At 61.2% G+C, this 96,454-nt stretch carries 91 protein-coding genes and 2 tRNA genes (1 of these 93 only partly in view); 56 read left to right on the top strand and 37 right to left on the bottom strand.

What is annotated here, in order from left to right:
• The 3 genes from ABCW43_RS27015 to ABCW43_RS27005 form a co-directional block, all read left to right on the top strand.
• The coding region (locus tag ABCW43_RS27015; protein WP_345930282.1) for an FG-GAP-like repeat-containing protein at window positions 1-1,089 on the top strand (1,089 nt) is incomplete at its 5' end.
• Between the two features lie 56 nt (window positions 1,090-1,145).
• On the top strand, window positions 1,146-3,308 hold the full coding sequence (locus ABCW43_RS27010) for a type I secretion system permease/ATPase (protein ID WP_345930281.1): 2,163 nt from the start codon (window positions 1,146-1,148) through the stop codon (window positions 3,306-3,308).
• A complete protein-coding gene (locus ABCW43_RS27005; RefSeq protein WP_345930279.1) occupies window positions 3,305-4,744 on the top strand; it encodes an HlyD family type I secretion periplasmic adaptor subunit in 1,440 nt (479 codons plus the stop codon). The genes ABCW43_RS27010 and ABCW43_RS27005 overlap by 4 nt, the downstream gene beginning before the upstream one ends.
• Window positions 4,745-4,876: 132 nt before the next feature.
• On the opposite strand, the gene ABCW43_RS27000 is transcribed toward ABCW43_RS27005, so the two are convergent.
• Window positions 4,877-5,512, bottom strand: a complete 636-nt coding sequence (locus ABCW43_RS27000) for a class I SAM-dependent methyltransferase (protein WP_345930277.1) — start codon at window positions 5,510-5,512, stop codon at window positions 4,877-4,879.
• Window positions 5,513-5,904: 392 nt separating this feature from the next.
• On the opposite strand from ABCW43_RS27000, the gene ABCW43_RS26995 reads away from it, so the two are divergent.
• Window positions 5,905-6,078, top strand: coding sequence for an XRE family transcriptional regulator (locus tag ABCW43_RS26995; protein ID WP_345930275.1), 174 nt, complete (start codon window positions 5,905-5,907; stop codon window positions 6,076-6,078).
• Window positions 6,079-6,269: 191 nt separating this feature from the next.
• On the opposite strand, the gene ABCW43_RS26990 is transcribed toward ABCW43_RS26995, so the two are convergent.
• The 12 genes from ABCW43_RS26990 to ABCW43_RS26935 form a co-directional block, all read right to left on the bottom strand.
• Window positions 6,270-6,345: transfer RNA gene (locus tag ABCW43_RS26990), tRNA-Phe, on the bottom strand.
• 180 nt (window positions 6,346-6,525) lie between these two features.
• Window positions 6,526-6,735: a DNA gyrase inhibitor YacG gene (gene yacG / locus ABCW43_RS26985; RefSeq protein WP_040124545.1), complete on the bottom strand. Its 210-nt coding sequence runs from the start codon at window positions 6,733-6,735 to the stop codon at window positions 6,526-6,528.
• 128 nt (window positions 6,736-6,863) lie between these two features.
• On the bottom strand, window positions 6,864-7,484 hold the full coding sequence (locus ABCW43_RS26980; RefSeq protein ID WP_345930272.1) for a Maf-like protein: 621 nt from the start codon (window positions 7,482-7,484) through the stop codon (window positions 6,864-6,866).
• A gap of 26 nt (window positions 7,485-7,510) precedes the next feature.
• Entirely contained in the window at window positions 7,511-7,729 is a 219-nt protein-coding gene (gene infA, locus ABCW43_RS26975) for a translation initiation factor IF-1 (RefSeq protein WP_004435948.1), read from the bottom strand.
• A gap of 166 nt (window positions 7,730-7,895) precedes the next feature.
• Window positions 7,896-8,387 (bottom strand): arsenate-mycothiol transferase ArsC, encoded by a 492-nt coding sequence (locus ABCW43_RS26970; protein ID WP_345930244.1) that lies wholly within the window; start codon window positions 8,385-8,387, stop codon window positions 7,896-7,898.
• 2 nt (window positions 8,388-8,389) lie between these two features.
• Complete coding sequence (locus ABCW43_RS26965; protein ID WP_345930242.1) at window positions 8,390-8,863, bottom strand: UPF0262 family protein; 474 nt, start codon at window positions 8,861-8,863, stop codon at window positions 8,390-8,392.
• A gap of 3 nt (window positions 8,864-8,866) precedes the next feature.
• A complete protein-coding gene (gene hisD / locus ABCW43_RS26960; protein ID WP_345930240.1) occupies window positions 8,867-10,180 on the bottom strand; it encodes a histidinol dehydrogenase in 1,314 nt (437 codons plus the stop codon).
• Between the two features lie 67 nt (window positions 10,181-10,247).
• Entirely contained in the window at window positions 10,248-10,682 is a 435-nt protein-coding gene (locus ABCW43_RS26955) for a DUF2948 family protein (RefSeq protein WP_345930238.1), read from the bottom strand.
• A 449-nt stretch (window positions 10,683-11,131) separates the two neighbouring features.
• Window positions 11,132-11,422, bottom strand: coding sequence for a hypothetical protein (locus ABCW43_RS26950; RefSeq protein ID WP_345930236.1), 291 nt, complete (start codon window positions 11,420-11,422; stop codon window positions 11,132-11,134).
• A 173-nt stretch (window positions 11,423-11,595) separates the two neighbouring features.
• Entirely contained in the window at window positions 11,596-12,438 is an 843-nt protein-coding gene (locus ABCW43_RS26945) for an oxidoreductase (protein WP_345930234.1), read from the bottom strand.
• Between the two features lie 140 nt (window positions 12,439-12,578).
• Window positions 12,579-13,871, bottom strand: a complete 1,293-nt coding sequence (murA, locus tag ABCW43_RS26940; protein WP_345930232.1) for a UDP-N-acetylglucosamine 1-carboxyvinyltransferase — start codon at window positions 13,869-13,871, stop codon at window positions 12,579-12,581.
• 124 nt (window positions 13,872-13,995) lie between these two features.
• Complete coding sequence (locus ABCW43_RS26935; RefSeq protein ID WP_345930230.1) at window positions 13,996-14,247, bottom strand: hypothetical protein; 252 nt, start codon at window positions 14,245-14,247, stop codon at window positions 13,996-13,998.
• Window positions 14,248-14,399: 152 nt separating this feature from the next.
• On the opposite strand from ABCW43_RS26935, the gene ABCW43_RS26930 reads away from it, so the two are divergent.
• The 15 genes from ABCW43_RS26930 to ABCW43_RS26860 all read left to right on the top strand — a co-directional run bounded on the left by ABCW43_RS26930 (window position 14,400) and on the right by ABCW43_RS26860 (window position 30,861).
• Window positions 14,400-14,474, top strand: a tRNA-Thr gene (locus ABCW43_RS26930).
• A 270-nt stretch (window positions 14,475-14,744) separates the two neighbouring features.
• Complete coding sequence (locus tag ABCW43_RS26925; RefSeq protein WP_345930229.1) at window positions 14,745-15,095, top strand: hypothetical protein; 351 nt, start codon at window positions 14,745-14,747, stop codon at window positions 15,093-15,095.
• A 514-nt stretch (window positions 15,096-15,609) separates the two neighbouring features.
• Complete coding sequence (locus tag ABCW43_RS26920) at window positions 15,610-17,406, top strand: ABC transporter ATP-binding protein (RefSeq protein ID WP_345930227.1); 1,797 nt, start codon at window positions 15,610-15,612, stop codon at window positions 17,404-17,406.
• Between the two features lie 280 nt (window positions 17,407-17,686).
• A complete protein-coding gene (locus ABCW43_RS26915; RefSeq protein WP_345930225.1) occupies window positions 17,687-18,502 on the top strand; it encodes a methyltransferase, TIGR04325 family in 816 nt (271 codons plus the stop codon).
• 199 nt (window positions 18,503-18,701) lie between these two features.
• The gene (locus ABCW43_RS26910; RefSeq protein WP_345930223.1) at window positions 18,702-19,961 is read left to right on the top strand and encodes a glycosyltransferase family protein; all 1,260 of its coding nucleotides are present in this window, start codon (window positions 18,702-18,704) and stop codon (window positions 19,959-19,961) included.
• Window positions 19,962-20,104: 143 nt separating this feature from the next.
• Window positions 20,105-20,581 carry a cupin domain-containing protein gene (locus ABCW43_RS26905; protein ID WP_345930221.1) on the top strand — a complete coding sequence of 159 codons (477 nt, stop codon included), beginning with the start codon at window positions 20,105-20,107 and terminating at the stop codon, window positions 20,579-20,581.
• The gene (locus ABCW43_RS26900) at window positions 20,578-21,687 is read left to right on the top strand and encodes a DegT/DnrJ/EryC1/StrS family aminotransferase (RefSeq protein ID WP_345930220.1); all 1,110 of its coding nucleotides are present in this window, start codon (window positions 20,578-20,580) and stop codon (window positions 21,685-21,687) included. The genes ABCW43_RS26905 and ABCW43_RS26900 overlap by 4 nt, the downstream gene beginning before the upstream one ends.
• Window positions 21,684-22,457, top strand: coding sequence for a class I SAM-dependent DNA methyltransferase (locus ABCW43_RS26895; protein WP_345930218.1), 774 nt, complete (start codon window positions 21,684-21,686; stop codon window positions 22,455-22,457). The genes ABCW43_RS26900 and ABCW43_RS26895 overlap by 4 nt, the downstream gene beginning before the upstream one ends.
• Window positions 22,457-23,680, top strand: coding sequence for a glycosyltransferase family 4 protein (locus tag ABCW43_RS26890; RefSeq protein ID WP_345930216.1), 1,224 nt, complete (start codon window positions 22,457-22,459; stop codon window positions 23,678-23,680). Before ABCW43_RS26895 ends, ABCW43_RS26890 begins: the two co-directional genes overlap by 1 nt.
• A gap of 205 nt (window positions 23,681-23,885) precedes the next feature.
• Window positions 23,886-24,806, top strand: coding sequence for a glycosyltransferase family protein (locus tag ABCW43_RS26885; RefSeq protein WP_345930214.1), 921 nt, complete (start codon window positions 23,886-23,888; stop codon window positions 24,804-24,806).
• 209 nt (window positions 24,807-25,015) lie between these two features.
• A complete protein-coding gene (locus tag ABCW43_RS26880) occupies window positions 25,016-25,204 on the top strand; it encodes a hypothetical protein (protein ID WP_345930212.1) in 189 nt (62 codons plus the stop codon).
• A gap of 101 nt (window positions 25,205-25,305) precedes the next feature.
• Window positions 25,306-26,088: an FkbM family methyltransferase gene (locus ABCW43_RS26875; RefSeq protein ID WP_345930210.1), complete on the top strand. Its 783-nt coding sequence runs from the start codon at window positions 25,306-25,308 to the stop codon at window positions 26,086-26,088.
• Between the two features lie 140 nt (window positions 26,089-26,228).
• Complete coding sequence (locus tag ABCW43_RS26870; RefSeq protein ID WP_345930209.1) at window positions 26,229-28,343, top strand: FkbM family methyltransferase; 2,115 nt, start codon at window positions 26,229-26,231, stop codon at window positions 28,341-28,343.
• Between the two features lie 440 nt (window positions 28,344-28,783).
• A complete protein-coding gene (locus tag ABCW43_RS26865; RefSeq protein ID WP_345930207.1) occupies window positions 28,784-30,190 on the top strand; it encodes a sensor histidine kinase in 1,407 nt (468 codons plus the stop codon).
• Window positions 30,187-30,861, top strand: a complete 675-nt coding sequence (locus ABCW43_RS26860; protein WP_345930204.1) for a response regulator — start codon at window positions 30,187-30,189, stop codon at window positions 30,859-30,861. Before ABCW43_RS26865 ends, ABCW43_RS26860 begins: the two co-directional genes overlap by 4 nt.
• Here the strand turns inward: ABCW43_RS26860 and ABCW43_RS26855 are convergent.
• On the bottom strand, window positions 30,835-31,428 hold the full coding sequence (locus tag ABCW43_RS26855) for a hypothetical protein (protein ID WP_345930203.1): 594 nt from the start codon (window positions 31,426-31,428) through the stop codon (window positions 30,835-30,837). The genes ABCW43_RS26860 and ABCW43_RS26855 overlap by 27 nt on opposite strands.
• A gap of 532 nt (window positions 31,429-31,960) precedes the next feature.
• Here ABCW43_RS26855 and ABCW43_RS26850 point away from each other — a divergent pair.
• The 3 genes from ABCW43_RS26850 to ABCW43_RS26840 all read left to right on the top strand — a co-directional run bounded on the left by ABCW43_RS26850 (window position 31,961) and on the right by ABCW43_RS26840 (window position 33,477).
• Window positions 31,961-32,776: a DUF1236 domain-containing protein gene (locus ABCW43_RS26850; RefSeq protein ID WP_345930201.1), complete on the top strand. Its 816-nt coding sequence runs from the start codon at window positions 31,961-31,963 to the stop codon at window positions 32,774-32,776.
• 22 nt (window positions 32,777-32,798) lie between these two features.
• Window positions 32,799-32,987, top strand: coding sequence for a hypothetical protein (locus tag ABCW43_RS26845; RefSeq protein ID WP_345930199.1), 189 nt, complete (start codon window positions 32,799-32,801; stop codon window positions 32,985-32,987).
• Window positions 32,988-33,078: 91 nt separating this feature from the next.
• Window positions 33,079-33,477: a DUF1236 domain-containing protein gene (locus ABCW43_RS26840; RefSeq protein WP_345930197.1), complete on the top strand. Its 399-nt coding sequence runs from the start codon at window positions 33,079-33,081 to the stop codon at window positions 33,475-33,477.
• A 93-nt stretch (window positions 33,478-33,570) separates the two neighbouring features.
• Here ABCW43_RS26840 and ABCW43_RS26835 read toward each other — a convergent pair whose 3' ends face one another.
• From ABCW43_RS26835 to mscL, 5 genes are all read right to left on the bottom strand, one after another.
• Window positions 33,571-34,362: a polysaccharide deacetylase family protein gene (locus tag ABCW43_RS26835; protein WP_345930195.1), complete on the bottom strand. Its 792-nt coding sequence runs from the start codon at window positions 34,360-34,362 to the stop codon at window positions 33,571-33,573.
• Window positions 34,363-34,486: 124 nt separating this feature from the next.
• Window positions 34,487-34,819, bottom strand: coding sequence for a hypothetical protein (locus ABCW43_RS26830; protein WP_345930193.1), 333 nt, complete (start codon window positions 34,817-34,819; stop codon window positions 34,487-34,489).
• Window positions 34,820-34,930: 111 nt separating this feature from the next.
• The gene (galE, locus tag ABCW43_RS26825; RefSeq protein WP_345930191.1) at window positions 34,931-35,965 is read right to left on the bottom strand and encodes a UDP-glucose 4-epimerase GalE; all 1,035 of its coding nucleotides are present in this window, start codon (window positions 35,963-35,965) and stop codon (window positions 34,931-34,933) included.
• 159 nt (window positions 35,966-36,124) lie between these two features.
• Window positions 36,125-37,294, bottom strand: a complete 1,170-nt coding sequence (locus ABCW43_RS26820; RefSeq protein WP_345930189.1) for a pyridoxal phosphate-dependent aminotransferase — start codon at window positions 37,292-37,294, stop codon at window positions 36,125-36,127.
• A gap of 117 nt (window positions 37,295-37,411) precedes the next feature.
• Entirely contained in the window at window positions 37,412-37,837 is a 426-nt protein-coding gene (mscL, locus tag ABCW43_RS26815) for a large conductance mechanosensitive channel protein MscL (RefSeq protein WP_345930300.1), read from the bottom strand.
• Between the two features lie 200 nt (window positions 37,838-38,037).
• On the opposite strand from mscL, the gene ABCW43_RS26810 reads away from it, so the two are divergent.
• Together ABCW43_RS26810 and ABCW43_RS26805 are read left to right on the top strand one after the other, a co-directional pair.
• Window positions 38,038-41,553 (top strand): hybrid sensor histidine kinase/response regulator, encoded by a 3,516-nt coding sequence (locus tag ABCW43_RS26810; RefSeq protein WP_345930187.1) that lies wholly within the window; start codon window positions 38,038-38,040, stop codon window positions 41,551-41,553.
• Window positions 41,554-41,749: 196 nt separating this feature from the next.
• Window positions 41,750-42,985, top strand: a complete 1,236-nt coding sequence (locus ABCW43_RS26805; RefSeq protein WP_345930185.1) for an OpgC family protein — start codon at window positions 41,750-41,752, stop codon at window positions 42,983-42,985.
• A 108-nt stretch (window positions 42,986-43,093) separates the two neighbouring features.
• Here the strand turns inward: ABCW43_RS26805 and ABCW43_RS26800 are convergent, their stop codons facing one another.
• Complete coding sequence (locus ABCW43_RS26800) at window positions 43,094-44,626, bottom strand: D-arabinonate dehydratase (protein WP_345930183.1); 1,533 nt, start codon at window positions 44,624-44,626, stop codon at window positions 43,094-43,096.
• Window positions 44,627-44,660: 34 nt separating this feature from the next.
• Window positions 44,661-45,362: a FadR/GntR family transcriptional regulator gene (locus tag ABCW43_RS26795; RefSeq protein ID WP_345930181.1), complete on the bottom strand. Its 702-nt coding sequence runs from the start codon at window positions 45,360-45,362 to the stop codon at window positions 44,661-44,663.
• A 295-nt stretch (window positions 45,363-45,657) separates the two neighbouring features.
• Here ABCW43_RS26795 and ABCW43_RS26790 point away from each other — a divergent pair, with 295 nt between their 5' ends.
• The 9 genes from ABCW43_RS26790 (at window position 45,658) to ABCW43_RS26750 (ending at window position 54,624) form a co-directional block, all read left to right on the top strand.
• Complete coding sequence (locus ABCW43_RS26790) at window positions 45,658-47,208, top strand: sugar ABC transporter ATP-binding protein (protein ID WP_345930298.1); 1,551 nt, start codon at window positions 45,658-45,660, stop codon at window positions 47,206-47,208.
• A 9-nt stretch (window positions 47,209-47,217) separates the two neighbouring features.
• On the top strand, window positions 47,218-48,246 hold the full coding sequence (locus ABCW43_RS26785) for an ABC transporter permease (protein ID WP_345930179.1): 1,029 nt from the start codon (window positions 47,218-47,220) through the stop codon (window positions 48,244-48,246).
• A 95-nt stretch (window positions 48,247-48,341) separates the two neighbouring features.
• Window positions 48,342-49,283: an ABC transporter substrate-binding protein gene (locus tag ABCW43_RS26780; RefSeq protein WP_046600539.1), complete on the top strand. Its 942-nt coding sequence runs from the start codon at window positions 48,342-48,344 to the stop codon at window positions 49,281-49,283.
• A gap of 72 nt (window positions 49,284-49,355) precedes the next feature.
• Window positions 49,356-50,369 (top strand): aldo/keto reductase, encoded by a 1,014-nt coding sequence (locus tag ABCW43_RS26775; protein WP_345930176.1) that lies wholly within the window; start codon window positions 49,356-49,358, stop codon window positions 50,367-50,369.
• A gap of 3 nt (window positions 50,370-50,372) precedes the next feature.
• On the top strand, window positions 50,373-51,191 hold the full coding sequence (locus ABCW43_RS26770) for an amidohydrolase family protein (protein WP_345930174.1): 819 nt from the start codon (window positions 50,373-50,375) through the stop codon (window positions 51,189-51,191).
• Between the two features lie 4 nt (window positions 51,192-51,195).
• Window positions 51,196-52,203, top strand: coding sequence for a zinc-binding alcohol dehydrogenase family protein (locus tag ABCW43_RS26765; RefSeq protein WP_345930172.1), 1,008 nt, complete (start codon window positions 51,196-51,198; stop codon window positions 52,201-52,203).
• A gap of 11 nt (window positions 52,204-52,214) precedes the next feature.
• Entirely contained in the window at window positions 52,215-52,544 is a 330-nt protein-coding gene (locus tag ABCW43_RS26760; RefSeq protein ID WP_345930296.1) for an L-rhamnose mutarotase, read from the top strand.
• 50 nt (window positions 52,545-52,594) lie between these two features.
• A complete protein-coding gene (locus ABCW43_RS26755) occupies window positions 52,595-53,329 on the top strand; it encodes an SDR family oxidoreductase (RefSeq protein WP_345930170.1) in 735 nt (244 codons plus the stop codon).
• A gap of 17 nt (window positions 53,330-53,346) precedes the next feature.
• Window positions 53,347-54,624 carry an L-fuconate dehydratase gene (locus ABCW43_RS26750; RefSeq protein WP_345930168.1) on the top strand — a complete coding sequence of 426 codons (1,278 nt, stop codon included), beginning with the start codon at window positions 53,347-53,349 and terminating at the stop codon, window positions 54,622-54,624.
• 30 nt (window positions 54,625-54,654) lie between these two features.
• On the opposite strand, the gene ABCW43_RS26745 is transcribed toward ABCW43_RS26750, so the two are convergent.
• A complete protein-coding gene (locus tag ABCW43_RS26745; protein ID WP_445739011.1) occupies window positions 54,655-56,064 on the bottom strand; it encodes a mannitol dehydrogenase family protein in 1,410 nt (469 codons plus the stop codon).
• A gap of 285 nt (window positions 56,065-56,349) precedes the next feature.
• Here ABCW43_RS26745 and ABCW43_RS26740 point away from each other — a divergent pair, with 285 nt between their 5' ends.
• Both ABCW43_RS26740 and ABCW43_RS26735 read left to right on the top strand, forming a co-directional pair.
• Window positions 56,350-56,991, top strand: coding sequence for a hypothetical protein (locus tag ABCW43_RS26740; RefSeq protein WP_345930166.1), 642 nt, complete (start codon window positions 56,350-56,352; stop codon window positions 56,989-56,991).
• Between the two features lie 96 nt (window positions 56,992-57,087).
• On the top strand, window positions 57,088-58,371 hold the full coding sequence (locus ABCW43_RS26735; RefSeq protein WP_345930164.1) for a cystathionine gamma-synthase family protein: 1,284 nt from the start codon (window positions 57,088-57,090) through the stop codon (window positions 58,369-58,371).
• A gap of 36 nt (window positions 58,372-58,407) precedes the next feature.
• Here ABCW43_RS26735 and ABCW43_RS26730 read toward each other — a convergent pair whose 3' ends face one another.
• Entirely contained in the window at window positions 58,408-58,800 is a 393-nt protein-coding gene (locus ABCW43_RS26730; RefSeq protein WP_345930162.1) for a hypothetical protein, read from the bottom strand.
• Window positions 58,801-59,674: 874 nt separating this feature from the next.
• Window positions 59,675-60,238: a YdeI/OmpD-associated family protein gene (locus ABCW43_RS26725; protein ID WP_345930160.1), complete on the bottom strand. Its 564-nt coding sequence runs from the start codon at window positions 60,236-60,238 to the stop codon at window positions 59,675-59,677.
• A gap of 343 nt (window positions 60,239-60,581) precedes the next feature.
• Here ABCW43_RS26725 and ABCW43_RS26720 point away from each other — a divergent pair, with 343 nt between their 5' ends.
• Together ABCW43_RS26720 and ABCW43_RS26715 are read left to right on the top strand one after the other, a co-directional pair.
• Entirely contained in the window at window positions 60,582-60,869 is a 288-nt protein-coding gene (locus tag ABCW43_RS26720) for a GIY-YIG nuclease family protein (protein WP_345930158.1), read from the top strand.
• A gap of 366 nt (window positions 60,870-61,235) precedes the next feature.
• Complete coding sequence (locus ABCW43_RS26715; RefSeq protein ID WP_345930156.1) at window positions 61,236-61,778, top strand: hypothetical protein; 543 nt, start codon at window positions 61,236-61,238, stop codon at window positions 61,776-61,778.
• 436 nt (window positions 61,779-62,214) lie between these two features.
• On the opposite strand, the gene ABCW43_RS26710 is transcribed toward ABCW43_RS26715, so the two are convergent.
• The 4 genes from ABCW43_RS26710 to ABCW43_RS26695 form a co-directional block, all read right to left on the bottom strand.
• Window positions 62,215-64,431, bottom strand: a complete 2,217-nt coding sequence (locus ABCW43_RS26710) for an FAD-dependent oxidoreductase (RefSeq protein ID WP_345930154.1) — start codon at window positions 64,429-64,431, stop codon at window positions 62,215-62,217.
• 34 nt (window positions 64,432-64,465) lie between these two features.
• Window positions 64,466-64,684: a hypothetical protein gene (locus ABCW43_RS26705; RefSeq protein WP_345930152.1), complete on the bottom strand. Its 219-nt coding sequence runs from the start codon at window positions 64,682-64,684 to the stop codon at window positions 64,466-64,468.
• Window positions 64,685-64,694: 10 nt separating this feature from the next.
• Window positions 64,695-65,903: an acetyl-CoA C-acetyltransferase gene (locus tag ABCW43_RS26700; RefSeq protein WP_345930150.1), complete on the bottom strand. Its 1,209-nt coding sequence runs from the start codon at window positions 65,901-65,903 to the stop codon at window positions 64,695-64,697.
• Window positions 65,904-66,109: 206 nt separating this feature from the next.
• Window positions 66,110-67,903, bottom strand: coding sequence for an acyl-CoA dehydrogenase C-terminal domain-containing protein (locus tag ABCW43_RS26695; protein WP_345930148.1), 1,794 nt, complete (start codon window positions 67,901-67,903; stop codon window positions 66,110-66,112).
• Between the two features lie 496 nt (window positions 67,904-68,399).
• On the opposite strand from ABCW43_RS26695, the gene ABCW43_RS26690 reads away from it, so the two are divergent.
• The 3 genes from ABCW43_RS26690 (at window position 68,400) to ABCW43_RS26680 (ending at window position 74,319) form a co-directional block, all read left to right on the top strand.
• Window positions 68,400-72,341, top strand: coding sequence for a peptidoglycan-binding protein (locus ABCW43_RS26690; protein WP_345930146.1), 3,942 nt, complete (start codon window positions 68,400-68,402; stop codon window positions 72,339-72,341).
• 248 nt (window positions 72,342-72,589) lie between these two features.
• Window positions 72,590-73,516, top strand: a complete 927-nt coding sequence (locus ABCW43_RS26685) for a sulfite exporter TauE/SafE family protein (protein ID WP_345930144.1) — start codon at window positions 72,590-72,592, stop codon at window positions 73,514-73,516.
• Window positions 73,516-74,319, top strand: a complete 804-nt coding sequence (locus tag ABCW43_RS26680; protein WP_345930142.1) for a TIGR02186 family protein — start codon at window positions 73,516-73,518, stop codon at window positions 74,317-74,319. Before ABCW43_RS26685 ends, ABCW43_RS26680 begins: the two co-directional genes overlap by 1 nt.
• On the opposite strand, the gene ABCW43_RS26675 is transcribed toward ABCW43_RS26680, so the two are convergent.
• The gene (locus ABCW43_RS26675) at window positions 74,320-74,838 is read right to left on the bottom strand and encodes a winged helix-turn-helix transcriptional regulator (protein WP_345930140.1); all 519 of its coding nucleotides are present in this window, start codon (window positions 74,836-74,838) and stop codon (window positions 74,320-74,322) included. It lies immediately after the preceding gene.
• 94 nt (window positions 74,839-74,932) lie between these two features.
• On the opposite strand from ABCW43_RS26675, the gene ABCW43_RS26670 reads away from it, so the two are divergent.
• From ABCW43_RS26670 to ABCW43_RS26650, 5 genes are all read left to right on the top strand, one after another.
• On the top strand, window positions 74,933-75,493 hold the full coding sequence (locus ABCW43_RS26670; RefSeq protein WP_345930138.1) for a dihydrofolate reductase family protein: 561 nt from the start codon (window positions 74,933-74,935) through the stop codon (window positions 75,491-75,493).
• A 90-nt stretch (window positions 75,494-75,583) separates the two neighbouring features.
• Complete coding sequence (locus ABCW43_RS26665) at window positions 75,584-77,374, top strand: chloride channel protein (RefSeq protein ID WP_345930136.1); 1,791 nt, start codon at window positions 75,584-75,586, stop codon at window positions 77,372-77,374.
• A 159-nt stretch (window positions 77,375-77,533) separates the two neighbouring features.
• Window positions 77,534-78,403, top strand: a complete 870-nt coding sequence (locus ABCW43_RS26660; protein WP_345930294.1) for an alpha/beta hydrolase family protein — start codon at window positions 77,534-77,536, stop codon at window positions 78,401-78,403.
• An 86-nt stretch (window positions 78,404-78,489) separates the two neighbouring features.
• On the top strand, window positions 78,490-78,927 hold the full coding sequence (locus ABCW43_RS26655) for a universal stress protein (RefSeq protein WP_345930134.1): 438 nt from the start codon (window positions 78,490-78,492) through the stop codon (window positions 78,925-78,927).
• Between the two features lie 115 nt (window positions 78,928-79,042).
• Window positions 79,043-79,294: a hypothetical protein gene (locus tag ABCW43_RS26650; RefSeq protein ID WP_041364525.1), complete on the top strand. Its 252-nt coding sequence runs from the start codon at window positions 79,043-79,045 to the stop codon at window positions 79,292-79,294.
• A 143-nt stretch (window positions 79,295-79,437) separates the two neighbouring features.
• On the opposite strand, the gene pdeM is transcribed toward ABCW43_RS26650, so the two are convergent.
• Entirely contained in the window at window positions 79,438-80,181 is a 744-nt protein-coding gene (pdeM, locus tag ABCW43_RS26645; RefSeq protein WP_445739010.1) for a ligase-associated DNA damage response endonuclease PdeM, read from the bottom strand.
• A 29-nt stretch (window positions 80,182-80,210) separates the two neighbouring features.
• Complete coding sequence (locus ABCW43_RS26640) at window positions 80,211-82,757, bottom strand: ligase-associated DNA damage response DEXH box helicase (RefSeq protein WP_445739008.1); 2,547 nt, start codon at window positions 82,755-82,757, stop codon at window positions 80,211-80,213.
• Between the two features lie 94 nt (window positions 82,758-82,851).
• On the opposite strand from ABCW43_RS26640, the gene ABCW43_RS26635 reads away from it, so the two are divergent.
• Entirely contained in the window at window positions 82,852-83,352 is a 501-nt protein-coding gene (locus tag ABCW43_RS26635) for an Rrf2 family transcriptional regulator (RefSeq protein ID WP_345930131.1), read from the top strand.
• Window positions 83,353-83,378: 26 nt separating this feature from the next.
• Window positions 83,379-83,843 (top strand): carboxymuconolactone decarboxylase family protein, encoded by a 465-nt coding sequence (locus ABCW43_RS26630; RefSeq protein ID WP_345930129.1) that lies wholly within the window; start codon window positions 83,379-83,381, stop codon window positions 83,841-83,843.
• Window positions 83,844-83,861: 18 nt separating this feature from the next.
• Here the strand turns inward: ABCW43_RS26630 and ABCW43_RS26625 are convergent, their stop codons facing one another.
• Together ABCW43_RS26625 and ABCW43_RS26620 are read right to left on the bottom strand one after the other, a co-directional pair.
• Window positions 83,862-84,506, bottom strand: coding sequence for a YitT family protein (locus ABCW43_RS26625; protein WP_345930127.1), 645 nt, complete (start codon window positions 84,504-84,506; stop codon window positions 83,862-83,864).
• A gap of 106 nt (window positions 84,507-84,612) precedes the next feature.
• Window positions 84,613-85,551 (bottom strand): class I SAM-dependent DNA methyltransferase, encoded by a 939-nt coding sequence (locus ABCW43_RS26620; RefSeq protein WP_345930125.1) that lies wholly within the window; start codon window positions 85,549-85,551, stop codon window positions 84,613-84,615.
• A 128-nt stretch (window positions 85,552-85,679) separates the two neighbouring features.
• Here ABCW43_RS26620 and ABCW43_RS26615 point away from each other — a divergent pair, with 128 nt between their 5' ends.
• From ABCW43_RS26615 to ABCW43_RS26605, 3 genes are read left to right on the top strand one after another with little or no spacing between them, the layout of a single operon-like run.
• On the top strand, window positions 85,680-85,946 hold the full coding sequence (locus ABCW43_RS26615) for a DUF6460 domain-containing protein (protein WP_345930123.1): 267 nt from the start codon (window positions 85,680-85,682) through the stop codon (window positions 85,944-85,946).
• A 1-nt stretch (window position 85,947) separates the two neighbouring features.
• Window positions 85,948-86,436 (top strand): CAP domain-containing protein, encoded by a 489-nt coding sequence (locus ABCW43_RS26610; protein ID WP_345930121.1) that lies wholly within the window; start codon window positions 85,948-85,950, stop codon window positions 86,434-86,436.
• A 3-nt stretch (window positions 86,437-86,439) separates the two neighbouring features.
• Complete coding sequence (locus tag ABCW43_RS26605; RefSeq protein WP_345930119.1) at window positions 86,440-87,798, top strand: MATE family efflux transporter; 1,359 nt, start codon at window positions 86,440-86,442, stop codon at window positions 87,796-87,798.
• Here ABCW43_RS26605 and ABCW43_RS26600 read toward each other — a convergent pair.
• Window positions 87,774-88,865 (bottom strand): quinone-dependent dihydroorotate dehydrogenase, encoded by a 1,092-nt coding sequence (locus ABCW43_RS26600; RefSeq protein WP_345930117.1) that lies wholly within the window; start codon window positions 88,863-88,865, stop codon window positions 87,774-87,776. The genes ABCW43_RS26605 and ABCW43_RS26600 overlap by 25 nt on opposite strands.
• The gene (locus ABCW43_RS26595) at window positions 88,862-89,212 is read right to left on the bottom strand and encodes a DUF952 domain-containing protein (RefSeq protein WP_345930115.1); all 351 of its coding nucleotides are present in this window, start codon (window positions 89,210-89,212) and stop codon (window positions 88,862-88,864) included. The genes ABCW43_RS26600 and ABCW43_RS26595 overlap by 4 nt, the downstream gene beginning before the upstream one ends.
• A gap of 82 nt (window positions 89,213-89,294) precedes the next feature.
• On the opposite strand from ABCW43_RS26595, the gene ABCW43_RS26590 reads away from it, so the two are divergent.
• The 3 genes from ABCW43_RS26590 to ABCW43_RS26580 all read left to right on the top strand — a co-directional run bounded on the left by ABCW43_RS26590 (window position 89,295) and on the right by ABCW43_RS26580 (window position 91,338).
• Window positions 89,295-89,714 carry a hypothetical protein gene (locus ABCW43_RS26590; RefSeq protein ID WP_345930113.1) on the top strand — a complete coding sequence of 140 codons (420 nt, stop codon included), beginning with the start codon at window positions 89,295-89,297 and terminating at the stop codon, window positions 89,712-89,714.
• 87 nt (window positions 89,715-89,801) lie between these two features.
• Complete coding sequence (locus tag ABCW43_RS26585) at window positions 89,802-90,449, top strand: response regulator (protein WP_345930111.1); 648 nt, start codon at window positions 89,802-89,804, stop codon at window positions 90,447-90,449.
• Between the two features lie 223 nt (window positions 90,450-90,672).
• Window positions 90,673-91,338 carry a S24 family peptidase gene (locus tag ABCW43_RS26580; protein ID WP_345930109.1) on the top strand — a complete coding sequence of 222 codons (666 nt, stop codon included), beginning with the start codon at window positions 90,673-90,675 and terminating at the stop codon, window positions 91,336-91,338.
• A gap of 32 nt (window positions 91,339-91,370) precedes the next feature.
• Here ABCW43_RS26580 and ABCW43_RS26575 read toward each other — a convergent pair whose 3' ends face one another.
• Window positions 91,371-92,246: a transporter substrate-binding domain-containing protein gene (locus tag ABCW43_RS26575; RefSeq protein WP_345930107.1), complete on the bottom strand. Its 876-nt coding sequence runs from the start codon at window positions 92,244-92,246 to the stop codon at window positions 91,371-91,373.
• Window positions 92,247-92,314: 68 nt separating this feature from the next.
• Here ABCW43_RS26575 and ABCW43_RS26570 point away from each other — a divergent pair, with 68 nt between their 5' ends.
• A complete protein-coding gene (locus ABCW43_RS26570; protein ID WP_345930105.1) occupies window positions 92,315-94,237 on the top strand; it encodes a glycosyltransferase family 2 protein in 1,923 nt (640 codons plus the stop codon).
• A 247-nt stretch (window positions 94,238-94,484) separates the two neighbouring features.
• Here ABCW43_RS26570 and ABCW43_RS26565 read toward each other — a convergent pair whose 3' ends face one another.
• Window positions 94,485-95,207 (bottom strand): hypothetical protein, encoded by a 723-nt coding sequence (locus ABCW43_RS26565; RefSeq protein WP_345930104.1) that lies wholly within the window; start codon window positions 95,205-95,207, stop codon window positions 94,485-94,487.
• A 440-nt stretch (window positions 95,208-95,647) separates the two neighbouring features.
• Between ABCW43_RS26565 and ABCW43_RS26560 the strand changes: the two genes are divergently transcribed.
• Together ABCW43_RS26560 and ABCW43_RS26555 are read left to right on the top strand one after the other, a co-directional pair.
• Complete coding sequence (locus ABCW43_RS26560; protein WP_345930102.1) at window positions 95,648-96,226, top strand: helix-turn-helix domain-containing protein; 579 nt, start codon at window positions 95,648-95,650, stop codon at window positions 96,224-96,226.
• Between the two features lie 203 nt (window positions 96,227-96,429).
• Window positions 96,430-96,454, top strand: partial view of a hypothetical protein gene (locus ABCW43_RS26555; RefSeq protein ID WP_345930100.1) — the beginning only. Its footprint extends 257 nt past the window's final position; only the first 25 of its 282 coding nucleotides appear in the window; its start codon is at window positions 96,430-96,432; its stop codon lies beyond the right edge, outside the window.

The raw sequence follows: 96,454 nt of genomic DNA, 5'->3' as shown, positions 1-96,454 counted from the left end.
GGATGGTATAGCACCACCCTCTATCCTCGCTATATCGGCGACGTGAATGGTGACGGACGCGATGACATCGTGGGGTTCGGATCTCATCAGGTCCTGGTTGCACTTGCGACGGCGGCCGGCACCTTCGCGGCGCCCATTACTGCGCTGACGGGCTACTTCGTCTCCACGGTCGGCTGGAACGACTCGACCAAATGGCTGCGGCGGATCGGTGACGTGAACGGCGACGGACGGGCCGACATCGTCGCCTTCGGCGCCGATGGGGTGCAGGTCGCGCTCGGCAAGGCCGACGGCACGTTCGAACTGCCGATCGTCGGACTGGCGGGCATGTTCGGCCACAGCGCCGAGGCGGGCGGATGGGCGAATGCCAGTCAGGCACCGCGCGAGGTCGCCGACGTCAACGGTGACGGCCGGGTCGACATCGTCGGCTTCGGCGCCAATGGTCCGGAGGTCGCCTTCGGTCGAGCCGACGGCACCTTCTCCGACGTCTATTACGGCCTCTTCAACACGTTCGGAAGCTCGACCGCCGCCGGCGGCTGGACGAACGACAGCAGCAATCCGCGGCTGCTCGGCGATGTCGACGGCGACGGCAAGGCCGACATCGTCGCGTTCAATCCGACCCTGGTGGAGGTCGCGCTGTCGCAGACCGGTACCCGGCCGGTGTTCAACGAGACGCTGACCGGCACGATCGATGCGGATGTCATCTATGGCTTCCAGGGCAATGACGCGATCAACGGCGGCGATGGCGGCGACTGGTTGTTCGGTGGAGAGGACAACGATGCGGTCAGCGGCGGAGCCGGCAATGACGAGATCTATGGCGGCGAAGGCAACGACACCCTGACCGGCGGCTCGGGCAGCGACGCCTTCGTGTTCACCCCGAACTTCGGCCATGACACCGTCACCGACTTCTCGGTGGCCGGCGGCGACGTCATCCAGTTCGACAAGGCGGTCTTCGCCAACTGGGCACAGCTGCTCTCGCACGCCGTCCAGTCGGGATCGAACGTCGTCATCACCGCCGATCCCGACAACTCAATCACCCTGCAGTCCGTCGCTCTGTCCAGCCTGCAGCAGTCGAACTTCCAGTTTGCTTAGAATAGTGGGGCTTGGGCAGCCCGATAGTAACGAGGCAGTAGGGACTTAGTTGGGGAATGAATAGCGTCGAAGCTCGGCCGCAGCCAGTTCAAAAGCTGGATTCAGGCCTGCGCGCACTTTGCGGTATCGCAGCGTTTTATCACATTGCGGCTGACCCTGAAGCTCTCCAGAGGGAGTTGGCCCTGATCGGCCGCTGCGCCGACGATCGCGACGTGCTCCGCGCGGCCAAGCTGATCGGACTGAAGGCAAGGTTGATCAGAAGGATTACGCAGGACCGGCTCAGGACCGTTCCCGTGCCAGCCATAGTCCAACTTGTCGACGGTACCTACCACGTTTTTGCGGGCATCGCCGACGGCAAGCAGTTCCGTCTGGTCGATCCTATCAGCAAGCATGATCGCGTCGTCAACGCAGATGATCTTCTATCCTCGATTGACGATCGCATTATCCTTCTCAGCCGCCGAGCTGGAGGAGCAGGTGTCAACCCACGCAGTTTTGGACTGAAATGGTTCTTGCCGTCAATATGGCGATACCGCAAGCCAATAGCACATGTGCTGCTTGCTTCTCTCTTCATCCAGATATTCGCGCTCGTTACACCACTCTTTTTCCAGCTGGTAGTCGACAAGGTCTTGTCGCACAAAGGCTATTCTACACTTACGGTTTTGGTCACCGGCATCGTCATTATCGGGATTTTCGATGTCACGCTGCAGTATCTCCGGACCTATATCCTGTCGCATACGACAAATCGTATCGACGTCGAGCTGGGACAGAAGCTCTTCCGTCATCTGCTAAGACTCCCGCTTCAGTATTTCGAGAGCCGCTCCGCCGGACAGACCGTGGCACGCGTGAGAGAGTTGGAGACAATACGAAGCTTTCTGACGGGGCAGGCGCTATTTTCATTGCTGGATCTGATTTTTACCTTCGTCTTTATCGCGGTGCTATACGCCTACTCCCCGCAACTGACGCTGATCGTTGTCGCGTCGATCCCAATCTATGTCCTTATAGGTATCCTCATTCGCCCCCCACTCCGTGATCTGATCAATGAAAAATTCAATAGGGGTGCACTTAGCCAGCAGTTTCTGGTTGAGGCCATAGTTGGGATCCATACCGTCAAGGCTGGCGCTGTTGAACCGATCCTGCAATCGCAATGGGAGGAGAAGCTTGCCGCCTATGTGCGCACCGCATTCGACGCCACACGGTTGAGCGCGGTCGGCCAGAATGCGATCCAATATGTGAGCAAGCTGTCGGCTGCGTTTCTGCTATACTTCGGTGCGCAGGCGGTGATCGATGGGGAGCTATCGGTCGGAGCGCTCATTGCCTTCAATATGCTCGCTGCCCAGGTTACCCAACCTGTTCTAAGATTGTCTCAGCTCTGGCAGGACTTTCAGCAGGTCCAAATTTCGGTTGAACGCCTCGGGGACTTGCTCAATTCCCCAATCGAACCCATGCCGCAGCAGCGCATGACGCTCCCGAAACCGAGAGGCGCAATCAGTATGAGGAACGTCACCTTTCGCTATCGTCCTGGATCGCCCGAAGTTCTGAAGTCAATCACGCTCGATATCGCGCCCGGAGAGGTCATCGGGGTCGTCGGCGCGTCCGGCTCCGGCAAGTCAACGCTAACGAAGCTCCTGCAGCGACTCTATCTGCCTGAGGAGGGGCAGGTTCTTCTCGACGGAATAGATCTCTCGAATGTAGATCCCTCCTGGCTTCGTAGCCATATCGGCGTCGTCCTCCAGGAGAATATCCTTTTCAATCGCTCCATCCACGATAATGTAGCCTTCGCCAACCCCGCGATGTCGCGCGCGGAAGTGATGTCGGTGGCCAAGCTCTCCGGAGCCGACGAATTCATTGCCAAATTGCCGCAAGGCTATGACACGATGATAGAGGAGCGGGGTGCGAACCTCTCCGGCGGTCAGCGGCAGCGGATCGCCATCGCTCGTGCCCTCGCTACCAATCCGCCTATTCTTATTTTTGACGAAGCGACCAGTGCGCTTGATTATGAAAGCGAGCGTGTGATCCAGACTAACATGATGAAAATCGCTAGAAACCGCACGGTCATCATCATTGCCCATCGTCTGGCTGCAGTCCGCACCTGTAATCGCATCTTGGGGATGGCCGATGGGCGGATACTTGAAAGCGGTTCGCATTCCGAGTTGTTGGTCAACAAAAGCGGGATCTATTCCAAGCTCTGGGCTCTTCAAAGCGATGTGAGCGTCTCATGAAGACCGGCAAAGAGCGTTCATCGTCAAAGCGCGCAAAACGTGCCGATCAGGAGTTTCTGGCGCCTGCGCTTGAGATACTAGAGACACCGCCTTCGCCGGTGCAGACGGCTATCCTTACGCTGATCTGTTCGTTCGCGATGACAGCTCTGATCTGGGCTTATGTGGGGCGTGTCGATATCGTCGCAGTTTCGCAGGGTAAGTTTCAGCCCACCGGCAAGGTGAAGGTCATTCAGCCGGTCGTGACAGGCAAAGTGGTAAAGCTGCCGCCCGCCAACGGCACATACGTCAAGGCCGGCGACATATTGCTGGAACTCGACCCGACACAGGCACTGTCGGAGGAAAAAGGATTGCGCGATAAGCTGAACTCCACAGAAGCTGAGGCTACCCGAAGGCGAGCTGCCATTGCCGCAGCGCGCCAAGGCCTAATGTCATCTGAGGTTAAGGTTGATTGGAGCCCCACCATTCCGGCAGATATCCGCCTTCGAGAGGAGCAGATCCTTCTCGTAAGTTTAGATGAGTTGGAATCAACGCTTTCTGCATTGCGGGCGCAACGTTCTCAAAAAGAAGCCGAACGACAACAGAAGACCGCAGAGATTGAGGCCCAGCAATCACTCATCGAAACGTTACGGCAGAGAGTGGATATGCGAAACACGTTGGTGTCCCGAACTGCGGGCACCATTTCCAGCGTTATCGACGCGACCGAACTGATGAAAACGCGAGAGACGGATCTGGTTACCCTGGTGGGCGAGATGAGCGTCGCAAGTGCCGGTGTAACTGTTTTTAGTGCCGAGATTGAGAAAACAGCCCGTGCGTTTGTGAGTGATCAGGCTCAAAAACTCGGCCAATCCCTACGGGAGGCGGAAGAGTTACGGAACCTTTTGGCAAAAGCGGAAAGCCAGCGGCGGCAACTGGTTGTCGAAAGTCCTGTTGAAGGTATCCTACAAGCATCAGCAGTCTTCACACTTGGACAGGTCGTTACCACCGGCCAGGATCTCGCGCGGGTAGTTCCGTTTGACTCAGAATTGGAGATTGAGGTGTACGTCTTGAATCGGGACATCGGATTCATTCAGCCAGGTCAGTCGGCAGTCGTGAAAGTTGAGTCTTTTCCGTTCACCCGCTATGGCTCACTTGAAGCGACCGTCAAACAAATCGCGACGGATTCCCTGCCCCAGCAGGATGCCCAACTGATTGAAGGAAATCCAAATGCGACGTCATCGCGCGATCGCTCCTTTTCAGGCACGGAAAGAATACAAAACCTTGTATTTCCGGTCACCCTACGGCCGGAGAAGGACGTCATCGAAGCGGACGGCACGGTGGTCGCACTCACGCCAGGTATGGCCGTTACGGTCGAAATAAAAACGGGCTCCCGTCGCATCCTGGAGTATTTGTTCTCTCCGCTCGTGGAGGTAGCCTCGCGAGCATTTCGCGAGCGATAGCGAAGGTTTGACGGCAAACTACGGTGAAGACTGTCTTGCAATGAGGCTGCTGACTGCCAGTGCTCGTGCTAACACTAGACTGTATGTTCGGACAAAATCCACTCCATCAGCTCTCAGGGGAAATAAACACCCTTACCTGATCGAGATCGGGCGCCTTCTCATAATGAAAATGTCGTGCTCGATTCTCCAAAAGAATTGGTTCTCATTCGCCCAGTCGACCAGCCTGGAAATATCCGGGTAGCCATACATCTCGAAATTTTCAGGCAGGAAACAGCGGACATCATCGATCAATATAGCGACCGCTCGAAAGTTTGTCATGTTGGAGGAAATGGCGGCTAGCTCATCCAAAACAGGGCAGTCCTGCGCACCACGGTAGGTGATCCCCGCGGAGTAGTGTCCGTCGAGCCAGAAATTGATATCGCCTGACAGTTTCGGCAGTAATCCCGGCAATATCTCTTCGCTAGTCCCGTTGTGTACCTGAACGTTTCGGCCGGCGAACTTGTCGGCCGCCTTTTGGTAGAGGCTCGCTTCCGGCTCAATCGAGTGCACAAAAGGAAACTTTGACGCCAGAAACTGTGTCGTCTTGCCGAGGTAAGTCCCGGTCTCAACCCATTGAGCACCCTCCAGCCCGTGTTTCAGGAACATCCTTTCCTTCAGGAATTGGGGGGATTGTTCCGAATAATCGCGTTGCTCCCATTCCTTAAGGGCCCTTAGGATCGACAGCTCTTTGCGCCTATCAGACCTAAACTGATTCAACTTGCCGAACATGCCGTTTCCTGTCCAATTCCTTTGTCGCACTGTCTACCCTCTTTCGCCCTTCCTCTCAAGCATCGTTATATCACCTCGCTTTGCGCCCATTGCTCTTGGCGACGATTATCCGGGCCAAATCCTGCCGCCATGATTTGGGGCCTATGAAATGCCCGTGATGAGCTCCTGGAGGATTTGCACCACCGGCAGCGGGGGCAGCGACGAGACAGCCCAGTTGAGAGATTTTCGCGACGGCGACGCACTCGCGAACTACTTCAAATCCACCGCCGCTCCGTGGTCGGCGCAGACGCAAGCATTCGTCGCGTACGGCAACATCTGACTTTTTCCAATGTCGAACTCCTAAAGGTTCAGGCTGGCGAGCGAGCGCAACGAGGCGATCGCCTGTCCGAGAATTGGCGGCAGCCGCAGGGATCACGGCTAATACGATCACAAGGATCGAAAACGGCGCAGACGCAAAGCAATCGAAGCTGGACGCGATTCGTGCTGCGTTGGAGAAGGACGTCATCTTCCTGTTCGATGGCGAGACCACGACGGTCGGCGTTGGGATACGGCTTCGCCCAGCTTAGGCTGTCCACCTCAGCACATCATCGCCAAAGCTCTTTGGATGCCGTGTCCTGATCGGCCTCGTGTTGCAAGTGTGTTGCACGGACTTGTTTGCAACACCTAGACACCCGCTGCAATCATTGGGAATCTTGCAACATGGACACAACACGCTGACAAGCGCAGACACCAAACGCTTGATTTCTTAGAGAAAAAATGGTGCCCGGAGGCGGATTTGAACCACCGACACGCGGATTTTCAATCCGCTGCTCTACCAACTGAGCTATCCGGGCATCGAGGCCTATGAAGCCTTCCGGCCCGAGGCCGGCGGGGGCATTTCCCCCGGAGCGAGCGGGGTTATAACATCTTGTTCGGCCATGTCCAGCGCCAGAGCCCACTTTTTTGACAGGTTTGCGAAAATCGCGATTTCCTGAACAAAAACAGTCACCCGCTTGTCCGGCCAGTTGCCCGGCTCAGTCGTCCGAACCGTCGGCCTTGGCCTCGTCGTCCGAGACCGGAATGGCGTAGGAGCCCGTCAGCCAGCGTGACAGGTCGAGCGTGCGGCAGCGGTCGGAGCAGAAGGGATAGTGGTCGCGCGCCGACGGCTTGCCGCATTCCGGGCAGGGCCTCGTCTTCCGGAGCGGCTCGACCTTGCCGCCCGTCTTGATCGGTTCTGATGTCATCTTTTGAATACTCCTTTCTACAGGGGCATGGCGCATTCGGGAGCCTTAACTCCGATGACACCCTGCGGGCGCAGCCAGAGCACCTTTCGGCCTGCTCCATCGGCCTGCGCCGTCCGAACCCGCCTCTTTCAGCCCTCCGGCCAGGCCGCCACCACGTCGAAGCCTTCGCCGGCCAGAAGTCCGGTCACCTCGAAAAGCGGCAGGCCGACGACATTGCTGTAGGAGCCGACGAGTTTCTGGACGAACGATCCGGCAATGCCCTGGATCGCGTAGGCGCCTGCCTTGCCGCGCCATTGCCCGGACGCGATATAGTTTTCGATCTCGCGGGTGGAAAGCCGCTTGAAGCGCACCTTGGTCTGCACGACCTTCTGCCGGAACTGGCCGCCGGGGGTGATCAGGCAGATGCCGGTATAGACCCAGTGGCCACGCCCGGAGAGCAGGTGCAGGGCGGACGAGGCTTCTTGCGTATATTCGGTCTTTTCGAGAATGCGGCGGCCGACGGCGACCACCGTGTCGGCCGACAGGATATAGCTGTGCCGCCAGGCCGGGTCGTTTCTGATGGCGTTAAGCGCCGCTTCGGCCTTTTCGGTCGAAAGACGGCGGGCGAGCGAACGCGGATGTTCGGATTTCTTCGGCGTCTCGTCGATATCCATCGGCATCAGCCGCGCCGGCGTAATACCGGCCTGGTTGAGGAGGTCGAGGCGGCGCGGAGAACCGGAGGCCAGTATCAGCTTTTGTTCCAGCGCCATGAGAGCCCGCCGCGAAAGATTAAGGATTACTTGAAGCGGTAGGTGATGCGGCCCTTGGTCAGGTCGTAGGGTGTCATTTCGACGAGCACCTTGTCGCCGGCGAGAACGCGGATGCGGTTCTTGCGCATGCGGCCGGCGGTGTGGGCAATGATTTCGTGTTCGTTTTCGAGCTTCACGCGGAATGTCGCGTTGGGCAGGAGTTCGGTCACGACGCCCGGGAATTCGAGGACTTCTTCTTTAGCCATCTATAGGTTTTCTTCCTGTGTTGGGTTTGGGCCGGCAAAGCTTGTTTTCGCCCGCCCGGAAATTTGCGCGGAAACTACACAATCATGTCCGCTTTGTGAACCTAGCTTGAGCGCTATTCTCAATGTCGTTTCAACCGGCCTGTGTGGAGCGTCGAGGCGGGCCGTTTCAGGCCGTCTCGGCCGGATGCCGGTTGATGCCGGAAAGGCGCTCGTCGATCAACTTCCAGAGATGGTCGCGAACCTCCCGATAGGCATCGAGCATCTGGTCGCGGGTGCCTGTCGCAGCGGTCGGGTCCATGGTCGGCCAGTAGACCACGTCCACGGCATTTGAACGGGTCAGTTCCAGCGCGGCATGGTGGGCTTCCGGCGTCAGCGTGACGATCAGGTCGAAAAAATCGTCCTCGAGTTCCTCCAGCGTACGCGGCTGATGGCGGCCGATCGAAAGCCCGACCTCCTCCAGCACCGCATCCACGAAGGGATCGCGCTCGCCGGAACGCACGCCCGCCGACTGGACGTAGATATCGGGAGGCAGCAGCCGCTTTGCAATGGCCTCCGCCATCGGCGAACGGATGACGTTGAAGCCGCACATGAAAAGGATGGCGCCCGGTTTTTTGGCCTTCGTCTCGATCTTCGTCTCCGGGGCGGGCACTGCCTCCATGTTCAGCCGCGCCAGTAGAGCACGCAGACCAGCGTGAAAAGCCGCCGCGCGGTATCGAAATCGACGCGGATCTTGCCGTCGAGGCGGTCCATCAGCGTCTGCGAGCCCTCGTTATGGACGCCGCGCCGGCCCATGTCGATTGCCTCGATGCGGCTCGGGGTCGAGGAGCGGATCGCCTCGTAATAGCTCTCGCAGATCATGAAATAGTCCTTGATGATCCGCCGGAAGGGGGTCAGCGACAGGATATGGGTCGCGACCTGCTCGTCCTTGTCCGTGGTGATGCCGAGCACCAACTTGCTGTCGACCAGCGACAGCTTCAGCTTGTAGGGGCCGCCGACATGGCCGAGCGGCTCGAAGGAGTTTTCCTCGACGAGATCGAAGATGGCGACCGCCCGCTCATGTTCCACATCGGGCGTCGAGCGCCCGATCGAGTCGTCCAGAACGACGTCGTAGAGCCGGTAGACCGCTGCCCCCATCCGTCAGCCCTCGTCGTCGAGGGGGAGCCCGTTCAGGCGGATGGCGACGGAACGGGCATGGGCATCGAGCCCTTCGGAATGGGCAAGTGTGATCGCCGCGGGCGCCAGTTGGCGAAGCTGGTCGGGGCCGAGCCGCAGGATCGAGGTGCGCTTAACGAAGTCGAGCACCGAAAGGCCGGAGGAGAACCGCGCCGAGCGTGCCGTCGGCAGCACATGGTTGGAGCCGCCGACATAATCGCCGATCACTTCCGGGGTATGGCGGCCGATGAAGATCGCGCCGGCATTGCGGATGCCGGGCAGCAGCGCGTCGGGATCGGCGACCGCAAGCTCCAGGTGCTCGGCGGCGATGCGGTTGGCGAGCGGCAGCGCGGCCTGCAGGTCCGGCACCAGGATTACGGCGCCGAAATCGCGCCAGCTCGCGGCAGCGGTTTCCGATCGCGACAGGGTCTTCAGCTGGCGTTCGACGGCCGCCTCGACAGCTTTGCCGAGTTCGGCGTCGTCGGTGACGAGGATCGACTGCGCGCCGGCATCGTGTTCGGCCTGGGCGAGCAGGTCGGCCGCCAGCCAGTCCGGATCGTTCTCGCCGTCGGCGATGACAAGGACTTCCGAGGGGCCGGCGATCATGTCGATGCCGACGGTGCCGAAGACATGCCGCTTGGCGGCCGCCACATAGGCATTGCCGGGGCCGACGATCTTGGCGACCGGGGCGATCGTCTCGGTGCCATAGGCGAGTGCCGCCACGGCCTGGGCGCCGCCGATGCGATAGATCTCGGTGACGCCGGCGATACGGGCAGCGGCGAGCACCGCCGGATTGATCGTTCCGCCATTCGCCGGCACGACCATGACGACGCGCGGCACGCCGGCGACCTTCGCCGGCACCGCATTCATCAGCACCGAGCTCGGATAGCTGGCGGTGCCGCCGGGAACATAGAGGCCGACCGCCTCGATCGCCGTCCAGCGCGAGCCCAGGCCGACGCCGATCGCATCCTCGTAGAGGTCGTCCTTCGGCATCTGGCGGGCATGGTGGCGCTCGATGCGCCCGGCGGCAAACGTCAGGGCATCGATGACCTTCCGGTCAGTCGCGGCAAGCGCCGCGTCGATCTCGGCCTCGGTCACCTTTATTCCGACCTTGGCGAGATCTATACCGTCGAAACGGGCGGAATAGTCGATCAGCGCCTGGTCGCCACGGGCGCGCACATCGTCGATAATGGCCCGCACCACCGTATTCACATCTTCCGAGACCTCCCGCTTGGTGGAGAGAAATGCGGAAAACTTCGCCTCAAAGTCCTGCGACGCCTGATCCAGCCAGATTGCCAAGCGGATATTCCTTCCAACTCAAAAAACGATGTTATCCCGGTCGGGCCATTCGGGCAAAGGGGCCGGATCAGGGATGACGGGGCTTAGACGCCGTTTCCCATGCGCCGCCGACATCCGCAAGAGCAACTTCGATGCATTCGACATCGAGCGCAATCGTCGATTTGCCGGACAGGACGAGTTCGATCGTGCCTTCCGGGCCATCGCCCTTCTGCGAGAAGGTGATCGCGAGTAGCGACAGGACCTCGTCCGGGCGGCCGCGGTTGACGCCGGTCGAACGGACGGCCTCGACCCGCTTGAAGACGATCGCCGCACGGCGGCGTTCGAAGCCCTTGCGCTGCTTGGCCGCGGCATTCTCCCAGACAAAGCGGTTGGCCGCGAGCGAGAAGTTGCGCTCGGGCTGCGACCAGCGCACGTCGCCCACCTTGAAGACCGCATCCTGCATATGGGCGGAAATGACGCCCAGGTCGTCCGTATCAAGGGCCAGCAGCTTCAAGTCGGTCATCGCTTCCAATATCCATCCAGAGGCGCGCATTCACGCGAAAGTTCCTAGGACTTGAGATAGGATGTGGCGAGGCAAGAAGCAACGGCGCGGCCCAAGACAGAACGCACCTTTATCCGCGCCAACTGACGTACGGCGCGGTTTGAAGACGGGAATGGGGCAGGCAGGGCATTGAATGGTGATGTGAGGTAGGTTTCCGCCTGCCCCGATCGCTTTTTCGGTTTCCGGAGGATTTCCGAGCCCTCCGTCGCCGCTTTGACGACCGTCATCGGAACCGGGCGCTTTCGAACCTTGGTGAAGGCAGCCGGTTCGCGAACCCGGTTCCCATCTGATGACGCGGCCATTATTGCCCGGTGCCTTGGCCGCGGGGACGTCGGCGGGGTTAAAAATCTGCCAAGCCTTTGATAAAACACGACGGCAAATGCCGGCCGGCCGCTTTTCGTCCCCGGTCCTCAAGGGGATTGCAGACGGAGCGTGCGGCGGTGCAGCAGCAAAAGGCCGAGAAGCGCTGAAAAGGCGAAGATCGAGATGACCCGGGCCAACCACAGGGCGGCGTGGGGACCGGCGGAGGTGAGGATGGCAGTGAATACCGGTGAGGCGGCGGCAAAGGAGAGGTTGAGGGGCACAGCGAGCTGCGCCGATGCGCGGGGATAGGCGCCGGCGGGGAAAATCTGCAGCGGCAGCGCGGCGCGGATGACGGCGGTGATGCCACTCGCAAGGCCGTATAAAGTGGCGAACAGCATTGCGCCGGTGAAGTTGCTGGTCAGCAGAAGAACGATGAAGCTCAGCAGGAACAGTGCCGTGGCGGCAAGGCCGGTGGCGAAGCTCGACTACCGCCGGCCGCCGAGGAAATCGACCAGCCGCCCCGCCCATTGGGCGATGCCGATAAGGGCCGCGGCCGCCAGCGCGTCGCGCTTCAGCTCGGAAAATCGGCGGAAAGGCTGATGTCCTCCCAGAGTTCGATCTGGGCCAGCCGCTCCTTCAGTTTCTGGGTGACGGCGTTGTAGCAGATGGCCCCCAAGACCAGGTGGCGGGGGGCTTCCGCCGCCTCTGTCGCGGCGATCATCGCTTCGCCGGCGCGCACCGGATCGCCCGGCTGGCGACCGCTGTAACCGGATGTCGCCCCCATGCGGGCGGCGGCGGTCTCGGCATAGTCGGCGATCGTGCTCGGCGTCTGCTTCAGCGAGCGGCCCGCCCAGTCGGTACGGAACGGCCCCGGCTCGACGCAGGTGACCTTGATGCCGAGCGGCGCGCCTTCATGGGCGAGCGCATCGGAAAAGCCTTCGACCGCGTGCTTGCTCGCCGCATAATAGCCGGAACTCGGGAGGCCCATGAAGCCGGCCATCGAGGTGATGTTGAGGATGTGGCCCTTGCGCCGGGCACGCATGCCCGGCAGCACGGCGCGGGTCATGGCGAACAGCCCGAAGACATTGGCGTCGAACATCGCCCGGATCTCGTCCTCCTCGCCTTCCTCGATCGAGGCCTGGTAACCGTAGCCGGCATTGTTGACCAGTACGTCGATGCGGCCGAACGTCTGTTCGGCGGCGGAAACCGCATCGGCGATCTGCTTCATGTCCGTCACGTCGAGATCGAGAGCCAGGACATGATCCTTGCCTTCAGCCAGATCGGCCACCCGATCCTTGCCGCGGGCAGTGACGACGGTCGGCCAGCCGCGCTCGATCGTCAGCTTGGCGAGTTCGCGGCCGAAGCCGGTGGAGCAGCCGGTGATGAACCAGACGGGGGCATGAATATCGGTCATGGGGAAAATCTCCGTGGGGTGCCGGATCAAACAATATGAGGCGGGAAAGGGATGGACGTCTCAAAGAGATAGAAACGCAAAAAAGGACGGCAAGGGCAATGCCCTGCCGTCCTTCGCAAAATATCAGCCTTTCGGATCGCTCAGTCGCTGACGCGTTCGACCAGCGCGCCGCAGCGGGTGAGCTTTTCTTCCAGCCGCTCGAAACCGCGATCGAGATGGTAGACGCGGCTGACCATGGTTTCGCCTTCGGCGGCAAGGCCGGCGATGACCAGCGACACGGAGGCGCGCAGGTCGGTCGCCATGACCGGGGCACCCTTCAGCCGCGTCACGCCTTCGACACGGGCCTTCTGGCCGGACAGCGAGATCCTGGCGCCGAGGCGGGCGAGTTCCTGAACGTGCATGAAGCGGTTTTCGAAAATGGTCTCGGTGATGTTCGAGACGCCCGAGGAGCGGGTCATCAGCGCCATGAACTGCGCCTGCAGGTCGGTCGGGAAGCCCGGGAAAGGTTCGGTGGTGATATCGACGGGCTGGATGCCGTTGCCGTTGCGCACGACGCGCAGGCCGCTTTCCGTCTCGGTGATCTGGGCGCCGGCCAGCCGCAGCGTGTCGAGAGCGTTGTCGAGCAGCGATGCTTCGGTGCCCTCGAGCACGACGTCGCCGCCGGCCATGGCGACCGCCATGGCATAGGTGCCGGTTTCGATGCGGTCCGGCAGGACGCGGTGGCGGGCACCGGAGAGCGAGGTGACGCCCTCGACGGTGATGGTCCTGGTGCCGGCGCCGGAAATCTTGGCACCCATGGCGGTCAGGCATTTTGCAAGATCAACAACCTCCGGCTCGCGTGCGGCGTTTTCGATCACCGTCGTGCCGCGGGCAAGCGTCGCCGCCATCATCATCACGTGGGTGGCGCCCACGGAGACTTTCGGGAAGACGTAAGTGGCGCCAATCAGGCCACCCTTGGGCGCCGTGGCATTCACATAACCGCCATCGACTTCCAGGGTGGCACCGAGCGCCTGGAGGCCTTCGAGGAAGAGATCGACCGGGCGCGTGCCGATGGCGCAGCCGCCGGGCAGCGAAACGCGCGCCTGGCCTTCGCGGGCGAGCAGCGGTCCGATGACCCAGAAGCTCGCCCGCATCTTCGAGACCAGCTCGTAAGGGGCGGTCGTATCGACAATGGTGCGGCAGGTGAAGTTGATGGTGCGGGAATAGCCCTCTTCCTGGCGCTCGCGTCGGCCGTTGACGGCGACATCGACCCCATGATTGCCGAGGATGCGCAGCAGCTGTTCGACGTCGGCCAGATGCGGCACGTTTTCGAGCGTCAGCGTATCGCTCGTCAGAAGGGAGGCGATCATCAGCGGCAGAGCGGCGTTTTTCGCTCCCGAGATCGGAATGGTGCCCTTGAGTTCGTTGCCGCCCACAATTCTGATGCGATCCATAAGTTGTAACTCTTCCTTCTGAGCGCGAAAGGTGGCGTCCTTAAACGAAATCCGCCGCTGCTTCAATGATTGCTGAAATGGCCTGCCTGAATAGCCTGCCCGCTGCCCCGTCTCGGCGCATAAGCTATGATGATTCGTCCGTTTTTGCGGCAGGCAGTCCCTGTTTTGCAGCGGGCAACCCTTGTGTTGAATCCTCCTCGCCGGCCCGGCGCGCCCGCGCCTGGGTCTTGCGGCGCATCAGATTCTCGCGGAGTTTGGCCGCAGCCTTTGCCTTGCGCTGCTGCTCGCGCGCTGCGGCCGCCTTGCGGGCCCTGTCGCCGCGGCCTTCGCCGATATCTGCGCCTTCTGGATCGTGCCGTTCTTCATCATTCACCATGGCTCTCCATATCTAAAAAGCGGGCTTCTTGAAAGCGGAAGCGACGTTTTCCCCACTCGTTGGCAAAGAACTTGGAATTTGCGGCTTGCGCTGCCGGTGAACCTATGGCAATAGGCCGCTGCCGACGACGCGGGTCTTTCGCGCCGGCTGACGCTGCTATAGCTCAGGGGTAGAGCACTCCCTTGGTAAGGGAGAGGCCGAGAGTTCAAATCTCTCTAGCAGCACCATTTTCCTTCTGGAAAAGCGGTTCGGACTTGCCCACTCATTGACGGCTCCCGTCAATCGAGGCGCTGCAGAGCTTGGCCCGAGTTGCCCACAGGCCGCGCCTCCTCCGGCGAGACGCTTCTTGCCGTCTCTCGGCAATTCTCCCTCAATTCTCCCTTCTATTATTAAGCGTGAACGCCAAAGGCGATGATCCGAGAGCGAACGGAACTTGTTATGCTGCCGTTCATTTTAGCTCTGCTAATTTGGCTTATTACCGTTGCTGGAGAGAACAAATGAAAGCGAAACAACTCGGATTGCTGGCGGGCATATCGGCCTTGCTTGTCGGCATCAGTATTCAACCTGCGCCTGCCACTGCCCAAGGGTTCGAATTTGAATTCGGAGAGCGTGGCATGCGGATCGAGCGCCCCGATGACTATGATCGGCGATACGAGCGCCGCTATGAGCGTTCGGGCTGCGGCCCGCGTGAAGCTCTAGCCGCCGCCTCACGTCATCTGGACGACCCGTATATCAGCAGGGCGAACCGTAATTACTATTTTATCGGCGGGTACGGCAAGCGCGGCGGGAGCCGTGGCCGCCCGGATTCAGTTATTATCTCCCGGGCTCCCGGATGTCCGCGAGCTTAAGGGCTTTCGGGCAGCGCAGCGAGGCTTGACCGCGAACGGTGCCGGACCAGCTTGTGCGGCTTCGGCGCGCGGCCCAGCATGTACTGGCGTTCCGCGGATGCAGCGGAGATGGTCCACGTTCTACTTGTAAGGCAGGCGGTGCCCGTATTTGGGAAAGGTGATATGAAACCATAGGCCGGCAGAGAGCCCGTGGGCCTTCCCGTAGGCTTCTGCTTTCTCGCGCCTCACCGCGCTATGACCGCGGTGAGGCGCACAACAGCAGTTACAAACCGTCCCATATCCGATCACATCAACCAGTCGCACGATCGTTTCCATCAGTTCCCGCCGGGCGAATCGAAGGAACTGTGAGCGCACCAGAATACTTTCACAGCGGCGAAAAGCCTCGTACCGCGCCATGCACGCGCGCAACGGCGGTGGAGAATCGTATATTGCGCGGTTGGCAAAGTGGTCTCCGAGCGTTTATTACGCCACCCATGTGAGAAGTTATCGTCGGGTGCGACGAGCGGGAGCCAATTTGAAAGCCACGAAGAACCACCTGGATCCGGGCACTGTGACCAGCGTCCTCAAGCGGGTGATCGCCGAAAACGGCAGGGATCATCTCCGCGGTTATGTCTTTGCGATCTCCTGCCTGGTCGTGACAGCCATGTCCACCGCCTTCACGGCGTGGATCATGGAGTCGGTTGTCAACGAGGCTTTCGCCAACAAACGGGCCGACATGGTCCTCGTCATCTGCTTTGCGATCTTTGCAGCCTTCGTCATTCGCGGCCTGGCGACCTACGGTCAGGCGGTGACGCTCTCCAAGATCGGCAACAATATCGTCGCCCGCTATCAGCAGCGTCTCTATTCGCATATCATGAAGCTATCGGTCGGCTTTTTCGCGGAATCGCGATCGGCCCAACTCGCCGGACAGGTCGGCCACAATATCGGCGGCATAAGAGACGTCCTCAACCTGGTGGTCACATCGACTGCGCGCGATCTGCTGACCCTGGCGTCGCTGATCGTCGTGATGATTTCCAAGGACTGGGTTCTCTCGCTGATCGTGTTTGCCGTGGCGCCACCGCTCATTCTTGCGATCCGCTACCTGTCGCAGCGGCTGCGCAGCGTGACGCGCGAAGCCGTCGAGGTCAGCAGCAAGGTGCTGGGCGCCATGCAGGAAACCATCCAGGGCATTACCGTCGTCAAAGCCTTCACCATGGAACAGCAGCTGGAGCAGAAGGTCCGGCGCATTATCGAGACGTCCGAAAGACAGAGCAACCGGATTGCCCGCCTGTCTGAACGCACCGCGCCGCTCACCGAGACATTCGCAGGCGTGGCGATCTCCAGCGTGATCGGATATGCCGCATTCCGTTCGATCTATGACGACGTTGCCCCCGGCGCCTTCTTCGCCTTCATCACGGCCCTCCTGATGGCCTACGACCCGGCCCGCCGGCTGGCCCGGATGCAGGTGCAGCTCGAACGATCCGTCATCAACGCCCGGATGATCTACAATCTGCTCGACATGCAGCCATTGCAGCGGGAAAATCCGAACGCACCCGACCTTGTCGTCACCAAGGCGCAGATCGAACTGAAGGGTGTCGTGTTTGCCTATGGCAGCGGCCAGCCGATCCTCAAGGGGGTGGACCTGGTCGCGGAAGGCGGCAAGACCACCGCCCTGGTCGGCCCGTCGGGCGCCGGCAAGTCGACGATCATCTCGCTGATCCCGCGCTTCTACGACCCGGCCGAAGGCCAGATCCTGATCGACGGACAGGACATCGCCCATGTGACCAAGGCGTCGCTGCGGCACAGCCTCGCCTATGTCACGCAGCAGCCCTACCTGTTCGAAGGAACGATCCGCGACAACATCCGCTATGGACGGCCCGAGGCGACCGATGCCGAAGTCGAGGAAGCCGCCCGCCTCGCCCATGCCCACGAGTTCATACTCAAGCAGCCGGCGGGGTACGAAACACCGGTCGGCGAACACGGCATGACCCTCTCCGGCGGCCAGCGGCAACGTCTGTCGATCGCACGCGCGCTCGTGCGCAACGCACCGATCCTTCTTCTCGACGAAGCCACCTCCGCGCTCGACAACGAATCCGAAGCCGCCGTGCAAAGGGCACTCGATTCGGCCATGGACGGACGAACCGTCGTCGTCATCGCCCATCGCCTCTCGACGGTCGTCAACGCCGACAAGATCATCGTCATGCACGAAGGACGGGCAGTCGAAGAAGGCACCCATGAACAGCTCGCCAACCGAAAGGACGGCCTATACGCACGCCTCAACAACCTAAAGGCGCCGGAAGAGAACGGTCGAATAAAAAATGTCCAGCCATGATGAGAAAGGCCTGCGTTAGGCTGCACTACCGATGCGTTCAGCATCATTCCACCGACTATCGTTTCGGCTGGTTCTGGATTGACTTTTGCTGCAGAAGATACTCCAAAACGATGGTGGCGACCTCCTTGCAAGCTAATATTGAAGACCTAGGGAACGTTCAGACCTTACCTTGGATTGAAGTCAGATAGCTGCTAATCTGCAACTGGCAGTGCTCTCTCTCGCATGTGAGAGGCAGACATAGTCTGTTTGGTACATCAGACGTGGAATTGTGATGGAGGGAATGAAACTTATATTCAGAACGATCTTTAGAAAAGCCTCCTCGCGCGTTTCTGTATCACCTATCTGGTTTGATACCTATGAGGACGCTTTGACTTCTTGCGGCGGCAAAGGCTATGCAGCGGAAGATCTTGTTAATCTAGTAGTAGAAAAGAACCTCCTTTTCAGAGACAACTTGCGGTCTGGCGCAACAATACCGTTAGATTCTCTGCGCATTATGATTGGAATCGGGTCGATGGCGCCAATGACCACCCTCCGCATTTTGGACTTTGGCGGTGCTGGCGGTAATCATTATTCGATTGTCCGCGCGGCGCTGGGTGCGGATCGTGATATACGATGGAACGTGATAGAAACAGAGCCCATGGTACGTGCTGCGAACAGAACGCTAGCAGGGGGAGGGTTGAAATTCTTTGACAATATTGCTGACGCTGCTTCCGATCTTGGTCAGGTCGATCTTGTTTTCACCAGTGGCGCCCTACAATATACCCCGGACCCGCTAATGTTTTTTTCAATGTTGCTTGAGGTGGGAGCCAGGTATCTGTTTATCACGCGGACCGCATTCAACACGATCGATGAAAAGGTAATTACACTTCAAAGATCGCGCCTTTCTGACAATGGCCCTGGGTCTTTACCCGCCGGATTTGTAGATCACGAGATTGAGTATCCAATCACCTTTGTAGGTAAAGCAACGGCGGAACACCTGATCAGGCAACGCTACTCTATTCGCTTCTCCATAGAGGAAGGTCAGGCCTATCGACGGCAGGGCCCTCAGTTTCATATGTACGGGTATTTCTGCGACCTGAAAGGCACTGGGATTTGAAACAGCCAAGATCTGGTCTCGATCGGCTGTCACACGCGCTAGGCCGCCCAGTTATCAGCGCCAGATCCAGTTTTGTGTCAAACGAATCGTTTAGTTGCCTTATTCCTAGAAAAGAGGCACCTGCCCCGAACATCTTAGTACCTCGTATAACACCTTCCTGACGGAATGGTGGACGCAGGGCTGCATGAGGGTACGGGCGATGACCGAGGCGATAAAGCGAAAAAAACTTCTGGTCGTGGAGCGAAAGCTCGAGCACAATCGCGGGCATCATCATACCCAGATTTCTGCGTTGAGTATGTTGCTTCCGGACCATGATACAAACTTCGTGGCAGGAGAATCCTATGACGGGTTCATGGGAGCAGCGGCCGGAAAGCTTGCCGCGCGGTCCGTTAAGCTCGCTCGACTGCGATCGCGACTGCAATATGGGAATGTATCCCAAAGGCTGGGGGCGGTATTCGGCGCCCTTAAATCTGCGCATACGCTCAGGTTGCCCCTCTCGGCGTTTGGGGCGCCGTTGGCGGGGATATGCCGCAGCCTGCAACTGGGTCCGGATGATCTCGTCATCGTGCCGACGGCAGACCTCGATGCCCTTGAGTCAGCCATCGAGCTGACCACTATGTTCGCAGATAGAGCACCCAGGATTTGCCTCCGTTTTCTCAATTCGGAACTGGGTGACCGAAACGGCAGGATCCGTTCAAAGCGACTGCGTGCGATCCTTGGGAAGCTGCCTGCGAACATTTTCCTGTTCACCGAGACCGAGGAGCTCGCCGCTTATTTCCGCCAGAACTTTGGCATGCCTGTGGAAGGCGGGTTTTACCTGCCTTGCAGCATGCCTGTCGCAATGCCCCCCAGTCTTGGGATCGATCAAGGCGGAAGATTTCGAATAGGCGTTTTCGGAGAACCGAGACCCGAGAAAGGCAGCCAAAGGCTCACAGATATCGTCGCGGCACTTGCCGAGTTGGCGGAGGCCGGATCGACGGCGCCAATAGATTTCGTCATCCAGGGTTCGGCGGCGGATTTTCGTGAGGGCGGCGTCTACGCGGCTTTACAAGAATTTCTGAAGGGTGAGCGGAATGTCTTTGTTTCTCCGCAGGACAATCGCATTTCGCCGGAGGAATTCGAGCAGCTTTTTCATTCGGTAGACGCGGTTCTGCTGCCTTACGAAACGGCTATTTACAGCCACCAGGGATCCGGTGTCGTTCAAGATGCCGTCGCGGCGCATAAGCCGATCATCCACACCCGAGGGATGTCGATGATGGCGTTTCTTTCGCATGGAAACGGCGTGGCTGCGACGACCGATCGGGAATTTGCGGAAGCTATTCTGCGCATCGCAGCCAATCCCGAGAGCTTTCGGCAAGCTACCGCCCGCGCAGCCGCTTATTTCCAGGATACCCTCGCTGCCAACCCGCTTCTGCGCGTATTGAACACCTCGTTGCATAATCGGCAGCAGGGTTCATAAGTCGGCCAGACCGAACCGGTCTTCTTTGGGCTGGCTGTCCGATTTTGGGCTACTAAATCTTCTGGATGTCCGCGACAGGTGCTAGATACACCGCAACAGTAGGGGTATACGCTTCCGATGGGCCACACATCCTGGGATGAAAAATGATTAAGCGGATAAGTTTCAACGGGACAGAGATTGCGATCATCATATCCAGCAAATTCACCTCACCGGGTGTGACATTCGTGACGGATGGAAGCTATTCGCAGCAATTGGCCTATATGAAACGCCCCGAGGGCGAATATATCCGGCCCCATTATCACAATCTGAACGAGCGGGCGGTCCATCTGACCCAGGAAGTGCTCGTCATCAAGAGCGGCCGTCTGCGGGCCGATTTTTACACCTCCGAACAGCAATATATCGGGTCAGAAGAGCTCGGCGCGGGCGATGTGCTGATGCTGACTTCCGGCGGACACGCTTTCAAGATGCTTGAGCCCGTTGAGATGCTGGAGGTCAAGCAAGGCCCCTATGCCGGAAACGAAGACAAAACCATCTTCGAAGGGGCGTCGGAGCAGGAAATCATCTCCTTGCCACCCGCCCATTTTTCGATCGATCCAGACCAGAAGGTGAAGGCTCCATGATCCCCGTCAACACACCGTCATTCAAGGGGCGGGAAGCCGAATACCTCGCGGAGTGCATCGAGAGCGGCTGGGTCTCCTCCGAAGGCCCCTTCGTTCGCCGCTTTGAGAAAGCCTTTGCCGCCAAGGTTTCGCGCGCGGACGGCGTCGCGGTCGCGAATGGCACATGCGCCCTGGACGTCGCCGTCAAGGCTCTGAAGATCGGAGAGGGCGACGAAGTCATCATTCCGACATTCACCATCATCTCCTGTGCCGCCGCCGTCGTTCGCGCCGGCGCGACACCGGTCGTGGTCGACTGCGATCCCATCACCTGGAACATGACGGCAGAGGCTGTCGAGCAGCGCATCACGCCCCGCACAAAAGCGATCATGGTGGTGCATATCTATGGTCTGCCCGTCGATATGGACCCGATCCTCGAACTGGCCAGGCGTCATGGCCTGAAAATCATCGAAGACGCCGCTGAGATGCATGGGCAGACCTACAAGGGAAAACCCTGCGGCAGTTTTGGCGATATCAGCATATTCAGCTTCTATCCCAACAAGCATGTCACGACGGGCGAAGGCGGCATGGTCCTGTCGGACGACCCCGAACTGCTCGAGCGGTCACGCTCGCTTCGAAATCTCTGCTTCATCGAGGAGCAAAGATTTGTGCATCACGAGCTGGGGTGGAACTACCGGATGTCCAACCTGCAGGCTGCCCTGGGGCTGGCGCAGGTCGAACAGCTGGATGACGTCGTTTCGCGCAAGAGAGCGATCGGCGCGGCCTATGAAGAGCGCCTGGGCGATCTCGACTGCTTCGACAGGGCTCCGCGCTCGACCAACTATGCCGACAATATCTACTGGGTTTTCGGTCTGGTGGTCCGCCCCTCGGCGAAAAAGACCCGCGCCGAGATCGTTTCGGCCCTGTCCAGCCGGAAGATCGGCACGCGCCCATTCTTCTGGCCGATGCATCGCCAGCCGGTCTTCGAGAAGATGGGGCTTTTCGCAGGTGAACATCATCCGGTCTCGGAGCATATCGGTGCCAACGGCTTTTATCTTCCAAGCGGTCTTGGACTGTCGGACGCGGATATCGACGAGGTCGCCAGTGCAGTCCGCGAGATCGTACGATGAGCGTGTTCGCGAATTACGCGGAAATCTATGACACACTCAACGCCGGCAAGGATTATGCGAAAGAGGCTGAGTTCGTCGCGCAACTGGTGCGGGAGACTGCGCCAGGTGCCCGCACCCTGGTGAATTTTGGCTGCGGCACGGGCCAGCACGATCTGCTGCTGGCCAAAAGCGGCTTCGAAACTCTGGGCGTGGAATTGAGCGCTCACATGCTCGCGCAGGCGCAAGCAAGAGGCATGGCGGCCGATATCCCTGAAGGGTGCGCGCGCTTCACGCAGGGCGATTTCCGGAACTTTGATGCCGGACGGTCGTTCGATGCGGTTGTCTCGCTGTTCCATGTCATGAGCTATCAGACAGATGAAGCCGACGTGGCGGCTGCATTCGCGACATTAAGCGCCCACATGTCAGACGGATCCGTTGCTCTCTTCGACCTCTGGCACGGGCCGGCCGTCGAGCATGTGCTCCCTGAAACCCGTGTCCGCCGGGCCGAAAACGACAATCTCAAGATTGTCCGGATCGCGGAGCCGCAGCATGATAGCAACGCACATGTCGTCACCGTCAAGTTCACCTTCTTCGTCGAAGACAAGAAGACCGGGGCGATCTCGAGTTTCGAGGAACTCCATCCGATGCGGTATTTTTTCCCGGCTGAAATTCAACGCCACATAAAAGCCGCCGGTTTGAAGCTGACGGAGACCGGCGAGTGGCTGACCCGGAGTTCGCCTTCGCGGGACACCTGGAGTGTCTACTATCTCGTTGAGAAAACCGGGCACTGATGATGGCGACAGAGGATGCAGTGGCGAAGTCCAGGCTCAAACTCGCGGTGATTCTGGAAAAGAGGATTTCCGTCGGGGGTGGCTTCAACCAATCGATCACTGCCGCCCTGCAGATGCTGCGGATCGCGCCGGAACCCTATGACGTCGAAATCTATACGACCATAGAAAGCAATATCGCAACCCTTGCCACCTACGGCTTGAAGGTTCGGCATTTCGTCAAGCCGAAGCGCAAGCTGTCCAAGAAGATCGCCCAGGCCTTCCAGTCCGCGCGCAGACGGCGTGAAGAGATGACGGAATTCGAGCTTGAGATAAAGCGGCAGGAAATAGATCTCGTCTACTTCACTGCACCGAGCGGATATGCACTCGACCTCCAGGCGACGCCTTACATTTTCACGATCTGGGATCTCTGTCATCTGGAACATCCCGAGTTCCCCGAGGTCACCGAAAAGCGAGAGTTCGAAAAGCGCGAAGAGCTCTATTCACGCGCCGTCGTCAAGGCGGCCACGACATTGACCGACGGGCTTCACACCAGCCATTTGGCGTCACAGCGCTACGGCGTCGCAAGCGACCGCTTCATTGAGATGCCTTTTTCTCCCGCGCCGCTGCTGCGGGAGGCGACTTCAGCTCCGGGCGCGCTCGCTAAGGTGCTCGAAGGTTACGGCCTTGCCCCAGGTTACCTTTTCTATCCGGCGCAATTCTGGGCACACAAGAATCATGTCAGGTTGCTTGAGGCCTGCTCGCTTCTGTCCAAGCGCAACGGCACCGCGCCCAGCATCGTCTTCGCGGGGGGCGACCAGGGACATGCCGGCGCGATCAGGCGCATATCGGAACGTCTCGGAGTATCGGGCAACACACATTTCCTCGGCTTCGTGCCGTCCGAGGATATGAGCCTGTTATATCAGGGCGCTAAAGCGCTGGTCATGCCGAGCTATTTCGGCCCATCCAATCTTCCGCCCATGGAGGCATGGGTGCTGGGCAAACCGGTCCTCTATCCGCAGCGATTTGCCGATTTCGTAGGCGATGCCGCACTTCTCTTCGACCCGGACGACGCGCATTCGCTTGCCGACTGTATTGAACGGCTTGCACAAGGACCGGGCGATGGCCACTGGCAAGAGCTGGGCCGCCGGCGCCTAGAGCATTTCGAACGCGAAAGGCACACCGCAGAAGACCGGCTGAGGCTGCTGCTGACCCGCCTGGCCTCGAGGATGCCTGTGGCAGCCTGAATTCGGTGCAGGATCGTTCACCTGCGGCGTTCGCAAGCCCACCGTTCTCCCGCACGTCCCTCGCTTGCTCAAAGGACAAATCTGGTTTACGAGACCGGACGGAATGGACGCTGTGCCGGTGTCGTGCAACTCCATCCGTTTTAAGGCGGTCTCCAGACTTTGGACGGCGATTTCGATCCCTTCAGGTCCGTAATCGAGTGGATAGATGAACGAAGCAAAACCGATCGCCCCAGTAGTCTTCATCATTTTCAACAGGCCAGATCTCACGGAATCGGTGTTCCAGGAGATTGCCAGGGCGCGCCCCAGCAAGCTTTTCATCATCGCCGACGGTCCGCGAGCAGACCGCGCCAACGAAGCCGAGAAATGTGCCAGGACGCGGCAGGTAGTCGAGAACATCGACTGGGACTGCGAGGTCTTCCGGAACTATTCAGACACAAACCTGGGTTGCCGCAAGCGGATTTCCTCTGGGCTGGACTGGGTATTCTCGCAGACCGATCGCGCGATCATCATTGAAGACGACTGCCTGCCTGATCCCAGCTTCTTCCCCTATTGCACCGAACTTCTGGAAAAATACGAGAATGACGAGCGCGTCGGCTCCATCAATGGCTCGAATTTCACGCATGATCGGGTAGCGGTCGAGGACAGCTATTTCTTCAGTCGGTACCCGCTCATCTGGGGCTGGGCCACCTGGCGCCGAGTCTGGCAAAACTATGACGTTTCGATATCCCACTGGGGAACCTTGCGGGATAACGGGTGGCTGAACACCGTCGCCTATCCCGACGAATTTGAACACTGGATCAAGGCGTTCAATCGGGTATTCGAGGGCGGGCTTGACGCTTGGGGCTATCAGTTCATCTTTTCGCAGTGGCTTCAAAGGCAGATCAGCATACAGCCGCAGCACAACCTTATCAGCAATCTGGGCTTCCGGGCAGACGCAACCCATACCCTGGATGCGAGCAATGTGGCCGAACTGCCCCGGCAGGGTGTGGAGTTTCCACTACGCCATCCGCAGGTGCCCGCAACGAACTTCCTCGCCGACGATATCTATATGCGCGAGCATTGCTATCGAAAGAAAAAGGAAAAGAAGCTAAAGCGCATCCTGCGAAAGATATTCCCCAAACGCTGACGGCAAAAATGTGCCAGCCAGATCGCCGTCGCTCTATCGCCCTCTGTCACTCAGCCTAACGGGATTTATGCATGCTCCCAGTATATTTAGGCGTTGGTATAATACAGCTCTCGCGCGGTATGATGTTGCCGGCAAGAGTCATATTCCCAATACGTAGGGCTCCGGGAACGGCAATCGCTTCGTTTTGGAAACTCCGGAGTTAAAGTTCGATGTCCAAACTGCGCCTCTCCCTTCGGGAAAAAGAAGCTGTCAGCACGTATTTTCGGCTCAACGAACTGAATCGGAAGATCGAGAAACATATCGATTACGACAACGGATTCTATGTCGAACTTGGCGCTAATATGCTTCAGAATATGGCGCGGGTAGGTTCATCGGAAACAGATATGGTTTTGGCATGAACCAAGAGTAACCTTACTAATGGCCATGCAGGAAGCGTGCTGATTTCCAGAAACTTCGGTCCAAAACGAACCTCTTAACCTTTGAATTTACGGAAGAATTGATGACGAATCTTCGGCCATTCATCCTAAGGAAAGCAACCAAGATTCTGCGCCGTATTGAACGAAAAGTTCAGTACCTGCAAGGAAAGGGGCCGAGAGCTGCATCTGTCGAGACAGAGCTCAAGAACGTCGCTCAATTTTTTCAAGAGAAAGACCCCACGCTCTGCATCGATGTCGGAGGCAACAAAGGGAAATACACAGAAGAAATAATCAAAAAATTTCCTCAAACATCAATTGTTATATTTGAGCCATCTCAGCACAACATCGAAATTCTTCACGATAAGTTTGGAAAAGAAAAGAATATACAAATAGAGCCGTATGCTCTCTCCAGCCAAGCCGGAGATTCCCAACTCTGGTATGACGAGGTCGGCTCCGGAATCGCCAGCCTGACGAAGCGGCGACTTGACCACTATTCGATCAACTTTGACCATTCGGAATCGGTCCAGGTTATTGCTTTTGAAAATTATTGGGCGAATGAACTGGAAAGAGCTACCATTGATTTCGTCAAGCTTGATATTGAAGGCGCCGAACTTGAAGCGCTTAAGGGTTTTGGAGAGGCAATAAATTTTGTAAGGGTGTTTCAGTTTGAATTTGGCGGCACCAATATTGACTCTCGCACTTTCTTTCAGGATTTTTTCTATTTTTTCGCAAAACACGACTTCAAATTATTCCGGATATCGCCTTTAGGGCCTGTTCCAATCCCAGAATATTCGGAATACGAGGAGGTTTTTCTTACAACGAACTATATTGCCGTTAAGAAGACGAACGGCTCCCTTACGAAATGATCCGTAACCTCGGCATGGCTTCATTGAAGCCACCTCGATATACGTCATATATCGAACGAGCAGAACAGCGGTGCGAGAAGCGTTGAAAACATAGACTACGCAAATTGCAACGGTCTACATGGAATGGCTTGAGAAACACAATGAAAAAACTCTTCAAAAAGAGACGGAGAATTACGCTCGGCAATATGAAAATTGGGCCTGGAAGCGATCTCGTCCTCCTTGGCAAAGCGAATGTCGCATGGCTGCGGGATATGCAAACTGCTGCCGGAGCCACCCTTCATCGTCTCGAGACACGCGACGACGGAGCGCTTGAGGCGGTTGCACGGGAGATTCGAGTTGACAACCTCAACCCGTCCGTCAATGACAGCGCGGATCAAATAAGCTCTGTCTTCACGACGCTGGATGAGTTTTGGAGTGGACGAGCCAAACAGATATCCCTCCTCGTTACGACAGCCGAGGTTGATACCTTAAGCATTCTGCGCCGCTCACCGCACCTCATCAGCCACGGTATAATCGATTACCTGTATTTCACGGAACAGACGGAGGAGGCGCGACTAGAAATTATCGCGTTTCTAACGCGGAAAGGATACTCAGTTTTCGGCATCAAGGGCGCCAAGGTTTACCAGCTTAAAAACAAAGGAACATCGAGATTCGCCAACTTCCTTGCCGTAAATGATAGGCTTACCGATCTGTTTCTTCGCAGGAAACCGAGCATAAATCTTTTTGTTGATGATATAAAGCGACATGGCATCGCTCTTCGTGGCGTCCTCCATATCGGAGCTCACTCGGGAGCCGAGCGTGAGAAATACAGGCAACTTAATATTTCACCGGTTGTCTTTGTGGAAGCCAATCCAACTTTAGCAAACTCATTGCGTCAGAAATTTTTGGAAGATACAGACGTAAAAGTTGTTGAGGCCGCCGCCTCCAGCTCTTCTGGGAGAGCGACTTTTAATGTGACCTCTATGGATCAATCAAGCTCTCTACTTGACTTAAAACGTCACGCAGAACTCTATCCGAGCATTGCGGTGGAGAAAAGCATTTCCGTAGAGACGAAAACCATAGATCAGATCGTTCGGGAGCTCGATATCGAAAGCGAGAGAATCAATCTCCTGGTAATGGACATCCAAGGGGCGGAGTTGCTCGCGCTTGAGGGCGCAACTAACCAATTGAATTATATAGACGCCATTCAGCTGGAGGTGAACTACTCGGAACTGTACAAAGGCTGCCCGTTAATTTATGACCTCGATCAGTTCCTTTACCACAAAGACTTCGTCCGGGTCCGGACATCAACACCATTTAGCCCCGAATGGGGTGATGCATTGTATGTGAAGCGCCCCAAGGTAACTTTTTCGAGACTAGGGAATCTAGGCAGGTTCGCAAACCAAGCCTTTCAGTACATGTTTCTGCATACATATGCAGAGGAGATGGGCTACCGCGGATTTAATCCCCCGTGGGCGGGCGACCAGATTTTTCATGTGAAGCCGGGCAGCATTCTTCCTGATTTGCCGTTCAGCAAAGCCCAAACCGATAGCGATGTGAGAAGCTGCAGCATCGCCAATTCAACTTCCACATTTCCAAGTACGGACTTTTCCGGATTTTTCCAGTATGAAATGCCCTATTATAAATGGAGAAAGGAAACGATATTAAAGGAGTTCGCGTTCAAGAATGAGTTCGAAGAAATAAGCAAAAAGATCAGAGTTTTTTTTGAATCTCAGGGGGGAGCGGTAGCCGCAATACATTTGCGAAGAGGCGACTATGGCTACGAATACTTCTTCTTGGCTCCTAACGAATGGTATATTCAATGGCTTAGAGAGCTTAAGCAAATCCATAAAGATTTGACTGTTTTCATTGCCACAGATGACTTGGATTCAATTTCTACGGATTTTGACGAGTTCAATGTCATCACAGCCAAGGATATACCCGGGATCGAAAAGTCGCAGTATGACTTCTTCGTCGACTTCGCTGCTATGGTAGAAGCGGACTTCCTGGCCATAGCCAACAGTTCTTTTTCATTTCTCGCCGCCTTGCTCAATGGAAATGCAAAGAGGTTTTCGCGACCCAGTCTAGCGGAGCGACGCCTGTTGGACTTTGAGCCTTGGAACTCCGAAGTGCTGTTGCGGGATCGGCTCGCGGAGCAGGAAGGTATTGAATTTCTGAACAAGGAGGTGAGAGCACGCCGGGAAAGGAAGCGATTTTCCAATAGAGCGAAACGGGCTGGATCTAAATTGCTGCGTCTATTCGGCAAAGGCCGATGATAAGAGGCTTATCATCCTCTACAGATGACAATAAGCAGATAGAAGACTGCCAAGTCATTCTACTATGAGATCCGGGACCGGACCTATCGGCGCGTTGGGCTGCAATTCGACTTCATTGAACAGGCTATGGCTGGCCCGCTTGCGCTACTTCAGAACCGTCATCGGATTGATACCGTAGCTTCCGGCTCGGTTCCGCGGCCGAAGCTTTCGATCGCTGTATTGCTGATCGGACTGTGGTTTTGGTACTGCCCTGACGTATCTGGCCCATAGTGTCTGGGCTTATCCAGCAAAGCAGGTCAAGTGGTATTTCTGCTGCAAAGCGACACGTCCACACCCCTTCAGGACGACATGTGGTCAGATAACCCACCCCGAATTGCAACTATCAGCCACCTTCCGCGTTGCGAGGCATCGGCTCGCATAGTGCGGGTCATCGGAACGGCATGCTGATGCGGCTTGGCGGAATTCTTGATCGCTGGAACGACCAATCCCTCGCCCGGCAGTTTCTGCTCGCGGGCGGGCTGGTCGCCTTCGCGGCGATGCTGCTGGTCGGTGCCTTCGTGACCAGCCTCATCGAGGCGGCGGTCACCCGCAATTCGGCGGCTTCCACCGCGCTTTATGTCGACAGCATCATCGCCCCGCTGCTTCCGGACATGAAGACCGACCAGACGCTCGACGACGTCACCACCCGCGCGCTCGACGAGACCTTCGGCCAGGGCGCGCTCGGCGGCCAGGTCATATCCTTCAAGCTCTGGCGCAGGGACGGCACGATTCTCTATGCGACGGACAAAAGCATGGTGGGACAGAAATTCGGGCCGAGCGAGGGTCTGAAAACCGCATTTTCCGGACAGATGGTGGCGCGGTTCGGACTTGCCGAAGACCCGGAAAGCAAGATCGAGCGCGCGACCGGCATGCCACTTCTCGAAATCTACAATCCCATCCTGCAGCCCTGGTCGGGAGAGGTCGTCGCGGTCTCGGAGTTCTACGAGGTCGCGGGCGATTTCGAGCGCAGCCTTTATCAGGCGCAGCTTCGAAGCTGGGCGGCGGTGGCCGGCGTCACGCTCGCCTTCTTCCTGATCCTTTCGGCGATCGTTTTCCGCGGCAGCCGCACGATCGACCATCAGCGACAGGCGCTGACGCAGCGGGTCGCTGAGCTCTCCGAGCTGCTTTCGCAAAACAAGGCTCTTCACGCGCGGGCGCAGCGGGCTTCGCGGCGCGCCACCGCCCTTAACGAGAGCTACCTGCGCCGGCTCGGCGCCGACCTGCATGACGGGCCGGCGCAGCTTGTGGCCTATGCGGCGCTGCGGGTCGACAGCCGGCTTCTGACCGATCCCGCAACGTCGCTGACCGCCCGCGAAGCGGAAGTCACCACGATCAAGGCGCGCCTCGACGAGGCGATGGACGAGATCCGCAGCATCTGCAGCGGCCTGGTTCTGCCGCAGATCGAAACTGCGGAGCTTACGGAGGTGTTGCAGCGCGCCGTCAATGCGCACCGGCAGCGCACGGGCGTCGATGTCGCGCTGTCGGTCTCAAGCGGGTCGCGGCCGCTATCGCCCTCGGCCAAGATCTGCATCTACCGGTTCGTGCAGGAAGCGCTCAACAACGGCTTCCGCCATGGCGGCGGCATAGACCAGAGCGTTCGCCAGAGTTTTGACAACGGCAACGTCATCGTCGAAGTTGCCGACCGGGGGCCGGGGTTCGATCCCCAACGCATACGCCCCGAAGGTCTCGGGCTCGCGGGGCTCAGGGAGCGGATCGAAAGCCTCGGCGGCACATTTGCGATCACCACATCGAAGGACGGAACCACGGTCAGAATGTCGCTGAACGTGCATGAAATGGAGCAGGCATGATGGCAGGAATAAAGATAGCGGTCGTCGACGACCATCCGTTGTTCCGCGAGGGAGTGACGCGCAGTTTCGGGGAAATCGAGGATTTCGAGATGGTCGGCGAAGGCGGCTCTCGGGACGACGCGCTGCGCATCGTGCGGGAATTGTGCCCGGACGTGATGCTGATGGACATTTCCATGCCCGGCAACGGTCTCGAGGCGATTGCCGAAGCGCTCGATTATTGCCCGGATCTTAAGATCGTCATGCTCACCGTTTCCGAGACGAGTGAAGACATCGCGACCGCGCTGAAGCTCGGCGCAAAAGGTTATGTTCTCAAAGGCGTCGGCTCGCGCGGCCTGGCAGACGTGGTCAGAACCGTGGCGTCCGGGGAAAGCTATGTTTCGCCTGCCCTTTCGGCGCGACTGATCGCCGGCCTGTCCGTCTCCAGCGAAGCCCCGCCAAAGCCCGATCTTTTGTCGGAACTGACCGACCGCGAACAGGAGGTCCTCAGCCTCGTGGCATCCGGACTGAGCAACAAGCGGGTGGCGCGGGAACTCGATCTTCATGAAAAGACCGTCAAGCATCACATGACCCGCATCCTGTCGAAGCTGAAGGTGACCAACCGGACGGAGGCAGCACTCGCTCTTCGCGATGCGACCGATCAACGCTCAGCGGCCGAACGACCGCAATCTTGAGGCATCCGAGGGGGTCGCGGTCCGGTTGACGATCGTGCGGGAACGCGAATCCCGCATTTCGTAACGCCCTTGGGAAATCCGCTCCGTCGCGCCGTTTTGATGGCGGACGGTGATCGAGGTTCCGCGAACTTCGACTTCGACGCCGGCCTTCGATGGAGTTGCCGGCCCCGGAGCCACCGGGGTTGCGGGCCGCGAGGGGGCGGAGGTTGCGCTGCGCGGCGTTGTGGTTGCGTCCGCCGGAGCCGATCCGGCTCCGGTACCGCTCGTGCCGCCGGCGCCGCCGGTGTCGGCTCCACCGCTGCCACCATTTCCGTTGCTGCCCCCGCCGCCGGCATTGTCACTACCGTTCCCGTTGCTGTTCCCTCCGGAGCCGCCGTTGCCATTCTCGCCGCCGTTTCCACCGTTGCTTCCGCCGCCTCCACCATTGCCATTGCCTTGCTGGGCAGCAACGACCGACAGAGTGAGGCACAGCAAGCCGTCCCCACCGGAGACAACCTTCAAAGGCAGTACGGTTGCAACAATTGCGGTGAGCGCTCCGCTCAAGAACAGCATTCTACGCGTCGGCATCTCTCGCTCCTGGGTGGCCCTCTCCTGCGTGCGGCATTTTTGCACTGTTTTGCAAGTCTAAACCGGACGCCCGCCCCGACGGCTCCGTTGCACTCTTGCCGGTCAAAGAGCCCGCCGACCGCGATACGGGCAGCCGGCGGGCAGGTTCTGCGCTGAAAAAGGACCGATGATCGCGCAGGAACCGGTCTGCATCTGTCAGACGGCAAGCGCTCCCAAAGTGGCCATGAAGACAAAAAGCCCTGCGACGGGGATCAATAGCCATCTGGCCTGGAAAACGCTGTTGTCCATGACGGAACCTCCTGAAAAACCTCCAGGATCAACGGCACCTTATCAGCGCAGTTCCTCTATTTCATCCCCCTTTGGACCTTTACCCCGCCATGTCAGACCAAAGGCCCAAAAACGATCGGGCCGAAGTCCCTGCCCCGCCGGACTGAAGCCCGAAGCCCGGAACGAGCTGTGGCAGCCAGAGTTCGACCTGTGAATGCGGCCCACCCAAGGGTTCGCAGGTGAACCAGAAAATGGAGGAAACATCATGAGACCACCAATGAAACACGCGCTCGCGATTGCGCTTCTGGCCGGATCGACGCTTTCGCTCGTGCCCGCGATCGCTCAAAGCCAGGCTCCTGCGGCCGGTCAGGACGGCGGCAATTCGGCCGCTCCGATCCTGCCACGCAAAATCGTGCCGGGTTCGGATGGTTCATCTGGCGCCAAGCAGGCTCAGCCGCAGCAGGATATGGGCACCGCGACACAACAGCCACAGGGTTCGGCCGGCGGCAGTGACAAAATGAGCGCCGAGGCCCAGGGCGGCGACCAGCAACGCCTGAAGCCGAAGGGCGATAGGGCGGCTCAGGAGAAAGGCGATACCACAAAGACACAGGCCAGCGACGCCCAGTCGCCCGCCACCGACAATACGGCACAGCAGAAACCTGCCGACCAGAGCGGCAGTTCAACGACCGCCAATTCGGGCTCGGGCTCCGGAACGGATGCCGGCAAGCCGGCAACCGAAGATACCGCCCGCCAGAACAGCGGCGCCCAGCAATCCGGTTCCGATCAGGCTGCCACCGACAGACCTTCGAACGAGACGACCGGCAGCATCAATATCTCGGCCGAACAGAGGACGCAGGTGCGCAATATCCTCGTCCAGAACAAGGTCGAGCCGGTCGATGTCGATATCAAAGTCGATGTCGGCGTCGCCGTTCCAACGACGGTGGAACTGCATCCGTTGCCGCCGCGCATCATCGAGATCGTGCCCGCCTATCGCGGCTACGAATATTTCGTGCTGGCGGATGGTCGGATCATCATCGTCGAGCCTTCGAGCCATAAGATCGTCTACATCCTGGTCGGCTGAGTGCTGAACGCAGGAGGAAACCATGAGTGACCGAGAACCGACAGTGATCCATACGGGCGGCAGCGGCGGCTGGGCCGTCGCTGCCGCCCTCTTGATCGCCGCCATTGCGGGCGGGCTCTTCCTCATCGAAGGGGGTTACCTCGGAAACCGCGACGTCGGCATCAACGTAACCCTGCCGAAGATCGAGGCGCCGGCGCCTGTCACGCGATAGACGGCCTCGATCGCATTCCAAGGGTGCGGTGCCAACCAACCGACCGCCCCATAACACCTAGCCTCCACAAACACTCACAAGGAGAACCATCATGAAGACCAAGATCCTCGTTCTTTCCGCCGCAATGCTGGGCGTCCTCGCCCCGGTCGCCTCGGCCCAACAGGGTACCGTCAATGGTGCGGCTGGCGGTGCTGTCACCGGTGCGATCATCGGAGGCCCGGTCGGTGCAGCCGTTGGCGGCGTCGCCGGCGCAGTTGCCGGGACCGCCATCGACCCGCCGCCGGAGCGCGTCGTTACCTATGTTGAAAAGGCCCCTGCCCCGGCATCGCCCGTCGTCATCAAGGAGAAGATCGTCGTCGGCAAGCCCATCCCGGAGACCGTCGTGCTGACCCCGGTTCCGGACAGCCCGAAATACGCCTATGCGGTGGTGAACGAACAGCGTGTGATCGTCGACCCACAGACCCGCACGGTCGTCCAGGTCGTCCACTAAATCCCAACCAGCGCCGACAACGGTTCGGGGAGAGACGGATTTCGTCTCTCCCCGAACTGCATCAAAAATTACCAGCCGGACAGCCTGCCATGCTCACTGCGTCGTGTCGTCGTCGCCCATGCCGTCGACGTCCGAAAGGCGCACGAATTCGACGCCGCGTCGTTTCAGGGCAATGAGCGCGCGGGCCACGCCCTCGCCGGCCGCATGGGTCGGTTGGTTGATATGCGCGAGGACGACATCGCCGTCCTTGGCGGCGGCGATGCGTTTTTCGGCGACTGCGGCACCGAGCAGGGAGCCACCGTCGCCGTTCAGCGAATACCCGGCGACCCGATATCCCATATCGCGGATCTGACGGATGGCGGACGGATCATATTTGGCGGTCGAGCCGCGGAACCAGTGTGGTGCGGAGAAGCCTGCCGCCAGCATGGCATCGGCGCCGCCCGACACTTCCTGGCGAACGGCTTCCGGCGACCCGGCGGCGGCGATGCCGTAGATCAGGACCGGCATATCGACCGCCGGCACATGGTTCTGGCCGTGGTTTTGCAATTCGAAGAGATCGAGATTGTTCAGAAAGATTGCGACCGACTGCGGGTTGCTTCTCAGCCAACGGGCGGTGACGAAAATGGTCGCGGGAATGCGTTCCCGCACCAGCGTCGATAATATGCGCTGGTCAGCCTGACCCATGCAGGCATCGAAGGTCAGCGCGACCCGGGGGCGAACGGCATTGCCCGAACGCGCGACATGCAGATGCGGCTCGACCAGTTTCGGAGCGGGTGCGGCACTTGCATAGCCGGGCCGGTTGACCGGCGGGCGGGCGGGCGGATTTTCAGCACCCGCCGCCAGAGGCAGTAACATCAGAAATGTGGAGAACAGGGCGCGTCGCATGGCATACCGATATCGAGGAGGCCTCTCTTTATCGCTAAAGCCTTAAAGACGCCATGCGACGGAATATCCGGGCAGCAAAAAAGGCCGGCGGGGGCCGGCCTTTTTCGCGGAAATATATTCGGCTTTAGCAGTTAGTGGCCTGGCCGTTGGTATTCGTGCCGGCCTGGCCCGAGGGAACCGATGCGGTGCCGGTCGGGTCAGGCGTGGTGGCAGAACCGCTGGTCTGAAGGTTCGGAGCGCAGTTGGTGCGCGTGTCCTTCGTGCCCGCTGCATTGCCCATGGCGCCGCCGGTCGTGCTGTTGGTGGCGTTGGGATCGATTTTCTTCTGGCCGTCGCTGCTATCGCTGGCCGACGTTCCGCTGGAACTTGCATTCCCCTGGCCGCTGGTCTGGGCAAGCGCGCCGCCGGCCGCCAGGCCGAGGGAAAGGATCGATACGGTAATAAGCTTGAAAGTCATGGAATTTCCTCCGTTGAACCACCGGCAGAACCGGCGGATTGGGTTTGTCCGTCCAAGGTCAAACCCAGAAAGGCCGAGGATGTTCCATGAATTCCCGTGTCGATCGGGACCCTAGAAGCGTGCCGATGCCAGCCTGCTCTGCAGCGACTTGAGGTCTTCGGCCTTGCGGGAAGCCAGGCCCTTCTCCCAGGAAATCGCGGTCTCGACGATGAGATCGAGATCGTCATGGCGCGGTTTCCAGTCAAGCAGCCGGCGCGCGAGCGTCGAATTGGCGACCACGCTTGCCGCATCGCCCGGCCGCCGCGGTCCGTAGCGGATTTCGAACTTGCGGCCGCCGACCCGCATCACTGCGTCCAGAACCTCCAGGACCGAATAACCGCGGCCATAGCCGCAATTGGCGATCAAGGGCTCGCCGCCACGACGCAGGTAGCTCAGGGCCTTCAGATGGGCGTCCACCAGATCCGTGACATGGATATAGTCGCGGATGCCGGTGCCGTCCGGTGTCGAATAATCGGTTCCGTAGACGTCGACCCCACGGCGTTTGCCGAGTTCGGCTTCGCAGGCGATCTTGATGAGATGGGTGGCACCTTCGGTCGACAGTCCCGTGCGGCCGAGGGGATCGGCGCCGGCGACGTTGAAATAACGCAGCGCGACGAAACGGAAATCATGCGCCGCTGCGGCATCGCGCAGCATCATCTCCGACATCAGCTTCGATTGACCATAGGGGTTCTTCGGATGCAGCTCGGCGTTCTCGAAGACGGGAGTGTCGTCTTTCTGATCTCCATAGACGGCAGCCGTCGAAGAGAAGACAAAATGGCGAATGCCGGCGGCGATCGCGGCCGCTGCAAGCAGCCTGGTATTGCCGGTATTGTTTTCGTAATAATCGAGCGGGTTGGCGACCGATTGCGGCACCACGATCGAGCCTGCGAAATGCAGGATCGCATCGATGTTGTTTTCCGCGAAGATCTGCGCGAGAACGGCGCGGTCGCCGACGTCACCCAGATAGAACCGCGCCTCGGCCGGCACGGCCCAGCGAAAACCGGTCGAGAGCCTGTCGAGAACGACAACTTCCTCGCCCGCGTCGAGCAAAGCCCAGGCCATGTGGCTGCCGATGTAACCTGCGCCGCCTGTCACCAGAACTGCCATGTCTATACTTCCCTGCTTTCTTATCGTTGGCAGGACAAAAACATGGGCAGTCTTCAACAATGCTTACCCGGCGCTGGTCACGCCGGGTTTATCTGGGCCCAAGGCAAATAGGCCCTTGAGCAAATCGCTCGAATTTTACCGAATGCGTCCCGGACCGGGTTAGAGACGCTTGATATAATCGGAGAGGCGGCCGGCGGCCTCTTCGATCTGCTTCGGATCGCGCAGGAAACAGGCGCGCAGGAAAAGCTCGCCGCCCTTGCCGAAAGCCGATCCCGGCGCCAGCGCCACGCCGATCTTGTCGACGATATCGAGCGCGGCTCTGCGGCTGTCGGTGATGCCGTCGACCTTGACGAAGGCGTAAAGCGCACCATCCGGTTTCAGGGTCTCGACCCGGTTGGTGGCAATCAGCGCGTCGCAGAGGATATCGCGCGCCTGGGTGGCCCGGGCGATATTCGCATTCACGAAATCGTCCCCCTGGTTGAGCGCGACGACCGCACCGCGCTGCAGGAACTGGGCTACGCCGGAATTCGAATACTGCACCAGGTTTTCGATGACCTGTCCCATTTCCGGCGGCGCGACGATCCAGCCGACCCGCCAGCCGGTCATCGACCAGTTCTTGGAGAAGGAATTGGCGAAGATGATGCGGTCGCCCTCCTCCATGATATCGAGGAAGGACGGAGCGCGGGCAGTGCCGCCGTAATAATACCGGGCATAGATCTCGTCGGCGATGATCCAGATGCCGTGCTTGCGGGCAAGCGCCAGGATGTTCTTCAGATCTTCGAGGGTCGCGGTCCAGCCGGTCGGGTTGGCCGGGGTGTTGATGAACAGGCCCCTGGTCTTCGGCGTGATCTTGCCTTCCAGCTTGGCGAGATCGAGCGACCAGCGGCCGCCGACGAAATCGAGCGGCAGGCCGACCGAATGGGCGCCGGAAATCTCGATCGCCGAGATGATGTTCGGCCAGGTCGGCGACAGGTAGATCAGCTCGTCACCCGGCGAGGTCACGGCCTGCACCGCCAGCATGATCGCATGCATGCCGGATCCGGTGACGTAAAAATGCTCGACCGGCAGCGAGACGGAGAAATGCCGCGCGTAATAGTCGGACAGCGCCTGGCGCAGTTCGGGGATGCCGCGCTGCCAGGTGTAGAAGGTCTCGCCGCCCAGAAGCGCCTCGGTTGCGGCGCGGTTGATGAAATCCGGGCTCGGCAGGTCGCCTTCACCAGCCCAGAGCGGGATCAATCCCGCCCGCCCGCGGGCGTAAGTGATGACCTCGACGATGCCGCTTTCGGGCGCCGCGACGGCGCGGGGGCTGAGACTGGAGATGATCGACATGGGATTCCCTTGAGGCTGTTTCCCACTTCTTTAGCGCAGGAAACCCAAGGAATCCCATGATAATCCGTGACGCGGGGATCGATTCCGATGATGAATCGTCGTCGCGTGATCAAAAGATCACTTTGCCTTCAGAATGTCCCGGATTTCGCTGAGCAGCTGGATATCGGCCGGCGGCGGGGCGGGCGTTTCGTCGGCCGACTTCTTTTCATCGGCGAGGCGCATCTTGTTCACGGCCTTCACCATCAGGAAGATGATGAAGGCGAGAATCACGAAATTGATGAGAACGGTGATGAAATTGCCGTATGCAAAGACCGCTCCCTGTTCGCGGGCAGCGGCGAGCGACGGCGCTGTGACCGCGCTCGACAGCGGCAGGAAGTAATTCGAGAAATCGAAGCCGCCGCCAGTAATCGCGCCGACGATCGGCATCACGATGTCATCGACCAGCGATTTTACGATGCCCGTGAAAGCGGCGCCGATGATGATACCGACCGCGAGGTCGATGACATTGCCCTTGGCAATAAAGGAACGGAATTCGCTGATCATTGACATGGCCAATTTTCCCCCATGGCGTTTCAGATTTGAGTGATACCCAACATAGCGCTTTCGGCGCGCCTGAAAAGATGACGTTCGCCAACCCCTTAAACGCGACCGTCTATTGGACTTTTTGCCGAGAGGCCGCCTGATTTCCAAGCGGGTGCTTTTCCCCTAATGTTCGAGCTTCAAAAGCCTTTTGCGGAGGAGCAATGCTTCCGGGCTGGATCATTTTCGTTTCGGCTTTCGCCTACGTCCTGCTGCTGTTTGCAGTGGCGAGTTATGGCGACCGGCGGAGCCGTGTCTTCGGCGTGCCCAAGAACGGAAGGCCGATCGTCTATGCGCTGAGCCTTGCGATCTACTGCACCTCCTGGACCTATTTCGGCGGCGTCGGGCTCGCCTCGCAGAAGGGGCTGGAATTCACCGGCATCTATATCGGCCCGATCCTCGCATTCACGCTCGGCATGCCGATCATCCGGCGCATCGTCGAGCTCGCCAAGGCCGAGAAGCTGACCTCGGTCGCCGATTTCATCGCCGCTCGCTACGGCAAGAATTCCACCGTGGCGATGATCGTCGCGATCATCGCGCTGGTCGGCGCCGTCCCCTATATCGCGCTGCAGCTGAAAGCGGTGTCGAGTTCGGTCGCCGCCATGGTCAATCCGTCGGATTACGGCATCGGCAGCGGCAATCTCTATTTCATCGATCTGGCGCTGATCGTCACGCTGATGATGGCCTGTTTCGCAGTCATCTTCGGCACCCGCCACACGGATGCGACGGAGCACCAGGACGGGCTGATTCTCGCGGTGGCGATGGAATCGGTGGTCAAGCTGCTCGCCTTTGCGACGGTCGGCTTTTCGGTCTTCTTCATCCTGTTCGACGGGCCGGCCGACCTGCTCGCCAAGGCATCCGAAAACATGCTCGTCGGTTCGGCGCTCGCCTATGAGACGCCGATCAGCCGCTGGCTGGTCCTGATCGGGCTGTCGGCGTTCGCGATCATCATGCTGCCGCGGCAGTTCCACGTGACCGTGGTCGAGAACCGGACCACCAAGGAGCGCAGGGTGGCCGGCGCGCTTTTGCCGCTCTACCTCATCGCCATCAATATCTTCGTGCTGCCGGTCGCGATGGCCGGGCTGATCACCTTCGGCGGCACCGGCGACGCCGACCTCTACGTGCTGACGCTGCCGCTCGCCGGCGAGCTGAAGGTGGTTTCGCTGATTGCCTTCATCGGCGGCTTTTCCGCCGCAACAGCGATGGTCATCGTTGAATCGGTGGCGCTCTCGATCATGGTGTCGAACGACATCATCATCCCGATCTTCCTCAGGCAGCGGCTGATGGCGGCACGCTCCGGCCAGCGCACGGACTTTACGCGCACGCTGCTGCACATCCGCCGCGTCGCGATCTTCGGCGTCCTGATCCTCGGCTATGCCTATTACCGCATGGCCGACAGCCAGTCCGGCCTCGCCTCGATCGGCCTGCTGGCCTTCGCGGCGATCGCGCAGGTGGCGCCCGCCCTCCTCGGCGGCCTCGTCTGGCGCCGGGCCAACGCCCGTGGCGCCATCCTCGGCATGTCCTTCGGCTTCCTCGCCTGGGCGTACCTGCTGTTCGTGCCGAGCCTGGGCGGTCCGGACAATTCCCACGTTGCCACCGCCGTCCTCAATTTCCTGTTCCCCGGCACCGGCATATTCTCCGGACCGCTGACGGACCCGCTGGTCAACGCGACGATCTTCAGCCTGACGCTCAACATGCTCGCCTTCGTGCTCGGTTCGCTGTCGCGCAATCCGCGTCCGGTCGAGCGGATCCAGGCGGGCATCTTCGTCAAAAGGCACCTGCGGTCGCAATTTGCCACGCGCGGCTGGAAGACCCGGGTCGGCGTCGGCGACCTGAAGACGGCGATTGCCCGTTATCTCGGCGAGGAGCGCATGCAGCGCTCCTTCTCGAATTACGAGAGGACCGCCGGCCGCACGTTCAGCGACGACCAGCCCGCCGACATGGCGATGATCCATTTCTCCGAACAACTGCTCGGCAGCGCCATCGGCTCGTCCTCCGCCCGGCTTGTCCTGTCGCTGATCCTGCAGAAGGCGGAGGACACCAATTCCGATACCGCCTGGCTGCTCGACCAGGCAAGCGAGGCGCTGCAATATAACCAGGACATGCTGCAGACGGCATTGTCGCAGATGGACCAGGGCATCGCCGTCTTCGACAGTTCCGAGCGCCTGACCATCTGGAACCGGCGCTTCCGCAACCTGCTCGACCTGCCGGAACAGGTCGGCCAAGTCGGCTTTCCGCTTGCCGACATGGTCGCCATCCTTTCGGAACGGGGCGATATCGCAGCAGTCGACCAGGCGGAGGTGATCCGCCAGTTCCAGACGCTCGACGCGCCCTTCTCCCTGGTTCTCAACGGCGGCGAGCGGATCATCGAAGTGCGCTCCAATGCCATGCCGGACAAGGGCATCGTCGCGACCTTCACCGACATTTCCGAGCGCGTCGCCGCCGACCAGGCCCTGAAGCAGGCGAACGAGACGCTGGAACAGCGGGTCGGCGAGCGCACCGCCGAACTCACGCGCGTCAACAAGGAGCTTGCTGAGGCGCAGGCCTCCGCCGACGAGGCCAATATCGGCAAGACCCGGTTCTTCGCCGCCGCCGGTCACGACATCCTGCAGCCGCTCAATGCCGCCCGGCTTTATTCCTCGGCGCTGGTCGAGCGGCTCGGTGCGTCCGACAACAACGGCTCACTGGTCCGCAACATTGATTCGGCGCTGGAATCGGTCGAGGCGATCCTCGGCGCCGTTCTCGACATCTCCAGGCTCGATACGGGGGCCATGAAGCCGCGTTTCACCACCGTGCCGCTCGAGGACCTCTTGAAGCGCATCGAGACCGACTATGCCCCGATGGCGCGCGAAAAAGACCTGGAATTCGTGGTCATGCCGACCTCGCTGAAGGTGCGCTCGGACGCCAACCTGCTGCGGCGGCTGGTGCAGAACCTCGTCTCCAACGCGATCAAATATACGATCGACGGCAAGGTGCTGATCGGCGCGCGCCGGCGGGGCGACCAGGTGGTCATAGAAGTGCTCGATTCCGGCATCGGCATTCCAGCGTCGAAATTTCGCACGGTGTTCAGGGAATTCGCCCGGCTGGACGAGGGTGCGAAGACCGCCACAGGCCTCGGGCTCGGACTTTCGATCGTCGATCGCATTTCGCGGGTGCTCAACCATCCGGTCCAGCTCGCCTCGACGCCCGGCCGCGGCACGACCTTCCGGGTGCAGGTTCCCCTGGACCTCACCGCATCGCAGACAATCCGCGCCGCCGACCAGGCCGAGCGCCGCAAGCGCTCGCAGTCGCTGAACGGTCTCAGGGTGCTCTGCATCGACAACGAGCCGCGGATCCTCGAGGGGATGGCGCTTTTGATCACCGGCTGGGGCTGCACGGTCGGCCAGGCGGATTCGCTCGCCGCCCTCGACGAGATCGTCGATCGCCGCGAACCGCCGCCGGAAATCATCATCGCCGACTATCATCTCGACGATGGCAACGGCATCGACGCCGTTCTCAAGCTCCGCCAGAAATACCAGGCGGACATCCCGGCACTGATCATTACCGCCGACCGCACGCCGGAAGTGCGCGCCGAAGCGGAGCGGCACGACATCGGCGTCCAGCACAAGCCGGTGAAGCCCGCCGCCATGCGGGCCTACCTCACACAGGTTGCAGGCCTCAAACGCGTCGCGGCCGAATAGTGTGAACCTCACCCAACCTGGCGTTCATCGCAAAGTCATCACGGACAGTTTACGGTAGATCAGGTCTAAACGCTCATATTGGGCTGGAACTGTCCGGCTTTTTGCCGCGTTTAGCCGCGTACATCCTGGCCCGCAGAGGCCTTACGGACCGAAGAGCGAAAGCTATCGGAACCGGCAGAGACGGAGACCGCGACCGATGAAACGCTTTGATATTATTGACGGCATGCGAGGATATTTCCTCGTTTTCATGGTGCTCAACCACCTGATCTTTGCCGGCGGCTATTTCCTGGTCAAGATCAACCACAATCAGCTCGCCTTCGTGGAAGACGCCCAGGGCTTCGTTTTCCTGTCCGGCCTGCTGATCGGCATGGTCTATGCAAAAAAGATGCTGAAAAACGGCTATGCGGCCGGTCGCGCGGCGATCTACAACCGAGCGTTCGAGCTTTATCGTTATGCGATGGGCATCGTGCTGGTTGTGCTGGCCGCACAGATGCTTTTGCCCGGCGCCTATTCGATCTGGTTCAACTGGCTGGGCTACACGACCTTCGACGACCCGCTGCGCCTCGCCGCGATCGCCACGTTCCTGTACCAGCCGACCTTCATGGACATCCTGCCGCAGTATATCGTCTACATGCTGTTTGCCCCGATGCTGGTCAAGCTGGTGATCGAGGACAAGTGGCACTATGTCGTGGCAGGTTCGGTCATCCTGTGGATGGCGGCCCAGCTCGGCCTGCAGCAGATCGCCACGACGCCGCTCAACGATCTGGTCATGGGCGCGGACGACCAGGGTATTCGCGTATCGTTCAACCTGCTCGGCTGGCAGGTCGTCTTCTACTCGGGCCTGGTGCTCGGCGCCCTGACCTCGGCCGGCAAGATCAAGTGGAGCAATATCCTGTCGCCGGACAACACCTTCATCCCGAAGGTGGCGCTGCTGATGGTTCTCTTCTTCCTGCCGCTGCGCCTGATCACCGCGCACGAACTGATGCCGCCGCACATGATCGGCAAATTCGCCTCGATGGAAATCCGCGCCGATTTCGGCCCGGTCTACCTCCTGAACTTCGCCGCCGTCGCGATGCTGGTCACCTGGCTGATCGTCGCGGGCCCGAAGCACAGGGACGAGTGGGTGCGCCGCATCGCCGGTGCGATCACCTGGGTGTTCTCGATCAAGTACCTGCAGCTGCTCGGCCGCCACTCGCTCTATGTCTATGTGTGGCACGTCGCGATCGTCTACTTCGTCTATTATTTCGACGGACGGACGCCGGAGCTCAACGAGTTCACCAAGACCGCGATTGCGCTGGTCTCGATCGCGCTGCTGTCGCTGCCGGCCCTGTGGCGCGAACGCGACAAGCTGTTCGGCACGGTGGAACCGGCGCCGGTCAAGGTGCAGCAGCCGGTCAAGCCCGGCGCGCCGCAGCAGATGGTCATTCGGTAAGGCGATATAGATTAGGGCAGTGGCTCACGCTACTGCCCTTTAAGTTTCAACACGTCGCATTCCCCGTCGTCATCCTCGGCTTGACCCGATGACGGAGAGGGGGCATTTTCACGTGACTGCCCCGACCTGCCACGGCACGAACTCGTTGTCGCCGTAGTCGTAGATCTCGCTCAGCGTCTTCTTGCCCGAGGCGACCGCGATCACGTCCTCGAAAATCCGCAATCCGGCCTGTTCGATCGTCTCCTCGCCGGTGACGATGCCGCCGCAGTTCAGGTCCATGTCTTCCTTCATGTGCTCGTACATTTCGGAATTGGTGGCGATCTTGATGCAGGGCGACGGCTTGAAGCCCGAAACCGAACCGCGGCCGGTGGTGAAACAGATGACATTGCAGCCGCCTGCCACCTGGCCGGTCACCGCGACCGGATCGTAGCCGGGCGTATCCATGAACACGAAACCCGGTTCGGTGACGGTCTCGGCGAACTCATAAACCGCCTTCAAAGGCATCGAGCCGCCCTTAGCGACCGCGCCGAGCGACTTTTCCAGAATGGTGGTCAGGCCACCGAGCTTGTTGCCGTGGGACGGGTTGTTGTTGAGCTCGTCGCCGTTGCGGGCGGTATAGTCCCGCCACCAGTCGATCCGCTGCAGAAGTTTTTGGGCCACGTCGGGGGTGACCGCACGTCGGGTCAGCAGATGTTCGGCGCCGTAAATCTCCGGCGTTTCCGAGAGAACCGTGGTGCCGCCGTTGCGGACGATCAGGTCCGAGGCATAACCCAGCGCCGGATTGGCGGAAATGCCGGAATAACCGTCCGAACCACCGCATTCGAGCGCCAGCTTCAGTTTCGAGAGCGGCTGCGGAGTGCGCGTCGCAGCGTTCACGCCCGGCAGCATTTCCTTGATGATCGCGATTGCCGCGTCGATGGTCTTTTTCGTGCCGCCATGCTGCTGGATGTTCATGGTCCGCAGCCGGTCGCCCTCTTCCATGCGGTAATGTTCGAGGATCGGGGCGATCTGGTTGGTCTCGCAACCGAGGCCGATCATCAGGATGCCGCCGAAATTCGGGTGCCGGGCATACCCCTGGATGGTGCGGATCAGCAGCCTGTACCCTTCCGACTTGGTGTTGAGCGCACAGCCGCCGCCATGGGTGAGCGCCACGACGCCATCGATATTGTCGAAACCGTCCAATCCGCCCAGGCGGTTGAAATAGTCGGCGATGTAGCGCGATACCGTGGCGGAACAGTTCACCGACGAGATGACGCCGATATAGTTGCGGGTGCCGGCGCCGCCGAGGCCACGGTCGTAGCCCATGAAGGTGCGTCGCTCGGCTTCCGGCAGCATGCCTTTTTCCTCGATATCGACGCTGAACTGATGTTCGTGCTCCGAGGGCAGCATGGCGAGGTTATGCAGGTGCACATGGCTGCCGGGGGCAATGTCCTGCGTTGCGACGCCGATCACCTGGCCGTATTTCTTCACCTCGCCGCCATTCGGTATAGCCCTGATCGCCACCTTGTGGCCGCGGCCGATCAGTTCGCGGGCCGCAAGATCGCCGAAACCGGTCGGCGCGCCAGCCTGCATCGATCGCCGTGCGACGCCGACGTCGTCGATCGGGTTCAAGATGATGATGGGTGAAGCAGCAAAATCCATTTTTTAATTTCCTCCCGAAACAGCCACAGGAATATCACCGTGTCTCGTGGTTCATCCAGCGTTGTTTCGATTCCTCCAGATGTGCATGCATCATCGCCTGGGCCAGAAGCGGATTGCGCGTCTCCAGCGCCGTATAGATCGCCTCGTGTTCGGCCAAAGCAGCCCCCCAGGTCTCAGGCGTTTCGAACCGCACCCGGATCTGCGCCGACATCGGGCTGTGGCGCTCGTCGAACAGGTCGCCGACGATATGCGCCAGCACCGAATTGCCGGACTGGCTGGCGATGGTCAGATGGAAAAGCCGGTCGAGATCCAGCGCCTTGCGCCCTTCGGAGATCTCCGTGCGCATCTGGTCGAGCGTCTGGCGCAGCGATCGCAACGTCTCCGGCGTGATCCTCGCCGCCGCGAGCAGGATGACCGCGCCTTCGACGGCGGCTCTTGCCTGCATCAGCTCAAGCGGGCTTTCGCCCATCGAGCCGCTTTGCCATGGCCGCCGGTCCGGCTCGGCCGTCACGTAGATGCCCGACCCCATTCGGATTTCCACGCTTCCGTCGATTTCGAGCGCGATCAGCGCTTCACGCAAGGACGGGCGCGAGACGCCAAGCTGCTGGGCAAGCTCGCGCTCGGCCGGCAGGCGCGCGCCGGCCGGAAACTGGCCGCCCTGGATCAGCACCCGGATCTGGTCGGCTATCTGCTGATACAGCCGCCGCGGTTCTGCCGTCTTGATGGATCCGTTCATGAATTTGTTGCCCTGACAATGTGGCCTTACCATATCAGGAGGCGTGCGGAGAGCAACAAGCAAATTTCCGGCATTTGATTTTTAACGACTTTTATCCCTTTCACGTCTTCATTCTTTTGCTCTTCCCGGGTCTGTGCTGGCTTTGTTAAAAATTGGCTTGACCACTTCCATCCTCAGGTTTACCCATTATCAACGCCGGAGGGAGGAGCCGCCGGCGAAAGGGTCTGACCGGCCCGGGGAGGAAAATGTGGAAAATCGGCCAGTCGAGCTTGGGCAGAATGTGCATGGCGCCACCGTGTTGCCGGACCACGTCTCGCCGGCTTCGACGACCCAGCCGTTGCTCCGCCTCGACAATATCAGCAAGGACTTCCCGGGCGTCAAAGCACTTGCCAACGTCCATTTCGACCTCCGCCCCGGCGAGGTTCATGCCGTCTGCGGCGAAAACGGCGCCGGCAAGTCGACGCTGATGAAGATCGTCAGCGGCGTCTACCAGCCGAGCGCCGGCACGATCACCTACAAGGGCGAGGAACGGCACTTCTCCTCGACGCGGGAATCCGAAGCGGCCGGCATCGCCATCATCCACCAGGAACTCAATCTCGTGCCGCACCTCACGGTGGCGGAAAACATCTATCTCGCTCGAGAGCCGCGCCGCGGTTTCTTCGGCGGGAGCTTTCTCGTCGACCGCAAGAAGCTGCGCGCCGACGCCAAGCGCTGCCTCGACCGGCTGGGTGTAGACATCAATCCGGATCGTCCGGTGCGGGGCCTGTCCGTCGCCCAATGCCAGATGGTCGAGATCGCCAAGGCGCTGTCGCTGGACGCCGAAGTGCTGATCATGGACGAGCCGACCTCTTCGCTGACCGAGCAGGAAACAGGAAAACTGTTCAAGGTCATCCGCGACCTGAAGGCGTCGGGTGTCGGCATCGTCTATATCTCGCACCGGCTGGATGAAATGGCCGAGATCGTCGACCGGGTCACCGTGCTGCGTGACGGCCGCTATATCTCCACCGACGATTTTGCCGCCACCAGCGTCGATGCGATCGTTTCGAGAATGGTCGGTCGTTCACTGGAGGAGAAGTTTCCGGAACGGACCTCGGTGCCGAGCGACGAGGTCATCTTCTCGGCGCAAGGCCTTTCACGCGCCGGCGTCTTCCGCGACATTTCCTTCACGCTGCGCCGCGGCGAGATCCTGGGCTTTGCCGGCCTGATGGGCGCCGGCCGCACGGAAGTGGCGCGCGCCGTCTTCGGTGCCGATCCGCTCGATACCGGCACGGTCACCCTGCATGGCCATACGCTCACCATCACCTCGCCGCGCGACGCGATCGCTGCCGGCATCGCCTATCTGTCCGAGGACCGCAAGGCGCAGGGGCTGGCGATCAAGATGCCGGTCGACGCCAACATGACGCTCGCCAATATGGAGGCGGTCTCCAACCGCTTCGGCGTGATCGACTTCGCCAAGCATGCGAAGGCCACCAAGCAATATATCGATCTCCTGAACATTCGCACGCCCTCGATCAAGCAGCCGGTGCGGCTGCTTTCGGGCGGCAACCAGCAGAAGATCATCATCGGCAAATGGCTGTTCCGCAAGTCGAAGATGCTGTTCTTCGACGAACCGACCCGCGGCATCGACGTGGGCGCCAAGCTCGCGATCTACCGGATCATGGACGAGCTTGCGGCAAACGGCATCGGCGTCGTGCTGATCAGTTCCGAGCTTCCGGAAATTCTCGGAATGACCGACCGCGTCGCCGTCTTCCACCAGGGCCGTATCACCGGCGTGCTGGAGACCGCAAAGACCGACCAGGAAGAAATCATGCGATACGCCTCCGGCTATGCTCGGTCGGCAGGATGAGGGCATAACATGGCTGAGATCACCGAAGTTGCAAAACAGAAGAGCGGCGCGCTCAGCGACCGCCAGAAGGATATCATCCAGAAATTCGCCGCGCTCGGCAGCCTCTTCGTGCTGATCGGCGTGTTTTCGGCGACCAGCAGCGCCTTTTTCACCATCGACAACGGCATGACGGTGGCGTTGCAGGTCACCTCGATCGCCTTTCTCGGCATCGGCGCCACCTGCGTCATCATCACCGGCGGCATCGACCTGTCGGTCGGCTCGGTGCTGGCGCTATCCGGCGTCGTCGCCGCACTCGCGGTCAAGGATTTCGGCACGCCTGTCTGGCTCGGCATGATCTGTGGCATTCTCACCGGCTCGGCCTGCGGTTTCATCAACGGCATTCTCGTCACCAAGATGAAGCTGCCGCCGTTCATCGCGACGCTCGGCATGATGATGATCGCCCGCGGCGTGGCCCTGCAGATCACCGGGGCGCGGGCCGTCTCGGGACTTGGCGAATCCTTCGGCGAGCTCGGCAACGGCTCGCTCTTCCGGATCGTCACCATCGGCGACGACGGTTTCCCGACCATCGTTTTTCCCGGCATCCCCTACCCGGTCATCCTGATGATCGTGATCGCGATCGCCGTTTCCTACATGCTCAACCGCTCGGTGCTCGGCCGGCATATCTATGCGGTCGGCTCGAATGCCGACGCGGCGCGGCTTTCGGGCGTCAACGTCGCCCGCATCGTCAGCTTCACCTATGTTCTATCCGGCACGCTGGCAGGCCTGACCGGCTGCGTGCTGATGTCGCGCCTCGTCACCGCCCAGCCGAACGAGGGCGTGATGTACGAACTCGACGCGATCGCCAGCGCCGTCATCGGCGGCACCTCGCTGATCGGCGGCGTAGGCACCATTTCCGGAACCGCGATCGGCGCCTTCGTGATCGGCATCCTTCGCAACGGCCTCAACATGAACGGCGTCTCCGCCTTCACACAGCAGATCATCATCGGCCTCGTCATCCTGGTCACCGTATGGATCGACCAGTTGCGCAACCGCCGCTGAGATAAGGGCACGCGGACTTTTACCCGCGAGACTTCAAGGGAGTGAGGAGCTCCCCCAAACCGGCCGCTTCAGGCCAACAAAAAGAGGAGGAAGACATGAAAAAGCTTGCTGCCGCACTGCTGACATCCGTGATCGCACTGACTGCGTTCTCGGCCCAGGCTGGCGAAATCGCCGTCATCGTGAAGACCGTCAATTCCACCTTCTGGCAGAATGTCCAGAAGGGTGCCGATGCCGCCATGAAGGCCGGCGGGGGCAGCAACACCATGACCTTCCAGGGACCGGCCGCGGAATCGGCGATCGCCGACCAGGTCAACATGGTCGAGAACGCCGTCAACCGCAAGGTTTCCGGCATCGTGCTCGCGCCGTCCGATCCGGACGCCCTTGTTCCGGCCGTCAAGAAGGCTTGGGAAGCCCGCATCCCGGTCGTCATCGTCGACTCGCTGCTCGCCAAGGGCTCCGAGCAGTATTACCAGTCGTTCCTGGCGACCGATAACAAGAAGGCCGGCGAGCTTGCCGCCAAGGCCCTGATCGACAAGGTCGGCAAGGAAGGCAAGATCGCCGTGATGTCCTACGTCGCGGGTGCCGGTTCGGAAATCGGACGCGTCGGCGGCTTTACCGACTATATCAAGGCGAACTCGAAGCTGACCATCGTCGGACCGTTCTACTCGCAGTCCCAGATGGCGACCGCGCTCAACCAGACGACCGACGTGCTTGCCGCCAATTCCGACCTCAAGGGCATTTTCGGCGCCAACGAGCCGACGGCGATCGGCATGGGCCGTGCGCTGAAACAGTCCGGCAAGGCCGGCAAGGTGGTCGCGATCGGTTTTGACGGAAACCAGGACCTGCAGGAATTCGTCAAAGACGGAACGCTTTCCGCCATCGCGGTGCAGGGCTCCTTCCAGATGGGCGAACTCGGCGTCAAGACCGTGCTCCAGTCGATCAACAAGGAGAAGGTCGAAAAGTTCGTCGATACCGGTGTCGTCGTCGTCACCAAGGACAATATCGACAAGCCGGAAGCCAAGAACGTTCTCTATTAACCCTACCCCCAGCGGGCGCGCATCGCGAATGGTGCGCGTCCGTGATCCTATCCCAAAACTTCGGACGATCTCATGAAAGTCACCGAGCGCCGCAAGCTGCCCCACGCCTCCGTCGAATTAACCCAGATGGGACTCGGCTGCGCACAGATGGGCAGCCTCTACCACAAGACGTCTTACGAGGAATCGGCCGGCGCCTTTCAAGCCGCCTGGGAGGCCGGCATCCGCTATTACGATACGGCGCCCTTCTACGGGTACACCCGCTCCGAACGGCGGCTCGGCACCATGCTCACCGACCTGCCACGCGACGAATACGTGCTCAGCACCAAGGTCGGCCGCGTGATGCAGCCGGACGAGACGGTCGGTTCGCAGGAAGACGGATATGTCGAGCCGCTGCCGTTCCGGCCGGTCTTCGACTACAGCTATGACGGCATCATGTGGTCCTTCGAAGCAAGCCAGCAGCGGCTCGGCATCCTCAAGCCCGATATCCTCTACATCCACGATATCGGCAGCATGACCCATGGCGACAGGCACCAGCACTACTGGTACCAGTTGACCGCCGGCGGCGGTTTTCGCGCGCTCAAGAAGCTCCGTGAGGAAGGACTTACCAAGGCCGTCGGCCTCGGCGTCAACGAATGGGAGATCATCCGCGACGCGATGCAGGTCTTCGATATCGACGTCGCCATGCTCGCCGGCCGTTATACGCTGCTCGAACAGCAGAGCCTCGCGTTCATGGACGATTGCGCCAAACAGGGCGTCGGCATCGTGGTCGCAGGTCCGTTCAATTCCGGCCTGCTCGCCGGAAACCGTAAGTTCAACTATACCGACGCGCCGGCAGACATTCTCGCACGTGTCGATGTTTTGCGCGCAGCCTGCGAGGAAGAGGGCGTCAGCCTGCAGGCGGCGGCGTTGCAATTCCCCCTCGCCCATCCGGCGGTGGTGACCGTGGTCTCAGGCGCGCGGACCGCCGAGCAGATCAGGTCGAATGTCGCATGGCTGGAAGAAGACATCCCGGCCTCCCTTTGGTCGCGGCTCAAGGCACGCGGGCTAATCGCCGATGGGGCACCGTTGCCGGGTCAAGGAGCCTGAGCGATGCGGATCGACTCGCACCAGCATTTCTGGCGGATCGCGGACCGGACCGGCCAGTGGCCACCGGCCGAGCTTCAGGCAATTTACCGGAATTTCCTGCCCGACGACTTGGCGCCGCTTCTGGAGGCCGCCCGCATCGACGGCACGGTGCTTGTGCAGACCATGGAGAGCGAGGCGGACACAGCGTTCATGCTCGATCTCGCCGACAGGACACCCTTCATCCTCGGCGTGGTCGGTTGGACCGACATGAAGGCGCCCGGCGCGCCGGCAGCCATTGCCCGGCTTGCTCGGCACCCGAAGCTGAAGGGGCTTCGCCCGATGCTGCAGGCTATGGCCGACGACCAATGGATCGGCGATCCGGCGCTCGACGCCGCCGTCGCCGCCATGCGCGAGCACAATCTGGTCTTCGATGCGTTGGTGCTGCCGCGCCATCTCGAACCGCTGCTCGCCTTCGCCCGGCGGCAACCGGATTTGCCCATCGTGATCGACCACGGCGCCAAGCCGCCGATCGCGGAGGGCCGTTTTATCGACTGGTATACGCGCATGAAGGGGCTCGCCGGATTGCCGAACGTTCATTGCAAGCTCTCCGGCCTGCTGACCGAAGCGGGCGACCAGAAACCACAGGCCGTGCGGCCCTATGCCGAAACCATTTTCGACCTGTTCGGCCGGGAGCGGATCATCTGGGGCAGCGACTGGCCGGTGCTGCGGCTTGCCGGAGATTACCAAGCCTGGCTGGACCAGTGCCTCGACATCGTGCCTGCCGACGCTCATGACGAGGTTTTCGGGGGCAATGCCCGGCGTTTCTATCGGCTCGGAGCGTAAGAACATGCTGACTATCATCTGCGACGAACCAGGCAAACTTCGCGCCATCGACCGCCCCAAGCCTCTTCGCGGCGAGGGTGAAGTACTGGTGAAGCTGCGGCGCATCGGCGTCTGCGGCACCGACCTGCACATCTTCACCGGCAACCAGCCCTATCTCTCCTATCCGCGCGTCATGGGCCACGAGCTCGCCGGCACGGTCGAGGAAGCGCCGGCAGACAGCGCGCTTGAGGTCGGCGATACCGTCTCGATCATGCCCTACATTTCCTGCGGCCACTGCCATGCCTGCCTCAAGGGCCGAACCAATTGCTGCCGCAACCTCGGCGTCCTCGGCGTACATCGCGACGGCGGCATGACGGAATATCTGAGCCTGCCGGAGGAGTTCGTGCTGAAGGCGGGCGGGCTTTCGCTCGATCAGGCGGCCATGGTGGAATTTCTGGCGATCGGCGCCCATGCGGTTGCCCGCGCCAGAATCGAGCCCGGGCAGAGCGTGCTGGTGACCGGCGCCGGGCCGATCGGGCTTGCGGTGGCGATATTCGCGACGCTTGAGGGTGGAGCCGTGACGCTTCTCGATGGCCGTCGCGACCGGCTGGATTTCGCCCGCCAGCAGCTCGGCATCGCCTCCGCGGTTCAACTCGGTCCCGACGACGACGGGCAGCTTTCGAAGCTGACCGGGGGCGACTTCTTCGACGCCGTCTTCGATGCGACCGGCAATCCGAAGGCGATCGAACGCGGGTTCGGTTTCGTCGCCCATGGCGGCACTTACGTGCTCGTTTCGATCGTTTCGAGCGACATCACTTTTTCCGATCCGGAATTTCACAAGCGCGAGACGACGCTGCTCGGCAGCCGCAACGCGACGGCTGCGGATTTCGAGCGGGTCATGCAGGCCATGCGCGAGGGCAGGATCCCCGCAGCCCTGGTCACCCATAGAATGATATTGTCGGACGTGCCCGAGCGTTTTGCAGGGCTGACCGATCCGGCCGCCGGCGTCGTCAAGGCGCTGGTGGAAGTCTGAAGGAGACGATGATGCAGCGAATGGGCATGGTGATCGGCGTCGAGCCGCAGATGATCGCGGAATACAAGCGTCTGCACGCCGCGGTCTGGCCGGAGGTGCTGGCCCTCATCAGCCGCGCCAATATCAGGAACTACACGATCTTCCTGCGCGAACCGGAAAACCTGCTGTTCGGCACCTGGGAATATCATGGCACGGATTTCGAAGCCGACATGGCAAAAATAGCCGCCGATCCGAAAAACCAGGAATGGTGGTCTTTCACCATCCCTTGCCAGAAGCCGCTCGATAGCCGCAAAGAAGGCGAGTGGTGGGCGATGATGGAAGAGGTCTTTCATCTGGATTGAGGATTTCCTCAATCGGATTGACCGCCAGCCGGATAATTCGAGGATAAGACATGACGATCAGACTTGATGGAAAAACCGCGCTCGTGACCGCCGCAGGCCAGGGCATCGGCCGGGCAGCGGCGCTTGCCTTTGCAGAAGCCGGCGCGATGGTCCATGCCACCGATATCAACGAAAGCTTGCTCTCCGCCTTGCCGAAACTCGACAACCTGAAGACGGCAAGGCTCGACGTGCTTGACAACACTGCTATCGTTGCCTGTGTCGAGGCCATCGGCACGGTCGACATCCTCTTCAACTGCGCCGGCTTCGTGCACGGAGGCTCGATCCTCGAGATGAAGGACAGCGACTTCGACTTTGCCCTCGACCTCAACGTCCGGGCGATGATCCGCACCATCCGGGCCGTGCTGCCTGGCATGCTGGCGAAGAAGGACGGCGCGATCATCAACATGTCGTCGGTCGCTTCCAGCATCAAGGGCGTGCCAAACCGCTTCGCCTACGGCGTCACCAAGGCAGCCGTGATCGGGCTCACCAAGTCGGTGGCCGCCGACTATGTGACGGACGGCATCCGCTGCAACGCCATCTGCCCCGGTACCGTCGAAAGCCCTTCCCTGCAGGATCGCATGCGGGCGCAGGGCGATTACGACCAGGCCCGCGCCGCCTTCATCGCCCGCCAACCCATGGGCCGGCTCGGCACCCCGGAAGAAATCGCCGAGCTCGCCCTCTATCTCGCCGGCGCCACCTATACGTCAGGCCAGGCTTACGCCATCGACGGCGGCTGGACCATCTGAGGCAATACGAGAGAACCATGACCCGCATCACCGATCTTCGCGTCTTCGATCTTCGTTTCCCCACATCGCAGAGCCTCGACGGCTCGGACGCGATGAACCCGGATCCGGATTATTCGGCGGCCTATGTCATCCTCGATACCGATAGCGGAGATCTTGCGGGCCACGGCCTGACCTTCACGATCGGGCGGGGCAACGACATCTGCTGCATGGCGATCAAGGCGATGCGGCATCTGGTGGTCGGGCAGGAACTCGAGACCTTCGCCGCCGCGCCCGGAAAATTCTGGCGGCATCTGACCAGCGACAGCCAGCTGCGCTGGATCGGGCCTGACAAGGGCGCCATCCACCTTGCCACCGGCGCGGTCGTCAACGCCTTCTGGGATCTGCTGGCCAAACAGCGCGGCAAGCCGGTCTGGCAGCTGGTTTCCGAAATGTCGGCGGAGGAGATCGCCGACATCGTCGATTACCGCTACCTGACCGACGTGCTGTCGCGCGAGGATGCGCTGGCGATCCTGAAACGCGCCGAAGCGGGCAAGGCCGAGCGCATCGAGGTGCTGAAGCGCGAGGGTTATGCCTGCTATACGACCTCGGCCGGCTGGCTCGGCTATCCGGAAGATAAGCTGCGCCGGCTTTGCCACGAGGCCGTCGATGCTGGCTTCAACCATGTGAAGATGAAGGTCGGCCGCGATCTCGAAGACGATATTCGGCGCCTCACCATCGCCCGCGAGGTGATCGGCCCCGACCGTTACCTGATGATCGACGCCAACCAGGTCTGGGAAGTCGGCCAGGCGATCGACTGGGTGAACAAGCTCGCTTTTGCAAAGCCTTTCTACATCGAGGAACCGACGAGCCCCGACGATATTGCCGGTCACCGCAAGATCCGCCAAGGCATCCACCCGGTGAAGGTCGCGACCGGCGAAATGTGCCAGAACCGCATCATGTTCAAGCAGTTCATCGCCGAAGGCGCGATCGACATCGTGCAGATCGATTCATGCCGCATGGGCGGGTTGAACGAGGTTCTGGCGGTGCTGCTGGTCGCCGCCAAATATAACCTGCCGGTCTGGCCGCATGCCGGCGGCGTGGGCCTTTGCGAATATGTGCAGCACCTGTCGATGATCGACTACATCGCCGTGTCCGGTACCAAGGACGGAAGGGTGATCGAATATGTCGACCACCTGCACGAACATTTCGTCGATCCCTGCATCATCGAAAACGCAGCCTACATGCCGCCGACGCGGCCCGGTTTCTCGATCGAGATGAAGCCGCAGTCGATCGCCGGCTACACATTCAAGGGCTGATACAAAACACAGGACAAGAGGACGCCGGCATCAGCCGGCGTTCAGTTTTTCAAGCTCCGCATTCACCCGCGCACGCCATGCGCTATTCTCCATGAGAGCCTGGGGGAACAGGCCGGGAATTGCGAAGAAGGGAGCCGACGGATCGCCCGCCGTCATCCCGGCGGCGGCAGCCTTGAGCTCGACCGCGCGCGGATCGTTGATCTCGGCAGTCTTGCGGGCATAGGCGATCCAGAGGGCCACAACGTAAGCCGCGGACGACGCATCTCCACCATTTGCCAAGGCTTCCACGGCACCTGCAAAGATGCGCTGCGGCAGCTTCTGGGTGCCGTCCATGGCGATCTGCTGCGTCTTGTGGGCGATCGTCGGGTTCTCGAAGCGCTCGATCAGCTGGTCCATGTAGTGGCCAAGATCGATGCCCGGCACCGGATCGAGCGTCTTCACCGCCTCCGCCATGTGGCGGCGGACCAGTGCCCGGTATTCCGGCACGGCCATGACGTCGCGCACGAACGTGAGGTCCTTCAGCTGGCCGAGATAGGCGACCAGCGAATGAGAGCCGTTGAGCAGCCGCAGCTTCATCTTCTCGTAAGGCTCGACATCATCGACGAAAAGCGCGCCGCCGGCTTCCCATTTCGGCCGCCCGGCCAGGAAATGGTCCTCGATCACCCATTGCATGAAGGGTTCGGTGCTGAGCGCCAGCCTGTCTTCCGCGCCGATCAGCGTTTCGGCCAGCCCCCGCGTCTCGTCGGTCGCGGCCGGCACGATACGGTCGACCATGCTGGACGGAAAGGCGCCATGGCTGGCGATCCAGTTGGCGAGCGCCGGGTCGCGGGCGCCGGCCATCTCGGTCACCAGTTTTCGGACGATGCGGCCATTGGTCGGCAGGTTATCGCAGCACAGCACGGTGAACGGCGGCAGGCCCGCGGCGTGGCGGCGCGAAAGACCTTCCACCAGATAACCGATCACGCCGGTCGGCGACGCGGGATCGGCCAGGTCGGCCTTGACGGACGGATGGTTGCGGTCGAGCCCGCCGGAGACCGGATCGACGCCATAGGCCTTTTCGGTGACGGTGATGGTGACGATCCTGATCGCCGGGTCGGCCAGCAGCCCCAGGATTTCCGCCTGGTTTTCGGTGCCGGAAAGGCCCTTGACCACCGAGCCGACCACCTGCGCGCTGTCGCCGGCGGCGCTGCGTGCCACGACCGAATAGAGCCCGTCCTGTGCGGCGAGATCATGGACGATATCGACCGAACGTAAGCTGACGCCGACAATGCCCCATTCCCCGAACTGCGCCGCCAATGCCGCATCGGTATAGACTGCCTGGTGGGCGCGGTGGAAAGCGCCAAGGCCGATATGCACGATGCCGGGTTTCAGTGCGGCACGATCGTAACCGGGTGCGATGACATGGGGGGCAAGTGCGGTGGAGGCGGAAAGGCGTGGCATTCTGATCATGATACCCGGAGTTTCGCGGGCATCCTCCCTTATTGACGGAGGCAGTGATAGCCCTGCCCATGCGCATGGGTCAACGGCATGTTCTCGACATTCCTGCCGCGGAAGCGAAGAACCGTGAACTGGCGGGACTGGAGAAACAAACTGCGGCGACGCTTTCAAAACCTGCCAAATCTGATAGTCACTATTGTATTGGTTCGAGGGCACCCGGCGGATTTGCCGATCAACCCGGAACCGAGCAGATTTTCGGCGCGGGGGCGTCGTGGACAGGGGGCACGCATGCGGTTGATGACAGCTCTTTCGATGACGCTTGCCTTGGTTCTGGCCGGGGTTCTGGCCGGCTGTTCGCAGGTGGCGGAGAAGGCGGAAAACGCCGCCAACCGGTCGTTCACCAGCTATGCAATGGGCCGTCCCTATGCCGAAGTCGCCAATGTCGGCCAGTCGACGCTGGCGCGGCTTTCCGGCTCCGAGGCGACGTTCGGGCCGATGATCGGCGCGACGCAGCTGAAAAACGGCATGACGATCTACCGGCATATCGCGCCTGCCGCAAAGACCGAGTCCGCTTCCAGCTTCGGCGGACTGGTCGGCCGCTCGACGGTTTCGCAGAACAACCGGCTTTCCTATTTCCTGGTCGGCGACGACGGCATCGTCAAGGATTGGGCAACCGGTTCGGTGCAGGGCAGCGCCAGCGACTGCGTGCAATATATCGGCGGCATCATCAACCGCTGCGCCGACATGCAGCAGGTCCAAGCCTCGCTTGCGCTCTACGACATGCGCGTGACGACCAAAGGCGGCCAGCCGATTTCGGCCTGGGGAGAGCCGGCCCTGCCCTCCGCCGAGGCGCCCGCCCCCAATCCATCTGCGTCCGCGGCGCGTATGGTCCCAACCGCTGCGCACCCGGCCCGGCCGGCGACACGCTGAGCAATCCGGCTTTCGCAATACGGCGCCCCTTGGCAGGCCGGCTTCTGCTATTATCTCCGGTCTCGGCATTTGCTTTTTCACGCCAGGAGACCCTCCATGACCGCCCCGCATCCTTCGAAGACCCATATCGGCAACCACAAGCTCCACCCCGAAACGCAGATGCTGAACTACGGCTACGATCCGGAGCTTTCCGAAGGGGCCGTGAAGCCGCCGGTCTTCCTCACCTCCACCTTCGTGTTCAAATCGGCGGAAGAGGGCCGCGACTTCTTCGATTTCGTCTCCGGCCGCCGCGAACCACCGGCGGGAACGGCGGCGGGGCTGGTCTACTCGCGCTTCAACCATCCCAACAGCGAGATTGTCGAGGACCGGCTGGCGGTGTACGAGCAGGCGGAGAGCTGCGTGCTGTTCTCCTCCGGCATGTCGGCGATCGCCACGACCCTGATGGCGTTCGTCAGGCCGGGCGACTGCGTGCTGCACTCGCAGCCGCTTTACGGCGGCACCGAAACGCTGCTTTCGAAAACCTTCCTCAACATGGGCGTCGCGGCGGTCGGGTTTGCCGACGGGGTCAACGAACAATCGGTGACGGCGGCGGCCGAGGAGGCGATGGCCAAGGGCCGCGTCTCGGTGATCCTGATCGAGACGCCGGCGAACCCGACCAACAGCCTGGTAGACATGGCGATGATCCGGCGGGTGGCGGATGCTATCGGTGCAAGACAGGGGCAGACACCAGTGATTGCCTGCGACAACACGCTGCTCGGCCCGGTCTTCCAGCGGCCGATCGAGCACGGGGCGGATATCTCGCTCTATTCGCTGACCAAATATGTCGGCGGCCATTCGGACCTGATCGCCGGCGCCGCGCTCGGCGGGAAGGCGGTGATGAAACAGGTGAAGGCGCTGCGCGGGGCGATCGGCACGCAGCTCGACCCGCATTCCTGCTGGATGCTCGGCCGCAGCCTGGAGACGCTGTCGATCCGCATGGAAAAGGCCAATACCAATGCGAGAGCGGTCGCCGACTTTTTGCGCGGGCACCCAAACGTGGAGAGGATCCACTACCTGCCCTATCACGACCCGTCCTCGCCGGTCGGAAAAGTGTTTGCGGCGCAATGCGGTGGCGGCGGCTCGACGTTCTCCTTCGACATCAGAGGCGGCCAGCCGGCCTCGTTCCGGTTCCTGAACGCGCTGCAGATCTTCAAGCTGGCGGTCAGCCTCGGCGGAACGGAATCGCTTGCCAGCCACCCGGCGACCATGACCCATTCCGGCGTCCCCGCCGAGGTGCGCCAGAGGATCGGCGTGCTCGACTCGACGATCCGGCTGTCGATCGGCATCGAACATCCGGACGACCTGATCGCCGACCTGACGATCGCGCTCGACCAGGCGTGAGTTGGGCGCGCCTGGAACCCGGCGGCATCGGGGCTGTCATTCGTCTGCGTCTCCGGTTTTCCGCCTGCCATCGTATTTCGGCTCGTCGTCGTCCTCGCCGCCGAGCCGCCTCATACCCGCCAGCACCTCCTGCTGACGCGCACCGCCCGGGCCGACACAGGGCGGGAAGCTGTCGTGGTAACCCGGATTGGCGCGATATTGCGCTTCTGTGAGAAACCCTCTGCAGGCCTTGGCCCTGCGGCAGGAAGAAAGGTCGCAGGTCTTCCAGAAGCCGAGATAGGTCGTGAAATACTGGGTGAACTTCTGGAGTTCGTGGGATTTCCGGCGTCGCGGCAACGCGCTGAACTCGCCCCAGGTCAGCCCGGGCAGATAGGGCTCCCTGTCCTCTTCCTCCATGAGGCGGCGGCACTCTTCTTCGCTTCTCGCCATCGTTCCTTTCTCCCTGATCCTTCTCTTCCGACGCGGTCCCGGACATGGGGCCGCCGCGCCCTTTCTGCGACCGCTCCAAGACGTGCGCTTTCGTCCACGCGGCCGTTTCCGGCTCCCGTGTTCGGTTCTGATCCTCCCGTTCCGGCGAACCGGCATGCCCTTGCGTCCCGTCGGAGAGCCCACACGAATGCGGAACCTCGATTGATTTTTTAATGGTGGCTCCGCATTCGCGTGGCCTTCGGCGTCTTGTCGAGGCTTCCGGCCTCTACAGGTGATCATCTCGCCTCGCTGCGTGGCTTTATTCGCGCCCATCCTTTGGGGACAGGCATGCCACTTGCACGGCTCAACCGAACCGGACATGGCTGTCCGGGGGAGGCTTGATAGGAATGGTCGTCTTGCGACGAGCACTCCATGGCTTTCACCTCCCTCACCTCCCCCGCACGTTACGGATCGAATGAGGGCGCCGGCTCCCGCCTGCCCCGCGAACGTCTCGCGAAACACTCCGGCGACGGAAGCGAGGGGATTGTAGGCATGGTGGCGAGGGGTGGGGATGAACAATCGGGCAAGTTATTGAAAATGCCGGAAGGAGGCGGCCATTTGTCCTCGGGCAAGGCATAGAACTGGCGATATTGAAGGGTGTGCCGGGTGACACCCCCCTCTGCCCTGCCGGGCATCTCCCCCTCAAGTAGGGAGATCGAAGGAGGCTTGCTCAGCGGTCCCTCTCTGATTTGTGCGACGGCAGGAGCCGGCCAAGGAGTGGAGTTCGGCAAACTCAAGGCTCTTTGTCGGGTAGGACCTTGCTTCTGGCCGATCTCCCCCCTTGAGGGGGAGATGTCCGGTAGGACAGAGGAGGGTAGCTCGGTAGAAACCGCCTCTATTTGTCTAGTGCCAGCTTCACCACCGCCTTCGCCAGCCGCGCGGCCCGAACCTCCGGCGTGGTCACTTTCAACAGCGGAAGCACCACCGCATATTGCCCGGTCCTGTCGAGCTTTTCGAAGGCCGCACCCGCCGCGGGGTTTTCGCGGAGCGCCGCGACGAGATCATCCGGCAGGGCGGCGGTGCGCTGCGGCTCATAGGCAACCGCCCAGCGCCCATCGGCCTTGGCGGCCTCGACTTCCGCCAGCCCCGCCGGCCGCATCCGCCCGGCCTGCATCAACGCCTCCACCCGATCGACATTGAGCTTCGACCACGGGCTTTTGGCACGACGCGGCGAATACCGCTGCAGGTACGAGGTGGCGTCGAACCCCTTGCGCTGGCTGTCGATCCAGCCAAAGCAGAGCGCCACATCCAGGGCCTCGTCGATGGTGATCAGGGTTCTCGCCGGGTTTTTCTTGCCGATCTGGAGCCAGACGCCGGACGAGGTGGCGTGGTGGGTGGAGAGCCAGGAGGCCCACTCGGCGGGGGTGGTGAAGACGAAGGGTTGGGTGGGGGTGTCCATGGGTGGTCCGGGTTGGGGGAGTCGGTGGTGGGATTGTAGCTGTTGATGGTTGCGTTGCCAGAGGGGGATGGCTTTGCCGGGAATGGGACGGTTCTGGCTTTCGTTGTGGTAGCTGTGAGCAAGTGTTCTGACGGAGACAAAGGTGGGTCCTCGGGTCAAGCCCGAGGATGACGGCGTTGGATGTGGTGCCGCGGGATCGAAATAGCACCGATGATGCACTCTCCGCGTTTGCTTTGGGCATCCTTGTCCCACTCTCAAGGTCGTCATCCTCGGGCTTGACCCGAGGATCCACCCCCCAAACGCCAGGGTTGACGGTACCCCACCACAATTCCATCATGCTCGCATGGCGGGATATGTCTACATCGTCACCAACCAAAAGCACGGGACGCTTTATATCGGCGTGACCTCCGACCTCGCCAACCGCATCTACGAACACCGCGAGGAACATCATCCCGGCTTCACCTCAAAATACGGCTGCAAACGGCTGGTCTGGTACGAAGCCCACGACAACATCGTCAGCGCCATTCAGCGGGAGAAGTCACTCAAGCGCTGGTATCGGCAGTGGAAGATCGAGCTGATCGAGAAGCTGAACCCGGAGTGGCGGGATTTGTATGGGGAGCTGGGAGGATAGTGAGGTCGCGAGTGCGGCATGGATCCTCGGGTCAAGCCCGAGGATGACGACGAGAGGTGGGAGCGAGGGTGCCTAAAGTGAGTACGGAGTATGTCTTTCCACAAGAGCGATCAGAGCCGAAGGGCATTCTAAGCCTCATCGTCGAGCTACCACCGACTACCATGTCTACTCCCAAGCACCCTCAAAGGTCCATACTCGGGCTTGACCGACTGTTGAAGGGGTCGCCCTCCCTTCTCATGCAGTTTTCTGGGCTGTGCCTACGGGTCACCCCTCACAAGATGTTCTTCATTTGTACGGTCCGTGAGGGCGAGCGGGAATAAGCCTCACACCAATTGACCTGTGAGGTCTCTTCCCCTAGGGTAGGCTATGGAAAATGAACTGATCACGATTCGTGAAGCTGAATTGAAGGCGAAGCTTGCTCGCCTTCAGGAGAGCATTGCAGCTATTGAGCAAGAACTATCGGAGCTTGAGATCGCCAAGGGCGTACTGGCACGGCTATCCATTAAGAAGCCGGCAGCTGTTGTCGCTACCGCCCTAACTTCTGCTGCACCGCGGAGCGGAGCCGCCAAAATTTCTCAGAAAAAGCCTGAAGGTTTACCATCTATCAAAAACCTAGTGCTTGAGGCACTGATGGACGCAAGGCAGAGAGGCGCTGCCGGTATGGCGCCCAAGGACATTCGAGAATTCGTGTCTACTCGCTACAGTTATGAGATGGGCTCGTCTGCTAATACAGTGCCGTCGCGCATGTGGAGAGACGAAAAGCTTATCGACAAGAACACGGAAACTGGTCTTTTCAGTCTTCCGGAAAAAGAAAAACCCGTTGACGTTCCCGGCAAGGAAGTTTCGTCAACGGGTTTGATTTCCAACCCAGAGCAGGTCCGTAGAGCCGGTCCGGGGGGTGGTCCATGATAATAAGCTAACGCTTATAACCAGACGACCCTAGTAGGGCTTGGATCGTCTATTCCCAACAACCGGATCACGGAAATTAGGATACCGCGACTATGATTCATTGAAGGAATCGCGTCAACCGTTATTCGGTGCCAACCTTTCTGGAAAGGAAAGGAAATGCACGACCGCAAGGTTACCCCGGACATGGTTCCGGTTATCAAACTGGCTCGCTCTATGCAGATCCCGTATTCTTGGATTTCTGGATACTACGCGGGCCTGAACTTCGGACGCATTGCAGACGTGATGAAGGGGCGCCTTTTCCCCGAAATCCCTCCAGCGAAGCGACTACCTTCTGACTTCCCGACGACGGGTTAGCAGGAAATGAAGGGGCGGCGATTTGGTCGCCCCTTTCAGTATCCACACCCAGAATGGCTATCAAGCGCTAAGCCGCCCAGCCTCAAGCCGCCTCCCCCACCTTCGGGTACGGATCAAACCGCCCATAAAAGGTCTCGCCCTTCGCCGCCATGTCCTTCAAGAGCGGCGTCGGCTTGAAGTGCGGGCCGTAGGCCGCGGCTAACCTTTCGCACAGTTCCACGAACGTCTTCACGCCCATGCCGTCGATGTAGGAGAGCGTGCCGCCGGTATAGGGGGCGAAGCCGAAGCCGAGGATGGAGCCGACGTCGGCTTCGCGCGGGTCGGTGACGATGCCTTCTTCCACCGTGCGGGCGGCTTCGAGTGCGATCGTCACCAGCAGGCGCTGTTTCAGGATGGTGACATCCACCTCGTCGGCGCGCTTCTGCGGGTAGAGGGTCTTCAGTTCGGGCCAGAGGAATTTCTTGGCGGGCTTGGCGGGGTATTCGTAAAAGCCCTTCAAATTCTTGCGGCCGCGGCGGTCGAAGACGTCAACCATCTGGTCGACCAGCGCCATGTGCTCCGGCTTGACGGCATTGGGGCCGAGATCGGCGATCGAGGCCTTCATGATCTTCTGGGACAGGTCGACCGCGACCTCGTCGTTGAGCGACAGCGGGCCGACCGGCATGCCGGCCATCTTGGCGGCATTCTCGATCATGACAGCCGGCACGCCTTCGATCAGCATGTCATAGGCTTCGTTGATATACCGGAAGACGCAGCGGTTGACATAAAAGCCGCGGGTATCGTTGACGACGATCGGGGTCTTCTTGATCGCGGCGACGAAATCGAGCGCCACGGCCAGCGCCTTGTCTCCCGATTTTTCGCCGAGGATGACCTCGGTCAGCATCATCTTTTCGACCGGCGAGAAGAAATGCACGCCGATGAACTGGTCGGAACGCTTGGAATTCTCGGCAAGGCCGGTGATCGGCAGGGTGGAGGTGTTGGAGGTGAAAATGGTGGTTTGCGGGATGACCGCTTCGACGGCCTCGATGACCGCCTTCTTGACGGCGCGATCCTCGAACACCGCCTCGACGACCAGGCTCGCGTCGGACAGCGCCCCGTAATCCGGGGTGGGCGTGATCAGCGACAGCAGCTTTTCGCCCTCTTCCTTGGTCATCCGGCCCTTGCCGACCTGATCGGCCACCAGCTTTTCGGAATGGGCCTTGCCCTTATTCGCTGCTTCCTGATCGCGGTCGATGAGGGTGACGGGAATGCCGGCGGCGGCCGTCACATAGGCGATCGAGGCGCCCATGAAGCCGGCGCCGACGATACCGACCTTGGAGAATTCCGTCTTGGGCACGCCTGCCGGGCGGCGGGCGCCCTTGCCGAGTTCCTGCATGGAGACGAACAGCGAGCGGATCATCGAAAACGCTTCGGTGGTGCGCAGGATCTCGGTGAAATACCGCTGCTCGACCTTCAAGCCCGTATCGAAGGGAAGCTGCAGGCCTTCATAGACGCATTTGAGGATGGCGAGCGCGCCCGGATAATTGCCGGCCGACTCGCGGCGCAGGATGGCGGGGGCGGCAGGCCAGAGCTGGGCGGCGGCCGGCGTCCAGATGCCACCGCCGGGGACCTTGAAACCCTTCTCGTCCCAGGGGGCGACCGGTTTGAGGCCGTCCTTGATCATCTGTTTTGCGGCGTTGATCAGCTCGGCGGGCTCGACGACCTGGTGCACGAGGCCCATGGCCTTGGCGCGCTGGGCGGTCAGCGACGAGCCGGTCGTCATCATCTGCAGGGCATCCTGGGCATTGGCCAGCCGCGGCACGCGCTGGGTGCCGCCGGCGCCCGGGAAAATGCCGACCTTGACTTCCGGAAGCGCGATTTTCACCGACTTGGAATTGGCGGCGACGCGGCCGTGGCAGGCGAGCGACAGTTCGAACGCGCCGCCCATGCAGGTGCCGTTGATGGCGGAGACCCAGGGTTTGCCGTTGGTCTCGACCTTGCGCCACAGCCACGACATGCGGCCGGCGGCATCGAAGAGTTTTTGCGCGGCGGTGGCCGGGTCCTTCGCCTGCTCTTCGGCGAGCATCGAGAACATCGACTTGATCATGGTGAGATCGGCGCCGCCGGAGAAGGACGACTTGCCTGACGTGAAGACGACGCCCTTGACGGCCGCATCCGCGACAGTCGCATCGACGATCGCCTCGATCTCGTCCATCACCTCCATGGTGAAGACGTTCATGGACTTGTCGGGCATGTCCCAGGTGACGAGAGCGATGCCGTCCGCGTCGGTTTCGACGGTGAAGTTCTTGTAGGTGCTCATGATGGGATTCCTCTTCCCTTGAATTCGTTTTCCGTCAGGAGATGGCGAAGGCGATCACAGCGATCACGGCAATCAGGACCAGAAGCAGCAACAGACCGCGATTTTGCGCCTTCAACTTGCGCACATGTTCCCTGGGGTCGGTGGCGAGGCTCGAACGATAATCGGCAGCCATATCCTTATCGAGGTTATGCTGAGCATATTGCTGCTGGACCTCGTTTCTCTCGCGCTCATAGACCTCCCGCCGCGGCCCCATGTCTATCTCCTCAGACCCGCTCGATAATCGTCGCCGTGCCCATGCCGGCGCCGATGCAGAGCGTGACCAGCGCGGTGTTGAGGTCGCGGCGTTCGAGCTCGTCGAGCACGGTGCCCAGGATCATCGCGCCGGTGGCGCCGAGCGGGTGGCCCATGGCGATGGCGCCGCCGTTGACGTTGATCTTGTCGTGGCTGATCTCGAAGGCCTGCATATAGCGGAGGACAACGGCGGCGAAGGCCTCGTTGAGCTCGAAGAGGTCGATGTCGGAAATCTTCATGCCGGAGCGGGCCAGCAACTTTTCGGTGACGTCGACCGGGCCGGTCAGCATCAGCGCCGGGTCGGAGCCGATATTGGCGAAGTGGCGGATGCGGGCGCGGGGTTTCAGGTTCATGCTCTCGCCGCCGGCCCTGGAGCCGATCAGGACGGCTGCGGCGCCATCGACGATGCCCGACGAATTGCCGGCGTGGTGGACGTAATTGATGCGCTCGATTTCCGGATGGGCCTGGATGCCGACGGCTTCGAAACCGCCCATCTCGCCCGGCATCTGGAAGGACGGGTTGAGCGAAGCGAGCGACTGCATGTCGGTGGTCGGACGCATGTGCTCGTCGCGGTCGAGGATGGTCAGGCCGTTCTGGTCCTTGACCGGGATGACGGAGTTCTTGAAGTAGCCTGCGTCCCAGGCTTTTCCGGCCCGCTTCTGGCTCTCGACGGCATAGGCATCGACGTCGTCGCGGGAAAAACCGTATTTGGTGGCGATCAGGTCGGCCGAGACGCCCTGCGGCATGAAATAGGCGGGGAAGTTGACGGACGGGTCCATGTACCAGGAGCCGCCGGACATGCCCATGCCGACGCGCGACATACTCTCCACGCCGCCGGCAATCACGATGTCGTCGGAACCGGCGGCGACCTTGCCGGCCGCGAAATTGACCGCGTCGAGGCCCGAGGCGCAGAAGCGGGAGATCTGCATGCCGGGCGCCCTGGTGGAATACCCGGCCTCGAAGGCGGCCGCCTTGGGGATGACGGCGCCGGCATCCATGACCGGATCGACGCAGCCCATGATGATGTCGTCGACCCTGGACGTGTCGAGGCCGTTGCGGTCGCGGATCGCTTCCAGCGTCTTGGCGGCGAGGCGCACGGACGGCACCTCGTGCAGCGCCCCGTCCTTCTTGCCGCGACCGCGCGGCGTGCGGACGTGGTCGTAAATGAAGACTTCGGTCATGGTGTCATCTCCCTGGGTGGCGCTGGAGCGCCTTCGAATTCTTTGTCTTCCCACTTCTCCCCAGCGGGGAGAAGTGCCGAGCGGACGCGAGGCGATGAGGGGGTCTCCGGCAAAGCCGGAGCCAGCAACAAGACGCACCCTGGGCGCGCCCCCTCATCCGGCCCTTCGGGCCACCTTCTCCCCGCCGGGGAGAAGAAAGACCTAAATCAAAACGCTTCCGCGGCCAGTTCCATCACGCTGTCGGCGCCTGCTTCGATGCGGACCCTCCGCATCGCGGTTTCCGGCATGATCTTTTCCATGAAGAACCTGGCCGTCACCAGCTTGTTCTTCAGGTAGTCGGCGCGGACATCGCCGGCAGCGATGCGGTCTTGCGCGGCCTTCGCCATCTTCGCCCACATGTAGCCGAGCGTCACCAGGCCGAAGAGGTGCATGTAGTCGGTCGAGCCGGCGCCGGCATTGTCGGGCTTGGCCATGGCGTTCTGCATGAACCACATGGTTGCGGCCTGCAGGTCATTCAAGCCCTTCTTGAGGCCCTTGGTGAAGGGAGCCATCGCCTCGTCGGCGCGGTTTTCCTCGCAGAAATCGCCGATCTCCTTGAACATGGCCATGACGGCGCGGCCGCCGTTCAGCGCCAGTTTACGCCCGACCAGGTCGAGCGCCTGGATGCCGTTGGCGCCTTCGTAGATCATGGTGATGCGGGCATCGCGGACATACTGGCTCATGCCGTGTTCCTCGATGTAACCGTGGCCGCCGAACACCTGCTGGGCCATCACCGCATGTTCGAAACCCTTGTCGGTCATGACACCCTTGAGGATCGGGGTGGCGAGGCCGAGCAGATCGTCGGCGTTCTGGCGTTCGGCCGCATCCGGCGAACGGTGGGCGATGTCGGATTTCAAAGCGGTCCACAGCAGGAAGGCGCGGCCGGCCTCGTTGAAGGCGCGGATAGTCATCAGCGAGCGGCGGATATCCGGATGGACGATGATCGGATCGGCCTTTTTGTCCGGCGCCTTGGGGCCGGAGAGCGAACGGCCCTGGATGCGCTCGCGGGCATAATTGACCGCGTTCTGGTAGGCGGTCTCGGCGATCGACAGGCCCTGCAGGCCGACGCCGAGACGGGCCTCGTTCATCATCACGAACATGGCCGCGAGGCCCTTGTTTTCAGCGCCGATCAGGTACCCGGTCGCCTCGTCATAGTTCATGACGCAGGTGGAATTGCCGTGAATGCCCATCTTGTGTTCGATCGCGCCGCAGGTCACGCCGTTGCGGGCTCCGAGCGATCCGTCGGCATTGACCATGAACTTCGGCACGATGAAGAGCGAGATGCCCTTGGTGCCTTCCGGTGCGCCTTCGATGCGGGCAAGCACCAGGTGGACGATATTGTCGGTCATGCCGTGTTCGCCGGCGGAGATGAAGATCTTCTGGCCGGAAATCCTGTAGGATCCGTCGGCCTGGGGCACGGCCTTCGAACGCAGAAGGCCGAGATCGGTGCCGCAATGGGGTTCGGTGAGGTTCATGGTGCCCGACCAGGTGCCGGCGACCATGTTCGGCAGGTAGGTCTGTTTCTGCTCGTCGGAACCGTGCACGAGGATCGCGGCGATCGCGCCCTGGGTGAGGCCCGGATACATCATCAGTGACATGTTGGCCGACGACATGTATTCGCCGACGGCTGCATGCAGCGTATAGGGCAGGCCCTGGCCGCCGAATTCCTCCGGCACGGCAAGACCGATCCAGCCGGCCTGGCAATACTGGTCATAGGCCTGCTTGAAACCCTTCGGCACCGAGACCGTGCCGTCGTCGTGACGGGTGCATCCTTCCTGGTCGCCGGAGAGGTTCAGCGGAAAAAGCACGTCTTCGGCCACCTTGGCGGCTTCCCCGATGATCGCTTCCAGCATGTCCGGAGTGGCATCGGCAAAGCCCGGCAGATTGCCGTAGCGCTCGATGCCGAGCACGTCGTTGAGAATGAACAGCGTGTCGTTTACCGGGGCCTTGTACACTGGCATGGTCGAGCTTCCTCCAAATCCTCGTCTTCCGGATCCGCCTCGTGGCCCTTGGCTCACGGCAGGATCCGTATTCCTCCTACCACAAATAATTGACGTTCGCGTAAACGTCAATTGCGCGCGCTGGGAACTTTGCCGATCTCCACCATCGCCATTCCTCCGTCCCGCGTACAGTCCTAACAGGCCGAACAGTTGCGAAGCTGGATGGGAAAGCAGGAAGATAGAGCCGGCAAGCGGAACGTCATCACGACAAAGGAAGCCGAACGCGCCGAAAAGGTTAAAATTTTCGTTCAGGTTAACGACTTGTTTACCACGTTTCGGGAAATAGTGGGCTCTTAAGCGACGCAGTACATTTACCTGAAGACGTCCCGCGTCCGCTGAGAATGGCAAGTCCTGCGTGAGGCATCTCCAAGGCATAGCCGGTCGGCGGAACTTCGTATCCCTGACAAAGGCTGCCGACGAGGAGCCAGGCAGGTACAACGTCGAAACGAGCGAGCACATGAACGGATCACGATCGACCCCTTCCCGTCCCGGCGACCGCTCTTCCCTGGATGCGTTGAACCGCACCATCGAAGGGCTGGAGGCGCGTATCGAGGGGTTGATGTCGGGTACTGCGCGCGACGGCCGTGCGCCGAAGGCTGCCGATCCGCGCGAGCAGCGCCGGCCGGCGCCGGCTGCCGCCTATCGCGAACCGCAACTCTCCGGCGATCCGCTCGCCCAGATCCGCGAGCGCCAGCGCATGCTCGACGCCAGCCGCGACCGTGGCGCGCGGCCCGAACGCCAGCGCGCACCGGATCTACGCCGTGAAGAACCGCGTCGTGAAGAGCCACGTTATGCCGAACAGCGCCGTACGGAGCTGCGCCCGCCGGAAGCCTACCGCTCGACAGAGCGCCAGGCCCCCCTCCGCGCAGAAGCGCCCCGTTACGCCGAGCCGCGCGCGATCGCGCCAACGCCGCGCCGCGAGGAACCCCGTCGCCCGGTCACACAGCCGCGCATGCGGGCACCGCAGCCGCAGCAGCACGTCGACAACGGCATGCACGACATCGCCCAGGCGCTGGTCGGCCTGCGCCAGGAGCTGAAGCAGGACATTTCCGAAAGCGTCGCCCGCGAAATGACGGCGCTGCGCTCCGAAATCCGCTCGATCAAATCCATTGCCGAAGACCAGCATTTCACCGAGGACCTGCGCGGCGACCTCGCCCGGCTTGCCGAAGGCATCAGCCAGCTCGGCTATCAGGCGACGCCGGAGGCCGTCGGCCTTCGCAGCGAATTCGAGGAACTGCGCGCCGTCCTGGACGGCCTCGCCCGCGAAGATTCGGTGCGGCGGATGGAAACCCGCTGGCAGGGTCTCGAAGATCGCATGCACGGCCTCGATCCGACGGCCCTGCGCGAAGAACTCGTGTCGCTCGCCTATCGCATCGACGACATCAAGGGCCAGCTCGGCGCAATGAGCGACAGTCCGGTTATCCGGGCACTCGAACAGAAGCTGATCACGGTCGCGAGCGCCATGGAGCAGCTCGGCTCGCGCATGCAGCCGAACGATTCGGTCATCGCCGAACAGTTCGCGACATTGGACGAGCGGCTGGACGAGATCAGCCGTGCGATTGCCGCCGGCAGCCGCGCCTCGGCATCGGCCTCGATCGACCAATCCTTCCTGCAGCGGCTGGACGGACGGATCAGCGCGCTCGCCGACCAGATCGAAGCGATAAGCCAGGCGACCCATACCCAGTTCGATCCGACCGAAGCGCTGTCCGCCCGCATCGAGGCCTTGACCGGCCGCATCGAGGAACTCACCGACGAACAGGCCGCGATGCGCCTGGAGGAACGGCTCGAACAGCTTTCGCTGATCCTGGAACAGGCCCAGAAGCCTTCCCAGGACCCCGATCTTTCCGCTTATCTCGCCGATATTTCCCGCAAGATCGACGGGCTGGAGCAGGGTAGCGTCAGCGACGTGCTCGCCGAACGACTCGACTATCTTGCCCGCCGGATCGAGGAAATCGGTTATCAGCCACACGCCCAGTCGGCGATCGATGAAAACGCCTTCGGGCGGATCGAAGACCGGCTGACCGACATTGCCGCCCGGCTTGACGAGGCAACGTCGTCGCCGCGCGGCGACGACGGCGCGCTTCGCAGTCTCGAAGACCAGATCGCCCATCTTTCGGTGCTGATCAGTCAGCCGCAGCAGGGTGCAGGCGCCCTTCCCGCCGAATTCGAAAACCGCATGACGGCGCTCGAAAGCTATATGGCGACCAATGACGAATATATCATCGAGGCCGCCCGCCAGGCGGCCGAGACGGTGGTGGAAGCCTATTCGCGCAACGGCATGGCAGGCGCACCGGGTGCCGCCGCCGACATGGCAGCACTTTCGGCGCTTGCGGACGACCTTCGCCATCTCGAAGACTTGACCCGGCATTCGGACGACCGCACCCACCAGACCTTCGAAGCCCTGCACGGCACGCTGGTGCAGATCGCCGACCGCCTGGACGGCATGGAAGAACGGCTTGTCGCCTCCGCTCATGCGGAACGGGACCGTCATCATGAAGAACCGGCTCGTTACGAAAGCCGCCCTGCCCCGGCCATGCCGGCAGCCGCGCAGCTTTCCGTCGCGGCAGCCGAAGAGCTGATGCGCTACGAGATGGCGGAGGCCGAGGCGGACGAACAGCCGGCCGCGACCTTCGGAACGCGGGCCAAGCTGCCCCAGGATCTGCCCGCCGAGGAAACCTCGCTTCGCGCCGACTATGCCGACACGAAAACCGCCACCAAGGACAATCCGACCAAGGACAAGGCCGCCAAGACCAGCCTGCTGACCGAGCTTTCCCGCCGCTTCCTGCCCGGTGGCAAGGCCGAGGCACCCAAGGGTGGCCGTACCGTCATCGAGCCGACGCCGCCACTCGACCCCTCCGACGTGCTGCCGGCGGATCGCGAAAACGACCTTCTGGAGCCGGGTTCCGGCGCGCCTGATGTCAAGAAGATCCTCGAGCGCGTTCGCGCCAGCCAGGTCGCCGGCGAATTCGACAATGACCGGACGAGTGCCGCCGAACGCGCCGACTATATCGCCGCCGCCCGCCGCGCCGCCAAGGCAGCTGCCCAGGAAACCGACCCTTCGCAGGGTGGTTCGCCCTCCAAGGACCTGCGCAAGGCCGCCAAGGCTTCCGGGACTAAGGGTTTCGGCGCCATGCTTTCGCAGCATCGCCGTCCGATCCTGATGGCGGTCGGCGCCGTGCTTCTGGTGCTGATGGCGATGCCGCTCGCTAAGACGCTGACAAGCGGCACCAAGGCTCCCGCGGCACCTGCGCCGGCGATCGAGGCACCGGCCCGCCCGGCCGCACCGGCCAACATGAGCGGCAGCAACGAACTCCCGACGATCGAGGATCAGGCTGCGACCGACGGCGCCGAAAACGACGCGGATATCGCAGCCGCGCCGACGCAACCCGTCGAACGGGCACCGGCCCCGGCAAGGACCGCAAGTCATCTGACCGATCCGCGCCCGGCGACCGGCCAGCCCTCCGCAATGGAGCCGGCCGGTAATGCGCTTCCGGCCCAGAACACCTTCGCCGCCGTGCCCAGGGCCGACGCTCCGGCCGCGATCGTGGTTCCGGTCGGCATCGAACCGAAGTCGCTTGCCGACGCCGCCGCCGCCGGCGACCCGAACGCGCTCTTCGAGATCGGCGCCCGCTTCACCGACGGAAAGGGCGTCAAGAGCGACCTGTCGGAAGCCGCCAACTGGTACAAGCTCGCCGCCGACCGCGGCCTGGCGCCGGCGCAATACCGGCTCGCCAACCTCTTCGAAAAGGGCACGGGCGTTTCCCGCGACCTGACCAAGGCAATGACTTACTACAAGCAGGCCGCCGACGCCGGCAACGCCAGCGCCATGCACAATCTCGCGGTGCTCCATGCATCGGGCGCCGCCGGCCAGCCGGATTATGCCGCAGCCGTCTCCTGGTTCCGCCAGGCCGCCGACTTCGGTGTCGCCGACAGCCAGTTCAACCTCGCAATCCTGCTCGCACGCGGCAATGGCGTGAAGCAGGATCTCGAGGAATCCTACAAGTGGTTCGCGGTCGCGGCCAAGGGAGGCGACAAGGATGCCGCCCAGAAGCGCGACGAAGTCGGCAACGCGATGCGCAAGGAACAGCTCGAAAGCGCTCGCGCCAAGGCGGACCAGTGGAAAGTGAAGCCGCTCGATCCGAAGGCCAACTCCGTCAACCTCCCGGACGAGTGGGCTTCCGGCAAGCCGCTCACCACCGCTTCGATCGACATGGAAAAGGCGATCCGCAACATCCAGGCGATCCTCAACAAGAGCGGTTTCGACGCCGGCACCGCCGACGGCAAGATGGGCGCCAAGACGGTGACCGCGATCAAGGCCTTCCAGACTTCGGTCGGCCAGGAGCCGAACGGCAAGATCACCGACGCGCTGGTGAAGGAACTACTTGCCAAGAACAAGTAAGTCTACTTACCCGACCGATCTAGGGGAGTTGCGGGATATTAATCACGCCCGCACAAAAACGGTAAAATTGCCACATTATCCGGCACTTGCGAATTGACTTGCAGCAGCGCCCGGGCGCATGACGGATGAAGTCCTTCATGCCCTGTTCACATGGCATGTGAGATCACGTTTCCTTCGCCGCACCGGGCGGACAACCACATCGCGAACGCCCGCGAGGGCGTCGCTTTTTGCCGTGTCGAGGTTCTGCCGTGACTGTCTACCTGCCGATCGCAGAGCTGTCGGTGAACATCTTCATTATTCTGGGCATGGGCGCGGCCGTCGGCTTTCTCTCCGGCATGTTCGGCGTGGGCGGCGGCTTCCTGATCACGCCGCTTTTGATCTTCTACAACATCCCGCCGGTGGTGGCGGTCGCGACCGGCGCCAACCAGGTCGTCGCTTCGTCGATTTCGGGTGCGATCACCCATTTCAGGCGCGGCACGCTCGACATGAAGCTCGGCTCGGTCCTGCTTGTCGGCGGTCTTGCGGGCGCGACGGCAGGCGTCTGGGTCTTCTCGTGGCTGAGGCGTATCGGACAACTCGATCTGTTCATCTCGTTGCTCTACGTCGTGCTGCTGAGTTCGATCGGCGCGCTGATGCTGCAGGAAAGCATCCGGGCGATGCGCCGGGCGAAAAACAACAATCCATTGCCGGTCAAGCGCCCCGGCCAGCACAACTGGGTGCACCGGCTGCCGCTCAAGATGCGGTTCAAGAAATCGAAGATCTATCTTTCCGCCATTCCGGTCGTCGGGCTCGGTTTCGGCATCGGCGTGCTGACCTCGATCATGGGCGTCGGCGGCGGCTTCATCATGGTGCCGGCGATGATCTATCTCCTGCGCATCCCCACCAACGTGGTCGTCGGCACCTCGCTGTTCCAGATCATTTTCGTCACCGCCTACACGACCATGGTGCAGGCGGCGACCAACTATTCCGTCGATATCGTGCTGGCGACGATCCTGATGGTGGCGGGCGTGATCGGCGCGCAATACGGCGTGCGTGTCGGGCAGAAGCTTCGCGGCGAACAGCTGCGCGCGCTGCTCGCGCTGCTCGTGCTCGCCGTCGGCATTCGCCTGGCGATCGGGCTGATCGTCACGCCGAACGATGTCTATTCGGTCGCGGTCGGGGGGATGTCCTACTGATGCGCCGGCTTCTCCGCATCGCCCTCCTCCTGCCGCTCCTGGCGCTCGGCTTTCCGGTCCAGGCACAGGTGCCGTTCGGGCAGGCGTCGGGCGTGAAGGAAGGGCTGGAGATCGGCACTTCGACCAGCGAAATCGCCATCACCTCCGATTTCCGCGGTGCGGATCTCACGATCTTCGGGGCGCTCACCAATGCCGACGAGTTGTTCCTGGCGATCGGCCAATACGACGTGGTGGTGACCCTCGAGGGGCCGAAGGACTATGCGACGGTGCGCAAGAAGGAGCGCGTCTTCGGGATCTGGATGAACACCGAGGGCCTGACCTTCGAACAGGTGCCGGAAAGTTATTCGCTGGCCAGCACCCGGATGATCGACAGTATCGACGAGGCGCCGAGCCTCAACAATATCGGGGTCGGCATCGACCATCTGGCGCTGAACCCTGTCGGCTATATCCCCGATTCCGGCATGATCGGCGAGTTCCGCGACGCCTACCGGCGCCTCAAGCTGACAAACGGGCTCTACCAGCGCGACACGAGCGGCGTGCGCTTCGTCTCCTCGAGCCTGTTCCGCGCGTCCCTGAAACTGCCGGCCAACATCCCGGACGGGATGCATATGGTGCGCGCCTACCTGTTCAAGAGCGGCCAGCTGATCAACCAGCGGGAGATGCCGCTGCGGGTGGTCAAGACGGGTATCGAGCAGGCGATCACCGACGCCGCCCACGACCGGCCGCTCGCCTATGGTTTCCTCTGCGTGCTGATCGCCATCATCACCGGCTGGGGCGCCAGCATCGTCTTCCGCAAGGACTGATCATTCCGCGGCATCGGCCGCCGCCGCATTGCGGGCGACGATTTCGAGATAGGCGGCGCGCAGGCGGTCGAAGACGGAAGGCTTGTCCGGATCACGCGGCGCATGCAGATGCAGGACGCGCAGTTCCGCCATGAAATCGTCCCAGAGTGGCCGGCCGCCTTCCTCCAGCAGTTGCGCGCGGATCGAAAGCTCTTGCGAAACCGGCATGAAGCGGCGGCCCCAGGCGCCCATTTCCGCAAAGATCGGCACCAGCCGGATCGACATCTCCGTGAGGCTGTAGATCCCCTTCTGCTTGTGGCTCGGGTCGTCCTCGCGGGAAAGCAGGCCCCGTTCCACCAGCCGTTTCAGCCGGTCGGCGAGGATGTTGGAGGCGATGCCTTCCTCGGAATTCTGCAGCAGTTCGCGGAAGTGGCGGCGATTGCCGAACATGATGTCGCGGATGACGATCAGGCTCCAGCGGTCTCCCAGAACCTCCAGCGTCAGATTGATCGGGCAACCCGACCGATAGGCTTCATTCATTTTTGTCTCCAATACCGCTTGCATTCTACAATCAGTTTGGGTAACTTTCAACCGCTTGCTCTTTGCAACTGGTTTAAGCGGGATGGAGGATGACATGAGAAAGCTGGTGGTCTGGAACCTGATGAGCCTCGACGGTTATTTCGAGGGAGAGAAGCCGTGGGATCTCGCCTTCCACAACTATGCCTGGGGGCCGGAACTGGAAAAACTTTCCGAACAGTTCGGCGAAGAAGGTGACCTCCTGGTGTTCGGCCGCAGGACCTACGAGGGCATGGCAGCCTATTGGCCGACCGCCGAGGAAGGCGGCAAGGTCAAGCACTACATGAACAACATCGTCAAGATCGCTGTCTCCAGGACGATGGAGGAGGCGCCGTGGAACAACACGCGGGTCGTCAGCGATCCGGTTGCCGAACTCACCAGGCTGAAAGGCGAGGACGGCAGGACGATCTTCATCTTCGGCAGCGCGGAACTGGTGGCCTCGCTGATGAGCCAGGGCCTGGTCGACGAATATCGGCTGTGCATTGCGCCGGTGCTTCTCGGCTCCGGCAATCCGCTCTTCAAGAAAACCGGGCAGCAGACGGAACTTACACTATTGAACTCCGGTATAACGGCCAACGGCTCGGTGATCCTGACCTACGCGGTGGGCAAGGCGGCCTGATGCCGCAGGCGAGGGGCATCAAGGGATTGATTGTTGGCCTGAAAGGATATTTGCGTTAGAGACGCGGCAACTCGTTTCTGTAAGACGTTCATGTTCAGCCGGTTCTTCTCCCCCCTGCCCTCCGCCCGGGTTCTTCTCAATCCGGGCCAGTTGCGGGTGTTTGTCCGGCGCAGCGAATTCGGGCTTGTCGCGATCTCGGCCTTGGTCGGTGTGGCCTCCGGGCTGGCGATCGCCGGCATGAGTTTCATCTCCCGGGAGATGCACCGGCTGATCTTCGGGCTCGGCGGTGACGAGAGGCTGAGTTCGGCAAACGATATCAACCGGCTGACGATCCTGCTCGCCCCCATCGCGGGCGGCATCATTCTCGGTGTGTTGTTCCTGATCCTCAGGCGCTGGCGCAAGAAGCCGATGGTCGACCCGATCGAGGCGAACGCGCTGCATGGCGGACGCCTGTCCTTGACCGACAGCATTCTCGTCGCCGTCCAGAACCTGATCTCGAACGGTTTTGGCGCATCTGTCGGGCTGGAGGCCGGTTATACGCAGCTCTCCTCCGGGATCGCCTCCAAGATCGGGCTGCTGCTGCAGTTGCGCCGGTCGGATCTGCGCATCCTCGTCGGCTGCGGGGCATCCGGCGCCATCGCCGCGGCCTTCAATGCGCCGCTGACAGGCGCCTTCTATGCCTTCGAGCTGATCATCGGCACCTATACGATCATGAGCCTCACCCCGGTCGTCGTCTCGGCGCTGGTCGCGACGATCGTCACGCGGCTGTTCTTCGGCGACGAATTCCTGATCGACGTGGGTGATTTCGGCGCTGTCGTGCCGGCCGATTATCTGCCGGCGATCCTGCTCGGCGTCTTCTGTGCCGGCGGCGGCATCCTGCTCATGAAAGGCGTCACCTTCGTCGAGGAGACGGCACGCAAGAGCTCGCTCTCGCCCGCCTTGCGGCCTGCGGTCGGCGGCATCCTGATCGGGCTTCTGGCGCTTGTCGACCAGCAGGTGATGTCGGCCGGCCACGGAGCATTGCACCTCAATCTCGGCCAGGATCTGACGATCCCGATGCTGCTTGCCATCCTGGCATTGAAGTCGCTGGCATCGGCCGTATCGATCGGCTCCGGTTTTCGTGGCGGCCTGTTCTTCGCATCGCTGTTCATGGGTGCGCTGCTCGGCAAGATCTTCGCCTATTCGGCGCCCTATATCTTCGTGCACGCGACGCTGACGCCGGTCATCTATGCGGTGGTGGGCATGAGCGCGATGGCGGTGGCGGTGATCGGCGGGCCGCTGACCATGACATTCCTGGCGCTCGAAATCACCGGCGACTTCCCGATCACCGTACTGGCGCTTGCCGCCGTGATCACGTCTTCGCTCACCGTGCGCAACACGTTCGGTTATTCGTTCGCGACGTGGCGCTTCCATCTTCGCGGCGAGAGCATCCGCAGCGCCCATGATATCGGCTGGATCCGCAATCTGACGGTCGAACGGATGATGCGCCCCGACATCCGAACGGCGCCGATTTCCATGAGCATGGAAGAATTCCGCAACAATTTTCCGCTCGGCTCGACGCAGCGTGTGATCCTGCTCGACGAGGCGGAGAAATATGCGGGCATGGTGCTTTTGCCGGATATCTATGCGGCACCGACCGAGGATGCTGAGGAGAAACCGACACTCGCCTCCTTCGTCAAATACAAGAACGACATGCTGCTGCGGTCCATGAACGCCAAGCAGGCGGCAGCGATCTTCGACAGGCTGGAGGCGGAAGCGCTCGCAGTCGTCAACAACCAGATCGAGCGCAAGGTCGTGGGGCAGCTGAGCGAAAGCCATACGCTGCGGCGCTACGCGGAAGAACTCGACCGGCGGCGGCGCGAGGTTTCCGGCGAAATCTGAGCCGGCTCCTCCCTTCGGCTAATTGCGCCCCACCGAGCGCGATATATGGTCACCGTTCCAGGGAGAAGGACGATGGCCGATACGGAATGCGAAGCGCCTGTGGGTGGGGCAAGCGACGGCGGCGCCCGGTCGTTGCGCCCCGCCGGGGAGCCGGTCAGCATGGCCTGCCGGGACGGCATCGTTGTCCATGGTCATTTCTGGCCGGCCCGGTCCCCGGCCATCGGCAGCGTCGTCGTCAATCCGGCGACCGGGGTGCTCGCCCGTTATTATCACTATTACGCCGATTTCCTGGCCGGCGAAGGTTTCGACGTGCTGACCTATGACTATCGCGGCATCGGTCTTTCGCGTCCCGAAAGCCTGAAGGAATGCGGTTATCGCTGGCGGGAATGGGGCGAGCAGGATTTCGACGCGGCGCTGCGGCATATGGATGCGGCCCGCCCGGGCCAACCGCTCCATGTCGTCGGTCACAGCATCGGCGGTTATCTGCCGGGGCTTTCGCCGATGGCCAAACGCATCGACCGGATGCTGACCATGGGGGCGCAATATGCCTACTGGCCCGACTATGCCAGCGGCCATCGCCTGCGGCTGTTTTTCAAATGGCATGTGGTGATGCCGGCGCTGACGGCGATGTTCGGCTATTTCCCCGGAAAACGTCTCGGATGGCTGGAGGACCTGCCGGCGGGGGTTGCGAACGAATGGAGTTTTCGCGGCGCGAGGATGGAGCGCACCCATCCGGCAGCGGAGCGGGGCGATGTGCTGCGGCGGTTCGAGGCGGTGACGGCGCCGATCCTGGCGGTCACCATGACTGATGACGATATCGGAACCGTGGCTGCGATCCGGCGCACGCTCGGCTATTATCGCAATGCCGGGGTGACGCAGGTGCTGCTGAAGCCGGAGGACTACCGTCTGGCCGCTATCGGCCATTTCAGCCTGTTCCACTCGCGGCACATGGGCGGCTTTTGGCAGGACAGCGTCCGCTGGCTGCGGGACGGGATCAATCCCTGGCCTGCACACGTGCTACCGTCGTGAACGATCCAGCCTTGCGGCTTGCGCTGGATCAATGAGCGGCCCCGCGCAACGGACGATGATGGCTTCAACTAAAAAAGGAGGCACAGATGTTCAAACATGTTCTCATTCCGACCGACGGCTCTCCGCTCTCGACCAGCGCGCTCGAAAAAGCGCTCGATTTCGCGCGCGAAATCGGCGCGGAAGCCACCGTTCTGGTGGTGATGGAACCGCTGCAGGTCTTGACGCTCAATCCGACCGGCATGGAAGTCGCCTATGCGGAATATGACCGGCAGAACAACGCGGCGGCCGACCGGATTCTCGCCAACGCCCAGGAAGCGGCGAAACAGCGGCTGGTCGCCTGCGAAACGGTGAAGCTCGGCAGCCTCGATCCCGCAGGCACCATCATCGAAACCGCCGATACCTACCATTGCGACGTCATCGCCATGGCCTCGCACGGCCGCTCCGGCTTCAAGGCGTTCATGCTCGGCAGCGTGACGATGAAAGTGCTGGCGCATTCCAAGACGCCGGTACTGGTCTATCGGTAGGACCTGGTCTACGCCGGCCTGGCTGCGGATGCTCATTCAAAACCGGCCGGTCATGCGGTACTTTACACCTTCGATATTGCGGCGCACAATGCTCCCTTGGCCCGGGGGACAGCGAATGATGACCGTATTTGAAGGCCTAAAAGGGGAACTCGCCGCCGGCACGACAGTCCTGGCGCTGGTAGATTACAATGTCACCGAATTTCGCGACGGCGACAGTTGCCGTTATGTCGGGCATGTTCGCACCAAACCGTCCATCCTGCGAACTGCACTGAACGCTCCGACCCTCCGGCTCGGCGGTCACCGGATAACCCTCAATGCGGTCGAGCATGAGGATTGGGTATCATTTCATCTGGACAGGTTTCCCTGAATGCGGGACGCCGGTTGTTGGATCTGGCGAGATCGTAATCGTTCCGGATCGAATCTGTCCCGGCGTCATCGGAGCTGTCGATGATGGATGACATCCGCGACCCCGCATGTGGTCAGCCGCTTGGACAGGTTTAAAACAGACGGTCAACCGATCAGATTGGCATAGCGCACCGAATAAATGCGGTCGCGGCCGAGCAGATGTGCGACCAGGGCCTCGCGGTCGAACAGGCCGTGCATGGCCCGGTGGCGCAGGTCGAGGCCGCCGGCGAGCACGCCGAAGGCCGGCATGAGGAGGCGGACACCGTCACTTGCAAAACACGGGCGACGGACGGATTTTTCGCGGCGGCGGACGGTTGCCGACGGATGAAGATGGCCGGCGATCTCGCCCTTGCTTCCCCCTGGGCCGGGAATCAGGCTCGGCTCGTGGCGGAAGACGAGGCCGCCGTAGAGAAGTTCGTCGGTGCAGGCGCCCGGAAGATCCACTGTGCCGTCGGGATCGTGATTGCCGTTGATCCAGATCCAGTCGCGGCCGCGCGCCATCGCCGTGATGAGCGAGCGCAGATCGGTGGGGAGATGTTCGGAGCCCTTGCGGTCATGGAAATTGTCGCCGAGCGAGACGACCACTTTCGGGTCGTAGCGGCTGATCACGGCCGACAGGATGTTGAGCGTCGCGATCGTATCATAGGGCGGCAGCATCATACCTCGGCGAGCAAAGGCGGCGCCCTTTTCCAAATGCAGGTCGGAGACGACGAGCATGCCGGTTTCCGGCAGATAGAGGCCTCCCAAAGGATCGCAGACGGCGAGGACGCCGTTCACGACGATCTCTTCCGCACCGGTTGCGGCCACTCCCCCAGAAATCGTTCGCGCCAACGCGAGGCGGTGCATCAATTCGTCGTCTTCCAGTCCAGCGTATCGCATCAGCCAAGCGCCTCCGCGATCAGTTCGTCGGCGGCTTCCTGCAGCACCGCGTCGTGCGCCTCACCCGGCACCGGCTCCTTGCCGATCTCCAGCATGATGGGAACGGCGAGCGGCGAAACGCGGTCGAGATCGCGGTGGGTGATATGCCCCCTGATTCGCGCCAGCATATCGCCTAATCGGGCAAGATCCAAAAGACCGGATGCCGCATCCCGTCGCGTCGCTTCCAGCAGGATGTGGTCCGGCTCGTGGCTGCGCAGCACGTCGTAGATGAGATCAGTGGAAACCGTGACCTGCCTTCCGGTCTTTTCCTTGCCCGGATGGCGGCGCTCGATCAGGCCGGAAATTACCGCGCAATTGCGGAAGGTGCGCTTGAGCATATAGGATTCATCGAGCCAGGCTTCCAAGTCGTCGCCGAGCATGTCCTCGTCGAAGAGGTCCGAGAGGCTGAGGCGGCCGGACCCGATCATCGCGCCGATGTCGTTAAGCCCCCAGATGGCCAGCGAGTAGTCGGTGGCGACGAAGCCGAGCGGTCGGGCACCGGTGCGCTCCAGTCGCCGGGTCAGGAGCATGCCGAGCGTCTGGTGGGCGAGCCGTCCCTCGAAACAATAGGCAATCATGAAGAACCGTTTTCCGCGCGGAAAGGTCTCGATGAGAAGTTCATCCCTGGCCGGCAGCATCGAGCGTTCGCGCTGGATGTTCAGCCAGTCGCGCACCTGATCCGGCAGCACGCCCCAGCGGTCGGGATCGGCGAGCATGCCGCGCACCTGGTCGGCGAGATAGGTCGACAGCGGGAATTTTCCGCCGGCATAGGCGGGGATTTTCGGATCGAGCGAGAACGCGTTGGAGACGAGGCATTCGTTTTCGCGGATGCCCTCGAAGCGGAGAACCTTGCCGGCAAACAGGAAGGTATCGCCCTGCACGAGCTGCTCGAGGAAATATTCCTCGACCTTGCCGAGCGACATGCCGCCCCGGCCGACCGTGCCCTTTGCCAGCCCTTGGGCATTGCGCTTCACCAGCCGGACATTGAGCTCGGTCGCCTCGACGATCGTGCCGAGGTTGAGGCGGTATTGCTGGGCGACTTGCGGGTTGGAGACGCGCCAGCGGCCTTCCCTAGTCTTGCGGATCTTGGCGTAGCGTTCGTAGGCGCGCAGCGCATATCCGCCGGTCGCGACGAAATCGACGATGCGCTCGAACATTTCCCAGGAGAGGGTGGCATAGGGCGAGGCGCTGGTGATCTCGTCGTAGAGCTCGACCGGGTCGAAGGGTTCGGCGCAGGCCATGCCCAGCACGTGCTGGGCGAGCACGTCGAGCGCGCCCTCGCCGACCGGCGGCGTATCCTGGGCGCCGAGATAGTTGGCGTCGAGCGCTGCCTGGCATTCCATCACCTCGAACCGGTTGGCCGGCACCAGGATCGCCTTCGACGGCTCGTCCATCCGGTGGTTGGAGCGGCCGATGCGCTGGGCCAGGCGGCTGGCCCCTTTCGGCGCGCCGACATGCACGACGAGATCGACATCGCCCCAGTCCATGCCGAGATCGAGCGTCGAGGTGGCGACGACCGCGCGCAATCGGTTGGCGGCCATGGCGGCTTCCACCCTGCGACGCTGGCCGGCGTCCAGGGAACCGTGATGGAGCGCAATCGGCAGATTGTCGTCGTTGATCGTCCAAAGCGCCTGGAACAGCAGCTCCGCCTGGAAGCGGGTATTGACGAAGATCAGCGTCGTCTTGTGGCGCTTGATCTGCTCGTAAACCTCCGGGATCGCATAGGTCGAGACGTGGCCGGACCAGGGAATGCGGTCCTCGGTGCGCATGATGGTGATATCGGGTGCGGCGCCGCCGGTGACATGCACGAGGCCGGCGGGTGGGGTCGGGTGTTCGCCTTCCGGCGCGTTCTGGGGAACGAGCCAGCGTTGCAGGTCCATGGGATCGGAGACGGTGGCCGACAGGCCGATGGTGCGCATGTGCGGCGCATGACGGCGGATGCGGGCAAGGCCGAGCGACAGGAGATGACCGCGCTTGGAGGTAACCAGCGAATGCAGCTCATCGAGGACCACATATTTCAGGTCCTTGAAGAAGCGCTCGGCCTCCTTGTTCGCAAGCAGCAACGCCACCTGTTCCGGGGTGGTCAGCAGGATATCCGGCGGATTGAGCTTCTGGCGCTGGCGTTTTGCCTGGGGCGTATCGCCGGTGCGATTCTCGATCGAGATGTCGAGGCCCATTTCAGAGACAGGCTTCATCAGGTTGCGTTCGATATCGACCGCCAGCGCCTTCAAGGGCGAGATGTAGAGCGTGTGGATGCCGGTGAAGGCGGAGCCGGGCGGGATCTTGCCGCGCCTTGTGAGATCGGTCAGCGACGGCAGGAAACCGGCGAGCGTCTTGCCGGCGCCGGTCGGCGCGATCAGCAGCATGTTTTCGCCGGATATCGAGCGCGACAGCAATTCCAGCTGATGGGCGCGCGGCTGCCAGCCCTTCTCCGCGAACCATTTCTGGAACGGCCGGGGCAGAAGCGCGGCGTCACGGCCGGAGGAATGGGTTTCGACGATATCCACGCCGTTAAGTTAAGAGAAAGCGGGGGAAAAAGAAGGGGCTTGACGCGAGCGCGATAATCGTGGATAAATTTTATCCACGATATGGAGATGAGCGATGAAACTCGGCGACGGTGTCGAACAGGCGATCCACAGCATCAGCATGATGTCGAGCCTTTCCGAGGGCGGGGTGCTGTCGGCCGCGGCGCTGGCAGAATTCCACGGAGTTTCGACCAGCTATCTGCTGAAGCACCTCCAGGCGCTTTCCGGCGCCAGGCTGGTGGAAACCGTGCCGGGTCCGAAAGGCGGATATCGGCTTGCGAAGAAGCCGGCGGAAATCAGCCTGCTCGATATCGTGCTTGCCGTCGAAGGCCCGGCACCGGCCTTCCGCTGCGCGGAAATCCGCCAGCGTGGACCGAACCCGCTGCCGGGGCGCTACTTCACCAAACCCTGCGGCATCAACGCCGCCATGCTGAAGGCCGAAAAGGCCTACCGCGCCGAACTCGCCAAGGTGACGATCGCCGACATCCTGGCGGACCTCGGTGCAGCCGACGACGGCGGGATCGCCGCCCGCGGCTGCGCCTTCCTCGAACTCAACGAACGCAGAACGGCACGCTGAAGGCTGCCGCAACCAAGGAGAAGACCATGCATCCCCGTCTCAACATGTTCAAAGCCGCTCCGGAAGCCATCAAGGCCGTCACGGCACTCGAAAACTACGTACAGGCTTCCGGGCTGGAGCGTCGCTTCATCCACCTCATCAAGCTGCGCGCTTCGCAGATCAACGGCTGTGCCTATTGTGTCGACATGCATGTGAAGGAATCACGGCATGACGGCCTTTCCGAACAGTGGATCAACATGATGTGCGTCTGGTGGGAATCGCCGGTCTATGACGACAAGGAATGCGCCCTGCTCGGCTGGGTCGATGCCGTGACCCGGATTGCCGATACCGGCATTCCGGATGCCGCCTTCGACGCGCTGAAGGCGCACTTCTCCGAGGAGGAGATCGTCAAGATCACCGTCGCCCTCGGCGCCATCAACACCTGGAACCGGCTGGCCGTCGGCTTCCGCTCCCAGCACCCGGTCGACAAGCCGGCCAGCCAGGCCGCCTGATCAAAGCTTCCGCCTCGATCACCGCGCGACGATATACCGGTCGGAGCGGTGATTGATGGCGAGAACGAGATTGAGCACGACGGCGCCCAGCACCGACCATGCGACGGTGATGGGCGAAACGACTGCGAAGGCGCAGAGCATGACGCAGAGATCGAAGGCGAGCTGGATGAGGCCCGCCTGGATGCCGAACCGCTCCTGAATGTAGATCGCCAGGATGCCGACGCCGCCGAGCGAGGCGCGGTGGCGATAAAGCCCGAGCAGCCCGTAGCCGAGCACCAGTCCGCCGAGAAGGGCCGCCCAGAACGGGTGCAGGTACTGGATGAGGAAGAAGTGGCTTTCGACCTCGGTGATCACCGAGACGAGCGCGATGGCGATAAAGGTCTTCAGCGAGAAGGCGAGGCCAAGTCGCTTGAACGACAGGTAATAGAACGGCAGGTTGACGATGAAGAACAACAGGCCGAACGAAATCCCGAACGCATAATGCAAGAGGAAGGCGACGCCCGCCGTGCCACCGGTCAGAAGGCCGACCTCGTTCAGGAAATAAAAGCCGAGCGCCGACACCATGGCGCCGATGAACAGGCCTTGCGCATCTTCCAGCAACGTGTGCTGCGCCGGATTGGCGCTGTAAAATCCGAGACCGCGCCTCTGCTGTTGCTCAGCCAATGTGAACCCCTCAGGTTTTCCAGTGATATTGCACTGCAATAAAACCAGCGGCAAGGGTCTTCAAGCGATCATCAGCGGGCAGATAAAAAAGCAAGAAACGGCAGGTTCAGCCGGGCTTGCGCGACAGAAACAGAATGCCATGGATGGGTTTTCCGGCATCCATGCGAATGACGGTGTTTTCGACGCTCAGAAGATCGAGGGAGAAGCGGGCGAGCAAGGCGCGGATATAGGCTTCCGAATGTGCATAACGCAGGGAATCCCGCAGTATGAAACCCACCCCCTCGCCCGCATCCTCGACCGAGAATGCGAAGAGGCCAGCCGGTGCCAGCAGGTCCAGCACCAGCGGAAAGACGGTTTCGAGCGAACCCAGATACATCAGCACATCCGCAGCAGAGACGAGATCGGCGCGGTGGGCCGCAAGGTCACCGAACAGGCCGGATTGGGCCGGGGGAAGGCTGAGGTCGGACTGGCCCAGATGATCGTAAAGGCTTTTTGCCTGCGCCTTGGCAAGCATATTTGCGGAAAGATCGAAACCTTCGAGGCGTTCGGTTCCCTCGCGGATTTCGGCGCCGAACAGGCCGGTGCCGCAGCCGAGGTCGACGGAATTGCGGAAAGGCCCGTGCGGCGTGACTAGGCCCGCCAGCTTGCCGGGCACCGAATAGCCGAGCTTTTCGACCAGTGCCGTATCGAAACGGTCGGCATAGTCGTCGAACAGGCCTTCGACATAACGGCTCGGCGGCTGGTCGGGCGTTTGCTCGGCGCCAATCAGCGCGAGTTTCAGGCGGGCGCCAAAAACGTCGTCCGGCCGCAGGGCCAGGGTCTGGCGGTAGGCGTCCGCGGCCGTGCCGAGACCGGCCTTGTCGCGATATTCGCCGAGCCGGAACCAGCCGGCGGCCCAGCCGGGCGTCAGTTCGAGCGCCTGTTCGATCAGTTCCGCCGCAGCCGCAAAATCTCCGCCCTCCGCCAGCATGCGGGCATAATCGGCGCGGCGATCGGCGGTGGCATCGCCCGAGGAGAATTGGCTGGAAAACGGGCTGGGCGGCATGGATGATCCTCGAAGGTGGAGGTTCTTTGCCGAAGCCACAAAAAAACTCAAGTTCTATCTGAGGGGAAACGCTTGCGGTGGCAACGGCTGCCGATTATCTCTCATGGGCAATTCGGAGAAGGACAAGAATGGCGGACGGGGTCAACAGGTTCCTGGGCGATACGCCGGGTCGCACGATCATCAAGCTGATCGTGGTGTGCCTGGTAGTGGGTTTCGTGCTGGCATTCTTCGGCTTCACGCCGGACAACATCGTCGACACGATCCGCTACTGGTTCCTGGACCTCTGGTATAACGGTTTCCGCGCGCTCGGCCGGGTCGGCAATTATCTCGTGCTCGGCGCGATCATCGTCATCCCGATCTTCGTCATCCTGCGCCTGATGAGCTACCGCCGCTGACATGACTTCGCTGATCACACCTTCCCGGCGGGACCTTCTCGTCTTTTCCGGCATGGCGCTGGTGCTGGCCGGCTGCTCCACCACGGCCGTCCTGACGCCGACTGCCGGCGCCGAGGACGAGACCCAGGCAGCCCTTCCGATGGTCAACACGCTGCGGCAGAGCCGCGGCCTGTCCGCGCTGACGCTCGACATGCCGGCGCGCAAGGCGGCCGCCCGCCAAGCGGTTCGCATGGCCAAGGCCAACGAGATGAAGCACCTGATCGGTTTCGGCGACGATTTCGGCTCCCGGATGAAGAAGAACGACGTGGCGCTGCCGGCGGCCGAAAACATTGCCAGCGGACAGACGACGGTGGAAGCTGCCGTGCAGGCCTGGATCGATTCCCCGAAACACCTCGAAAACATGCTCGGGTCCTACAGGGGGCTCGGCGTCGCCATGGCGCGGACCTCCGTTGGCGCCCGGCCCTATTGGGCCATGGTCCTTTCCGGCTGACCCATGGAGAGCGGGGGGCGTAACCACGAGACCGGAGCTGCCAGGCCGTTCGACGTAACGCACCGGCTGGTGCTCGGCATCGCCATCCCGATGACGCTCGGCTTCCTGACGACGCCGCTGCTCGGCCTCACCGACACCGCGGTGGTCGGGCAACTCGGACAGGCGGAAGCGCTGGCGGGTCTGGCGATCGGCGCCATTCTCTTTGACCTCATCTATGGCAGCCTCAGCTTTTTCCGCACCTCGACCACCGGACTGGTGGCGCAAGCTTTCGGCCGCGGCGACCGCCGAGAACAGCAGGCGGTGTTCTGGCGGGCCTTCCTGAGCGCGCTCGGCCTCGGCGTAATCATGCTGGCGCTCTCGCCGCTGATCCTCAGATTTGCGCCGGACCTGATGACCAGCGATACGGTTGTTGCCGACGTGACGCGCCACTATTTCGGCATCCGGGTGCTGACGAGCCCGGCAACCTTCGCCAATTTCGCCATTCTCGGCTTCGTGCTCGGGCGGGGCCAGGGCATGCTCGGGCTCACGCTGCAGATCATCCTCAACGGCACCAATATCGTGCTCGCCATCCTGTTCGGCCTCGTTCTTGGCTGGGGCGTGGCGGGCGTTGCCTGGGCGACCGCGGCGGCGGAAGTGACCGCCGTGGTGATCGGCCTCGCCATCGTCAGCCGGCAGTTTTCCGCCGCCGACAGGCCGACGCGGGCGGACATTTTCGACGCAGCCAAGCTGCGCCAGCTGTTCCAGCTCAATGCCGATATCCTGATCCGCTCGCTGATACTGAACGGCGCGTTTGCGGTGCTGACCCGTGTCGGATCGAGCTTCGGGGCGGTGACGCTGGCGGCCAATGCGGTGCTGATGAACATCTTCATGCTCTCGGCCTTCTTCCTCGACGGGCTCGCAGGCGCCGCCGAACAGCTCGCCGGCCGGGCGGTCGGGGCGCGGTATCGACCGTCCTTCGACCGGGCGCTGAAACTGACCGGGCTCTGGTCCTTCGTGATGGCCGGCGTGGTCGGACTGTTCTTCGTGGTCTTCGGCCAGCCGATCATCGAGCTTCTGACCACATCGCAAGACGTGCGGCAGGAAGCCTATGTCTATCTCGGCTGGGCGGCGGTGACGGGGCTCGCCGGGGCGCTCGCCTTCCAGATGGACGGCGTGTTCATCGGCGCCACCTGGTCGCGCGAGATGCGCAACATGATGCTCGTTTCATTTGCCGGTTATTGCGTCAGCCTCGCCGTGCTCGTGCCGATGATCGGCAATCACGGGCTCTGGCTGTCGCTCAACCTGTTCCTCCTGATGCGCGGCTTCTTCCTGGCGGCCATGGTGCCGCGCAAGGCGCGTCAGAGTTTTATCCCGGCCCATTGATCGAGGCGGGTATCCCGCAGTTCGCGGATCGAAGAGACCTTCTCCCGGTCGAGGAGGCTCGAGAGCCCTTTGACGATCGCAGCCGGCAGGCCCGGCCCTTCATAGACCATGCAGGAATAGAGCTGCACGAGGTCGGCACCGGCGCGGATCTTTTCCAGCGCATCTGCCGCGCTCGAAACGCCGCCGACGCCGATGATGGCAAGGTCCGGGCCGACGCGCCTGCGCACTTTTGCAAGGACCGCGGTCGAGCGCTTGAAGAGCGGCGCGCCGGAAAGACCGCCCGCCTCCTTCGCCTGGGCCTGATCCTTCAATCCATCTCGGGCAAGCGTCGTGTTGGAGACGATCAGCCCGTCGAGCGGATGAGCGGTCGCCTCGGCCGCGATATCGTCTAAGCCCTCCTCCGTCAGGTCGGGTGCGATCTTCAGGAAGACCGGAATGGTCCGGCCATGTCGCAATGCCTCCTCGGCGCGGGCGGCGAGAACGGCTTCGAGCAAAACCTTCAGGCTGTCGCGCGCCTGCAGATCGCGCAGTCCCGGCGTATTGGGCGAGGAGATGTTGACGGTGAAATAGGTGGCGAGCGCATAGAACTTTCGGATGCCGGCGACATAGTCGGCAACGCGGTCGGCTGCATCCTTGTTGGCGCCGATATTGACGCCGACCACGCCCGGCGCGTTGCGCCGTGCGGTCAGGCGGGCGAACGCCGCCTCATGACCTTCGTTGTTGAAGCCGAGCCGGTTGATGACACCGCGGTCCTCCACCAGGCGGAAGATGCGCGGCTTGTCGTTGCCGGCTTGCGGTTTCGGCGTCACCGTGCCGATCTCGGTAAAACCGAAGCCGAGCTTCAGCATCGCATCGGGCACTTCGGCATTCTTGTCGTAGCCGGCCGCAAGCCCGATCGGGTTCGCAAAGCGGATGCCGGCGATCGTCTGGGCAAGCCGCGGATCGGGGGCCAGACGGCAGGCGGGCACGAGACCCGTCTTCAACGCAGCAATTGACAGGCCGTGTGCGGTTTCCGGATCGAAAACGAAGAGGCTGCGCGAGGCAAGCCCGGCGAAGGGGCCGATCATGGCATCCTCTCCGGAAAGGCATGCAGGCCATCAACACCGATCAGGAGCGGCATTTCCCAGAGCACCGAGGAGACCGGGAGGGTGCCGTAAAGATGCGGGAAAAGATCGCCGCCGCGCGAGGCTTCGTATTTCAGCGCCTCGCCGAGGGTGGGGGCATTGACCGCGACCAGCATCAGGCCGGTGACACCGGCAAAATGCAGCCTTGCGGTCTCCTTCGCCTGCGTACCGGTGGAAAAATGGATATAGCCGTCCTTCACGTCGATTTCGGCGCCCTCGAAGACACCTTTTTGCTTTGCCTGACGCCAAAGCGTTTCCGGCACGATCTTGTACACTATATCCGTCATCATCAACTCTCGGGGACCTGCTATTCTCCGACCGTTTGCCGCAAAGCCCGGCACTTGTCCACCGTTACAGCAGGAGGACCACGATATGAAAACGCTCGCATTGATGACTTGCGCACTGCTCTTGCCGCTGGCCGCCGCCGCGCAGCAACCGCAGACGAACCGTTTCCAGCTTCAGCGCACCGAAACCGGCATCGTCCGTCTCGATACCGAGACCGGCGCCATGACGCTCTGCCGCGACGAAAGCGGCACGCTTGCCTGCCGCATGCAGCCCGACGAGAGGGCAGCCTACGAGCAGGAACTCGACAGGTTGGCGAAACGCGTCACCGCGCTCGAGGAGCGGCTCAGCAACATTCCGCCGGACGCCCTGCCAAAAGCGCTGCCAAGCGATGCGGAAGTCGACCGTTCGCTGTCGATCATGGAGAAGTTCATGCGGCGTTTCATGGCGATCGTCGGCGAATTTGCGAATGAGCGGGAAGCCGATAAACCACAACCCAATCGTACGTGATATCCCGCACTTGTTTCGGGTCAGCGAGAGGTTTACAACTTCCTCAGATTCATTGGCACGACTATGCTCTTGGGAGGGGGCGTGGAGATGCAGACACTCACGATCATCATCGCAGACGACCACCCGCTGTTTCGCGGCGCGCTCAGCCATTCGATGCGGGGCATTGCCGAAGAGCTCGTCATCATCGAGGCCGGCGATTTCGAGGCGGCGCGGCGAGCGGCCGAAAACAATCCCGATGCCGACCTGATGCTGCTCGACCTTGCCATGCCGGGAGTCAGCGGCTTTTCCGGACTGATGTCGCTCCGCGCCGAATTTTCGGGCCTGCCGATCGTCATCGTCTCGGCCAGCGACGATTGCGCTACCATCCGCCGGGCTCTGGAGCTCGGTGCTTCCGGCTTTATCTCGAAATCCTCCGGGCTCGACGATATCCGCGCCGGCATCCAGGCGGTGCTGGAAGGCGACATCTGGGCGCCGAAGGGCGACCTCTCAGGGCCGGAAGAAGACCCGGGTCTCACCGAGATCATCGAGCGGCTGAGAACACTGACGCCGCAGCAGAACCGCGTGCTCTCCATGCTCGGCGAGGGGCTGCTCAACAAGCAGATCGCCTATGAACTCGGCGTCTCCGAGGCGACCATCAAGGCGCATGTCTCGGCAATCCTCTTGAAGCTCAATGTCGACAGCCGCACCCAGGCGGTGATCAAGCTCGGCAAGATCAACATGGCGCTGGTGGCCTGACAAGGGCCACCGCAGGAACAGGATTTTATTCCTCTCATCCCTTTACGCGAGGCTGAGGTTCCGTTAAAATTCGGGGTGCGCGCGAGCCGGCAGCCCGCTGGAACGAAGCGTTCATGAGTCTGGTCGACAAAAGTCTGATCGGTTAAGGGTTCTGATCGAGAGGTTCGCAGAGCGCTGGCGTGTCCGGCTTTGTCTCGCGCACCGGTCACGGGTACGGACGACGATGCTGTCACATGCTACGATCTGGAGCGCGATCGATACGCTCGCCCAACGCCACCAGCTGACGCCCTCCGGGCTGGCGCGGCGCGCTGGCCTCGATCCCACCTCGTTCAACAAATCGAAACGGCTCGGGCCGGATGGACGGCTGCGCTGGCCGTCGACCGAATCGATCGCCAAGGTGCTCGAAGCGACAGGCGCCACGATCGACCAGTTCATGAGTTACCTGCCCGCCGTTCCCGGCCGCTCCTCGATCCCGGAAGGCAATTTCCCGCCGCAGAACGGCTCCATCCCGCTGCTGGGTTTTGCGCAGGCCGGCGCCGGCGGATTTTTCGACGATGGCGGGTTTCCGGCGGGCCAGGGCTGGGACGTGGTGGAGTTTCCGGTCGATCCGTCCCGCAGGGCCGGCGTCTATGCGCTGGAAGTCCAGGGCGAATCGATGATGCCGCTCTACCGCGACGGCGACGTGCTGATCGTCGAGCCCGGCGCGCAGGTGCGCCGGGGCGACCGCGTGGTCCTCAAGACCAAGGAGGGCGAGGTGATGGCAAAGGTGCTCGCCCGCCAGAGCGCCCGAACTGTGGAGCTCCTCTCCCTCAATCCGGAACATCCAAACCGCACCTTCGATCTTTCCGACGTGGAATGGATAGCCCGCATCATCTGGGCAAGCCAGTGAGTGAGTAGGAAACTGCTCCTACTCGCGACTGATCAATAAAGTCCGTTCGGGAAATAGCGCAGGTAGATATCCTGCAGCCGACCGTTGCGCGACAGAACGCTCAGTGCCTGGTCGAAGGCGGCCGTCAAGAGCGGGTCGTTCTTGCGCAGCATGATCGACAGACCTTCGCCGAGGAATTTCTCCGATAGGTAGGGGCCGTCGAAGAGAGCGCAGCATTTCGCCGAACCTTGGCCCGCCGCCCAGAAGGGCAGCCTCAGTCCATCAGAAAAGACGGCATCCACCTTGCCCGTCTTCAAGGCCCCCAGCACCGCCTCGTCATTGTCGAACGGTACGGCGGTAATCTTTGGGAAAAACGCCTTCAGCATCAGCTCATGGGCGGTCCCCCTGACGACGCCGACGGGTTTGCCGGAAAGCGCCGCCGCCGTATCGCCGTCGATCCTGGCCTTCAGGTTGCGGGCGAAACGGGCCGGCACGCCCAGATAAGGCCGCGAGAAGGCAAACCGCTGACGCCGCTCCGGCGTCACTGCCATGCCGGCGATGACGGCTTCGCCGGCACCGCCTTCAAGGGCCTTTTCCAGTTCGTCGAAGGGCAGCGCCTGGATCTGGCACTTCGCCTCGATCTTCAGTTCGGCGCAGATTTCGCGGGCGAGGTCGACATTGAAGCCGGCAAGCCGGCCTGTTTGGTCGGCGAAATTGAACGGCGGGAAATCGACGCTGGTCAGGATCCGCACCCGGATGACGGTGGAAAGATCAGGACGGGCGAGCCGCTCCTTGGCATCGAACATCAGGGGCAGTGGATTGCTGCCTTCGGCAGCCCGAGCCGGGATCGCGGCGGCAGCAATCCCTCCGGTGAGAAGGCAAAGCCGCAGAAGACTTAAGAACCCCTTGATTTTCGGGGATGCAATCATGGGATGCATCTCTATGATCCAGATCGGGACAGGTTGGGGCGCTCGCTTGCGGGCGGTGTAGCAGAGACATGCGCTTGAGGGAATATCCGCCAGCAGCGCTGCCGGTGCAAGACGATGCGCGCAACAATTCGGCGCCTTCCGGAAACCTGTCGGCCGGGCACGGCGCCGCAGCCGACGATCCGGAATTCGTCGCCCTTTCGACGCTCGGCTTCTCCAGGCCATTGCTTGCGACGCTGACCGACAGGGCACGGCGCAACGGGACCAGCATCGAAAGCGAACTGCTGCACAGCGGTCAGGTCGATGAGGCAGCCTATTACGGCGCCATGGCGCGTTACCTTCGCCTGCCCTTCATCGCAGCGATCGATCCAGGCTCGGTTGCCGACATACCGGGGCTAGACACGCAGTTGCAACGCCCGAACCAGGTCAGGATCAACCATCGGCACAAGGCGCCGCAAGTGGCGGTCGTGCCCGAAGCGGTACGGCTCGCCGACCTCAAGGCGGCGCTGCTTGCGATGCCGCTGCTCGGACAGGATCTTGCGATCACCACTCCATCGGCAATCCGCGGGGCCGTCTGGAGATCCGGTGCGACGCGACGCGTGCGCGAGGCGATCAACGGGCTGTTCGATCGTTTTCCCGAGTTCTCGGCCCGCATGGTGCTCTCCGGCACCCAGGGTTTTTACGCCGGGCTTGGATCGGCCGCCCTCGCCTTTGCGCTGATCGCCATGCCGATCGAGACCCTGCTTCTCCTGCATATTCTTCTGTCTCTGATCTATTTCGCGTCCCTCGGCCTGCGGTTCGCCGCCTTCACCCGGCAGCAGTTCGCAGGCGTGCCCCCGGCGGCCCTGTTGCCTCGAGAGGACGCGCTTCCCTGTTATACGGTGATGGTCGCGCTCTACCGGGAAGCTGCGGTGGCAGAACAGCTACTGGCCAGCCTCGGGCGGCTCGACTGGCCGCCTTCCCTGCTCGACATCAAGCTCATCTGCGAGGCGGATGACCAGGAAACGATCGCAGCGCTGAGGGCTCTGAAACCGGCCCCCCATTTCGAGATCGTCGAAGTGCCACCCGCGACGCCGCGCACCAAACCCAAGGCGCTCACCTACGCGCTGGGAGCTGCGCGCGGCGAATTCCTGGCGATCTACGATGCGGAAGACAGGCCGCATCCGCAGCAATTGCGCGAGGCCCATGCGCGCTTCCGGGCGTCGCCGATGGCAATCGCCTGCCTTCAGGCGCCGCTGATCATCACCAATGCCCGCGAATCCTCGATCAGCGCATTGTTCTCGCTCGAATATTGCGGCCTCTTCCGCGGGCTGCTGCCAATGCTGGCGCGGCGGAAAATGCCGCTGCCGCTCGGCGGCACATCCAATCATTTCCGCGCCGACGCCTTGCGCGCCGCCGGAGGCTGGGACCCGTTCAACGTTACCGAGGACGCGGATCTCGGCTTTCGCCTGTATCGCCTCGGTTATCGCTCGGATGTCATGGCCCGCCAAACGCTCGAAGACGCGCCGACGACGATGCGCGTGTGGCTCGGCCAGCGCAGCCGCTGGTTCAAGGGCTGGCTGCAGACCTGGCTGGTGCTGATGCGCGAGCCGCGCCGGCTGATCGACGAGATGGGTTTTCCTGGCTTCTGCATCTTTCAACTAATGATCGGGGGGATGCTGGTCTCTTCGCTCCTGCATCCGCTGATCGTCGTCTTCATGGCGCTTGGGACCTATTACATGCTGGAAGCGCCCGCGGACGAAATCCCGGCCGGAGTGCTCTCGCTTTTCATCATCGACACCATCAACATCCTCGGCAGCTATCTGATCTTCCTCGGGCTCGGGAGAGGACCGATGATCGAGCACGAACGACGCCTGGTCGGCTGGCGCTGGATCGGCGTTCCGCTCTATTGGATCATGACCTCGGTTGCCGCCTGGCGGGCGGTGACCGAACTGCGGTCAAAGCCCTTCTTCTGGAACAAGACGCCGCATCAGCCGACCGGCAGAAGAACCTGATCCGGTATCTAAAATCGAGCCTATGTCTTAGGTTTGCGGAAAACCGAGCGGCACCCGTCATGACGTAGCCCGGAAGCGCCGCCTTGGTCGGTAAGATTCCATCGGGAGTCTGGATGCAGGGAAAATTCGGAGGGTAATATTCCCTATCCACTTAGCGCCTCGGACATCGAACATGCGCATATCCGGCCTTTTGGATGAAATTCCGGTCCTTGGCTGGGCGGAAGAGGTCGCAGATTTCGCCGGTGTCCTACTGCCACGCAGAAAAATCCTCAAAAAACGCCTCGAATTGTCGCTTTACTTTTGGCCAAACAACTACGGTCCACGGCAGGATAACCAGATATTGAAAAGCCAAGACCAATAGGCCAGTCAGCAGAACGGCGCCGAAAAGTGCCAATATAAAGTTACCAAATATAGCGAAAATGAAAATCGCCATCAAAGCATAAACAATTAAAGCTGACTTGTTGCCTAATAATACAACCGCCAACTTAAACAGACCAAGACTGCCGACCATTCGCTGTAGGTCAGCGCCTTCTTTTGAATACCATTGTCGAGTGGTATGATTTTGAGCGGCTGTCGTATACCCTTTTCCGTCCTTGGCGTTGTACAACTTGATTATGCTAAGAAGGTCTCCGTCGCCTACATTAACGGGAAATGGCAAATTATATACTTTTTCATTGCCGTCGTGAAATCTCAACCTAACTTCACTTGTCTCCCACTGTTCATTCTGAACACTTGAATATACCTGCACATCGCCGCTTGACATGTAATTATTGTGATGTGTCGTATATATATGATTGTGTTGCTTTATTCTTGAACCGACGACACGGCCTGAGATACGCTCGGCACCAACTTCCGAGCCATTGATGGTTATACGTTTTCTCTCTGCGGCGGGGAGGATGTCGGCATCATGTTGGCGAGAGGGATTCTGCGGAAGTTGAGTTTCAGACACGGGGACTTCGGCATACGACATAGCTACTCCTTGACCGTCAGCGGGTGGGAATGTTCTTGAAGAGCCCGCCGTTTTCGAAGAGACAACATCCGGTGAAAAAGTTAGATTTCTGGAAATGGGCGACGGGAAAAATACCGTCGCATCAATGGCTTGAGGAAAGGTGTTATGCAAAGTTAACAGTTGCTAACGCGTCTGCAGGAAGATTTGGATACGAAAGCGCTACGTTTCGAGGATCCTTGTGTAATTTCCGGGTCGTAGGATCTGGCGGCCTGTTCCGGTTTCTGGCGCAACTGGCAATCATTTTCTAACGAAGATCGGATTAGTCATACTGAAACAAACCTCTAATTCTACTCTCGTTATACGCGAACATGGGTTCATTTAATTCACTCTCGCAGAATCTGCTCGATACATGGTTGCAGTCCGATGGAACCTCCGGTCCGGAAGCCCTCTACGCGGGGATCGTGAACAGACTAAGCATCAAGATGGCGCTCTCAGTCGTCACGACTGCAGCCGACGACCCTTATGATTGGCGGTTCCGTCGGGTGAAGGACTTTGGCTTCAAGAGCCATCTGCTGACCCAAATGAAGCAACGATTTCCCGATGCCGTGCTGCGTGATCTTGATCGGAGCTTCATAGACGAAGCGATCATTCCCACTTATTCCCGTGCGATAGAGGCTGGGCGCCCAACACTCGAGCTCGTGAGGACCAAGCTTCTCGGTGTCCGGATAGGCTACGAACGTCTTATCCTTCCGCAGAAAAGCGATGGAAAGCCCGGCTGGTGCATCAGCCTTGTCGAGGGCCGTTTCTTCATCTCCCCGATGCGGGATGCAAAGACCGACATTACGGACGACAACATCATCCAGCTTCTTATCGAAGGACAGACCACGAAAGAAATCGCCGAGGCTCTTCACCTGTCGCCGAGGACGATTGAGCATCGGATCGACAAGCTGAAAAGCCGATTTGAGGCGAAAAACCTCGTCCATCTGGTGGCAAAGCTCGTCGCCAGCCAGGTTGGCCGCAAGGAGAAGGAGAGCAGCTAGGCTGCTTCATCGCCCTACGGCTGGCAGTAGCTCGAGCCTGAAGGGCTTCCATGGATAGGCCAGTGCTTCGACGCGAGATTGCAGAGCGCAGTGGTAATGTCCTTCGTCTTGAAGGTCACACCGTTCTTACCAAGCTTTATGGCTTTGCGCATTCGGTGCCGGAACATTTCTGCTTTCCAAGCGTCAGGTAGGAGGCTCTGACGATGGAGGAGACAATGCATACCTACT

This window comes from Neorhizobium tunisiense (genome assembly GCF_039631515.1).
Lineage (GTDB): Bacteria > Pseudomonadota > Alphaproteobacteria > Rhizobiales > Rhizobiaceae > Neorhizobium.
Note: the sequence above shows the minus strand (reverse complement) of the source record. Positions and strands in the feature narration are given on the sequence as shown.

What these genes read in the sequence shown, in the direction of transcription:
- ABCW43_RS27010 (WP_345930281.1), top strand. Translation starts at nt 1,146, where the DNA reads ATGAATAGCGTCGAAGCTCGGCCGCAGCCAGTTCAAAAGCTGGATTCA.
- ABCW43_RS27005 (WP_345930279.1), top strand. Translation starts at nt 3,305, where the DNA reads ATGAAGACCGGCAAAGAGCGTTCATCGTCAAAGCGCGCAAAACGTGCC.
- ABCW43_RS27000 (WP_345930277.1), bottom strand. Translation starts at nt 5,512, where the DNA reads ATGTTCGGCAAGTTGAATCAGTTTAGGTCTGATAGGCGCAAAGAGCTG.
- yacG (WP_040124545.1), bottom strand. Translation starts at nt 6,735, where the DNA reads ATGACATCAGAACCGATCAAGACGGGCGGCAAGGTCGAGCCGCTCCGG.
- ABCW43_RS26980 (WP_345930272.1), bottom strand. Translation starts at nt 7,484, where the DNA reads ATGGCGCTGGAACAAAAGCTGATACTGGCCTCCGGTTCTCCGCGCCGC.
- infA (WP_004435948.1), bottom strand. Translation starts at nt 7,729, where the DNA reads ATGGCTAAAGAAGAAGTCCTCGAATTCCCGGGCGTCGTGACCGAACTC.
- ABCW43_RS26970 (WP_345930244.1), bottom strand. Translation starts at nt 8,387, where the DNA reads ATGGAGGCAGTGCCCGCCCCGGAGACGAAGATCGAGACGAAGGCCAAA.
- ABCW43_RS26965 (WP_345930242.1), bottom strand. Translation starts at nt 8,863, where the DNA reads ATGGGGGCAGCGGTCTACCGGCTCTACGACGTCGTTCTGGACGACTCG.
- ABCW43_RS26955 (WP_345930238.1), bottom strand. Translation starts at nt 10,682, where the DNA reads ATGACCGACTTGAAGCTGCTGGCCCTTGATACGGACGACCTGGGCGTC.
- ABCW43_RS26950 (WP_345930236.1), bottom strand. Translation starts at nt 11,422, where the DNA reads ATGCTGTTCGCCACTTTATACGGCCTTGCGAGTGGCATCACCGCCGTC.
- ABCW43_RS26945 (WP_345930234.1), bottom strand. Translation starts at nt 12,438, where the DNA reads ATGACCGATATTCATGCCCCCGTCTGGTTCATCACCGGCTGCTCCACC.
- murA (WP_345930232.1), bottom strand. Translation starts at nt 13,871, where the DNA reads ATGGATCGCATCAGAATTGTGGGCGGCAACGAACTCAAGGGCACCATT.
- ABCW43_RS26935 (WP_345930230.1), bottom strand. Translation starts at nt 14,247, where the DNA reads ATGGTGAATGATGAAGAACGGCACGATCCAGAAGGCGCAGATATCGGC.
- ABCW43_RS26925 (WP_345930229.1), top strand. Translation starts at nt 14,745, where the DNA reads ATGAAAGCGAAACAACTCGGATTGCTGGCGGGCATATCGGCCTTGCTT.
- ABCW43_RS26915 (WP_345930225.1), top strand. Translation starts at nt 17,687, where the DNA reads ATGAAACTTATATTCAGAACGATCTTTAGAAAAGCCTCCTCGCGCGTT.
- ABCW43_RS26910 (WP_345930223.1), top strand. Translation starts at nt 18,702, where the DNA reads ATGACCGAGGCGATAAAGCGAAAAAAACTTCTGGTCGTGGAGCGAAAG.
- ABCW43_RS26905 (WP_345930221.1), top strand. Translation starts at nt 20,105, where the DNA reads ATGATTAAGCGGATAAGTTTCAACGGGACAGAGATTGCGATCATCATA.
- ABCW43_RS26900 (WP_345930220.1), top strand. Translation starts at nt 20,578, where the DNA reads ATGATCCCCGTCAACACACCGTCATTCAAGGGGCGGGAAGCCGAATAC.
- ABCW43_RS26895 (WP_345930218.1), top strand. Translation starts at nt 21,684, where the DNA reads ATGAGCGTGTTCGCGAATTACGCGGAAATCTATGACACACTCAACGCC.
- ABCW43_RS26890 (WP_345930216.1), top strand. Translation starts at nt 22,457, where the DNA reads ATGATGGCGACAGAGGATGCAGTGGCGAAGTCCAGGCTCAAACTCGCG.
- ABCW43_RS26885 (WP_345930214.1), top strand. Translation starts at nt 23,886, where the DNA reads ATGAACGAAGCAAAACCGATCGCCCCAGTAGTCTTCATCATTTTCAAC.
- ABCW43_RS26880 (WP_345930212.1), top strand. Translation starts at nt 25,016, where the DNA reads ATGTCCAAACTGCGCCTCTCCCTTCGGGAAAAAGAAGCTGTCAGCACG.
- ABCW43_RS26875 (WP_345930210.1), top strand. Translation starts at nt 25,306, where the DNA reads ATGACGAATCTTCGGCCATTCATCCTAAGGAAAGCAACCAAGATTCTG.
- ABCW43_RS26870 (WP_345930209.1), top strand. Translation starts at nt 26,229, where the DNA reads ATGAAAAAACTCTTCAAAAAGAGACGGAGAATTACGCTCGGCAATATG.
- ABCW43_RS26865 (WP_345930207.1), top strand. Translation starts at nt 28,784, where the DNA reads ATGCTGATGCGGCTTGGCGGAATTCTTGATCGCTGGAACGACCAATCC.
- ABCW43_RS26860 (WP_345930204.1), top strand. Translation starts at nt 30,187, where the DNA reads ATGATGGCAGGAATAAAGATAGCGGTCGTCGACGACCATCCGTTGTTC.
- ABCW43_RS26855 (WP_345930203.1), bottom strand. Translation starts at nt 31,428, where the DNA reads ATGCCGACGCGTAGAATGCTGTTCTTGAGCGGAGCGCTCACCGCAATT.
- ABCW43_RS26850 (WP_345930201.1), top strand. Translation starts at nt 31,961, where the DNA reads ATGAGACCACCAATGAAACACGCGCTCGCGATTGCGCTTCTGGCCGGA.
- ABCW43_RS26845 (WP_345930199.1), top strand. Translation starts at nt 32,799, where the DNA reads ATGAGTGACCGAGAACCGACAGTGATCCATACGGGCGGCAGCGGCGGC.
- ABCW43_RS26840 (WP_345930197.1), top strand. Translation starts at nt 33,079, where the DNA reads ATGAAGACCAAGATCCTCGTTCTTTCCGCCGCAATGCTGGGCGTCCTC.
- ABCW43_RS26835 (WP_345930195.1), bottom strand. Translation starts at nt 34,362, where the DNA reads ATGCGACGCGCCCTGTTCTCCACATTTCTGATGTTACTGCCTCTGGCG.
- ABCW43_RS26830 (WP_345930193.1), bottom strand. Translation starts at nt 34,819, where the DNA reads ATGACTTTCAAGCTTATTACCGTATCGATCCTTTCCCTCGGCCTGGCG.
- galE (WP_345930191.1), bottom strand. Translation starts at nt 35,965, where the DNA reads ATGGCAGTTCTGGTGACAGGCGGCGCAGGTTACATCGGCAGCCACATG.
- ABCW43_RS26820 (WP_345930189.1), bottom strand. Translation starts at nt 37,294, where the DNA reads ATGTCGATCATCTCCAGTCTCAGCCCCCGCGCCGTCGCGGCGCCCGAA.
- mscL (WP_345930300.1), bottom strand. Translation starts at nt 37,837, where the DNA reads ATGATCAGCGAATTCCGTTCCTTTATTGCCAAGGGCAATGTCATCGAC.
- ABCW43_RS26810 (WP_345930187.1), top strand. Translation starts at nt 38,038, where the DNA reads ATGCTTCCGGGCTGGATCATTTTCGTTTCGGCTTTCGCCTACGTCCTG.
- ABCW43_RS26805 (WP_345930185.1), top strand. Translation starts at nt 41,750, where the DNA reads ATGAAACGCTTTGATATTATTGACGGCATGCGAGGATATTTCCTCGTT.
- ABCW43_RS26800 (WP_345930183.1), bottom strand. Translation starts at nt 44,626, where the DNA reads ATGGATTTTGCTGCTTCACCCATCATCATCTTGAACCCGATCGACGAC.
- ABCW43_RS26795 (WP_345930181.1), bottom strand. Translation starts at nt 45,362, where the DNA reads ATGAACGGATCCATCAAGACGGCAGAACCGCGGCGGCTGTATCAGCAG.
- ABCW43_RS26785 (WP_345930179.1), top strand. Translation starts at nt 47,218, where the DNA reads ATGGCTGAGATCACCGAAGTTGCAAAACAGAAGAGCGGCGCGCTCAGC.
- ABCW43_RS26780 (WP_046600539.1), top strand. Translation starts at nt 48,342, where the DNA reads ATGAAAAAGCTTGCTGCCGCACTGCTGACATCCGTGATCGCACTGACT.
- ABCW43_RS26775 (WP_345930176.1), top strand. Translation starts at nt 49,356, where the DNA reads ATGAAAGTCACCGAGCGCCGCAAGCTGCCCCACGCCTCCGTCGAATTA.
- ABCW43_RS26770 (WP_345930174.1), top strand. Translation starts at nt 50,373, where the DNA reads ATGCGGATCGACTCGCACCAGCATTTCTGGCGGATCGCGGACCGGACC.
- ABCW43_RS26765 (WP_345930172.1), top strand. Translation starts at nt 51,196, where the DNA reads ATGCTGACTATCATCTGCGACGAACCAGGCAAACTTCGCGCCATCGAC.
- ABCW43_RS26760 (WP_345930296.1), top strand. Translation starts at nt 52,215, where the DNA reads ATGCAGCGAATGGGCATGGTGATCGGCGTCGAGCCGCAGATGATCGCG.
- ABCW43_RS26755 (WP_345930170.1), top strand. Translation starts at nt 52,595, where the DNA reads ATGACGATCAGACTTGATGGAAAAACCGCGCTCGTGACCGCCGCAGGC.
- ABCW43_RS26750 (WP_345930168.1), top strand. Translation starts at nt 53,347, where the DNA reads ATGACCCGCATCACCGATCTTCGCGTCTTCGATCTTCGTTTCCCCACA.
- ABCW43_RS26745 (WP_445739011.1), bottom strand. Translation starts at nt 56,064, where the DNA reads ATGCCACGCCTTTCCGCCTCCACCGCACTTGCCCCCCATGTCATCGCA.
- ABCW43_RS26740 (WP_345930166.1), top strand. Translation starts at nt 56,350, where the DNA reads ATGCGGTTGATGACAGCTCTTTCGATGACGCTTGCCTTGGTTCTGGCC.
- ABCW43_RS26735 (WP_345930164.1), top strand. Translation starts at nt 57,088, where the DNA reads ATGACCGCCCCGCATCCTTCGAAGACCCATATCGGCAACCACAAGCTC.
- ABCW43_RS26730 (WP_345930162.1), bottom strand. Translation starts at nt 58,800, where the DNA reads ATGGCGAGAAGCGAAGAAGAGTGCCGCCGCCTCATGGAGGAAGAGGAC.
- ABCW43_RS26725 (WP_345930160.1), bottom strand. Translation starts at nt 60,238, where the DNA reads ATGGACACCCCCACCCAACCCTTCGTCTTCACCACCCCCGCCGAGTGG.
- ABCW43_RS26720 (WP_345930158.1), top strand. Translation starts at nt 60,582, where the DNA reads ATGGCGGGATATGTCTACATCGTCACCAACCAAAAGCACGGGACGCTT.
- ABCW43_RS26715 (WP_345930156.1), top strand. Translation starts at nt 61,236, where the DNA reads ATGGAAAATGAACTGATCACGATTCGTGAAGCTGAATTGAAGGCGAAG.
- ABCW43_RS26710 (WP_345930154.1), bottom strand. Translation starts at nt 64,431, where the DNA reads ATGAGCACCTACAAGAACTTCACCGTCGAAACCGACGCGGACGGCATC.
- ABCW43_RS26705 (WP_345930152.1), bottom strand. Translation starts at nt 64,684, where the DNA reads ATGGGGCCGCGGCGGGAGGTCTATGAGCGCGAGAGAAACGAGGTCCAG.
- ABCW43_RS26700 (WP_345930150.1), bottom strand. Translation starts at nt 65,903, where the DNA reads ATGACCGAAGTCTTCATTTACGACCACGTCCGCACGCCGCGCGGTCGC.
- ABCW43_RS26695 (WP_345930148.1), bottom strand. Translation starts at nt 67,903, where the DNA reads ATGCCAGTGTACAAGGCCCCGGTAAACGACACGCTGTTCATTCTCAAC.
- ABCW43_RS26690 (WP_345930146.1), top strand. Translation starts at nt 68,400, where the DNA reads ATGAACGGATCACGATCGACCCCTTCCCGTCCCGGCGACCGCTCTTCC.
- ABCW43_RS26680 (WP_345930142.1), top strand. Translation starts at nt 73,516, where the DNA reads ATGCGCCGGCTTCTCCGCATCGCCCTCCTCCTGCCGCTCCTGGCGCTC.
- ABCW43_RS26675 (WP_345930140.1), bottom strand. Translation starts at nt 74,838, where the DNA reads ATGAATGAAGCCTATCGGTCGGGTTGCCCGATCAATCTGACGCTGGAG.
- ABCW43_RS26670 (WP_345930138.1), top strand. Translation starts at nt 74,933, where the DNA reads ATGAGAAAGCTGGTGGTCTGGAACCTGATGAGCCTCGACGGTTATTTC.
- ABCW43_RS26665 (WP_345930136.1), top strand. Translation starts at nt 75,584, where the DNA reads ATGTTCAGCCGGTTCTTCTCCCCCCTGCCCTCCGCCCGGGTTCTTCTC.
- ABCW43_RS26660 (WP_345930294.1), top strand. Translation starts at nt 77,534, where the DNA reads ATGGCCTGCCGGGACGGCATCGTTGTCCATGGTCATTTCTGGCCGGCC.
- ABCW43_RS26655 (WP_345930134.1), top strand. Translation starts at nt 78,490, where the DNA reads ATGTTCAAACATGTTCTCATTCCGACCGACGGCTCTCCGCTCTCGACC.
- ABCW43_RS26650 (WP_041364525.1), top strand. Translation starts at nt 79,043, where the DNA reads ATGATGACCGTATTTGAAGGCCTAAAAGGGGAACTCGCCGCCGGCACG.
- ABCW43_RS26635 (WP_345930131.1), top strand. Translation starts at nt 82,852, where the DNA reads ATGAAACTCGGCGACGGTGTCGAACAGGCGATCCACAGCATCAGCATG.
- ABCW43_RS26630 (WP_345930129.1), top strand. Translation starts at nt 83,379, where the DNA reads ATGCATCCCCGTCTCAACATGTTCAAAGCCGCTCCGGAAGCCATCAAG.
- ABCW43_RS26620 (WP_345930125.1), bottom strand. Translation starts at nt 85,551, where the DNA reads ATGCCGCCCAGCCCGTTTTCCAGCCAATTCTCCTCGGGCGATGCCACC.
- ABCW43_RS26615 (WP_345930123.1), top strand. Translation starts at nt 85,680, where the DNA reads ATGGCGGACGGGGTCAACAGGTTCCTGGGCGATACGCCGGGTCGCACG.
- ABCW43_RS26610 (WP_345930121.1), top strand. Translation starts at nt 85,948, where the DNA reads ATGACTTCGCTGATCACACCTTCCCGGCGGGACCTTCTCGTCTTTTCC.
- ABCW43_RS26605 (WP_345930119.1), top strand. Translation starts at nt 86,440, where the DNA reads ATGGAGAGCGGGGGGCGTAACCACGAGACCGGAGCTGCCAGGCCGTTC.
- ABCW43_RS26600 (WP_345930117.1), bottom strand. Translation starts at nt 88,865, where the DNA reads ATGATCGGCCCCTTCGCCGGGCTTGCCTCGCGCAGCCTCTTCGTTTTC.
- ABCW43_RS26595 (WP_345930115.1), bottom strand. Translation starts at nt 89,212, where the DNA reads ATGATGACGGATATAGTGTACAAGATCGTGCCGGAAACGCTTTGGCGT.
- ABCW43_RS26590 (WP_345930113.1), top strand. Translation starts at nt 89,295, where the DNA reads ATGAAAACGCTCGCATTGATGACTTGCGCACTGCTCTTGCCGCTGGCC.
- ABCW43_RS26585 (WP_345930111.1), top strand. Translation starts at nt 89,802, where the DNA reads ATGCAGACACTCACGATCATCATCGCAGACGACCACCCGCTGTTTCGC.
- ABCW43_RS26580 (WP_345930109.1), top strand. Translation starts at nt 90,673, where the DNA reads ATGCTGTCACATGCTACGATCTGGAGCGCGATCGATACGCTCGCCCAA.
- ABCW43_RS26575 (WP_345930107.1), bottom strand. Translation starts at nt 92,246, where the DNA reads ATGATTGCATCCCCGAAAATCAAGGGGTTCTTAAGTCTTCTGCGGCTT.
- ABCW43_RS26570 (WP_345930105.1), top strand. Translation starts at nt 92,315, where the DNA reads ATGCGCTTGAGGGAATATCCGCCAGCAGCGCTGCCGGTGCAAGACGAT.
- ABCW43_RS26565 (WP_345930104.1), bottom strand. Translation starts at nt 95,207, where the DNA reads ATGTCGTATGCCGAAGTCCCCGTGTCTGAAACTCAACTTCCGCAGAAT.